Source organism: Robertmurraya mangrovi (assembly GCF_034427655.1).
GTDB lineage: Bacteria > Bacillota > Bacilli > Bacillales > Cytobacillaceae > Robertmurraya_A > Robertmurraya_A mangrovi.
Window position 1 is genome coordinate 1 of record NZ_JAXOFX010000008.1, and the last position, 115,343, is coordinate 115,343.

115 protein-coding genes, 1 other RNA gene and 4 pseudogenes (1 of these 120 running past the window's edge) are annotated in these 115,343 nt (G+C 36.4%); 63 read left to right on the plus strand and 57 right to left on the minus strand.

Features of this window, described 5'->3' with window-relative positions; translation table 11 throughout:
* The first annotated feature begins 245 nt into the window (after nucleotides 1-245).
* From SM124_RS12915 to SM124_RS13105, 39 genes are all read left to right on the plus strand, one after another.
* Nucleotides 246-1,262, plus strand: a complete 1,017-nt coding sequence (locus SM124_RS12915; protein ID WP_322446939.1) for a DUF1646 family protein — start codon at nucleotides 246-248, stop codon at nucleotides 1,260-1,262.
* Between the two features lie 94 nt (nucleotides 1,263-1,356).
* A complete protein-coding gene (locus SM124_RS12920) occupies nucleotides 1,357-1,587 on the plus strand; it encodes a hypothetical protein (RefSeq protein WP_322446940.1) in 231 nt (76 codons plus the stop codon).
* A 163-nt stretch (nucleotides 1,588-1,750) separates the two neighbouring features.
* Nucleotides 1,751-2,959: an acyl-CoA dehydrogenase gene (locus SM124_RS12925; protein ID WP_322446941.1), complete on the plus strand. Its 1,209-nt coding sequence runs from the start codon at nucleotides 1,751-1,753 to the stop codon at nucleotides 2,957-2,959.
* A gap of 167 nt (nucleotides 2,960-3,126) precedes the next feature.
* Nucleotides 3,127-3,900, plus strand: coding sequence for an SDR family oxidoreductase (locus tag SM124_RS12930; protein ID WP_322446942.1), 774 nt, complete (start codon nucleotides 3,127-3,129; stop codon nucleotides 3,898-3,900).
* Nucleotides 3,901-3,945: 45 nt separating this feature from the next.
* On the plus strand, nucleotides 3,946-4,698 hold the full coding sequence (locus SM124_RS12935) for an SDR family NAD(P)-dependent oxidoreductase (protein ID WP_322446943.1): 753 nt from the start codon (nucleotides 3,946-3,948) through the stop codon (nucleotides 4,696-4,698).
* A 60-nt stretch (nucleotides 4,699-4,758) separates the two neighbouring features.
* Nucleotides 4,759-6,384, plus strand: coding sequence for a long-chain-fatty-acid--CoA ligase (locus tag SM124_RS12940; RefSeq protein ID WP_322446944.1), 1,626 nt, complete (start codon nucleotides 4,759-4,761; stop codon nucleotides 6,382-6,384).
* Nucleotides 6,385-6,465: 81 nt separating this feature from the next.
* Nucleotides 6,466-7,032 carry a TetR/AcrR family transcriptional regulator gene (locus SM124_RS12945; protein WP_322446945.1) on the plus strand — a complete coding sequence of 189 codons (567 nt, stop codon included), beginning with the start codon at nucleotides 6,466-6,468 and terminating at the stop codon, nucleotides 7,030-7,032.
* 121 nt (nucleotides 7,033-7,153) lie between these two features.
* On the plus strand, nucleotides 7,154-7,555 hold the full coding sequence (locus SM124_RS12950) for an acyl-CoA thioesterase (protein ID WP_322446946.1): 402 nt from the start codon (nucleotides 7,154-7,156) through the stop codon (nucleotides 7,553-7,555).
* Between the two features lie 35 nt (nucleotides 7,556-7,590).
* Nucleotides 7,591-8,649: a phosphotransferase family protein gene (locus SM124_RS12955; protein ID WP_322446947.1), complete on the plus strand. Its 1,059-nt coding sequence runs from the start codon at nucleotides 7,591-7,593 to the stop codon at nucleotides 8,647-8,649.
* Between the two features lie 80 nt (nucleotides 8,650-8,729).
* Nucleotides 8,730-9,476 carry a 2-phosphosulfolactate phosphatase gene (locus SM124_RS12960; RefSeq protein WP_322446948.1) on the plus strand — a complete coding sequence of 249 codons (747 nt, stop codon included), beginning with the start codon at nucleotides 8,730-8,732 and terminating at the stop codon, nucleotides 9,474-9,476.
* 21 nt (nucleotides 9,477-9,497) lie between these two features.
* Nucleotides 9,498-11,270 carry an acyl-CoA dehydrogenase FadE gene (locus SM124_RS12965; protein ID WP_322446949.1) on the plus strand — a complete coding sequence of 591 codons (1,773 nt, stop codon included), beginning with the start codon at nucleotides 9,498-9,500 and terminating at the stop codon, nucleotides 11,268-11,270.
* A 282-nt stretch (nucleotides 11,271-11,552) separates the two neighbouring features.
* A complete protein-coding gene (locus SM124_RS12970) occupies nucleotides 11,553-12,329 on the plus strand; it encodes an SDR family NAD(P)-dependent oxidoreductase (RefSeq protein ID WP_322446950.1) in 777 nt (258 codons plus the stop codon).
* A gap of 34 nt (nucleotides 12,330-12,363) precedes the next feature.
* The gene (locus SM124_RS12975; protein WP_322446951.1) at nucleotides 12,364-13,143 is read left to right on the plus strand and encodes an enoyl-CoA hydratase/isomerase family protein; all 780 of its coding nucleotides are present in this window, start codon (nucleotides 12,364-12,366) and stop codon (nucleotides 13,141-13,143) included.
* A 15-nt stretch (nucleotides 13,144-13,158) separates the two neighbouring features.
* Nucleotides 13,159-14,133, plus strand: coding sequence for a quinone oxidoreductase family protein (locus SM124_RS12980; RefSeq protein ID WP_322446952.1), 975 nt, complete (start codon nucleotides 13,159-13,161; stop codon nucleotides 14,131-14,133).
* A gap of 64 nt (nucleotides 14,134-14,197) precedes the next feature.
* On the plus strand, nucleotides 14,198-15,193 hold the full coding sequence (locus SM124_RS12985) for a phosphotriesterase family protein (protein WP_322446953.1): 996 nt from the start codon (nucleotides 14,198-14,200) through the stop codon (nucleotides 15,191-15,193).
* Between the two features lie 94 nt (nucleotides 15,194-15,287).
* Nucleotides 15,288-16,289 (plus strand): MBL fold metallo-hydrolase, encoded by a 1,002-nt coding sequence (locus SM124_RS12990; protein ID WP_322446954.1) that lies wholly within the window; start codon nucleotides 15,288-15,290, stop codon nucleotides 16,287-16,289.
* Nucleotides 16,290-16,302: 13 nt separating this feature from the next.
* Nucleotides 16,303-17,094 (plus strand): AMP-binding protein, encoded by a 792-nt coding sequence (locus SM124_RS12995; protein ID WP_322446955.1) that lies wholly within the window; start codon nucleotides 16,303-16,305, stop codon nucleotides 17,092-17,094.
* Nucleotides 17,076-17,825 carry a class I adenylate-forming enzyme family protein gene (locus tag SM124_RS13000; protein WP_322446956.1) on the plus strand — a complete coding sequence of 250 codons (750 nt, stop codon included), beginning with the start codon at nucleotides 17,076-17,078 and terminating at the stop codon, nucleotides 17,823-17,825. The genes SM124_RS12995 and SM124_RS13000 overlap by 19 nt, the downstream gene beginning before the upstream one ends.
* Nucleotides 17,826-17,909: 84 nt before the next feature.
* Nucleotides 17,910-18,788 (plus strand): R2-like ligand-binding oxidase, encoded by an 879-nt coding sequence (locus SM124_RS13005; protein WP_322447105.1) that lies wholly within the window; start codon nucleotides 17,910-17,912, stop codon nucleotides 18,786-18,788.
* Between the two features lie 36 nt (nucleotides 18,789-18,824).
* Entirely contained in the window at nucleotides 18,825-20,354 is a 1,530-nt protein-coding gene (locus SM124_RS13010) for an aldehyde dehydrogenase family protein (RefSeq protein ID WP_322446957.1), read from the plus strand.
* 41 nt (nucleotides 20,355-20,395) lie between these two features.
* Entirely contained in the window at nucleotides 20,396-21,610 is a 1,215-nt protein-coding gene (locus SM124_RS13015; RefSeq protein WP_322446958.1) for an iron-containing alcohol dehydrogenase, read from the plus strand.
* Between the two features lie 52 nt (nucleotides 21,611-21,662).
* The gene (locus tag SM124_RS13020) at nucleotides 21,663-22,877 is read left to right on the plus strand and encodes an acyl-CoA dehydrogenase family protein (protein WP_322446959.1); all 1,215 of its coding nucleotides are present in this window, start codon (nucleotides 21,663-21,665) and stop codon (nucleotides 22,875-22,877) included.
* A gap of 236 nt (nucleotides 22,878-23,113) precedes the next feature.
* Complete coding sequence (locus SM124_RS13025; RefSeq protein ID WP_322446960.1) at nucleotides 23,114-24,289, plus strand: acyl-CoA dehydrogenase family protein; 1,176 nt, start codon at nucleotides 23,114-23,116, stop codon at nucleotides 24,287-24,289.
* Between the two features lie 89 nt (nucleotides 24,290-24,378).
* Entirely contained in the window at nucleotides 24,379-25,143 is a 765-nt protein-coding gene (gene fabG, locus SM124_RS13030; RefSeq protein ID WP_322446961.1) for a 3-oxoacyl-ACP reductase FabG, read from the plus strand.
* Nucleotides 25,144-25,163: 20 nt separating this feature from the next.
* Nucleotides 25,164-25,616 (plus strand): MaoC family dehydratase N-terminal domain-containing protein, encoded by a 453-nt coding sequence (locus SM124_RS13035; RefSeq protein WP_322446962.1) that lies wholly within the window; start codon nucleotides 25,164-25,166, stop codon nucleotides 25,614-25,616.
* Nucleotides 25,613-26,014 carry a MaoC/PaaZ C-terminal domain-containing protein gene (locus SM124_RS13040; protein ID WP_322446963.1) on the plus strand — a complete coding sequence of 134 codons (402 nt, stop codon included), beginning with the start codon at nucleotides 25,613-25,615 and terminating at the stop codon, nucleotides 26,012-26,014. The genes SM124_RS13035 and SM124_RS13040 overlap by 4 nt, the downstream gene beginning before the upstream one ends.
* A 121-nt stretch (nucleotides 26,015-26,135) precedes the next feature.
* Nucleotides 26,136-27,308 carry a thiolase family protein gene (locus tag SM124_RS13045; protein WP_322446964.1) on the plus strand — a complete coding sequence of 391 codons (1,173 nt, stop codon included), beginning with the start codon at nucleotides 26,136-26,138 and terminating at the stop codon, nucleotides 27,306-27,308.
* Nucleotides 27,309-27,362: 54 nt separating this feature from the next.
* Entirely contained in the window at nucleotides 27,363-28,322 is a 960-nt protein-coding gene (lipP1, locus tag SM124_RS13050) for a LipP1 family hormone-sensitive lipase (protein ID WP_322446965.1), read from the plus strand.
* 51 nt (nucleotides 28,323-28,373) lie between these two features.
* Nucleotides 28,374-30,050 carry a long-chain fatty acid--CoA ligase gene (locus SM124_RS13055; RefSeq protein WP_322446966.1) on the plus strand — a complete coding sequence of 559 codons (1,677 nt, stop codon included), beginning with the start codon at nucleotides 28,374-28,376 and terminating at the stop codon, nucleotides 30,048-30,050.
* Between the two features lie 49 nt (nucleotides 30,051-30,099).
* Nucleotides 30,100-30,963, plus strand: coding sequence for a branched-chain amino acid ABC transporter permease (locus tag SM124_RS13060; protein ID WP_322446967.1), 864 nt, complete (start codon nucleotides 30,100-30,102; stop codon nucleotides 30,961-30,963).
* Entirely contained in the window at nucleotides 30,963-31,976 is a 1,014-nt protein-coding gene (locus SM124_RS13065; RefSeq protein ID WP_322446968.1) for a branched-chain amino acid ABC transporter permease, read from the plus strand. The genes SM124_RS13060 and SM124_RS13065 overlap by 1 nt, the downstream gene beginning before the upstream one ends.
* A 2-nt stretch (nucleotides 31,977-31,978) precedes the next feature.
* Nucleotides 31,979-32,743, plus strand: a complete 765-nt coding sequence (locus tag SM124_RS13070) for an ABC transporter ATP-binding protein (protein ID WP_322446969.1) — start codon at nucleotides 31,979-31,981, stop codon at nucleotides 32,741-32,743.
* Nucleotides 32,736-33,443, plus strand: a complete 708-nt coding sequence (locus SM124_RS13075; RefSeq protein WP_322446970.1) for an ABC transporter ATP-binding protein — start codon at nucleotides 32,736-32,738, stop codon at nucleotides 33,441-33,443. Before SM124_RS13070 ends, SM124_RS13075 begins: the two co-directional genes overlap by 8 nt.
* A 94-nt stretch (nucleotides 33,444-33,537) precedes the next feature.
* Nucleotides 33,538-34,749 (plus strand): ABC transporter substrate-binding protein, encoded by a 1,212-nt coding sequence (locus tag SM124_RS13080; RefSeq protein WP_322446971.1) that lies wholly within the window; start codon nucleotides 33,538-33,540, stop codon nucleotides 34,747-34,749.
* A gap of 188 nt (nucleotides 34,750-34,937) precedes the next feature.
* Complete coding sequence (gene mprF / locus SM124_RS13085; protein WP_322446972.1) at nucleotides 34,938-37,487, plus strand: bifunctional lysylphosphatidylglycerol flippase/synthetase MprF; 2,550 nt, start codon at nucleotides 34,938-34,940, stop codon at nucleotides 37,485-37,487.
* A gap of 13 nt (nucleotides 37,488-37,500) precedes the next feature.
* Nucleotides 37,501-37,800 (plus strand): 4a-hydroxytetrahydrobiopterin dehydratase, encoded by a 300-nt coding sequence (locus SM124_RS13090; protein WP_322446973.1) that lies wholly within the window; start codon nucleotides 37,501-37,503, stop codon nucleotides 37,798-37,800.
* Between the two features lie 185 nt (nucleotides 37,801-37,985).
* Nucleotides 37,986-38,699 (plus strand): hypothetical protein, encoded by a 714-nt coding sequence (locus tag SM124_RS13095; protein WP_322446974.1) that lies wholly within the window; start codon nucleotides 37,986-37,988, stop codon nucleotides 38,697-38,699.
* Between the two features lie 101 nt (nucleotides 38,700-38,800).
* On the plus strand, nucleotides 38,801-39,172 hold the full coding sequence (locus SM124_RS13100) for an rRNA methyltransferase (protein ID WP_322446975.1): 372 nt from the start codon (nucleotides 38,801-38,803) through the stop codon (nucleotides 39,170-39,172).
* Nucleotides 39,173-39,485: 313 nt separating this feature from the next.
* Nucleotides 39,486-40,448, plus strand: a complete 963-nt coding sequence (locus SM124_RS13105) for a tyrosine-type recombinase/integrase (RefSeq protein ID WP_322446976.1) — start codon at nucleotides 39,486-39,488, stop codon at nucleotides 40,446-40,448.
* 57 nt (nucleotides 40,449-40,505) lie between these two features.
* On the opposite strand, the gene SM124_RS13110 is transcribed toward SM124_RS13105, so the two are convergent.
* From SM124_RS13110 to SM124_RS13135, 6 genes are all read right to left on the minus strand, one after another.
* Nucleotides 40,506-41,699 (minus strand): tyrosine-type recombinase/integrase, encoded by a 1,194-nt coding sequence (locus tag SM124_RS13110; protein WP_322446977.1) that lies wholly within the window; start codon nucleotides 41,697-41,699, stop codon nucleotides 40,506-40,508.
* Between the two features lie 1,270 nt (nucleotides 41,700-42,969).
* The gene (locus SM124_RS13115) at nucleotides 42,970-44,511 is read right to left on the minus strand and encodes a hypothetical protein (protein ID WP_322446978.1); all 1,542 of its coding nucleotides are present in this window, start codon (nucleotides 44,509-44,511) and stop codon (nucleotides 42,970-42,972) included.
* A 331-nt stretch (nucleotides 44,512-44,842) separates the two neighbouring features.
* Complete coding sequence (locus SM124_RS13120; RefSeq protein ID WP_322446979.1) at nucleotides 44,843-45,757, minus strand: tyrosine-type recombinase/integrase; 915 nt, start codon at nucleotides 45,755-45,757, stop codon at nucleotides 44,843-44,845.
* Nucleotides 45,738-46,886 (minus strand): tyrosine-type recombinase/integrase, encoded by a 1,149-nt coding sequence (locus SM124_RS13125; protein WP_322446980.1) that lies wholly within the window; start codon nucleotides 46,884-46,886, stop codon nucleotides 45,738-45,740. Before SM124_RS13125 ends, SM124_RS13120 begins: the two co-directional genes overlap by 20 nt.
* Nucleotides 46,879-48,525: a tyrosine-type recombinase/integrase gene (locus tag SM124_RS13130; protein ID WP_322446981.1), complete on the minus strand. Its 1,647-nt coding sequence runs from the start codon at nucleotides 48,523-48,525 to the stop codon at nucleotides 46,879-46,881. The genes SM124_RS13125 and SM124_RS13130 overlap by 8 nt, the downstream gene beginning before the upstream one ends.
* 318 nt (nucleotides 48,526-48,843) lie before the next feature.
* Nucleotides 48,844-49,275: a helix-turn-helix domain-containing protein gene (locus SM124_RS13135; protein ID WP_322446982.1), complete on the minus strand. Its 432-nt coding sequence runs from the start codon at nucleotides 49,273-49,275 to the stop codon at nucleotides 48,844-48,846.
* Between the two features lie 947 nt (nucleotides 49,276-50,222).
* Here SM124_RS13135 and SM124_RS13140 point away from each other — a divergent pair.
* From SM124_RS13140 to SM124_RS13165, 6 genes are all read left to right on the plus strand, one after another.
* Nucleotides 50,223-50,399, plus strand: a complete 177-nt coding sequence (locus SM124_RS13140) for a Spo0E family sporulation regulatory protein-aspartic acid phosphatase (protein WP_322446983.1) — start codon at nucleotides 50,223-50,225, stop codon at nucleotides 50,397-50,399.
* 100 nt (nucleotides 50,400-50,499) lie between these two features.
* Entirely contained in the window at nucleotides 50,500-50,907 is a 408-nt protein-coding gene (locus SM124_RS13145) for a hypothetical protein (protein ID WP_322446984.1), read from the plus strand.
* Nucleotides 50,908-51,525, plus strand: coding sequence for a hypothetical protein (locus SM124_RS13150; RefSeq protein WP_322446985.1), 618 nt, complete (start codon nucleotides 50,908-50,910; stop codon nucleotides 51,523-51,525). It begins immediately after the preceding gene.
* A 16-nt stretch (nucleotides 51,526-51,541) separates the two neighbouring features.
* Entirely contained in the window at nucleotides 51,542-52,147 is a 606-nt protein-coding gene (locus SM124_RS13155; protein ID WP_322446986.1) for a hypothetical protein, read from the plus strand.
* A gap of 17 nt (nucleotides 52,148-52,164) precedes the next feature.
* On the plus strand, nucleotides 52,165-52,296 hold the full coding sequence (locus tag SM124_RS13160) for a hypothetical protein (protein ID WP_322446987.1): 132 nt from the start codon (nucleotides 52,165-52,167) through the stop codon (nucleotides 52,294-52,296).
* A 17-nt stretch (nucleotides 52,297-52,313) separates the two neighbouring features.
* The gene (locus SM124_RS13165; protein ID WP_322446988.1) at nucleotides 52,314-53,351 is read left to right on the plus strand and encodes a DUF7662 domain-containing protein; all 1,038 of its coding nucleotides are present in this window, start codon (nucleotides 52,314-52,316) and stop codon (nucleotides 53,349-53,351) included.
* A 281-nt stretch (nucleotides 53,352-53,632) separates the two neighbouring features.
* Here SM124_RS13165 and SM124_RS13170 read toward each other — a convergent pair whose 3' ends face one another.
* The 6 genes from SM124_RS13170 to SM124_RS13195 all read right to left on the minus strand — a co-directional run bounded on the left by SM124_RS13170 (nucleotide 53,633) and on the right by SM124_RS13195 (nucleotide 58,860).
* Nucleotides 53,633-54,955 carry a stalk domain-containing protein gene (locus tag SM124_RS13170; RefSeq protein ID WP_322446989.1) on the minus strand — a complete coding sequence of 441 codons (1,323 nt, stop codon included), beginning with the start codon at nucleotides 54,953-54,955 and terminating at the stop codon, nucleotides 53,633-53,635.
* A gap of 38 nt (nucleotides 54,956-54,993) precedes the next feature.
* Nucleotides 54,994-55,983, minus strand: coding sequence for a hypothetical protein (locus SM124_RS13175; protein WP_322446990.1), 990 nt, complete (start codon nucleotides 55,981-55,983; stop codon nucleotides 54,994-54,996).
* A gap of 88 nt (nucleotides 55,984-56,071) precedes the next feature.
* Nucleotides 56,072-57,043, minus strand: coding sequence for a YHYH domain-containing protein (locus tag SM124_RS13180; RefSeq protein ID WP_322446991.1), 972 nt, complete (start codon nucleotides 57,041-57,043; stop codon nucleotides 56,072-56,074).
* Nucleotides 57,044-57,170: 127 nt separating this feature from the next.
* Nucleotides 57,171-57,764: a hypothetical protein gene (locus SM124_RS13185; RefSeq protein ID WP_322446992.1), complete on the minus strand. Its 594-nt coding sequence runs from the start codon at nucleotides 57,762-57,764 to the stop codon at nucleotides 57,171-57,173.
* 209 nt (nucleotides 57,765-57,973) lie between these two features.
* On the minus strand, nucleotides 57,974-58,252 hold the full coding sequence (locus tag SM124_RS13190) for a hypothetical protein (RefSeq protein ID WP_322446993.1): 279 nt from the start codon (nucleotides 58,250-58,252) through the stop codon (nucleotides 57,974-57,976).
* A gap of 65 nt (nucleotides 58,253-58,317) precedes the next feature.
* Nucleotides 58,318-58,860 (minus strand): hypothetical protein, encoded by a 543-nt coding sequence (locus SM124_RS13195; protein WP_322446994.1) that lies wholly within the window; start codon nucleotides 58,858-58,860, stop codon nucleotides 58,318-58,320.
* Between the two features lie 186 nt (nucleotides 58,861-59,046).
* Here SM124_RS13195 and SM124_RS13200 point away from each other — a divergent pair, with 186 nt between their 5' ends.
* The 4 genes from SM124_RS13200 to SM124_RS13215 all read left to right on the plus strand — a co-directional run bounded on the left by SM124_RS13200 (nucleotide 59,047) and on the right by SM124_RS13215 (nucleotide 61,328).
* Nucleotides 59,047-59,682 (plus strand): hypothetical protein, encoded by a 636-nt coding sequence (locus SM124_RS13200; protein WP_322446995.1) that lies wholly within the window; start codon nucleotides 59,047-59,049, stop codon nucleotides 59,680-59,682.
* A 293-nt stretch (nucleotides 59,683-59,975) separates the two neighbouring features.
* Nucleotides 59,976-60,362, plus strand: coding sequence for a hypothetical protein (locus tag SM124_RS13205; protein WP_322446996.1), 387 nt, complete (start codon nucleotides 59,976-59,978; stop codon nucleotides 60,360-60,362).
* Entirely contained in the window at nucleotides 60,334-60,705 is a 372-nt protein-coding gene (locus tag SM124_RS13210; RefSeq protein WP_322446997.1) for a hypothetical protein, read from the plus strand. Before SM124_RS13205 ends, SM124_RS13210 begins: the two co-directional genes overlap by 29 nt.
* Before the next feature lie 200 nt (nucleotides 60,706-60,905).
* On the plus strand, nucleotides 60,906-61,328 hold the full coding sequence (locus tag SM124_RS13215; protein WP_322446998.1) for a hypothetical protein: 423 nt from the start codon (nucleotides 60,906-60,908) through the stop codon (nucleotides 61,326-61,328).
* Between the two features lie 84 nt (nucleotides 61,329-61,412).
* Here SM124_RS13215 and SM124_RS13220 read toward each other — a convergent pair whose 3' ends face one another.
* The 5 genes from SM124_RS13220 to SM124_RS13240 all read right to left on the minus strand — a co-directional run bounded on the left by SM124_RS13220 (nucleotide 61,413) and on the right by SM124_RS13240 (nucleotide 64,121).
* Nucleotides 61,413-61,586 carry an excalibur calcium-binding domain-containing protein gene (locus SM124_RS13220; protein WP_322446999.1) on the minus strand — a complete coding sequence of 58 codons (174 nt, stop codon included), beginning with the start codon at nucleotides 61,584-61,586 and terminating at the stop codon, nucleotides 61,413-61,415.
* Between the two features lie 102 nt (nucleotides 61,587-61,688).
* A complete protein-coding gene (locus SM124_RS13225; protein WP_322447000.1) occupies nucleotides 61,689-62,369 on the minus strand; it encodes a hypothetical protein in 681 nt (226 codons plus the stop codon).
* 33 nt (nucleotides 62,370-62,402) lie between these two features.
* Nucleotides 62,403-63,182, minus strand: a complete 780-nt coding sequence (locus SM124_RS13230; RefSeq protein ID WP_322447001.1) for a hypothetical protein — start codon at nucleotides 63,180-63,182, stop codon at nucleotides 62,403-62,405.
* 61 nt (nucleotides 63,183-63,243) lie between these two features.
* Nucleotides 63,244-63,609 (minus strand): hypothetical protein, encoded by a 366-nt coding sequence (locus SM124_RS13235; protein ID WP_322447002.1) that lies wholly within the window; start codon nucleotides 63,607-63,609, stop codon nucleotides 63,244-63,246.
* Nucleotides 63,606-64,121 carry a YHYH domain-containing protein gene (locus SM124_RS13240; RefSeq protein WP_322447003.1) on the minus strand — a complete coding sequence of 172 codons (516 nt, stop codon included), beginning with the start codon at nucleotides 64,119-64,121 and terminating at the stop codon, nucleotides 63,606-63,608. The genes SM124_RS13235 and SM124_RS13240 overlap by 4 nt, the downstream gene beginning before the upstream one ends.
* A gap of 125 nt (nucleotides 64,122-64,246) precedes the next feature.
* On the opposite strand from SM124_RS13240, the gene SM124_RS13245 reads away from it, so the two are divergent.
* Complete coding sequence (locus SM124_RS13245) at nucleotides 64,247-64,789, plus strand: DUF3841 domain-containing protein (protein WP_322447004.1); 543 nt, start codon at nucleotides 64,247-64,249, stop codon at nucleotides 64,787-64,789.
* Nucleotides 64,790-64,978: 189 nt separating this feature from the next.
* Here the strand turns inward: SM124_RS13245 and ltrA are convergent.
* The 4 genes and pseudogenes from ltrA to SM124_RS13265 all read right to left on the minus strand — a co-directional run bounded on the left by ltrA (nucleotide 64,979) and on the right by SM124_RS13265 (nucleotide 70,209).
* A pseudogene (gene ltrA, locus SM124_RS13250) lies at nucleotides 64,979-66,795 on the minus strand (group II intron reverse transcriptase/maturase).
* 739 nt (nucleotides 66,796-67,534) lie between these two features.
* On the minus strand, nucleotides 67,535-67,990 hold the full coding sequence (locus SM124_RS13255; protein ID WP_322447005.1) for a hypothetical protein: 456 nt from the start codon (nucleotides 67,988-67,990) through the stop codon (nucleotides 67,535-67,537).
* Nucleotides 67,991-68,934: 944 nt separating this feature from the next.
* Entirely contained in the window at nucleotides 68,935-69,363 is a 429-nt protein-coding gene (locus SM124_RS13260) for a hypothetical protein (RefSeq protein WP_322447006.1), read from the minus strand.
* 624 nt (nucleotides 69,364-69,987) lie between these two features.
* A complete protein-coding gene (locus tag SM124_RS13265) occupies nucleotides 69,988-70,209 on the minus strand; it encodes a restriction endonuclease subunit S domain-containing protein (protein ID WP_322447007.1) in 222 nt (73 codons plus the stop codon).
* Nucleotides 70,210-70,411: 202 nt separating this feature from the next.
* On the opposite strand from SM124_RS13265, the gene SM124_RS13270 reads away from it, so the two are divergent.
* Entirely contained in the window at nucleotides 70,412-70,789 is a 378-nt protein-coding gene (locus tag SM124_RS13270; protein WP_322447008.1) for a hypothetical protein, read from the plus strand.
* Between the two features lie 260 nt (nucleotides 70,790-71,049).
* Here SM124_RS13270 and SM124_RS13275 read toward each other — a convergent pair whose 3' ends face one another.
* On the minus strand, nucleotides 71,050-71,742 hold the full coding sequence (locus tag SM124_RS13275) for a hypothetical protein (protein WP_322447009.1): 693 nt from the start codon (nucleotides 71,740-71,742) through the stop codon (nucleotides 71,050-71,052).
* A gap of 244 nt (nucleotides 71,743-71,986) precedes the next feature.
* Between SM124_RS13275 and SM124_RS13280 the strand changes: the two are divergent.
* Nucleotides 71,987-72,554: pseudogene (locus SM124_RS13280) on the plus strand (recombinase family protein).
* A 147-nt stretch (nucleotides 72,555-72,701) separates the two neighbouring features.
* Here the strand turns inward: SM124_RS13280 and SM124_RS13285 are convergent.
* The 6 genes and pseudogenes from SM124_RS13285 to SM124_RS13310 form a co-directional block, all read right to left on the minus strand.
* Complete coding sequence (locus SM124_RS13285) at nucleotides 72,702-72,875, minus strand: hypothetical protein (RefSeq protein WP_322447010.1); 174 nt, start codon at nucleotides 72,873-72,875, stop codon at nucleotides 72,702-72,704.
* 187 nt (nucleotides 72,876-73,062) lie between these two features.
* The gene (locus tag SM124_RS13290; protein WP_322447011.1) at nucleotides 73,063-73,635 is read right to left on the minus strand and encodes a hypothetical protein; all 573 of its coding nucleotides are present in this window, start codon (nucleotides 73,633-73,635) and stop codon (nucleotides 73,063-73,065) included.
* Between the two features lie 65 nt (nucleotides 73,636-73,700).
* Entirely contained in the window at nucleotides 73,701-74,096 is a 396-nt protein-coding gene (locus SM124_RS13295; protein ID WP_322447012.1) for a tyrosine-type recombinase/integrase, read from the minus strand.
* Nucleotides 74,093-74,320: pseudogene (locus tag SM124_RS13300) on the minus strand (tyrosine-type recombinase/integrase); the annotation flags it as partial. The gene SM124_RS13295 and the pseudogene SM124_RS13300, both read right to left, overlap by 4 nt.
* A 113-nt stretch (nucleotides 74,321-74,433) precedes the next feature.
* Nucleotides 74,434-74,982, minus strand: coding sequence for a hypothetical protein (locus tag SM124_RS13305; protein ID WP_322447013.1), 549 nt, complete (start codon nucleotides 74,980-74,982; stop codon nucleotides 74,434-74,436).
* A gap of 872 nt (nucleotides 74,983-75,854) precedes the next feature.
* Nucleotides 75,855-76,223, minus strand: coding sequence for a hypothetical protein (locus SM124_RS13310; protein WP_322447014.1), 369 nt, complete (start codon nucleotides 76,221-76,223; stop codon nucleotides 75,855-75,857).
* 483 nt (nucleotides 76,224-76,706) lie between these two features.
* On the opposite strand from SM124_RS13310, the gene SM124_RS24095 reads away from it, so the two are divergent.
* Nucleotides 76,707-76,880, plus strand: a complete 174-nt coding sequence (locus SM124_RS24095) for a thermonuclease family protein (protein WP_407691407.1) — start codon at nucleotides 76,707-76,709, stop codon at nucleotides 76,878-76,880.
* 137 nt (nucleotides 76,881-77,017) lie between these two features.
* Here the strand turns inward: SM124_RS24095 and SM124_RS13320 are convergent.
* The 10 genes and pseudogenes from SM124_RS13320 to SM124_RS13365 all read right to left on the minus strand — a co-directional run bounded on the left by SM124_RS13320 (nucleotide 77,018) and on the right by SM124_RS13365 (nucleotide 87,823).
* Nucleotides 77,018-77,358: pseudogene (locus SM124_RS13320) on the minus strand (hypothetical protein).
* Between the two features lie 41 nt (nucleotides 77,359-77,399).
* Nucleotides 77,400-77,849, minus strand: coding sequence for a hypothetical protein (locus SM124_RS13325; RefSeq protein ID WP_322447015.1), 450 nt, complete (start codon nucleotides 77,847-77,849; stop codon nucleotides 77,400-77,402).
* A gap of 166 nt (nucleotides 77,850-78,015) precedes the next feature.
* Nucleotides 78,016-78,495 (minus strand): M23 family metallopeptidase, encoded by a 480-nt coding sequence (locus SM124_RS13330; RefSeq protein WP_322447106.1) that lies wholly within the window; start codon nucleotides 78,493-78,495, stop codon nucleotides 78,016-78,018.
* Nucleotides 78,496-78,847: 352 nt separating this feature from the next.
* Nucleotides 78,848-78,976, minus strand: a complete 129-nt coding sequence (locus tag SM124_RS13335) for a hypothetical protein (protein WP_322447016.1) — start codon at nucleotides 78,974-78,976, stop codon at nucleotides 78,848-78,850.
* A gap of 1,000 nt (nucleotides 78,977-79,976) precedes the next feature.
* Nucleotides 79,977-80,756: a hypothetical protein gene (locus tag SM124_RS13340; RefSeq protein ID WP_322447017.1), complete on the minus strand. Its 780-nt coding sequence runs from the start codon at nucleotides 80,754-80,756 to the stop codon at nucleotides 79,977-79,979.
* A 217-nt stretch (nucleotides 80,757-80,973) separates the two neighbouring features.
* Nucleotides 80,974-81,663 carry a hypothetical protein gene (locus tag SM124_RS13345; RefSeq protein WP_322447018.1) on the minus strand — a complete coding sequence of 230 codons (690 nt, stop codon included), beginning with the start codon at nucleotides 81,661-81,663 and terminating at the stop codon, nucleotides 80,974-80,976.
* Between the two features lie 2,398 nt (nucleotides 81,664-84,061).
* An RNA gene (ffs, locus tag SM124_RS13350) (signal recognition particle sRNA small type) lies at nucleotides 84,062-84,155 on the minus strand.
* 108 nt (nucleotides 84,156-84,263) lie between these two features.
* Entirely contained in the window at nucleotides 84,264-84,953 is a 690-nt protein-coding gene (locus tag SM124_RS13355; protein ID WP_322447019.1) for an ABC transporter ATP-binding protein, read from the minus strand.
* Complete coding sequence (locus SM124_RS13360; RefSeq protein WP_322447020.1) at nucleotides 84,954-86,597, minus strand: ABC transporter permease; 1,644 nt, start codon at nucleotides 86,595-86,597, stop codon at nucleotides 84,954-84,956.
* 155 nt (nucleotides 86,598-86,752) lie between these two features.
* Nucleotides 86,753-87,823, minus strand: a complete 1,071-nt coding sequence (locus SM124_RS13365) for a Fe(3+) ABC transporter substrate-binding protein (protein ID WP_322447021.1) — start codon at nucleotides 87,821-87,823, stop codon at nucleotides 86,753-86,755.
* A 212-nt stretch (nucleotides 87,824-88,035) separates the two neighbouring features.
* On the opposite strand from SM124_RS13365, the gene SM124_RS13370 reads away from it, so the two are divergent.
* Nucleotides 88,036-88,455 (plus strand): MarR family winged helix-turn-helix transcriptional regulator, encoded by a 420-nt coding sequence (locus tag SM124_RS13370; RefSeq protein WP_322447022.1) that lies wholly within the window; start codon nucleotides 88,036-88,038, stop codon nucleotides 88,453-88,455.
* 77 nt (nucleotides 88,456-88,532) lie between these two features.
* Nucleotides 88,533-89,660: an MFS transporter gene (locus SM124_RS13375; RefSeq protein WP_322447107.1), complete on the plus strand. Its 1,128-nt coding sequence runs from the start codon at nucleotides 88,533-88,535 to the stop codon at nucleotides 89,658-89,660.
* A gap of 96 nt (nucleotides 89,661-89,756) precedes the next feature.
* On the opposite strand, the gene SM124_RS13380 is transcribed toward SM124_RS13375, so the two are convergent.
* The 3 genes from SM124_RS13380 to SM124_RS13390 form a co-directional block, all read right to left on the minus strand.
* Nucleotides 89,757-90,236, minus strand: coding sequence for a staygreen family protein (locus SM124_RS13380; protein WP_322447023.1), 480 nt, complete (start codon nucleotides 90,234-90,236; stop codon nucleotides 89,757-89,759).
* A gap of 276 nt (nucleotides 90,237-90,512) precedes the next feature.
* Nucleotides 90,513-91,274, minus strand: coding sequence for a YybI family spore inner coat protein (locus SM124_RS13385; RefSeq protein ID WP_322447024.1), 762 nt, complete (start codon nucleotides 91,272-91,274; stop codon nucleotides 90,513-90,515).
* 109 nt (nucleotides 91,275-91,383) lie between these two features.
* A complete protein-coding gene (locus SM124_RS13390; protein WP_322447025.1) occupies nucleotides 91,384-91,899 on the minus strand; it encodes a TetR/AcrR family transcriptional regulator in 516 nt (171 codons plus the stop codon).
* 110 nt (nucleotides 91,900-92,009) lie between these two features.
* On the opposite strand from SM124_RS13390, the gene SM124_RS13395 reads away from it, so the two are divergent.
* Nucleotides 92,010-92,357 (plus strand): VOC family protein, encoded by a 348-nt coding sequence (locus SM124_RS13395; protein WP_322447026.1) that lies wholly within the window; start codon nucleotides 92,010-92,012, stop codon nucleotides 92,355-92,357.
* Between the two features lie 54 nt (nucleotides 92,358-92,411).
* Here the strand turns inward: SM124_RS13395 and SM124_RS24100 are convergent, their stop codons facing one another.
* The 7 genes from SM124_RS24100 to SM124_RS13430 all read right to left on the minus strand — a co-directional run bounded on the left by SM124_RS24100 (nucleotide 92,412) and on the right by SM124_RS13430 (nucleotide 102,134).
* Nucleotides 92,412-92,489, minus strand: coding sequence for a hypothetical protein (locus SM124_RS24100; protein ID WP_407691408.1), 78 nt, complete (start codon nucleotides 92,487-92,489; stop codon nucleotides 92,412-92,414).
* A gap of 91 nt (nucleotides 92,490-92,580) precedes the next feature.
* Entirely contained in the window at nucleotides 92,581-95,022 is a 2,442-nt protein-coding gene (parC, locus tag SM124_RS13405) for a DNA topoisomerase IV subunit A (protein ID WP_322447028.1), read from the minus strand.
* Nucleotides 95,019-96,998: a DNA topoisomerase IV subunit B gene (gene parE, locus SM124_RS13410; RefSeq protein ID WP_322447029.1), complete on the minus strand. Its 1,980-nt coding sequence runs from the start codon at nucleotides 96,996-96,998 to the stop codon at nucleotides 95,019-95,021. The genes parC and parE overlap by 4 nt, the downstream gene beginning before the upstream one ends.
* 474 nt (nucleotides 96,999-97,472) lie before the next feature.
* A complete protein-coding gene (locus SM124_RS13415) occupies nucleotides 97,473-97,886 on the minus strand; it encodes a CoA-binding protein (RefSeq protein ID WP_322447030.1) in 414 nt (137 codons plus the stop codon).
* A gap of 30 nt (nucleotides 97,887-97,916) precedes the next feature.
* Nucleotides 97,917-98,771, minus strand: coding sequence for a GNAT family N-acetyltransferase (locus tag SM124_RS13420; protein WP_322447031.1), 855 nt, complete (start codon nucleotides 98,769-98,771; stop codon nucleotides 97,917-97,919).
* A 13-nt stretch (nucleotides 98,772-98,784) separates the two neighbouring features.
* Entirely contained in the window at nucleotides 98,785-100,065 is a 1,281-nt protein-coding gene (locus SM124_RS13425) for a purine/pyrimidine permease (RefSeq protein WP_322447032.1), read from the minus strand.
* Between the two features lie 344 nt (nucleotides 100,066-100,409).
* A complete protein-coding gene (locus SM124_RS13430) occupies nucleotides 100,410-102,134 on the minus strand; it encodes a glycosyl hydrolase family 18 protein (protein WP_322447033.1) in 1,725 nt (574 codons plus the stop codon).
* 349 nt (nucleotides 102,135-102,483) lie between these two features.
* On the opposite strand from SM124_RS13430, the gene plsY reads away from it, so the two are divergent.
* The 6 genes from plsY (at nucleotide 102,484) to SM124_RS13460 (ending at nucleotide 109,200) form a co-directional block, all read left to right on the plus strand.
* Nucleotides 102,484-103,092 carry a glycerol-3-phosphate 1-O-acyltransferase PlsY gene (plsY, locus tag SM124_RS13435; RefSeq protein WP_322447034.1) on the plus strand — a complete coding sequence of 203 codons (609 nt, stop codon included), beginning with the start codon at nucleotides 102,484-102,486 and terminating at the stop codon, nucleotides 103,090-103,092.
* A gap of 227 nt (nucleotides 103,093-103,319) precedes the next feature.
* On the plus strand, nucleotides 103,320-104,051 hold the full coding sequence (locus tag SM124_RS13440; RefSeq protein ID WP_322447035.1) for a two-component system sensor histidine kinase NtrB: 732 nt from the start codon (nucleotides 103,320-103,322) through the stop codon (nucleotides 104,049-104,051).
* 133 nt (nucleotides 104,052-104,184) lie between these two features.
* A complete protein-coding gene (locus tag SM124_RS13445) occupies nucleotides 104,185-104,385 on the plus strand; it encodes a hypothetical protein (RefSeq protein WP_322447036.1) in 201 nt (66 codons plus the stop codon).
* 550 nt (nucleotides 104,386-104,935) lie between these two features.
* Nucleotides 104,936-106,087, plus strand: a complete 1,152-nt coding sequence (locus SM124_RS13450; RefSeq protein WP_322447037.1) for a CapA family protein — start codon at nucleotides 104,936-104,938, stop codon at nucleotides 106,085-106,087.
* Between the two features lie 198 nt (nucleotides 106,088-106,285).
* A complete protein-coding gene (locus SM124_RS13455) occupies nucleotides 106,286-108,373 on the plus strand; it encodes a methyl-accepting chemotaxis protein (protein WP_322447038.1) in 2,088 nt (695 codons plus the stop codon).
* A 74-nt stretch (nucleotides 108,374-108,447) separates the two neighbouring features.
* Entirely contained in the window at nucleotides 108,448-109,200 is a 753-nt protein-coding gene (locus SM124_RS13460; RefSeq protein WP_322447039.1) for a CPBP family intramembrane glutamic endopeptidase, read from the plus strand.
* 32 nt (nucleotides 109,201-109,232) lie between these two features.
* Here SM124_RS13460 and SM124_RS13465 read toward each other — a convergent pair whose 3' ends face one another.
* Both SM124_RS13465 and SM124_RS13470 read right to left on the minus strand, forming a co-directional pair.
* Nucleotides 109,233-109,493, minus strand: a complete 261-nt coding sequence (locus tag SM124_RS13465; RefSeq protein ID WP_322447040.1) for a hypothetical protein — start codon at nucleotides 109,491-109,493, stop codon at nucleotides 109,233-109,235.
* Nucleotides 109,481-109,972, minus strand: a complete 492-nt coding sequence (locus tag SM124_RS13470; RefSeq protein ID WP_322447041.1) for an NUDIX hydrolase — start codon at nucleotides 109,970-109,972, stop codon at nucleotides 109,481-109,483. The genes SM124_RS13465 and SM124_RS13470 overlap by 13 nt, the downstream gene beginning before the upstream one ends.
* 100 nt (nucleotides 109,973-110,072) lie before the next feature.
* Here SM124_RS13470 and SM124_RS13475 point away from each other — a divergent pair, with 100 nt between their 5' ends.
* Nucleotides 110,073-110,360 (plus strand): HesB/YadR/YfhF family protein, encoded by a 288-nt coding sequence (locus SM124_RS13475; protein WP_322447042.1) that lies wholly within the window; start codon nucleotides 110,073-110,075, stop codon nucleotides 110,358-110,360.
* A 40-nt stretch (nucleotides 110,361-110,400) separates the two neighbouring features.
* Here the strand turns inward: SM124_RS13475 and SM124_RS13480 are convergent, their stop codons facing one another.
* The 7 genes from SM124_RS13480 to SM124_RS13510 all read right to left on the minus strand — a co-directional run.
* Nucleotides 110,401-110,691, minus strand: coding sequence for a hypothetical protein (locus SM124_RS13480; RefSeq protein WP_322447043.1), 291 nt, complete (start codon nucleotides 110,689-110,691; stop codon nucleotides 110,401-110,403).
* An 18-nt stretch (nucleotides 110,692-110,709) separates the two neighbouring features.
* A complete protein-coding gene (locus SM124_RS13485; protein WP_322447044.1) occupies nucleotides 110,710-111,144 on the minus strand; it encodes an acyl-CoA thioesterase in 435 nt (144 codons plus the stop codon).
* Complete coding sequence (locus SM124_RS13490) at nucleotides 111,144-113,486, minus strand: AAA family ATPase (protein ID WP_322447108.1); 2,343 nt, start codon at nucleotides 113,484-113,486, stop codon at nucleotides 111,144-111,146. Before SM124_RS13490 ends, SM124_RS13485 begins: the two co-directional genes overlap by 1 nt.
* Before the next feature lie 147 nt (nucleotides 113,487-113,633).
* Entirely contained in the window at nucleotides 113,634-113,870 is a 237-nt protein-coding gene (gene tlp, locus SM124_RS13495; RefSeq protein WP_322447045.1) for a small acid-soluble spore protein Tlp, read from the minus strand.
* Nucleotides 113,871-114,014: 144 nt separating this feature from the next.
* The gene (locus SM124_RS13500) at nucleotides 114,015-114,158 is read right to left on the minus strand and encodes an acid-soluble spore protein N (protein ID WP_322447046.1); all 144 of its coding nucleotides are present in this window, start codon (nucleotides 114,156-114,158) and stop codon (nucleotides 114,015-114,017) included.
* 67 nt (nucleotides 114,159-114,225) lie between these two features.
* Nucleotides 114,226-114,354: an FbpB family small basic protein gene (locus tag SM124_RS13505; RefSeq protein WP_322447047.1), complete on the minus strand. Its 129-nt coding sequence runs from the start codon at nucleotides 114,352-114,354 to the stop codon at nucleotides 114,226-114,228.
* 496 nt (nucleotides 114,355-114,850) lie between these two features.
* Nucleotides 114,851-115,343 carry the 3' portion of a peroxiredoxin family protein gene (locus tag SM124_RS13510; protein ID WP_322447048.1) on the minus strand. It continues 17 nt past the right edge of the window, so 493 of the gene's 510 nt are visible here — the last part of the coding sequence; the start codon falls outside the window, past its right edge — the gene reads right to left on this strand; its stop codon occupies nucleotides 114,851-114,853.

Consider the following 115,343-nt stretch of genomic DNA (forward strand, 5'->3'; position numbering starts at 1 on the left):
CCTCTGCTTTAGAGCATTATCTAAAAGCACACACTGTAATATAAATTGAACCGCCGTATACGGAACCGTACGTACGGTGGTGTGAGAGGGGCGAAAATAATCAACTTATTTTCCCTCTACTCGATTTGATAATAGAACCCTTGACCTATAAGTGAATAACTAGGAAAGATTGTCCAACATCAGGCATATAATCTTTAGACGCGTAAAGAAACTAAAAGATTATATTATATTGGAGACGGTCAATTATGGTTATTGGATTAATTATTGTGTTTTTACTAGTATTACTGTTGCCACTCATTCTAAAAAATGTTGAGCATAATCTAGAGCAGTTCTTATTCGCTATGGGCTTAGTAGCTGCACTGATTAGCGGTGTGCTGGACCAAGCATTATTTTTAGAGGCAGCGACTTCTCCTATTAATATTACAATTGCTGTTTTCATCGCTGGACTATTTTTCAAATGGTTCTATCATCCACTTGAGAAAGCAATCATTCGCATCAGTAAGTTCATGCCATACAGAATTTTTATAGGATTAACGGTTATTTTATTAGGCTTAATTTCTAGCATGATAACAGCCATTATTGCTGCACTTGTGTTGGTACTCATTGTAACGGTGTTAAAATTAGAACGTAGAACAGAAATTCGCTTTGTCGTGTTAGCTTGTTTTTCAATTGGACTTGGGGCAGCTTTAACTCCTTTAGGTGAACCACTCTCAACCATAGCAATCAGTAAGCTGAATGGTGATTTCTTCTTACTATTAAGATTAATTGGACCTCAAGTATTGATAGCTCTAACCATGTTTGGAATACTTGCGACACTACTCGTACATCCTCCAAAAAGGATTTATGGTGAAAAAAACAAGACGACCACCGAGGGGTATGAAGAAATTTTTGCTCGTGCCTTAAAAATTTATTTCTTTGTCATGGGACTAACCTTTTTAGGAGCGGGTTTCGAACCTTTAATTCAACAATACTTTTTAGGAATGAATCCCCAGATTCTTTACTGGATTAATATGATTTCGGCTGTATTAGATAATGCGACTCTTACAGCGACAGAAGTTAGCCCAACCATGAGTGAGATGACAATTAAAGCGATACTGTTAGGATTATTAATAAGTGGTGGGATGTTAATTCCAGGAAATATACCCAATATCATTGCAGCAGGTAAATTGAAAATTTCAAGTAAGGAATGGGCTAGTTTTGGTGTTCCAGTTGGGTTATTAACGATGCTGATCTACTATATAGCTATTTTCTTTATTCTGTAAAAAACATGTATAAGCCTTAGACTGGACAATAGCCCATACACAACTTCCCCATTTGAATAGTCTATAAAGATAAGATGGGGAAAGGAGAAGGGAAATGTCCAATAAAAAGAAAGTATTAAATGTCGATACTTTAATTATTAATGCTAAAACGGTGAAAATTTTAGGAGAGCAAGATCATGACCACGGTCACGATCATGGACACGATCACGGGAACGATCATAAAGATTACGATGGAGGCCAAAGTGCTCCTAGAAGAGATCCATGGGGATTTTTCTGGGGGAGACCGAGACCGATAGCAGATGACTATTCAGATAAAAATGATTAAAGCTTTATTAAAGAAGTGTTGATTGTAAAAAACACTTCTTTTTAATTGTATTGTTTAATTTTTAGAATTTTTTGAATAATAGTTGAATAATTTACTAGAAGGAGTATACTTATAGTTAATCAACATACCAACCGGTTAGTTAGTAGAAAGGAGATGATTTTACATGAACTTTACTTATTCACTTAAAGTGAAAGAATTAGAACAGAAACTTAACTCTTTTATGGAGGAGTACATTTATCCAAATGAAAAGCTGTATGAGCAGCAGTTGAATGAGCAATCAGATCGCTGGAGCAGCGTACCACCGATTATGGAGGAATTAAAGCAAAAGGCTAAAGAACAAGGCTTATGGAACTTATTTTTACCTGAGAGTGACTATGGTGCAGGGTTGACTAATACGGAATACGCACCGCTCTGTGAGATTATGGGTAGATCCTTAATTGCACCAGAAGTGTTTAACTGTAACGCTCCTGATACAGGTAATATGGAAGTGCTCGTACGCTATGGTACAGATCAGCAGAAGGAACAGTGGTTAAAGCCATTACTAGATGGGGAAATTCGGTCATGCTTTTCAATGACTGAACCTGATGTTGCTTCTGCCGATGCTACTAATATTGAAGCTGATATTCGCAGAGATGGTGATGAGTATGTGATTAACGGTAGGAAATGGTGGTCTTCAGGTGCCGGAGATCCTCGTTGTAAAATTGCTATTTTAATGGGTAAAACGAATCGAGAAGCCAATCGCCATGAACAGCAGTCGATGATTCTAGTTCCATTAGATTCTCCAGGTGTAAAAATTGAACGAATGCTCCCAGTGTTTGGTTATGATCACGCCCCACATGGTCATGGAGAAATTACATATGAGAATGTTCGTGTACCAGCTGAGAATATTTTATGGGGTGAAGGAAAAGGTTTTGCCATTGCCCAAGGCCGATTGGGACCTGGTAGAATTCATCATTGTATGAGATTGATTGGTGCAGCTGAAAGAGCTCTTGAAGAATTATGTAAGCGTGTACAAAATCGAGTAGCATTCGGAAAACCACTTTCTAGTCAGGGTGTAATTAAAGAGTGGATTGCTGATTCTAGAATTGAAATTGAGCAAGCTAGGTTACTAACGTTAAAAGCTGCTTATATGATGGATACAGTGGGGAATAAAGAGGCAAAATCAGAGATTGCTATGATTAAAGTAGTTGCGCCATCTATGGCTTTACGTGTCCTAGACCGAGCAATCCAAGCATTCGGTGGAGCTGGGGTTTCAAATGATTTCCCACTTGCGGCTCAATGGGCAAATGCAAGAACTTTACGGATTGCTGATGGCCCAGATGAGGTACACCGTGCACAAGTGGCGAAGTTGGAACTGAAGAAGTACCAGTAATCAGGTGCGTTCGCAAGAAAATGTAATTTTTCGCAAAAAAGTGATGCGTTTTCGCAAGAATATTTGGATTTTCGCAAAATTATCGTGAGTATCGCAAAATTAATGAATTTTTCGCAAAAAAGTACTCGCTTGCACTATATTTTCAGGTAGAAAGCAGGGATAAATAGATGAATGTACTCGAATTATTTTCATTAACAGGCAAAACAGCCATCGTCACGGGTGGAGGTCGCGGATTAGGTGAGCAAATCGCGGAAGGTTTCGCTGAGGCGGGAGCTAATGTCGTCCTCTGTTCGCGAAAAGTAGAGGCATGTCAGGAAGTAGCGGAACGTCTAGAGAAGTTAGGTGTGAAAACACTTGCTTTAAAATGTGATATTGCCAATCCGGAAGATGTACAAAACGTAGTTGCTGAGACGATGAAGCATTTCGGAAGGATTGACATTCTTGTTAACAATAGTGGAGCGACATGGGGAGCACCTGTAGCTGACATGCCATTAGATGCATGGCAAAAGGTAATTAACGTGAACGTTACCGGTACTTTTCTCATGAGCCAGGCAGTAGGAAAAGTAATGATTGAACAAAAATCAGGAAAAATCATAAATATAGCTTCTGTCGCTGGACTTGGTGGAACGGATCCTACATTTATGGACACAATTGGTTATAACACTAGTAAGGGAGCTGTTATTACCTTTACAAAAGATTTAGCGGCCAAATGGGGGCAACACAATATTAATGTAAATGCCATTGCGCCTGGTTTCTTCCCTACAAAAATGTCAAAAGTGATTATGGAGCATGGAAAAGATCATATTTTAGGTGGAACACCACTGCGTCGATTTGGTAGTGATGATGATCTAAAAGGAGTAGCTCTCTTCTTGGCTTCGAACGCATCTAACTACGTAACAGGTGATGTCGTCGTGGTTGATGGCGGTACGCATGTTTTATAAGACAAGTTTTACATTAATAAAACAATTAAACTCTGGAGGTTTTCTGTGAGATTAAAAGATAAGGTTGCCATTGTAACGGGTGGTAGTAACGGTATCGGCCGAGAATCTGCTTTACTTTTTGCTAGAGAAGGAGCAAAAGTAGCTGTTGCTGATATTGATGCCATTGGTGGAGAAGAGACCGTTCGCTTAATTAAGGAGGAGGGTGGCGAGGCATTTTTTACACGTACGGACGTTTCGAGTTCTGAGGATGTAAAAAACCTAGTAGCCGATACCGTCGACCGATTCGGTCATATCCATGTGCTGTTTAATAACGCTGGAATAGGCAATTCTCCTCTTACAAGTGTTGATATGAGTGAGGAAGAATGGGACCGAGTAATAGATATCAACTTGAAAAGTGTATTTCTTGGAATGAAATATGCAGTTCCTGAAATGAAAAAGTCAGGTGGAGGTTCTATTATTAATACTTCTAGTTTGCTAGGGTTAAAAGGTCAAAAGTATTTATCTCCATACAATGCTTCAAAAGGCGGAGTCATTATTTTAACCCAGAACGCAGCACTAGAATACGGGAAATATGGCATTCGTGTCAACGCGATCGCCCCTGGGGTTATTGATACAAAAATTATTGATGGATGGAAAGCAGACGAGCGAAAATGGCCGATTATATCAAGAGCCAATGCGCTCGGAAGAATAGGTCAACCGCAAGAAGTGGCAAATGCTGTGTTGTTTTTAGCCTCTGATGAAGCCTCTTTTATTACAGGTTCGACTTTATCCGTTGATGGTGGCGGACTTACTTTTTAAAAAAATCAAGAAATGACAGCGGTTACATTTTTTAAAAAAAATATTTGGAGGGATTTAAATATGAGTACAAATAAACCGTGGTTAGCCCATTATCCTGAAACAATCGCAAAGGAAGTTGAAATACCGAACAAAACATTACCGCAATTCCTACTAGACACCACTACAAAATATCCTCAACAAACAGCACTGTCCTTTTATGGGAAAAAGATTTCTTATCAAGAGTTAGCATATACGGTTAATTTATTTGCTTCAGCGTTACAGAAGAAAAATATCCAAAAGGGCGATCGTGTCGCGATTATGCTTCCGAACTGTCCACATTTCGTCATCTCTTACTATGGCGTTTTAACGGCTGGTGGGATTGTTACCCAAGTGAATCCGATGTTAGTAGAAAGAGAAATTGAACATATTTTAAATGACTCTGGTGCAGAAACGATGGTTGTGTTTGATGCACTTTATCCTCGTGTGAAAAGTGTACAACAAAATACCAATCTAAAAAATATAATCGTCGTCAGTTTGCAACCTAGTAATCTATCACTTGCTGATGAAACGTTTGAAGCTTTTCTTTCCCAGGCGGATGGAAAAGTAGAGCCAGTTGAACTGGACGCAGAGCATGATATTGCTGTACTTCAATACACAGGTGGAACGACGGGTCGTTCGAAAGGTGCCATGTTAACTCATCGCAACTTAATTGCCAACGTCATGCAATCCTATGAATTTTTTAAACAAGATTTTACTATTGGTAGTGAAAAATTCTTGACGATTATCCCTCTATTCCACGTGTTTGGAATGAGTGCGTGTATGAACTTAGCAATCTATACGGCTGCTGAATCGATTATGCTTCCTCGTTTTGAATTAGAAGAAGTATTGAACACGATTAAAAATGAACAACCGACGATATTCCCTGGTGTTCCAACGATGTATGTAGCCATCACAAACCATCCAAAGGCGGAGGAGTACGGAATCGATAGCATTCGCACATGTAATAGCGGAAGTGCACCTATGCCAGTAGAACTTTTGAAAGAGTTTGAAAGAAAAACCGGTTCCCTGATTTTAGAGGGCTACGGTTTATCCGAAGCATCACCAACGACTCATTGTAATCCAAACTTTGCTGAAAGAAAACCAGGTAGTGTAGGGATTGGGTTCCCTTCAACGGATTATAAGGTGGTTGATTTAGCAACCGGTACCCAAGAAGTACCTGTCGGGGAGCTAGGAGAAGTAATTATTAAAGGTCCGCAAGTAATGAAAGGGTATTGGAATATGCCTGAAGAAACGGCGAACACGCTTAGAGATGGATGGTTATTTACAGGTGATATTGCAAGAGTAGATGAAGATGGGTACCTCTACATTGTGGATCGCAAGAAAGATATGATTATTGCCAGTGGCTTTAATATTTACCCACGTGACATTGAGGAAGTGATTTATGAGCATCCTAGTGTGCAGGAAGCAGTTGTTATCGGTGTGCCTGATCCATATCGAGGGGAGACTGTGAAAGCGTTCATTGTATTAAAGGCTGGAAAAGATGCCACTGAGGATGAAATAAAGGAGTTTTGTCGTAATCAAATGGCTGCTTATAAAGTACCGACGATTGTTGAGTTTAGAAATGAACTTCCGAAAACAAGTGTTGGGAAGATTTTACGCAGGGCGTTAAGAGATGAAGTTCAAAATACAAACAATGTTTCGAAATAAGCCTTTCATTTTAACGTGAGTAGGGCACCGAATATGGTATAATTTCAACAACATTTACCATACGATTGTGAGGACTTAGAAGTGAAAGAAAAAATAACAGAGCAGAGTATACAACTATTTGAGAAAAAAGGTTTTAGCGAGACATCTATTCAAGATATAGTCGACTCCCTCGGGGTTACTAAAGGGACATTTTATTACTATTTTTCAAGTAAAGAAGAGCTATTGATGGATATCCATCTTAGTTATATTGACGATATGCTTAACTATCAAAAGGAAATATTAGAAGATTCAACAAAAAGCTGTAGAAACAAATTACTAGAGATTGTTCACATGCTTATCAGTAACATTAAAACACGTGGGTCAAGTGCAAAAATTTTCTTTCGTGAGATGAGAAATCTAAATGACGAACGCTTAGCTCAGATCGTCCCAAAGCGAGATTTGTTTCGATTTAATGTAGAAAATCTCATTAAGGAAGGGATTGAAAAAGGAGAATTCCGTTCTAATTTAAATGCGAGCATTGTAACATTCGGGATTCTCGGTATGGCTAACTGGAGTTATCAATGGTTTAATCCGAATAGAAGTGTAACAGACCGTGAAGTAGCTGAAATCTTTGTTGAAATGATTCTAAAAGGAATAGAGAACGAGTAATTTTGGATTATAGGGAAGGTAAAACAGTCAATGTTACCTTCCTTGGTTTTAAATGAGTAATGTTTAAACATTACATACCAACTAGTCAGTATCTTAATTTTTAGAAGGAAGGTTATTTTACATGCACGAAATACAAGTAAATGTTCGGTTTGGTGAAACCGATGCGTTAGGACATATCAACAATACGAGTTATTTTATTTATCTTGAAGAAGCTCGTGTACGCTTTTTTGAAGAATTAGGCTATCGCATGACTATAAACGAATGGAACTTTATCCTAGCCTCAACCAAATGTGATTTTATCAATCAAGGCTACTTTAATCAGTTATTGACGGTTACAACATCTGTCTCAAAAATTGGTACGAAAAGCTTTCATCTAGAACATGAGATTCTGTGCTCGCAAACTAAAGAAATAATTGCAAAGGGTAATGCAATTATTGTCTACTTTGACTTTAACGAACAACAGAGTGCCGTTATCCCTGATTTACTACGAGAAGGTTTAAAGTCATATATCGTGCATTCTTGAAATTCAGAATTTTCGGAAGTTAGGAGGATAAATGTATGCGTATGGATACCATTCCTGTTCGAAAAGGGGAAGAACTTAATATAGAAAAACTAGAATCTTTTTTAAGAGAACACGTCGATTTACCACATGAACCATTAGAAATTTTGCAATTTTCTGCAGGACACTCCAATTTAACCTATCAACTGAAAGCGGGTACTTGGGAAGCCGTGCTAAGAAGACCTCCTCTTGGACCGGTTGCTCCAAAAGCTCATGATATGGAAAGAGAATACAAGATTATTTCGGAAATTCATCCGCTCTTTTCACCTGCACCAAAACCCATTCTATTTTCAAATGATCAATCAGTCGTGGGTGCTCCCTTTTTCTTAATGGAAAGAAAGCATGGAGTGGTTCTTGACACATGTTTCCCCGAAGGAACAGAGGTAACAAGCGAGCTTTGTAGGGATTTATCTGAAACGATGGTCGATCAATTAGTAAAACTTCATTCTATTGACTATAAAGAAACAGGATTAACTGGAATTAGCAAGCCTACAGGATTTATGGAAAGGCAAGTTCACGGTTGGATTAATAGGTATGAACGAGCAAAAACAGATGAATTTAAAGAAGCTGAACATGTAATGAATTGGCTCGCAAGAAATGTACCTACTAATCAAGAGTCAACGGTAATCCATTATGATTTTAAATTTAATAATGCGATGTTTAGTAGAGATTTCACATCAATGGTTGGCCTATTTGACTGGGAGATGACGACGGTAGGTGATCCGTTAGCGGACTTAGGTGTGGCCATGAGCTACTGGACAGAAGCGGATGATCCCTATTTATTAAAGTCAGGTTTAGGTAAAGAGCCGATAACGGTTCAAGAAGGGTTTTTATCCAGAAAAGAGTTCATTGAACTTTACGGGAAGAAAAGTGGAAGAGACGTCTCAAACATGGACTTTTATTTAGCTTTTGCCTATTTCAAGCTTGCTGTTATTTGCCAGCAGATTTATTACCGTTATAAAAAGGGGCAAACAGAAGATAAACGATTCTCAAAGTTTCATTATTTCGTGAATAGTTTATTAGTCCATGGAACGAATGTCATCTCAAAAGAGGCATAGATTGATAGATAGAAATATAAATAGGTTTTTACCCAATTTACTAGAGGGTAGACGATCTATTTTTTAAACGAGGTGAAGAAATGCCGAAGATACATCTTTTGACGAGGAAAGAAGATATCAATGAAGCAAAATTAAGAGAAGGCAATAAAATAGCGGTTGTTTTAGATGTTTTACTCGCAACAACGACGATTACTTCTGCATTAAATGATGGAGCGACAGAAGTCATTCCTGTAATGGATCGCTACGAGGCAGAAGCAATCAGTAAGAACTATCGAAAAGATGAATGTATTGTTGCTGGGGAGGAAAAGGCAAAGCCGATTGATGGTTTTGTGTACCCAAGTCCATTAATTATCAGGCAGAACATCAAGGGAAAAAGGCTCATATTGTCTACAACGAATGGGACCGTTGCGTTGAGGAAATCCTCATCTGCTAAGAAAGTCTACGTTGCTTCCCTGCTGAACAATCAATCAGTAGCCGATCGAGTGAGAGTGGATCAAGAGGTTGATACCATTCTTGTCATTTGTTCAGGTAATTCTGGTGAATTTAGTTTGGAAGATTTTTATGGTGCGGGAAACTTTATTAGCTGCTTAGTTGATGATCATGAATCGGGTTTTGAATTAACCGATGCAGCAAGAGCAGCACTCTATTTTTATATTGGCTGTGCGAAAGCGTATGATGTTTTGCTAGCGTCACACGTCGGTCATTTATTGGAGAAATATCATTCCTTAGATGAGCTTTTATTTGCCTCAAAAATTGGGAGCATCCAGCTAGTTCCTATTTTAGAAGGTCGAAAGGTCGTATTAGAGAATTCAGCTAAGTTATTGTAATAGCCTTACGGGAGGTACGAAATGAAAACAAATGAACGAAATATAGGAGCGGCTTTCCTTTATAAAAAAACTAGTTTAGAAGATGTATTTACACCAGAGGATTTTACAGACGAACATCGAATGATTCGCTCTACTGCTAAGCAGTTTATCGAAAAAGAGATTCAACCTTATAAAGATGAAATTGAAAATCAAGACTTTGAAAAAGTAGTTTCGCTCCTTAGAAAAGCTGGAGATTTGGGATTGCTGGCACATAGTATTCCTGAGAATTATGGTGGGTTAGGTTTAGATAAGGTTAGTAAAGGGATCGTAGGGGAAATGGTTGGCCCGGCCAGTGGCTATAGTGTTGCCCATTCAAATCATACATGTATTGCTACCCTTCCTATTACGTATTTCGGTACACCCGAACAAAAAGCAAAATATTTGCCGAAAATGGCATCGGGTGAGTGGATTGGTGCTTACTGTTTAACCGAACCGAACGCGGGCTCAGATGCCTTAGCTTCCCAAACAACGGCTCGATTAAATGAAGTAGGAACTCACTATTTACTAAACGGATCAAAACTTTATATCACAAATGCGATTTTCTCGCATACGTTTATCGTTTACGCGAAGGTAGATGGACAACATTTTACTGCTTTTATAGTAGAAAAAGGCTTTCCAGGAATTTCTTTTGGACCAGAAGAGGAAAAAATGGGGATCAAAGGATCTTCAACTAGAACGGTCATTTTTGAAGATTGTGAAGTTCCTGTAGAGAATTTACTTGGTGAGATTGGAAAAGGCCATGTGATTGCTTTAAATGTATTAAATTTAGGGCGATTCAATTTAGGGTCTGCTTGTATGGGAGCAGCTAAATTTGGGTTGAGTAAAGCGGTTCAATTTATTCAAGAACGGAAACAGTTTGGGCGTTCCATTGGTGAATTTCCTGCTTCTAAGGAAAAAGTGGGACAGATGGCCGCACAAATTTATGCAGCAGAGTCTGTGCAATATCGAACCGCTCATTTATTAGAAGAATCACTCGGAGATCTATATGAAACGAATGATATAAAATTGGTTGGAAAAAGAATGAGTGAATATGCAACCGAATGTGCCATTTGTAAAGTGTTCGGTTCGGAAACACTAGATTATGTTGCGGATGAAACCCTTCAGCTTCATGGTGGTGCAGGTTTCATTAAAGACTATGGAATTGAACAAATGTACCGTGACTCAAGAATTAATCGGATCTTTGAGGGTACGAATGAAATTAATCGTCTGTTAATCCCAACCCATTTGTTTCGTAAAGTAATGAAGGGCGAGGTTGATTTACATGGAAAGGTTCAGGAAGCACTTCTTGAACTTCAAAAGTCTCCCTCTCCTTATGAAGGGGCTTTGGTGAAAGAACGTGAAGCAATTGATTTGTACCGAAATGTCTTTTTATTATGCGCAGGGTTGGCCTTTGATGCATTTGGTGAAGAGCTTGTACATGAACAAGAAACATTAATGAGATTAGCAGACATAGCTATTGCTCTTTATTCTGCAGAATCTGTTGTATACCGAACCTATAAATCTATTTTACAAAGTGGTGAAGAAGTCAATAACTTGAAGGTTGACTTAACAAGGACATACTTAGAGGCAGCAACTTGGGAGGTAGAACGACTCTCACGTAGTTTAGTTAATCAATTAACAGATGGGGAAAAACAAGTCAATCTTATTAAACTTTTAATGAGAGAATGTAGTCGTTTTACATCATTCGGTAAATCGTTTGAGAGAAATCGGGGTATTGCGGAGAAACAATATGATGCAAACCAGTTTGTTTGTTGAAGGAACGGTTCTGAATGCTAGTCATTTCCACCGTATGAGAGGTTTTCCACGGTAACTTAGAGAAAGTGGAGCTTGCTCTAATAAAAATAACTGCAAAATTCTAAAGATAACAGCGTTTGCTTGAATATATCCGCGAAAAATTAAGGATATCCGCGTTTATCTGATTATATCCGCGGTCAGTCGTAAATATCCGCGAAAAAATGAATATATCCGCGTTTATTTCATTTTATCCGCGAAAGCAGAAATTTGCTTTGTCTGGAAATAGAAGGAGGGAAATGCATAGTGAGATTTTCACAAACCGTGGCATTGATCACTGGAGCTGGAAGCGGAATCGGTAAAGCAGCAGCTATCAGACTAGCAAACGAAGGCGCAAAAGTTCTTTTAGTAGGAAGAACGAAAAGAAAGCTTGAAGATGTCGCATACGAAATTAATGCAACGAAAAAAATCCCCATGGCTGACATTTTCACAGCGGATGTGACAGATGAGGAAGACGTTAAGGAATTAGCTCAATTTGTTGAGGAACAATACGGAGACCTTCATGTGCTTATTAACAATGCTGGAGGCTCTAAGCATGGGAGAATACTAGAAACATCCGAACAAGATTGGGATTACGTACAGAATGTTAATTTAAAAAGTATTTTCTTAGTTTCTAAGTGGTTGGGCAGATTCATGGTCAATCGAGTAAAAGAAGAAGATGCTACATCTTTCCGTTCGATTGTAAATGTGGCGTCATTGTCAGGACATCAGGCCGGAGCGATGATTCCCCACTATAGCGCTGCAAAAGCAGGGGCTATTAATTTAACAAAATCTTTAGCCCTTGAGTTTGCTCCATATGGGATTCATGTAAATTCCATTTCACCAGGCTTTGTCGAAACTCCTTTAACAGAAGGCGGACTTCAAAATGAGCAATTTGTAAAAGCCATTCAGCGAAATACGGCATTAAAAAGAGTAGGTCAGCCTGATGAAATCGCAAATGTCATTGCCTTCTTAGCTTCAAGTGAAGCCTCTTATATGACAGGTACGGATGTATTGGTTGATGGTGGTTGGTTAATTATGTAGCTTTTTATAAAAATACCAAAAGGGGGATTCAAGTATGGCTGAGCAACATTTATTAATCGATATACAAGGTCCGGTAATGACGTTAACATTAAATCGCCCAGAAAGCTTAAATGCATTTAGTCCTGAAATGATTTTAGGATTAACGCAAGCTTTACGAGATGCACAAGAAAACGACGAAATCAGAGCAATTGTTTTAGCGGGAGCGGGTCGTTCCTTTAGTGCAGGTGGAGACGTCAAAACGATGGGGCAAGCGAATGCTTCTCAAGTCTATGAACATATTGGAAAGTTAAATGAGTGTATTTTAGCTTTTAAAGAGACAGAGAAACCAATCATTGCGGTTGTTCATGGCTTTGCGGCCGGAGCAGGCTTTAACCTTGTCCTTGCGTGCGATCTGATTATAGCCGCTAATGACAGTAAATTTGCTTTAAGTTTTTCGCAAGTTGGCTTAATTTCTGACGGTGGAGGCTCCTATTTCCTACCAAAATTAATTGGGCCTCATTTAGCCAAACAGTTTTTCTTTAGTGCAGAACCCATCCCTGCAGAAAGACTATATCAACTGGGCGTTATTAATCAATTGGTGCCCCTTGAAAAACTTCAAGAAGAAACGGTTAATTTGGCTACTAAACTAGCTCATGGCCCTAGTAAGTCTTTTGGTATGCAAAAGAAAATCATTGAACATTCTTTCACTGCCCCATTAGAAGAGATTCTAGAGCAAGAGCGCATTACCCAGACTTTGATGGTTACAACGGAAGATCATCTAGAAGGCATTCAAGCTTTTAAAGAAAAAAGAAGACCTAATTTTCAAGGCAAATAGGGAGGAAAAAATATAATGAGAGCAATTCAACTAACGGAATACGGTGGACCAGAAGTTTTAAAATATATTGAATTAGATAAACCGACTCCAAAAGGATATGAGGTATTGATTGAAGTTCATGCTGTTGGAGTCAATTATGCAGATACGGCACGTAGAGAAGGACAATACGTGGTCAAAACTCCTCTACCTTTTATACCAGGAGCAGAAGTAGCAGGTGTTGTAGTGGAAGTAGGCAATCAAGTGAGCCACATTAAACCAGGAACAAGGGTTGTAAGTTTAATTGAATCTGGTGGTTATGCGGAGTTTGCCATTGCGGATGGCCGAGGGGTCATTCCGCTTCCTGAATCATTAAGCTTTGAGCTAGCAGCTGCTCTCCCCCTTCAAGGACTGAGTGCCTATCATATCTTGAAAACAATGGGTAGATTAGAAGAAGGGGAATCGGTCCTTGTTCATGCAGCAGCAGGTGGAGTTGGAACAATTGCTGTTCAGCTTGCTAAAATTTTCGGTGCTGGCACGGTCATTGCAACCGCTAGTACGGATGAAAAATTAGCTCTTGCTCGTGAGATGGGAGCGGATGTTCTTATTAACTATACGGAAGATGGTTGGGAAGACAAAGTACTAGAAGCAACTGGTGGAAAAGGAGTAAATGTGGCCCTAGAAATGGCTGGTGGAGATATTTTTAATAAAACCCTTAAGTGTCTAGCTACATCGGGTAGATTGGTTATTTATGGTGTTGCTAGTGGAGAGCAAAGTAGATTTTATCCCTCTTCTTTAATGGCTCGTAATCAATCTGTCATTGGCTTTTTCCTACCTCAAATCATGAGAAAGCCTGAACTACTTCAACCGAGTCTTCAAGAATTGTTCACGTATTTAGGGGACGGAAGATTAAAGCTAACGATTGGTGAAGTTTTTCCTCTAGAGGATGCAGCTAGAGTTCACACTTTATTACAGTCCCGCCAAACAAAAGGAAAGTTAATCCTAAAACCTTAACAACCTAAGAAGGCCGCTTCTAACAGCGGCCTTCTATTAAAAAATACTAGGTGGTGCTTAATATATGACAGTCATTAACACAGTAACTGGTCCGATTACGGTTGATCAATTAGGAAAAACATTGATTCATGAGCACTTTATATTTGGCTACCCAGGTTTTCAAGGTGATATTACGTTAGGAGCTTTTAATGAAATAGAGGCCTTAGAAATGGCCGTAAATGTTGCACGGCAAATTCAGAGCTATGGTATTCAGACGGTTGTTGACCCTACGCCAAATGAGTGCGGCAGAAATCCTCAATTTTTACAAAAAGTCTCTGAAGCAACTGGGCTGCAAATCATATGTGCTACTGGTTACTACTATGAAGGAGAAGGAGCTACACCTTACTTTAAGTTCCGTCAGGCATTAGGAACAGCGGAAGAAGAAATCTATGAAATGTTTATAAAAGAAATAACAGAAGGAATCGGTGGTACGGAAATTAAGGCTGGAGTAATTAAACTAGCCTCTAGCAAGGATCAGATCACTGAATATGAGAAGATGTTTTTCCGCGCTGGAGCTCGTGCTCAACAAGAAACAGGGGTCGTCATTCTTACACATACACAAGAAGGAACCATGGGGCCTGAACAAGCAAGAATGTTAATTGAGCTTGGAGCGGACCCAAGCAAAATCATCATCGGCCATATGTGTGGAAACATCAATCTTGATTATCACAAAGAGGTCTTGGACCAAGGAGTTAGAATTGGAATGGACCGATTCGGCATTCAAGGAATGGTCGGGGCCCCTTTTGATCATGAAAGAATTCAAACTCTATTAAGTCTAATTCAAGAAGGCTATGAAGATCAAATCCTACTAGCCCATGATACGGTGAATATTTGGTTAGGCCGTCCACCTGTAATGAATGAGCAAATAACTAAAATTATGGAAAACTGGCATCCAGCTCATTTATTTATGAACGTCCTTCCAAACTTGAGACAAAACGGAGTGACAGAGTTACAAATTGACAAAATGATTGGAGATAATGCAAAAGCACTATTTGCGGGTGCAAAAACAAAGGTTGGATGATTGATTCTCACAAGTAAGGCCTGGAGGGGGAATCTGGGTCTTACTTTGAACTATTTTTTAGAAAAAATAGACTAAATAATAGTTAGACAATCATATGTTAAATTGTATTGGATTAATTTTACAATCCTATAAGGAGTGGGGTCCTATTCAAAAAATTGTACCTATAAAACTAGAAACTCCTTTTTCCGAAGGTTTTGTATATGTATTTGCTGTTTTAGGGGATACGGCCACACTCATAGATACTGGAAATCCTGGAGAAAAGTCGTTTTATGAGTTGAAATCTCAATTAAGACAAAATGGTTTAGAGTTTAAGGATTTTGATCACATTGTTTTAACCCATATGCATACCGATCATTATGGTGGCGTTCGACTCATTCAAGAGGAAGTATTATTACCTGTTTACGTTCATGAGTTAGCCCGTCCTATTATTACTGGTGGTATATATGAGTTTCATAGAATGAACGAATTCTTTAATCAGTTTTTAATACAATGTGGGGCCACTCCTCTCGTACATCAGTATCGACGGAAATATATAGAGGAGAATTGGGAAAATGTCCATTACATAAAGAATGGTGACAGCATTTCTATTGGTGGTTCTCCTTATAAAGTCTATCATGTACCAGGGCATAGCCAAACGGATATTCTCTTGGTGAATCATGAAAATGGGTTCACTTTCGTAGGAGACCATTTAATCGCTGAACTATCTGTAAACGCTTTCATAGAACCTCCAAAACCAGATTCTAATAACAGACCTAAACCGTTACTTCAATACAGGGAATCGCTCAGTCAGGCAAAAAATTTACCTTTAGGAGTCTGTTATTCAAGCCATGGTCAGCCTTTTCAAGAACATGCAAAATTAATTGATCAAAGGCTAATGGAACATGAAAACAGATGTTCGAACATACATAAAATCCTACAATCAGGTCAAAAAAGTATCTTTGAAATTTGTCAGGAGATGTATCCACGATTAAAAGGAACCTCTGTGTTTCTTGGATTATCCCAAATACAAGGGCATCTTGACTTAATGGAAGAAAGAGAGCTTGTTTCTTCAGAAGAAATAAATGAAATCCTGTATTATCGACTAAGGTCTGATTAAGGAGTGGATGAATTTGAAGCTAAAAACATTACTAGATCAAAATGTTAGTGAATTTGGCGAATATCCTTTTTTATTTCATCATGATAAACAATATTCAAACGTCGAGACGAAAGAATATGCAGATCGAATTTCAAATGGTTTACACACCCTTGGCATTAGAAAAGGTGATAGAGTTGTTGTTTGTATGCCTAATTGTCCAGAGGTCATTTTTTCTTATCAAGGCATCACTAGATTAGGTGCCGTCATTGTCCCCATTCTTTTCACCCTACATCCAAAAGAAATACACTATATCTTAAAAAATAGTAATGCGAAAGCAGTTATTGCCTCTTCCTACACAGCAGAAACGATACGGAAAGCCACAGTAGGATTAGAAGATGAACCACTCTTAATTGTTACAGATCTTCCTTCAAAAGATGGAAAAATCAATTTGTATAGCATGATGTCCAAAAAAACCAATCAGTTTGGTGAACCTGATTCGGAGAACGACGATATTGCCGTTATTTTATATACTTCAGGAACAACTGGTCAACCAAAAGGTGTTCTTTTAACCCACAAAAACTTATACTCCAATGCTAAAAACTCCGCTATTCATCACAACACGGACAGAGGAACAACACTAGGAGTTCTACCACTTGCACATGTGTATGGACTTACGATTTCAAATACTTGTTTTATCACAGGCAGTTCCATTGTTATTTTTCCTAGATTTGATCCAAAAGAAATTTTTGAAGCCATTCAAAACTATAAAATTCGTTCGTTTTCAGCTGTACCTGCTATATTCATGCCTTGTACTCTAGTCCATTAGCCGACGACTATGATACTTCCTCACTTGAATGGGTTGGTTCAGGGTCGGCTCCCTTACCTGTTGCCTTACTTCATGGATTTAGGAAAAAGTTTGGTGCAGATATACGAGAAGGCTATGGATTATCTGAAGCAGCACCTGTTGTCACCTCCCATCATAAAGGAATACCAATAAAGCCTGGTTCAGTAGGAGTCCCTATCCCTGGCGTGGAGATTAAGATTGTTAACCATATGGGAGAAGAGGTTCCGCCTGGAGAGGTGGGAGAACTGATAGTACGTGGGGATAATGTAACGCCAGGTTATTATCAAAATGAAGTGGAAACCAATTTAGTACTGAAAGACGGTTGGCTATTTACAGGAGATCTTGCACATGTAGATGAAGAGGGTTACTTATTTATTGTTGACCGGAAAAAAGATCTCATTATTAGAGGTGGTTTCAATATTTATCCCCGTGACATAGAAGAGCTATTAAATAGCCATGAGAAAGTGGCGGAAGTAGCTGTTGTAGGCATTCCTGATGAAAGAATGGGCGAGGAAATGGTTGCTTGCGTGGTAAGAAAACCAGGTACAACGGTCTCTGAAGAAGAGCTCATACAATTTTGCCAAGACCATCTAGCCAAAACAAAAACACCAAGACGTATCTTTTTCCTAGAGGCACTACCACGTAACGGGGTTGGAAAAATCTTAAAAACTCATTTAAGAACAACAGTAAAAGAAGCTATTTTTCCAAAATAAAACTAATTTTTATAGTTTCTATTGAAGCTATTTAAATATTATCTATTTGTTTTTATAGGGGGAGTTTAGGTGGAGAGAAGAACAATGTTAACAACTAGTCAACGAGGGATCTTGGAGGATTCCTTTCCGTTTCGTCTTTATCAAAAGGCAAAACGCTTTGGAGTTTGGAACCCGTCTGACATTGATTTTTCACAAGATAAGAAGGACTGGGCAACACTTACAGAAGCCCAACAAAAGGATATTCTACGTTTAATTTCACAATTTCAAGCAGGTGAGGAAGCCGTTACTCTCGATTTACTTCCACTGATTATGGCCATTGCCAAAGAAGGAAGATTAGAAGAAGAGATGTATTTAACGACCTTCTTATTTGAGGAAGCTAAACACACGGAGTTTTTCCGTCTAGCACTTAATGCAATTGGAGAAAAAGGAGACCTCTCTTGTTACCATTCTGAAACGTATAAGACGATTTTTTATGATATTCTTCCAACCGCGATGGAGCGTTTAGTTACCGACCAATCACCGGAAGCTATTGCAGAAGCGTCAACCGTTTACAACATGTTTGTTGAAGGCGTTTTAGCAGAAACAGGCTATTATTCTTTTTACCAATCACTCGAAGCATCGAATATCATGCCTGGTTTGCTAGAAGGTGTTGGCCATTTAAAGAAGGATGAATCTCGACACATCGGGTATGGAACCTTCCTACTTCAACGTTTAATTTGTGAGCATCCTCATTTGTATGATTATGTAGCAGAAAAAATGCAGGAACTCACTCCATTAGCCATTTGCTTGAACCAAGAAGGATTTGATGGTAGAGATTATAGCGAATTTGGACATTTATTAGAAGATACGATGAATTTTACTCTAAAACAGCTTTCTGTTCGCATGGATATTCTAGCAAGGGCTAGAGGGAAGAAAATTGAAGAGATTTATAAAGTTTCGGAAACGGAACTAGGAGTTTTATAGATTCAGCTATCAACGATAAAAAGGAGGAATTTTTTTATGACCGTAAATGTAGATGTACAAATGTTTCCGCTATTTATTAATGGAAAATGGGAACAGGCTGAAAATCAAGAAACCTTTGATGTGTTTAATCCAGCAACAGGGCAGTTAGTAGCTAGAGTAGCCAAAGGTACCAAAAACGATGTGAACCGAGCCGTAGAAGCAGCAAGAAAGGCTTTCGATGAGACAGACTGGAAGAATATGAAGCCGAAAGAACGTTCTAAAGTGTTGTATGCCATTTCATACAAAATTGTGGCACATGCGGAGGAACTCGCCTATTTAGAGGCCATAAGCTCTGGCGGGACTGTGAGAAGAATTGGAGCAAATGACATTCTCCAAATGGTTGATTTATTCCAAACTTTAGCCAAATTTGTTGAAGAGTATCCTTTTTCACAAACACTTCCTAGCCCGCCGTTTCCTGGACCTGCCCACAACTTTATTTGGAGAGAACCCATTGGAGTGTGTGCAGCCGTTACACCTTGGAATTTACCGATGATGATTGCGACGTGGAAAATTGCTCCTGCATTAGCCATGGGCAATACCATTGTTGTAAAACCAGCGAGCTATACCCCACTATCAACATTAAAACTAGCAGAAATTATCTCCCAGGTGGTTCCACCAGGTGTGATTAATGTTGTGACAGGTTCAGGGGCTGAAGTGGGTGAAGCACTTGTTAGTCATCCAAAGGTGGATAAAGTTGCTTTTACAGGTTCAACAGAGGTAGGTAGAAAAGTCATGCAGCTGGCAGCTGAATCAGTAAAAAATACAACCCTTGAGCTCGGTGGAAAATCACCCAACATTATTTTAGAAGATGCCGACCTTAGCATTGCTCTTCCTGGAAGTTTGTTTGGTGTCTTCCTTCATTCCGGACAGTTATGTGAATCTGGTACGAGACTGTTTGTACCTGAACATTTACATGATGTTGTGGTCGAAGAACTTGTTCAATTAGCAGGAAAAATCAAGTTAGGAAATCCGCTCCATCCTTCAACAGATGTAGGACCAGTGATTTCTAAAAAGCAAAAAGAAACGATTCTCTCTTATATTGAGGCTGGAAAAGCGGAGGGAGCAACTCTTGTATGTGGAGGGAATGAGGTCAAGGTAGAAGGTTGTGAAGAAGGACATTTTGTGGAACCCACTATTTTTACTAACGTGACAAATGATATGAAAATTGCTCGAGAAGAAATCTTCGGCCCTGTGCTTTGTGTTATACGCTACAAAGATTTAGATGAAGCGATTCGTTTGGCCAATGATTCCATTTACGGATTAGCTGCCGGTGTTTGGACACAAGATGTGAACAAAGCGTATGACGTAGCTAGAAAGTTACAAGCGGGAGTGGTTTGGATTAACGATTGGCATATGCTTCGGAATGATGCTCCGTTTGGCGGTTATAAGCAAAGTGGAATCGGACGGGAAATGGGGATGCATTCGCTTGATGCCTATACACAAGTGAAGCATGTTCATACTTCTATGGTTCCTGAAATCCATAAGCGGAGCTGGTATGGTCTCTTGTTTTCAGAAACAAATGAGTAAGAGGAATGATACTAACCAAAAAATAATTTAGAGGTGATAGTATGCAAACGAAAACCTTATCTCAATTTATGCTACGTTCCGCTATCTATAGTGGATGTAATTCTCGTGCTTTAGTACCTGATTTATTTCGTGGATTAGGTGCGAAAAGGGTGGTTCTTTTTAGTGATAGAGGCCTTGAAAAAGCAGGAGTAGTTGAAAAAGTGGCTCAAATCTTTGAACTGACCACTCATGGTACTGGTCCCGAATTAGTAGGAACTTACTTAGATATCGCTCAAGATGCAGAAAGTCGTTCCGTCAATGAAGCGGTTCGTTATGCTAAAGAAGTAGGAGCAGATGCCTTGCTAGCAGTTGGAGGAGGAAGTGTATTAGATACGGTAAAAGGAGTGAAATACGCTCTTCATAAAGGGTTAACCGATATTAAGGAAGCGATTCCTGGAGGCTTTTTATATGAGCAGTTCCCTAAAGCCAACCATATCCCTATTCCGCATATTGCCATTCCTACAACAGCAGGTACGGGTTCGGAGGTTTCTCCCATTGCGGTTATCTTTAATGAAGATATACAAATGAAAGGAAATATTATCAATCCGTTTATTAGTGCGGACATTGCCGTTCTAGATCCAGATTTAACGGTTGGACTTCCACCAGCAATCACAGCCTTTACTGGTTTCGATGCCTTAACACATGCAATCGAGGCTTTTGCTTCACCTAACGCAACTGCTTTAACGGATGCATACGCTCTTCATGCTATTAGATTAATAGAAAAGAATCTTCCTTTAGTTGTAGCAGATGGTTCCAATGTAAATGCAAGAATGGAGATGCTTCAAGCGAGTTTAATGGGAATAACAGCTTTTAGCTTTGCATTAAATGCGATTCCTGTTCATAATTTTGCACACGCTTATGGAGCCTTATTTAGAATCCCTCATGGTCTGGCAAACGCTGTCTTCTTGCCTGTTGTCATGGAATATGTTCCAAGTTTGTATTTGCCAAAAATTAAAGAACTTGCAGACGCTTTAAGGGTTGAGAATGATTCAACGGATGACAGCTCCACTATTTTAGCTAGAGTGGTAGAGAAACTACGGTTACTACAACATAAAACGGGTCTACCATCCGACTTTACAGAGTACAACTTATCAGAAGAGGACTTGCAAAAAGTATCTCTTGCAGTTGCAAAGGATCCTGCAGCTGTTTCATTCCCAATGCCACAAGAATTAATTCGTGCGGTAGGGGAAAGAGTGGTTCCTATTAGCGTAAAATGATTTTCTCATGGCTTCTCTATTAACCATAACCTTAAGTAAGGGAGTATGTTTGATGAATTTTGCTTTCACCGAAGAACAGGAATTACTTAGAAAAACGGTAAGAAGTTTTGTTGATAAAGAGATTATGCCTTTCATCAAAGAATGGGATGAAAATCATTATTTTGAGCCGAACATTTTAAAACGACTAGCTGAGTTAGGATTAATGGGTGTATGCATTCCGGAATCATACGGCGGGATCGGCATGGATTATAATTCCCTCGCCATTGTGTGTGAGGAATTGGAACGGGGAGATACAGCCTTTAGAACCGCCGTGTCGGTTCACACAGGGTTGAACAGTATGACTCTTCTTCAATGGGCTAACGAGGAACAAAAACAGAAGTACTTAATCCCTCAATCTAAAGGGGAAAAAGTAGCCGCTTTTGGGTTAACTGAACCGAATGCTGGCTCCGATGTTGCTGCTATGCAAACGACAGCTGTAAATCGTGGAGATTACTACCTTTTAAATGGGTCAAAAACATGGATTTCCCTATGTGATGTCGCCGATCATTTCCTAGTATTTGCCTATACAGATAAAGACAAAAAACATCATGGGATTTCTGCTTTCATTATTGAGCGAGAGTGGGGAGGATTTTCGTCTAAAGCAATTAAAGGAAAACTAGGAATTCGTGCGGGTAATACAGGCGAACTCTTTTTCGACAATGTGAAAGTACCTAAAGAAAATCTGGTTGGAAAAGAAGGAGAAGGCTTTAAAATCGCCATGTCTGCTCTTGATAATGGTCGTTTTACCGTTGCTGCTGGTGCGTGTGGAACGATTATGGCCTGTTTAGAGGCGAGCTTGAAATATTGTCACGAAAGAAGTACCTTTGGGAAAGAAATTGGACGTCATCAACTCGTTCAGCAAATGATTGCGAAAATGGAAGCAGGTTTGCAGCAGTCTAGATTACTTGTTTACCGTTCCGGCTGGCTTAAAAATGAAGGAAAAAGAAATACAAGAGAAACATCACTAGCTAAATGGTGTGCTTGTGATTATGCTTACGAGGCAGCTAATGATGCTGTACAAATTCATGGTGCATATGGTTTTTCAAATGAATATCCAGTAGAAAGATACTTAAGAAATGCCAAAGCCCCTGTTATATACGAAGGGACAAGAGAAATTCATACCGTCATGCAAGCGGAGTATGTTCTAGGATATCGAGAAGATAAACCATTATCAAGAAAACTTCCAGCCTGGCCGTTTGAAAGCGCTGCTAGTAATATATTAAATTAGAAAAATGCCCTCTCTAGGTACATTTAGAGAGGGTCAGATTGAAAATCTTTCTTTTAGTAGAAATATAAGTAATGAACTAGTGAATATTTGTATTACCCTCACAAATTTTTCTTGTATTTTCAGAAATTTCTAAATAAAATGTAAATAACATACCAACCGGTAGGTATGTTTTCGTTTTGACACACATATAATTTTGGTAGCAAAAATATAAAGATTACTAGATTGGAGTGAATAGAATGCATTTACGCTTAACGGATGAGCAAAAGATGGTACAAAAAACGATACGTCGATTTGTTGAAAAAGAACTCATTCCTCTCGAAAATGATGTTCTAAGAAACGAAAGAGAAGGAAGACCGAGCCTACCTTCAGGAAAACTAAAAGAACTCCAATTAAAAGCAAAGGAAGCAGGCTTCTGGGGAATTAATACACCGGAAAAGTACGGTGGAGCAGATCTTGGCCAAATGATGATGGCAATTGTTCTAATGGAAGTGTCTAAAACATTTGTTCCTTTCCAGTTCGGTGGATCTGCTGATAATATTTTATACTATGCAAATGAAGAGCAAAAACAAAAATATTTAATTCCTACTATCAATGGTGATAAGAAATCTTGTTTTGCCATGACGGAACCAGGTGCTGGCTCTGATACAAGAAATATAAAAATGACTGCTGTAAAAGATGGGAATGAATGGGTTCTTAATGGAGAAAAAACCTTCATTACGGGCGGAAACGAAGCTGATTTTGTTATGGTTATTGCCATTACAGATAAAGAAAAACATCAGGCTACCGGCCGAGATGGAGTGACATGTTTTATCGTAGACAGAGAGATGGGCTGGAAATCCGAGTATATACATACGATGGGTGAATGGGGTCCGGCAGGCTTAGTTTTTGAAAATGTTAGAGTCCCAGAGGAAAATATTTTAGGAGAAGTAGACGGCGGATATAAACTCGGTCTAGAGTGGATTGGATTTGCCCGTTGGATTGTTGGAGCAAGAGCCGTTGGATCGGCAGAAAGATTACTTCAAATGGCGATTGATTACTCTAAAGAACGTGTGACATTTGGAAAGCCGATTGCGGAACGACAAGCGATTCAGTGGCAAATTGCAGACTCTGCTGTAGAACTAGAAGCTGCAAGATGGCTTGTCCTGAATGCTGCCTACACTCTTGATATCGGTGAAGATAATCGCCATTTAGCTTCTATGGCAAAATTATATGGATCGAATATGGGTAATCGGGTCGTTGATCGTGTTCTACAAATTCATGGGGGAATGGGTTACACAAGAGAATTACCGATTGAGAGATGGTACCGTGAAGCAAGGCTTTGGAGAATTTATGATGGAACCGATGAAATCCAACGTATGATTTTAGCAAGGGATTTATTAAAAGGACATGTAAAGATTGGTCAATTTCTGTAAGCGTTACCATTTGGGATACTGACCATTAAAGTGTCTTAGTGGTAACAAAAATTTCTTTTAACATAAAATTGTACAGGAGGTTTAAATAGATGGCTGGAAGATTTGACGGGAGAGTTGCGTTTGTCACAGGTGGAAGCCGTGGTATTGGAAAAGGAATTGTTGAGCATTTTGCAGCAGAAGGAGCAAAAGTTGCTTTTATTGATTTAAATGAAGAAGCTCTAGTAGAAACAACGAGTGAACTTCGCGAAAAAGGATATGATGTTTTTTCAAAGGTTGCGAATGTAACAGACGCTGAGCAAGTAGAACAAACAGTGAAAGAAGTCTATGATACGTTTGGTTCTGTAGACATTCTCGTTAATAATGCAGGCGTCATCCGTGACAATTTGCTATTTAAAATGACCGAAAATGATTGGCAAACGGTGATGGATGTTCATTTGAAGGGATCCTTTAATGCTGCCCGTGCTGTCCAAAGGTATATGGTAGAAAACAAATATGGACGCATCATTAACATTTCATCTACATCTGCTTTAGGAAACCGTGGTCAAGCCAATTATGCGGCTGCAAAAGCAGGATTACAAGGATTTACAAAAACACTAGCAATTGAACTAGGAAGATACGGAATTACGTCTAACTCTGTTGCTCCAGGATTTATTGAAACAGAAATGACTAGAGAAACAGCTAGTAGAATTGGCATTTCCTTTGATGATTTAATCAAACATAGTGTTGCCAATATCCCAGTTGGAAGAAGCGGAAAACCAGCTGACATTGCTAATGCTGTTGCCTTCTTTGCTGATGAGAAGTCTTCCTTCGTTAACGGCCAAGTCATCTATGTAGCAGGCGGCCCTAAAAACTAGTCAGGAAAGGAGGAAGTAATATGTTCAAACCATATATTGGTAAGCAATCAAACAGAGTAAAAAATATCGTTGAAAGAGGCGCTGTAAAGAAGTTTGCCGAATCGATTGGGGATCTCCATCCTATTTATTTGGACGAAGAAACGGGCCTTCAATCTAGGTATAAGGGTAATATTGCCCCACCAACTTTTCCTAGAGTATTTGATTATGGGGAAATAGAAGGACTCTTTCTACCAAATAAGGGGTTAATTCATGGAGAGCAGACATATCATTACGAAAGACCTCTCTTAATTGGTGAAGAGATTGTTTGTTATTCGGAAGTAAAAGATTATTACGACAAAACTAGTTCCATGGGGGAGCTTGGATTTTTAGTCATTGAGAGCTATGGAGAGGATAAGGATGGAAAGGTAGTGTTTTCTTCCACACAGACTGTCATTATCTCTGAAGCTGTAAGAAAGGCGTTGATTGGAAAATGACAACACTTTATGAGTTACAAGTGGGGGATTCATTAGAAGAAATTCGACTTGCTCCTGTAAGCAGACTAGATTTAATTAAATATGCAGGTGCTTCAGGGGATTTTAATCCGATTCATACGATTGATGAAGAAGCAACAAAAGCAGGATTACCAGGAATCATTGCACATGGTATGTGGACAATGGGGAACTTAGCAAAGCTTTTTACTAGTTTCTATGAAGAAGGGTTTATCCAAGATTATACCATTCGTTTCAAAGGAATGGTTTTCCTTCATGATGTCGTTACTTTAAAAGCAACGCTAAATGAAAAACAAGAAAATGTATTACGTTTTAACGTTGCAGCCGTTAACGAACAAGGTCGTGACGTTCTATCAGGAGAGGTTTTGTACAGAAGATACTAAACAAATGAAGCATAGTCATAATAGGATTCTATCTTGGTAATATAACGAGTTGGATAGAATCCTATTTTTAAGTTAAATAAACTGAATATTTTGTGTTCTTTACGAAAAAGAGGTGATATGAATGAACCGTGATGCTGTTATCGTATCAGCTGTAAGAACGGCGATTGGAAAACAGGGCGGAGCATTAGCGACGGTACCGGCCCATGTATTTGGGGCAGAAGTCATTAAGGAAGCCATTAAACGTGCAAACATTCAACCTGAAATGATAGATGACGTTATTATGGGAAATGTGATAAGTGGTGGCGGAAATATTGCTAGATTAACAGCTTTACAGACGGGTCTTTCACTCGAAATCCCTGGTTTAACGGTGGACCGTCAATGTGGATCAGGGATTAACGCTATGAATTTAGCGGCTCAAGCCATTCAAGCTGGTGTGGGAGACGTGTATGTAGCGGGTGGTGTTGAAAGTATGAGTCGTGCACCTTACTTAATGGATCGCCCGGAAAAACCATATAGTCCGATTCCTCCAAGTTTTAGAAAGTCACAGCTATCTCCTAAAGAAGTGGGAGACCCGCCGATGGGGATTACAGCTGAGAATTTAGTTGAACAATACAAGATTTCTAGAGAAGAACAAGATGAGTTTTCCTATAACAGTCAACAAAAAATGGCTAGAGCAATGGAAGAAGGTCGATTTAATGAACAAATTTTACCGATCACGATTCCTGTGAAAAAAGGAGAACCTTTTGTATTTAGTCAAGACGAACATCCGCGTCCACAGACTACACTAGAAGCGCTATCCAAACTACAGCCAGCTTTCTTAAAAGGTGGTAGCGTAACAGCAGGAAGCAGCTCAGGATTGAATGATGGAGCAGCAGCCCTTGTTCTAATGTCTCGAGCAAAGGCTGAAGAATTAAATCTTCAACCAATGGCCGTGATTAGAGCACAGGCAGTAGCAGGTGTTGACCCTAATGTAATGGGAATCGGACCTGTCCCTGCAGTTAGAAAAGTGTTAAAAAAATCGGGTCTTACTTTGAATGACATGGATTTAATAGAAATTAACGAAGCCTTTGCTGCACAAGTCATCGCTTGTAATCGGGAGCTTCAAATGAATCTAGATAAAGTAAATGTAAACGGTGGTGCCATTGCTCATGGCCATCCATTAGGAGCAACAGGAGCAATTTTAGTAACAAAAGCCGTTTATGAATTAAAAAGAATCAATGGTAGATATGCTTTAATTACCGCTTGTATCGGTGGAGGGCAAGGCATTGCCACTATTATCGAGAGAGAGTCTTAGAGAAAACGAGATACTATTTTTACAAAATGATAACGCTTACATAAAGGAGATGGAATGATGAGTTTACACCCTGAAGTTAAAGCACTACTTGATTTGTTTGCTTCAAGAGGGGTTCCTCCGCTTGAGGAACAATCGCTTGAAGAAGGCAGAAGAAGCTTTGAACTGTCAGCGAATCTATTGAGTAAGGCTGAAAAGCTAGCTAAGACAGAGGATTTGATGATCAAAGGGTTTCAAAATGAGATACGTGTTAGAGTGTATACACCTGAAGGGACTAGTGAAGAAAAAGCTGCTCTTGTCTATTTCCATGGTGGAGGTTGGGTGATTGGCAATATCGAGACACATGATGCTTTGTGCCATACTCTTTCAAATGAAGGAGATTGTATCGTCGTTTCTGTCGATTATAGCCTTGCCCCTGAAAGTAAATTCCCGGTTGCCGTGGAAGACGCCTATTTAGCAACAAAATGGGTGTTTGACCATGCTGCAGAATTATCGATTGATTCAAATTTTATTGCCGTTGGGGGAGACAGTGCGGGAGGGAATCTAGCTGCAGTTGTTGGTTATTTAGCGGTACTTAGAAAAGGTCCTTCCATTGCTTATCAAATGTTGTTTTATCCATCAACTGGATATGAGCTTACCCCTTCCTATGAGAAATACGGAGAAGGTTATTACCTAACCAAATCAACGATGAATTGGTTCCGCGAGCAATATTTAAACAGTCCTGCTGATACACAAAATCCATTAGCCGCTCCTATGTTAATTCCAGACGATATCACACCACTTTTGCCACCTGCCTATATTATGACTGCCGAGTACGACCCGTTATGTGACGGAGGAGAGAATTTTGCAAAGAAACTTCAAGCTGCGGGTGTAGAAGCGAAATATGTTTGCGTTCCAGGATTAATTCATGGATTCCTAGGAATGACGGAGTTCCTTAAAGATGGTAAAAACGCCATGTTAGAGGCTGCTCGTGAATTAAAAGCAAGAAGTAGAAACAAGGCTACTGAGAACATTTAAAGTCTCAGATTTTCTATTCTAGGTTAGAACAAGAGTAAAGGAGAGTTGCTCATGCAAACATTGCATTTTAACCACTGGCCTAAAATATCTAAATCGTTAACCGTGCCAGCTACGTCTCTATATGAAAATTTATATGTGAGTGCAAGACGCTATCCTGAGCACGATGCGATATATTTTTATGGTAACACCCTCTCATACAAAAAGCTGGAAGAAGAGGTTAACCAATTAGCAGGATTTCTTCAGCAAAAATTAGGTGTTGAGACTGGAGATCGGGTATTACTTTTTATGCAAAATTCACCACAGTTTGTGATTGGTTTTTACGCATTAGTAAGAGCGAATGCCGTCGTCGTTCCTATTAATCCGATGTTAACTGCAGACGAATTGAGTTTTTATATAAAAGATTGTGGAATCACAACCGTAATAGTTGGTCAGGAACTTTATAGTAAAGTTCAGCCATTGTTAAATTCGACTTCCCTTGAACATGTCGTGGTTGCTGCCTATTCCGATTACAAAGGAGAAGAGTTCAAAGGGACATTACCTCCTGAGGTGGAAGCGCCTCGAGCCGTTTTTAACGTATCAAATCACTATCTTTGGAATGAAGCCATTGAAGCGAACTTCCAACCTACTGAACACACGATGAAGGCAGATGACCTAGTTGTCCTTCCGTATACGTCAGGAACTACCGGACTACCGAAAGGATGTATACACACTAATCGAACCGTTCAAGCCAATACGGTAGGAGCTTATCATTGGTCAGGAGTTACAACGAATGCGGTTCATTTAATGACTTTACCACTCTTTCATGTAACCGGAATGGTTCATAGTATGCACATGCCAATCTTTAGTGGAAGTACGATGGCTATTTTAACAAGATGGAACCGTGAAAATGCCGTTGAACTTATAAAAGAGAAAGGATGCACTCACTGGGTAGCGATTGCAACCATGATTGTTGATTTCCTAGCCAATCCAAATTTGAAACCGGAAGACATCTCTTCGTTAGTATCCATTTCAGGTGGGGGAGCAGCTCTACCGGAAGCGGTTGGTGAAAAGCTATTCAACCTAACTGGATTAAAATTTGTTGAAGGTTACGGACTATCTGAAACGATCGCCCAAACTCATTTTAATCCACCGGATCGACCAAAGATGCAATGCTTAGGTGTTCCGTCCTTCGATGTTGATGCCCGTATTATAGAACCGACTACCAACAAGGAACTAGGTATTGGAGAAATTGGCGAAATTGTGGTGAATGGTCCGCAAGTAATGGTGGGTTATTATAACCGAGACGATGAAAATAGAAGTTCTTTCATCGAATTGGATGGGAAACGGTTCTTTAGAACAGGAGATATTGGTCGTTATGATGAGGAAGGGTACTTCTTTATGGTTGATCGTGTAAAAAGAATGATCAATGCGTCCGGCTATAAAGTGTGGCCAACAGAGATTGAGTCCTACCTGTATAAACATCCAGCCATACAGCAAGCTGTTGTAGTTGGTGTTCCTGATTCTAAAAGAGGAGAATCGGTGAAAGCATTTGTCATCTTAAATGACGGATATGAAAACCAAATCACGGAAGAAGAGATTATTGAGTGGTCCAAACAGCATATGGCTGCTTATAAATATCCGAGACAAGTGGAGTTTCGAAAACAGTTCCCAATGACGAGTAGCGGGAAAATTTTATGGCGAAAGCTTCAGGAAGAGGAATGGGAAAAAGCGGAACAACAATCTAGATAGAAGCCTCCTGAACGTGTAAACAATGACCCTTTAAATAAGGAGGAGAAACATGGAGATTTTCATTCAACAGTTGTTTAACGGATTAACCATTGGTAGTGTCTATGCCCTTGTTGCTCTTGGATTAACGCTTGTATATGGAATATTGCACATCCCAAATTTTGCCCACGGTGCCCTCTATATGATGGGTGGATACGTTACGTTAACGATGATGACCAAGTTTGGTTTCCATTATTGGATTGCTATCTTTGTTTCGATCATTGTGGTTGGTTTCTTAGGTGTTTTGATGGAAAGGTTTGTGTTTTACCCGCTCCGGGAAGCACCACCAATCCATGATAAGATTGCCGCAATTGGAATTTTGTTATTCTTAGAAGCATTTGCTCATTTCGTGTGGGGGGCCGATTACCAAATGATGCCTTCCCCATATGGGCAAGTGGTCCAATTTTTTGGGTTAACTTTTACGATGCAAAGATTGCTAATCATTTTCTTTGCAATTATCGTCATGGTCCTCCTTTATGTATTCTTGAAAAAAACATATACAGGGTCTACCATCATCGCTATGTCCCAGGATCGGGATGGAGCAAGTTTAGTTGGAATTAATACAAACAAAGTGGCGATGTTAACCTTCTTTATCTCAGGGGGATTAGCAGCCATTGCCTGTTCGCTAACGGCGCCTATTAATCTCGTTTTTCCTGGTATGGGTCAACTCGTTATCCTAAAAGCCTTTGTTATTATCATTCTTGGTGGAATGGGCAGCATACCAGGGGCCATCATTGGTGGGTATATATTAGGACTTAGTGAAAGCCTAGGGGCTACCTATCTATCTAATGATTATAAAGATATCATTGCTTTTGTTCTCCTGGTCGTAATCCTATCCGTTAAACCAACTGGGCTCTTTGCAAAGGGGGGACATTAATGGCTAAGATACTAAATCAGAGGAACATCATTATTGCCTTCATTTTATTTGCCATAGTCTTTCCTTTCATCACACAAAATGGATACTTTATTCACGTAATGACTCTTTCGTTCATCTGGATGATTGGCGTATACGGCTTAAATTTATTAGCAGGGTACACGGGCTACCTTTCCTTAGCACACGCCGGCTTTTTTGCTATAGGAGCCTACTCATTAGGCATATTAACGGTAAAAGCACAGATGAACTTCTGGTTGGCATTTGTATTAGCTTTATTGATTACTAGTGTTTTAGGATTCCTCATCGGTTTAGTCGCTTTAAGAACGAAAGAGCACTTTTTTGCCATCTATACCTTATGTGTTGGATATATCATCTATCTCGTTATTGATAAGTGGGATAGTCTAACGGAAGGTGTGCGTGGTCTGATTGGGATCCCTGCTCCAGGAAACATTGGTCCCCTGAGCTTTGAGACCCCTTTATCTCAGTATTATTTAGTATTGTTCATTCTATTATTAGTCGTGCTTGTGATGTATAGAATCGTACATTCGTTAACAGGAAGAACGTATATCGCAATTCGAAATAGCGAAGATTTAGCCCAAACGATTGGTATTTCTACAACGAAAAATAAACTGACCGTCTTTGTTCTATCTACATTTTTTGCCGGCTTAGCAGGTGCTCTTTATGCCTCATTTGTCCGCTTTATTGGACCGGACATTGGAAATATTGTCATTACCTTTGATTTATTAACATATCTGCTTATTGGTGGGATTGGCACCTTGTCTGGTCCTATCGTTGGGACGATTTTAATTGTTTGGATTTCACAACAACTTCAATTTTTACAGGATTATCGTATGTTGATATTCGGTCCTGTTTTAACATTACTCATTATTTTTTATCCAAGAGGAATTGTAGGAGCCTTTTACACATGGAAAGCAAAGAGAGAAATGAAAAAGCAACTACAATCTAGTAAAACCGAAGCGGTAGTCATTTCAAATGAACAAGTAAAGGAGGGGTAACCATGTTTTTAGTGACACAACAATTGACAAAAAAATTTGGAGGGTTAGTTGCAGTCAATGAAGTTGATTTTTCCATCGAAAAAGGGAAAATCAATGCTATCATTGGACCAAATGGTGCTGGGAAGTCTACTTTTTTCAATTTAATTAGTGGTTTTCACCCTCCTAGTGCTGGAAAAGTGATCTTCAAAGGAATTGATATTACGAACATGCCGTCCAATAAAATAGCAGAACTCGGAATCGCACGCACCTTTCAAACAACGAATCTCTTTGAGCAAGCAACTGTTTTGGATAATGTAATTGTAGGACATCGATTGCGTACAAAATCAAACTTACTTGATGCAATTTTTCGAACGAAGAGATTAAAGCTAGAAGAAGAACAATGCCGTGAAAAAGCAATGGAAGTCATTGAATTTACCGGATTAAAAAAAGTGACGGGGAAGCTTGTTGGTAGTTTAACACAGGAAGAAAAGAAACGTACCGCTTTTGCATTGGCACTTGCTACGGATCCTGAAATCTTATTTCTTGATGAACCAGCAGCAGGGGTGAATCCAGATGAAACAGAAGGTTTAGCAGAATTGATGAAAAAAATGGTTCAAAAAGGCATTACGGTCTGCTTAATTGAACACAAAATGCAGATGATTATGAAGCTTGCAGATAAAATCATGGTTTTAAATTATGGTGAAAAAATAGCAGAGGGAACTCCAGAAGAGATTAGAAATAATCCAACCGTTATTAAAGCTTATCTAGGAGGGAGTGCCATTGCTTAAATTAAGTAACGTTGACGTTAAATATGGCAGTTTTACCGCTATTCAAAATATTAATCTTGAGGTGGAAGAAGGGCAAGTGGTTGTATTACTAGGAGCCAATGGGGCTGGTAAAAGTACTACTTTCAAGACGATTAGTGGGTTAAATAAACCCTCTCGGGGAGAAATTCTTTTTGAAGGAATGTCCACTGGGAAATGGGCTCCAGAAAAGAAGGTGCAATTAGGGATTGTCCAATGTGCAGAAGGAAGAAAGCTTTTTCCGGCTATGACAGTCTATGAAAATTTGAAAATGGGAGCTTACGTTCATAGAAGAAATAAAAAGCTGATTAAAGAAACACTTGAGCATGTGTATGAATTATTTCCTATCCTAGAGGAAAAACAACACGATGCATCAGGTTCTTTAAGCGGTGGACAGCAACAAATGCTAGCGATTGGCAGAGCACTCATGGCAAAACCAAAACTCCTGCTATTAGATGAACCATCTATTGGGCTAGCTCCGCTAATTGTCGAACAGATGTTTGAAGTCATACAGAAGATTAATAGAGAAGGGACAACGATTCTGTTAGCGGAACAAAATGCCCATGCGGCGTTAAAAATTGCTCATAAAGGTTATGTGTTTGAAAATGGTTCCGTTGTTCTTCAAGGAACGTCAGAAGAGTTATTTTCTAACGATGAAATTAGGAAAGCTTATATAGGTGCATAGTTGCCTTCCTTACTTTTAGAGGAGGTGGTCGGCAGGAGGTATCACTTTCGAATTCAGAATTTTTAGAAATAAATTTATAAGGGGGAAAAATCGGATGAAAAAAACAAAAATGCTATCCTTTTTGAGTTTAATTTTTGTTCTCATGTTTAGTTTGGTTGCCTGCAACACGAATGAGCCTACTAAAACAACGGAAGATCCGAATAAAACAGATGATAAAGGCAGTGCAGAAGTGGGTATGGTCAACATCGGTTATACTGGACCTCTAAGTGGACCTGCTGCACTTTATGGTGAGCGTACATTAAACGGAGTTAAAATGGCAGCAGAAGAGATTAATAATGCTGGCGGTTTTGAAGTCAACGGTAAGAAATATAAGCTTAATGTCGTATCACTAGATGATAAGTACCTACCGAATGAAGCGGGAGCCAATGCAAAGAGACTGATGCAAGAAAATAAAACCCCTATTATTTTCACTCCTCATAGTGGTGGAGTAGCTGCCTTACAAGTATTTAACCAACAGGATAAATTCATTATTGGAGCATACACAAGTGAACCTAAGATTACTGAAACAGGAAATAAATTAACCGTACGAATTCCTCCAAGATATGACGGCTATATTGAACCGTTTACTAAATATACAATGGATAATTTCGGAAAGAAAATAGCGTTTTTACCTACTGCTTCACAATACGGAAAAGACTGGGCTGAAAAATTACAGCCTCATTGGGAAGCACAAGGCGGGGAAGTAGTTTTCAACTCTTCGATTGATTTCACGAAGGAAACGGACTTCTTTACTTTAATCACCAATGCTTTAAAAGAAAAGCCGGATGTCTTGTTTATCGGTGGGGCATCTGAACCAACAGCGAAAGTGGCCAAACAAGCGAGAGAATTAGGGTTCAAAGGTGGATTCATCGTCATGGATCAGGCCAAATTTGATGAAATGAAACGAGTGACTGGTTCTTACGAATTGTTAAATGGATCGATTGGGGTCATGCCTTTAGTTAACTCCGACAGTCCAGCGATTCCAGATTTCGTCAAGAACTATAACGCCAAATACAAGGAAGATCCAGGTTCTGAAGCGGGATTAAACTATATTGCGATGCATATTTTTGTAGAGGCAATGAAAGCGGCTGGATCGGTAGATGATCCGGAAAAAATTAGAGCTCATATGCAAGATGGGTTAGACAATTTACCAGAGGATAAAAAGGTTTATGTGATTCCTACTATTGATGCAAATGGTGGTTTTGAAGCAGAGTTAATTGTTGCAGCTGTTGAAAACGGTGAGATTGTGCCGATTAAAGTGGATTAATAAGAGAGAGCTAGCAGTTTTTATGACTGCTGGCTTTTATTTTGTTGAATATTCCTAGTACTTTTTTCATAAGTTACTCACAAAAATGTATAGACAGAAGTTCTATTTATTAATAAAATCTTCAAGTGACTACTAAGTATGTGTGAGTTAGAATGATAGTTAGATATTTAAGTATGAGGAGCCGTTACATGCTAAGAAACAAGAGCTTGATAAGGATTATAAAGCTTATTATTCCTATTCTACTACTGACCATTATTTATGTAGAGGGTCGGAAGGAGTTAAAGGAATTAGATGCTTCTAATCTGTTCCTTCAAATAAAATCTCTCACCCCCAATCAACTTATTTTCATGTTCTTGTCGGGGATGATAGCTGTATCCGCGATGATTTTTTATGATGTTATTTTAGTAAAAAAGTTAAATATTACGATTAAATGGACAGCCCTCGTTAAAATATCATGGATTTCTAACACATTCAATAATGTATTAGGCTTTGGCGGATTTGCTGGTGCCAGTATAAGAGGCCTTTTGTTAAAGAAATATACAGGTGATTCTAAGGAGCTTTGGACATCCATTCTTTGGATCACACCCTTTATTTTAACAGGTTTGTCGGTATTAGCTTGGTTTCCGCTCTTTTCATTTGTAGATATTCAACCCGTACTTGATAATCATCAATGGCTTATATTAGCTTTATGGGGAATGGCAGGCTTTTTACCTGTTTACTCGTTATTTTTAATTTATACGAGAAGAAAAAAGGGAGAGCCCTTATGGAATCATTGGACGACTTGGGCTATTGTTGTCTCTATCATTGAATGGTTCATTGCAGCAGTGTTTATGTGGGGAATTACTGTTGTTTTAGGAAATGATCTTCCATTTCACTTCATTCTTTCCACTTTTATTGCAGCAGCAATAGCAGGTGTAATTAGTTTAGTTCCAGGAGGACTCGGTTCCTTTGATTTAATGATATTGATTGGATTAAAGTATTACGGAGTTGAAGATGGACAAGTTCTAATCATTCTACTATTCTATCGACTGTTTTACTTTTTCATTCCCTTTATTATCGGTCTTATTTTTGCTTCAACTGAAGTGATTGTCCAGACGAAAAATGCAGTCGTGCAAACCAAACTCGGTAAATGGTTAAAAAAATATGCACTTATTCCTGACTATTTAGTTCCAAATATCAGTCATTGGGCGATGGCAGCACTCGTTTTTGTTAGTGGAATACTGCTTTTGTTGTCAGCCGCTACACCTGCTATTTTAGACCGAGTCACTTTTGCAGAAAAACTTTTTTCAGCACCTATTTTAAATATGTCTTTCCAATTATCAGTAACAGCCGGTATTTCCCTCTTATTATTATCTAGAAGCATTCAGCTAAAAGTAAAAAGTGCTTATACCCTTTCATATATTGTATTAATAGCTGGGGCAGTTTTTACTTTTTCAAAAGGATTTGATTTTGAAGAGGCACTATTCTTATTTGGGATTGCAGCCTTATTACGTATATCGAAAAAACAGTTTTATAGAGAAAGTTTATCTCTATCCTGTGGCGCCTTTATGACAATGGCTGCCTTAACCATAGGGTCACTCGTTACTTATGTATTCATTGGATACCTTGATCATCCATATGAAAAGCTTAAACTTCCAGAAGACTTTGAGAGATTACTTGTAAAAGAGCCTTATGAGTTATTGATTTCCGCTATTATTGGATTGATTTTGGCTATTATTTTTAACTTTGTTGGATTTAAATTATTAGCTACCAATACCTCTCCACCGGTTAGAAATATAGATATAATCGATTTTCTAGTTGAACACAAAGGAAATGTATTAACTCACTTATCTTTCTTAAATGATAAAGAATTTTTCTGGACAAAGGATGAAGATGTGCTTTTCATGTATTCTACAATGGCTGATAAATTAGTGGTACTCGGAGACCCAATTGGTGATTCACATTCTTTTTCGCGTGCAATAGACGAACTACATCAATTTGCGGACGTAAAAGGGCTAAAATGTGTTTTCTATCAAATTCAAAAGAACCTCTTACCTTTGTATCATGAAAATGGTTATCATTTTTTTAAACTAGGAGAAGAAGCATACGTAGATTTAGAGGAGTTCACTTTAGTTGGTAAAAAGAAAACAAGTTTAAGAACGGTAAAGAATAAATTTGAAAGGGAAGGGTATAAGTTTGCTATTCATTCCCCTCCATATAACGATAAGTTTATAGCTGAATTAAAAGATGTTTCTGATGAGTGGTTAGGAAAGAGAAAAGAAAAAGGGTTTTCGCTTGGTTTTTTTGACAAGCATTATTTACAACAAGGTCCTATTGCTACTTTAACCAATACAGAAGGTCAAGTAATAGCGTTTGCTAACTTGATGCCAGTATATGATAACAACGAAGTTTTATCTGTCGATTTAATGAGACATTTAAGGAACGTGCCAAATGGGACGATGGATATGCTGTTTATCTCGATATTAGAGTATGCAAAAGAGAGCGGATACAAATCGTTTAATTTAGGAATGGCTCCTCTGTCTAATGTCGGTATGAACAAATACTCTTTTTTAGATGAAAAAGTAGCAGCAAAAATTTATCGTCATGGACATTATTTGTATCAATTTGATGGGATTCGTAAGTATAAAGAGAAATTTGCTACACGCTGGGAACCGAAATACCTTGCCTTTAGAGGTAGACAATCTTTACCGGTAACTATTTTTCAATTGTCATTGTTGATTGGGAAGAAGAGAAAATAGGGAGGATGAAGGCATGGAGAAATTAACCGACGACCAAATTGCTAGCCATTTAAAGAATATAGTTGGATGGAAAATTTCGAATGAAAAGTGGTTAGAGAAAAAATACCGCTTTGGGGAGTATTTAAAAGGGGTTGAATTTGTTCAAGCAATCGCGACACTTTCCGAGGAAGTTAATCATCACCCGTTTATTGCTATTGATTATAAACTAGTTACGCTGAAACTCACTTCTTGGCGTGCGAACGGGTTGACTGAGTTGGATTTTGAGTTAGTTAAGAGGTATGATGAGATTTTTGATCAGTTAAAAAGAATATAAAAATGAAAAATATATTATTGTCGAGCTAATTTTTGACTAGTAAAACCACTTCAAGAATTAATTGAGGTGGTTTTTTGGTTAAAAAACCTTAATTATTGAAAGTATAGAACATTTGTTCTATACTATGTATATAGTCATCTTTGTGATCACTCAGCTGTTTGTAAATTAATCAAAGGATGATAAATATGCCAAGGAAATTAGGTATAACTGATGAAGATATGATCAAAATGTACAAAAGCAATATGTCCAAAAGCAATATGTCCTTTAAGGAAATGACCACAATTACTGGACTCTCAGACCGTGCAATACGAAATGTTATGTATAAGCATGGGGTGAAGATGAATCGTGAACCATCCTCAGGTCAGCCTCGTAAACATAAAGTAAATGAAAATTTTTTTAAAACTTGGTCACATGAGATGACATGGGTTTTAGGGATATTTGTGACTGATGGACATATTAGTCAACACACTCACACAATCTACTTTAGTCAAAAAGATGAAAGAATTCTCCGTTTAATAGCAAAGTATATGGAAGCAGACTATGTACTAGCACCCACTGGACCAACAAAGAAAACCCCAACTTTAATTATTAATTCAAAGGAAATTAAAAATGACCTAGCAAAACTAGGCATCCACACTAAAAAGTCATTAAATGTTCCATTCCCAGAAGTCCCAGATGAGTATTTACCTTCATTTATTAGAGGTGTTATAGATGGAGATGGATGGGTTCAGCCGAAAGGTTATGTAATGAATATTACAACCGGTAGCTTACTATTTGCTGAAGGGTTATTTAAGGTATTTAAGAAATGGAAATTACGTACTGAAATAACTACTGAGATTAGTCAAGCTGGTAACACGATATATCGTACATGGGTAAAAGGAAAAATACGAATTACCTAAACTAGCAAAGATTATATATAATAATACTACTAACAACTTTGTCTCTAAAAAGAAACTTTACATGATACAACGATGTGAATAGAGAATTAAGGAGAAATGATATGTGGAAAGTAATAAACGGTAGACTTGTTCAACAAGCTGATCAATCAAGAGTAAAGTTTAGAACAAATATAAGCAAGGCTATTATTAATGAATTAACTAGACTCGCGATAGAAAATGATACTCACATTAATTACTTAATTGAAACTGGATTACAGCAAGTATTAAATCAAGGTGTTATTACTTATAATAAAGATCTAAGGCCTAAAGATCGAGTTCAATATAAAACTACATACGACAAGGAATTATTAGAAAATGTTAAAGAGTTTGCAAAGAAACATAATTTATATATAAATGATGTGATTGAATATAGTGTTGGATATATGAATATTAGAGATATTAAAGATCGAAGTTATAAACATCGAATAGAGTAGGGATGCACTTTATTTATAGAGTGTATCTTTCATAATTTCTATTAACGCCCCCACCATAATATATATTATAGGAAGTTGAATTAGATTGACCGAAAATGTCTCAAAAGCCTAGTATACTCAATGTTTTGAGACCGAATAAAAATTTCACCAATTGAGATACTTCCTATAATAAATTTTATTGAGAAGTTTTAATGAGCTACTTCCCGATAATGTTTCGGATAACCTTCATGAACTTCCTGATAACAATCTGGCATAGACCGATAATTTCTTGGTACGGATTATAAGGTTTTGGTACGTCCATATAACTAACTATTTGGAGGCGTTTCAAATCGAAATTCAACAAGCTTTAGATGATTTTTTACTGTACCTTGAAGTGGAACAAAATTATTCCCAAAATACCCTTGACAGCTACGAAAGCGATTTATCTATTTTTTTGGCATTTTTACAACATCATAAGCGATCTACCGATCTTGATGATTTAAATCCTTCCATCGTTCGTCGCTTCATTCAGCACCAGACCGTTCACGGATCGATCAGTCCAAGAAGCATGCAACGACGGATTTCCAGTTTAAAGTCGTTTTGTCAGTTTTGTTTAAAGGAAAAAATGGCTCAATCGGACTTTACAGCAGGGATCATCGCTCCAAAAGCGGACAAAAAATTACCAAAATATCTAAATTTACAGGAGCTCAAGCAATTGTTTGTATCATTAGAACAAGCAGAAGGCCCTCTCTCCCTTCGAAACGAAACGATGTTTAAACTGTTAGGGACCACTGGAATGAGAAAGCAAGAGTTAGTGAGCTTAACATGGGAGCAAATTGACTTATACAATGAAACGATCAAAATATTGGGAAAGGGAAAAAAAGAACGTCTTCTTCCCCTTCACTCTTCTGTTGTTCCATTATTAAAGGCTCTTAAACAATCGTTACAAGAACATCAGACTCATCCACTAGAACCCGTTTTTCGCAACGGGCATGGAAGAGCTTTTGACCCTCGAGGTGTCAATTTTATTTTTAAAGGGGTGTTACAAAAAGCAGGTCTCCCTCCCCACCGTTTTACGTTACATCACCTAAGGCATACGTTTGCGACGTTATTATTGCAGCAAGGTCATACGGAAAAAGTGGATGAACACGGAAACATTATATCCATTACACAAGAAAAGGTGGACTTGCGAACCCTCCAAGAACTATTAGGGCATGAATCACTTGCAACAACTCAAATGTATACACATATAGATTATGAGGCAAAAAAGAAAGCCATTGATTCGTTTCACATTTAATTTAGTATGAATAGTCGAAAGCTACCATATAAGTAGGTAGCTTTCCTAATAAAAAAATTACATTTTAACCAGATTCATTTCCGCTAGTTTCTGTGCTAACTGAGGGTTGGTCTTCGTTAATTGAATAAAGTATTCAATAGAAACTTTTTCACTAGCAGTGTTATTTGGTGAGAAATTAGATTCCGTGTCTGCTTTTAAGGTTATTGAATCTTCTAATGCCTCTCCTGTTCCTTTCGCTTTACCATTCTTTCTTTTTTCTAGGTTTTCATAAATTTCATTCTCAATGTTTGTTAATTCTCTCCGTAAGGCACGAATCTTTCTCTGATCTCGTCTCAGATAGTATTGAATATTGTCCTTCGTGATGGTATGTCCGAGAAGGTATTTGATGTTATCTAACTCCATCTCTCTCTCATCTAGAATAGTAGCAATTGAGCTTCTATAACCATGTGGAGTTACATGTTTTTCACCTTCCCAACCAAGGATCTTATTAATTTTATTAGTAATAAAGTTGATCTGCTTATTTTGCAATGGTTTCCCGGATAAGCCATTAAGTAACTGGTCTTCTGGTTGAAGATCATAATACTTAATATGATGTTTAATATCTTCTAATAGACGTGGAGGAATAGGGAAGTATTGAATCTTATGTTTGTTATTCACTATTCCTGCATAGTAATAAATTAGTTCTTTATCTAGCAAAACATCTTGTACTTTAATGTGAGACAAAGCATGTCCTCTTAAGCCTGTGTTAAACAATACCCCTATAGTCACGAACACATCCTGTCCCTCTTCATTTTTTAGGTATTGGGCTGTTTCATAGACATCAACGATTTCATCTAGTTCTAGTGCTCTTGAATGAGCACCTATTGCACCAAGTGGAATATTAGCAATCAGAAATGGGTTACTTGTAATGATACCTAATCCTTTATAAAAACCAAACAAACCAGTTAAAGATGCCACTCTCCTTTTTATTGTAGAATATGCCACTCCTTCATTGGTTGAATTTTTAATCCATTTGTCTACATGATGAAGGGAAATATTTTTGAGTAAAGGCTCAAAACCCTCTTCAAAACAAAAATCTTCAAAGTTGTCTATATCCCTTACATAGGCGCTGTATGTGTTATCCTCCCAAGAACGATATTCTCTCATTTCCTCTAAAGCAATTCTGATTGTCCATGTTGGCAATGCTCTTTTTTCTATGGGTTGTTTTCCTTCTCTTTCTTCTTGTTGGTTTGCTGTTTCATTTTTCTCCATTTATTTCTCCTCCTGGAATAGAAACAAAAGAAGCACTCGATTAAATAGAAGTTAATTCTAGATAGAGTTTTACTATCCAAAATTACTCCTATAAAACCGAGTGCTCCTCGCGTTTGCATTTTATGTATTTTCTATCCTTAATATAACATAGTTCTAAGCTCTCCCACAAGAATGAGTTCAATATTTATAATAAAAGTCTACAGCATATAATGTCGTCTACTAAAATAAATTAATGGATTTAGCTTTCCGAATTCTCTCTTCATCGTTAAAACATATAATATGTGGGTGGATAAATTTAAACAGAAGGTCGATAAAGACCTTCTTGCAGACCCCTTTTATTCTTTATAAAGGAACTTAGCTAGTTATACCTTGTTGGTTGTAGTCTATAACTTGCTTTTTACCGTTTGCATGATTATTGAGTAATACCGAAAAGTTTGTTATTTCGTTCGTTCTCATTGATGTACTGTGATAAAGTTTCAAACTTTTTTAGGTGGTCGTTGGCTAATGTAAATAAGATACCGTACCATTGGAAGTTATTATCTACATGGAGAGGACACCCTTCTTCTCCTTTATTTTTCCGTCATTTAAATAACGGTGAGAATAATTAAAAGAATACTCTTTGTCATTGAAAGGCTCTAACCTCTTCTTATGCTGAGACACAAAGTTATCCTTTAAATACTCCTTAGATTATAACCTAATCAATGTTATTTAGACCTTCGATTTCAATTTCTTCTCTAACAACAACAATGATGTCAGGGCGTAAAAATAGTACAAAAATAATTAAAAAATAAATTTTTATAGTTTGTTTTCCAAATAAAAATTACATTCTAAATTCCATTTAAAAAGTCAAAAACTATAACAAATCCTATAACAAATATAATTGTGAATATCCCAAATAATATATATTAAAATTAGTACCTGTTCTCCCACAAGGGATTAGGTTTTTTTTATAATTTTCAAAAAAAAAAAAAATGTAAAGTTCGTTGTCAAAATAGAGGCATAGCTCTCCTTATGTTTTTTTGTTGTTTTATTAGACAAGCTAACCCTATTTTGTACAGCTAAAATTAATTAATGGCTATTATAATTGTTTTGATATTCAAAAAAATGGAAGTGCATTGGTATAAAAATAGCCTAATGGGAACATTTGGTTAGTTCTCGTTAGGCTTGTTGAACTAATTTACTTTTTAAGGAATTCGGTGCAAAGTCTAAACAAAGATGTCCAACACAAATAAGCCGTTAACCTTACTTTTTTTATAAAAAGTGGTACAGCTTAATAATCAAGCCAACTGTTGTCGTCGTAGATCCCCATGGGTTTCGCACCTGCTGTGGCTGGCATTGTTATCGTATTTGTATGCGGAGACATAATAAAAGGCATTTGTTTTTTCCTAAAGAAACGAACAATTCGCTTTAACTTATTAGACTCTATATCTAATTGTGTCTGTTTCGTTAAAACTGCTTCCTTCGCTAGGATACCGATTACCTCTCTAGGTTTTAACTGGGCAAACAGTTCGTCAGAATAATTTAGACCCAATTTCATACATTCAATATTAAATGAAGATTTCAATGCTTGGGTGTGTTTTGAATAAACTACATCTATTGAAGTTTGTAAACTTGTCCAAGGTTCTTTTGAAGAAACGTCTGACATTATTACGTCAACATGCTTAATTTTTTGTATGTCTTGGTCAATCAACACTTTGTGTTCTTCGCTTGAGTTAGTGATGAAATATTCTACTAGTGATGGGATGTGTACTTTTGTAAAAGAATAACCAGTCGTAGATATAGCTTTAGTATTTCCTAGTTCAGTTTCAATTGCAGCTAGGATCACCTTCTTCATTTCCTCTAATAGATAGAAATCAGTAAAGTGGTTCTCTGCTTTACCAAGTAGGTCATAATATAGGATGTTTTCGTTTTTCTCTTTAAAATACTTCTTTAATGAAGAACGATAGATTTCTAGACCAGTTAGACCAAAGAGCTCCATTAATTTCTTCTTTTTACCCGTAAAATAATTGAACGTCTCTGGCTTCATATCTTCGTGGTACATATGGTAACGGTCTGCTAATAAACGGATTTCTGTTTCACTTGCAATATTTTTAACAGTATCTTTCTCGAATAAACTTGGATTGACCTTCAAGCCAATTACATGTTTGTTTTTAAGATATTTGCTAGTACGGTTCTTTTTATTATTCACATAACCACATACAGCATGGAATTCTTTTTTGTAGCTAGGGTTATTTTTATCGATAGGTTCAAATTTATCAGGAAGACGAACTAGGATCATCTCTTTATCAATTAGGTGGAAAAGATCTTCTGTCATAGATTTATAGTCATCATAAACATGCATGCCTAATTTTTCGTCGTGCAAATGGTTCTTATATAGGTTTTCGACAGCAACTTTAGTGTATTGGTTTCTAATATTTAAAGTTGCGATATTTAGAAATAGTCGAACTTGGTTTTTCGTAAGATTTAAAAAGTCAAGGGAATTAAAACATTGTAAATGTTTAAGGTAAGTCTCTTCCCCTTTTGTAAACAGGTGAAAACTAGACACATAATAACCGTTTTCAAACGATAGTAGTGCCTTGTTGTTGTATGTAGTTTGGCATAATTCTACCAGGGCGGATTCAAGAGAGCGGCGGTCACAAAACATTTGTTGTCTTACGTACTCCTTATCAAGGTGAATACGTCCATCCCGATCAATGAAAGAAGCTAATTGGAAAAGTAATGAAATTGCGGTTTTCGACAGTTTTAATTTGTTTCTTGAAAAATCCTTTATGATTGTTCTGTTTAACTTCGGGTTGTGTATGCTATGATTCATTTTTTTCTCCTCTTTCACAACTAAATCGACAGTTTAAATTTTTTCAATAAAAAAGCACCACAAAAACTCTTGATTAAGGTAAAGATTACCTATCAAGTAAATTTTTGTGGTGCTTCCACTAATCGTTATGATGTTATGTTCTTTGCAACTAAAATAATATTTTAGTATATACTTATTAAATCATAATAAAGTTTTTTTTTCAATGAATTTCTCTTATAGAAAAAGTAACTTCCTACTTTATTCATATCAATTTGATAAGCAAGTGGGAGTGTAAAATGTTCCACTTGCTCTTAATTATCGTTGATTTAATACTTACTTAATATTTAAATATTTATACTTTCAGCCTGTTTTTCATGGGTAAATATATTAAAGTTGTAGATGGCTTTTTATGTCTCATTTGCCTTTGTATCGCTGGTAAAGAGAATCCATTCTGATCCATTAAATAGGCCATTGTTGCCCGTAGGTCATGTGAAGCTACTTTCCTTTTAATTTCTGCTTTAGAAGCTATTTCCCTTATTATCTTATTCAACTTTGCATTGGTAAGAGGCCTCTTCTTTAAAAAGAATAGTTCCTTATCTGTAGAATTTTCTAACCATTCCTTAAAATACGGATGATTAATATAAACTTGTAAGTATTTCTTTAATGCTGGTGTCATTAATACAGAACTAGCAAAAGTTTTCTGCTTCCTATCAATTACAATAACGTTTAGATCGAAATAGATTTGAGAGAGCTTCAAAGAGCATATCTCCCTAGACCTTAATCCACAAGTAAATTGTAATAGTATTAAAACAAAATATTGAAGCAAAAACGGGTCAAGTATTGCAGCAGCCTTAAGCATACTATCACTTTCTTCCTTACTTAATGCTCGGTTTTTTATGGCTCTGTAATGAAAAGAAGAGGGATATCTTGAAAAAGGGTTTTCTTCAATTAATTCCAGGTCCTCAATAAACTGAAAAAAACTTTTTGCACACGAGAAGTGATTCCCCAATGTAACTTTAGTTTTTTTCTCTTTCAAGTACTCAACGTAGTTATCTACAAAGTCAAGATCAATAGGTTCATACTCATCATCATTCTCTGAGTAGTAAAATTTATTGAAATCTAGCTTGTCATTTCTATATCCAAAAACTCTAATGAATTCTCCTAACTCTTTTAAAACACTCCTATAGCGCTCTATAGATTTATCTGAGTAACCAGATAGCTCAACGAATTTTTTATAATAAACAGAATCAATCAGCAAATTTTCCATATAAAGCCTCCTTTTGCTTTAGATATTCTAACTCCACATTTGCATATGGATGCTTTTCTAATTCCTTCTTTACTTGATCAGGTAATAATCTAAGGTAAGTCTGGGTTGTGTTGATATTTTCATGACCAAGCAATTTGCTTATCTTGTAAATCTCCATTCCACTTTCATAAGCATATAAAGAGAAAGTATGTCTTAAAATATGGGGTGATAACGAAGCATCCTCAGAAAACATTTTTTCTTGTATTCCTCGTTTTTTAATATTGTTCATCATTTCCCTTATTGTGCTTGTAGCGAGGGCATTAGTTCCATTAGTTGAAAAAATATAAATCTCGCTATATTTTAATTTTGTATATCGTTCCTTTTTATCTGCGTACATGAACTGGACATACGTACTCATAACATCAAAAGAAACATCCGTCATATAACGTTTCTCATATTCACTTTTTCCTTTAGGCATAATAAGTATAGCTTTATCATTCCAATCGATATCTTTTATCTGAATATTAACTAATTCATTTGCTCTAATTCCTGAACCTAACAATGTCCAAAAAATGGCGTAGTTTCTTAAAGCTGATGTAGTCTCCTTAGCAGCCTCTAAAATAAAATTTATTTGTTCAGAAGTAAGAGCCTTTGGAATGCAATTGGGATTATCTTTAATCTTAAGTGTCTTACCTAATAGGAAGTCCACTTGTTTCTTGTCTAAAATATCTTTAGCAACAGATTTTAGAAATGCTCTTAAAAACGAACTCTTCTTTTTCCTTGTGCCCATATTTTGTTGTTTATTTAAATACTTTAGTATTATTTCTTTATTGAACACTTCAGTAATTAATACTTTTGTTCCTGAAGTCAATTCTTTTTCAATAAACCCCTTAAAAGATCTCATTTCGCTTTTGTAGCCTCTTTGAGTTTCTTCTCTCTTATCTACAAAATATGAAGTTGGAGAGGTAAAAAATAGATTCTCAGCCTCTTCAAAAGTCAGTATTTTTTTTGGTTCTTCTTTTATTACCTTCTTAATAATATTCTTTTTTAATATCTCTTTTTCAAACATAGCTGGCCCAAACTCACCAATTAACTGAGCTAACTTTTCATCAAACAATGCCTTTTTTGATTTCTGTCTAATTTTACTCATAACCTACCTCATAATCTATCTTGTTAATTCCCTCTTTTAATTCAGATGAGTAGTAGTGAATATACTTAGATGTTGTTTTTAAAGAATCGTGTCTTGCCAAAGTTCTAACATCTACTGGTTCAACATTTTGACGTGCTAGACTAGTAATGTACCAATGTCTTAAAAGGTGGGGACCGCCTTCTAAATCCCAGTCTGCCAAAATCTTATAAAGCGAGAAGGCATTTTCTATTCTAAATTTAAAAGTTTTTTCTTTTTCATCATTGCTTTTTCTGAATATGAAACCTATTCTATCTTCAAAAGGAATTTTGTTTATCAATTTATAAATGACATCTGAAATAGGTAGTGTGTGACTTTTATTACCCTTTGATTGTACTGCAATGGTTTTTGTACCTAAGTTAATATCTTCCCACCGTAAACGATAAAGTTCGATGATTCTAAAACCTAAAAAGGAAATTAATGCAAATGCCAAAGTATCTTTATTAGCTTCTTCTGCATATATTTTTATTGACTTAAACAATCCGTGCATGTCAGAATCATCTGGCAATTTTCTATAAAAGTAATCACTAGCTTCAATGTTACTAACAGTTAATGCTATGTTTTCTCCGATTAAATTAAGTTCATATATGCGTTTAAAAAAAGTCTTTGTGTCTTTAAGTCGTTGTTTGCAATTATATTTTGTAAAAATCCCTAATTTACTTTGCCTAATTAAATACGCTTTATATTCAAGAAGGTGCTCCCTTGTGATTTCCCAAACAGATATATCATCGATAAGGATACCTTGGAACTCACGTAGAGTTGGTAACCATTTAAAGAAGCTTTTTATTTGCCGTTCCATCTTTTCAATTCTTGCAGCTGACCGATTTCTTCTATGAAGATCTTTTGCATACAAATTGAATATTGGATGGTTTAGCTTTTGTACTACCTTAGATTTGTGAATAAATACCACCGGATTGCATTCATCAAGGTAATAGTGAAGTTCGCTAAAGAGCGATGCAAAAAAAGTACTAGTGATCAAGCCCTCCATAATTCCTCTATCCGCTAATTCAAATTTTGTAAGTTTACTTGGTTCTTTATTTAGTTTTCTTGAAACCAAATTCTCGAGGTCAGCAACTCTGTTTATCAATTTTATAAGTCTTCCAGGTGCAAATTGCCTCTTCTGTTTTATAAAATCTCTCAATGTTTTGGACTGAATAATTGACAAATACTTTGTCAGTATAAATTCTTTTTGACCTTTTGCACCTAAATTTATAAGAAGTTTATGACCTTCTTCTAAAAAAACTCCAGTTGATTGATTAAATGCGTTGTTAAGAATAGTAATCAGCTCCTCGACTACTTTTAAGTTATTACTATTCTTATTCTTAACAACATTTACCAATTTTATACAATCAATTGACAAAAGTTCTTTTACTCTGTCAATTGATTGACGAGTTCTTCCGAACTCGTAGGGTTTAAGGGTTTTTTTTCCAAATGGCAAATCATGAAAAATTAATGACGTGTTTGCTGTAAGAGCTTCATCATATAGTTCATTTTCTTCCTTTTTGAATTGTGCTTGATCACACTCTTTTGAATCTTTATCAGAAAAATTTTTCGTAACTTTCTTATAATCATAATTAAACGAAAACTGTAAGTGTGTTTCCATTTCTACATTTACCCCTTTTTTATCACAAAAAAAGCACCACTAATAATGCGATGCAGGTAAATATTTTACCCATCGCTTACTAGTGGTGCTCCCACATATTGTGAATTATATAATTTAACTTTCATGTGTATTCATATTATCTATATTTCTATTAAATCAGATACCGTATGAACCTGTCAATAACGACTAACTCTATCTCTTTAGAATCTAAATCAAAATGGAAGTATAATGGCCAAATGTCAGTGCTATTAAAAAGTTTTACAAGATAAATTTATATATAGCCATTGAGTGGAGTAAATAATGTATTTAATTGCCTATTTATTCTTCGTCAAAATATAAAACTTTTTCTAAAGGAGGGCAATCCAAAGTTTTCCAAATTAATAAAAAATGCCTCAAAGAGACTTCATGATTATTACTTAAAATTTGTGAAACAGTACTCCGTGGCAAACCTGTCTTTTCGCTCAACCATACCTGACTTTTATCTTTCTTTTTAAGAACTTTTTTTAGCCTATTTTTCAATGTGTATTTTTTATCATTAGCTTTTCCAATCAACCAATCAGCAATCTGGGGACCGGATCTTAAAATGTTATCTATATATGATTCTAGGGCAGACTTAATTAAATCTTCTACTTCAAATTTTTGTTCTTTTTTATCATCCCAATAAAAGAGATAGTCACCTAATTTTTGAAATTCATCATATAGTTCTTTTTCTATACTAAACTCTAATTCTACAACATTATTATTGTCCATTCGCCCACTTCCCCACTAATATTACTACCATATATTAAGCTAATTGCTTTTTCTTAAGACTAATTTTATTTTAAAAATTTTTTCACCTCTTGATAATACATTTTTCTGTAAATCTTCTTAATCCTTGTATTCATTATCTCCCTCAATTATATTGCCTTATTCTTTTTTTAATCACAATATGTCCATTTCTTTAATTCACCTTCTTCACCGCTACCTCAGCAAGAGTCGGTCATTTCTTCTTTTAATTCTAATGCATTAGTATTTAGCTCCATGTCCCTCATTTTAGTCGTACAAAACCACCCTTTAAGTTATATTTTATTTCTTCAAATATTCAAGCAACTGATTTCATATGAGAATAATTATCAATATTTTCACTCTCACTACCTTTTGATTCCCCACCTTTGGCTTCAATGATCCACATATGTTTTTGTGTACTTTTGTATTTTAGAGTTTATGTTATCGAAAGATTGAATAAAATATCCCTGTGATCTCTTTGTTTACAAAGAAAATATGATTTTTTACATCTATGCCTACTGCATAGTCTAGATTACCGATCAGATAGTATTCCAAAAGTTTTTCACATTCCTTAAACCTATCATCCTTACTTGTTTTTCCTTCATTTGAATAAAATATATTTTTACACGTAGACGTGGGAAGATATTAAAGTCGATTGGGGGTACTTTATCGTTGAATAAGTGCAAAAAAACGTGATTACGGACGAAATTCAGTTCCCTCCTCCATATTTCTCTAAGAAGGTACGTTTTTCTCATGTTTAGTTTAACTACAAACAAAAGAACTCACATTTCCGGAAAAGTCAATTGACCTTTTATAAACTACGTAAGGTCGCCACGAATTCAAAGAATTGTCACAAGCGAACAAGAAAGACACACCCTTTTCCCTTTTGTTCCTATTATAATAGGATAAAAGACACAGGAAGGTGACTCGGAATGGATATGGATGCAGATTGTACGTTAAAACAATTACAACAACATATTCACCGAGAACGAAAAGGTCTCATCCAAATCGGTCTTCGGTATGGCCTACAACACCCTTTTACCCTTCAAAAGAGCCAAGAACTCGATGCGTTGATTATCCTGTATCAAAAGAAAGTCCTTTCTCCTTAAACACCGCCCCTCCTCTCGAGTCCCAAAACACCAAGGATATGAAACACACTCTTATTCCGGCTTTCCTTGTGGTAGAATAAGGAAAAAGGACTGGAGTGTGATGATTTTGTACAAAAATGGACTGGATTTTCCGTACGAAGGCTTTATTCAGCATGCCATAGAAGCCCATTTTGATATGGGTGGGTTTATCATGGAACACCTCCCACATACCGATTATGCAGGAGTGCATACCGAAACAGGCGAACGTTGGAGAATTGAAGCCAAGGGATTAACCTCTGCGGTAGGACTGGATTTCCGAACCGGTCTTGGGCAACTTATTCAACGAATGGATGAGCCAGAAGCCCGTTATGGAATAGCGATACCGAATATCCCCGCCTATCTCAAACAAGTGAATCAAATTAAACCTTGGGTGAGAGAGAAGTTTGGTTTGTTTATCCTTATCGTTTCAGAAGATGGGGAGGTTCAGTACGTATACCCGAACCAACCCATATATATGGAGGAATGTTAAGTGTTTCGTAGAGTGATAGATGAACTCAATCAATCCATGAAAGAACAAGTATATACTCTGACTGGTCAAGATCTTTATGACCTTAAGAAAGGATTTTATGAAAAAAGCGTAGAGTTTATGGGGCACAGTAAGAATCTTACCGGAATCACTGAACTCATCCTCAATCTTTATTTCAACCATTTTCTTGGAGCACTTCATTCCCCTTACGACATTCAACGTAATTATAAGTTGGTAGGACAAAATGGGCGGGAAAACGAGTTAGATCTGGCGTTTCTTCGTCCAGATGGAGGGATTCAAGCGGGCATCTCGGTTAAACGTCAAATCGGTAATGCTGGATGGGAAAAGCATGAAAAACCTAGCCCCCTCTACGATGAACTAACTTCGATGTATCAATCCAAGAACAGCCTCATCCAAGATTTATGGAGACTAGAGAATATGAAACTTGGACCTATCGGTGCGTTTCCAACCGTCACTATTGTATTTGAAGACGTTACGAGTGTAGACCGTGGCATCATGAAAGACATTACAAAAAATCTTCCTTCCTATGACTATCTCGTCTTGCAAACGCACCATAAACCGCTATTTTCCGAACTAAAGAAGAAACTCCAGATGTATTAGAAAAGAGGAGAGCCCTATGAATATACGAATCTCTCTAGTCATTTCCATCCTGTTTGTTCTATTGGTTGCCTATCTCACTCATTTAGAAGAGCCGGAGAAAGAACTCATCATTTCGGAAGCGAAACTTGTTATCCCGTTTGATACGCTTGAAGAAATGCACAGTATGTCTCCTCTCATTGTGGTAGCGAAAAAGACTAGTTTCAAGCCGGTCATTCAACTGGATGGATTAGGTCATCCCATTTTTGACTATACCGTTTCCACCTTAAAGATCATCACCGTCATCAAAGACGAAACGGGAAAACACCTTTCTCCTGAAACAGACATACGAATCCTAGAAACGGTTGCCTCAACGAGAACCAAAACTTATAGTACGGCTGGCTATATGCCAATGAAAGTTGACCATCCCTATCTTCTTTTCTTAGATTACAATCTTTCGGAAGAGGGTCCACTAGTGGGAGCGTACAACATCCAAGGAATTAGTGTTGGAAAATTCCCAATTGAACCGGATACAGGGGCCATCACACAACTGACTCCTAGAGAAAGCAAACATCTTACTCCCTATATCCTCCACCTTCATCAGGACTTTGCTAAAAGCATCACCAAGTACGACAACCTTAAGTAAAGATAGGAGGAATGAAAATGGAATACATCGTCGTTCTGGGTATTGTTGCGATTGCCTTCTCATGCTATTCCATAGAAAGTAGTCTTCGTACAACGAAAAAACAAAACCAAGAAATCATTGATTTATTAAGAGAAATCAAGAATAAGTGAACCATAGGAGTAACCGTATGACCAAATATGAACCCTTGTCTCATTATCTGAAACAAGTAAAACCAGATCGTATTACGTTGTCTTATTCAGAAATAGAAAGCATCCTCTCTGACACTCTTCCCTCTTCAGCGTTGAAATACAAGGCTTGGTGGTCCAATGAAAAGACGAATGGGCATGTCCAATCTAAAGCCTGGATGGAAGCCGGTTGGATGGTCACATATATCCGGTTAGGCGAATCTATTGACTTTCAACGGGACACGGTTCCTCATCAGAAAAATATAAGAGACCAGACGGGTGACAAGAATCATATGTTTAGCCATGGAGAAGGCTCCACTAAAAAACGTACCCGTTTGTATGTCATCTGGATGGGAATGAGGCAGCGATGTTTCAACGTAAATGCTAAAGATTACAAAAATTATGGAGCTCGAGGAATCACCGTCTGTCCAGAATGGAGTCAATATACGGTATTTAAGGAATGGGCTCTTGCAAACGGATACGAAGAACACCTCACATTAGACCGAGAAGATGTGAACGGAAGTTACTGTCCAGAAAATTGCCGCTGGACAACCGTTAAGAACCAAGGCAATAACACTCGAGTCAATCACAAGGTCACCATTCAAGGTGAAACGAAAACCATTTCCGAATGGGCCGCATTAACGGGGATTGGTCCTAAAACATTGCGTCACCGCATTGTATCGGGTTGGAAAGAAGAAGATTTGCTGCTTCCTACGGGGGTCCAAAAGGTGTACATCACGATTGATGGTGTCACCCAAACCATTACGGAGTGGGCAAAAGAAAGTAGACTCTCTGCAAGTGTTATTAGCAAACGCTATAAAGAAGGAGGTAGAGGAAAAGACCTTTTTGGGGTACGCCAAAAGAGATTGGTTGCCACCATCAATGGGGAGACGAAGACTCTTAAAGATTGGGCGAAGGAGACCGGATTGAACTATCGTGTCATTCATGCACGTTTTCAAAAAGGAATACGAGGTGAACTGTTGATTTCCCCTTCCCGTACAAGAACTCAAATTAGTCGTAGGACTGAGAAAAAGACTTGAAATAATAATTAATAAGGAGAAGCCATTCACTCGTTATTCTCTTACCTTTTAGGCTTCTCCCGTAATGCTTAACTCTCGAAATTTAGAATTATCAAGGGATCAGATGTCAGGCTAAAGGCAAGATCACTCCCTCAAAGGTTCTTCCCTTATCCCAAATGATATCCTCTGATACTTCCACTCCCGTTAATTGGCTACTTTCCATTGATCGCCACACTCAAAAGTCTTCATCTGTCAAAAAAACATATCTTAGAGAAAAAGGCAAGGATTGCCCTGCCTTCACTCTAAAACTTAAATTCTGTCTTTAACCCCACAGGGTCATCAATTTTTAAATCGATATTTACGACTTTCCCTTTTTTGTCATAAGATACTTTTGCCCCTAGTGTTTCTTTTAAGAAAGAGATAGGCACATGTACTTTCTTATCAATGGTTGTCGGTGATTGACTTAGTTTGACCGTTTTGCCATTAACTTTTGCTGTTTTTTGACCTACTTTGAATTTAACTTCTTTGTTCTTTGATTTCCATGTGATTTCTTTTGAACCGCTTGTTTTCGTTGTCATGTTCAAACGTTCTGAAATCATCTTTGCATCTACGTGTGCTACGTTCTTTATGATACGTACGGGGTGACTATACTCTACACCAGTATTGAATTCGTTAACAAATTCGGAAAAAACAGAAATGTATTTACCGTTTATTTTTATGTTTGCTTCTCCTGATGAAAAACTATATTTTGGTTTGTCTTTTGTTGTGAAAGACCATGTTTTGGTTATTTTAATTGGTTTCCAGTCGTCGTCTTCAGCCATATACTCCACTGTAACGGTGTAAGTTTCACCAAACGCTAACTCATATTTAGGAAAGATAAACCAAGTTAGGCTGTCCTCCCCACCCTCTAAGTGGAAGGGGATATTAGTACCTATACTGTCTCTTATCTTAATTTTAGCACCAGTGACACCAGGGTCTCCTGGATTGTAAGAGATGATGTACCCTGACTTTTTCACTTTGAATTGGTCTAACGGGTTAGGAATTTCATTCCCATAAAACCCTACCCCAACATTAGTCTGTTTATCATACGGATAAAAAACAGGCTCATAAAGAGATTCATTTAAATCGGTAATTAGTATAGTAACATAATTTTTATCTATTCCGAAACCAATCAGTTTATCATCAGGATTGATAAGAGACTCTCTGTGGTAAGAAGTATCCAAAAACCCATCTATTATAGATTTAGTTTTGTCTGTATCAGAGGACAAAATTTCTGAAAGTGAACCCTTTAATAAGTTTCTATCAGCTCCTACAGCCTTTAACCTTGCTGATGCATCTACACCAGTGAATCCTTTTCTACCTTTACTCTCCTTATGGTCATAATGATTATTATTAAGCATATATTTAGAATGGTTCTGTGCTGCTTTGTTTAAGTAAGGGTTTAACTCCAGTGTGTTTAACCCCATCTTCTTTCTGATACTATTTACATAATCTCGTACTTCCTCTTGTTGCTTCGTATACGCCTTCGTTGCCTTTGCTTCTACTTGTTGAGGTTGAATCGATAACCCAATACCCCCTAAGAGTAACGAACACGTCAATCCTATTGATACTAATTTCTTCATCATCTGCCCCCACTTATCCTTAAATTCTATGAATCTTCAACCTACTCATTGTAAGAAAGCCAAATTTGATCATACTCAGGCATATCTAAATATTGAGCCAAACGCTGGTTGGCATTTGAAATCCACACGGGTCCAGACCCACTATCCATAGAAGGTCCTAACACATCATAAATCCCGTCAAACGTTCCGGGGGTCGATTGGACTCCGATAGAGTGTATGTATCCTGTATTCCCCATTTCCACGACCAAGTAATGATCAGGGTTTCCTTCTTCATACCAATACGACTCGTTTCCTTCTTCTAAGTCTGGTTCACCTAAGATGGTTTCCACCTCGGATATATCCATTCCTAACGTGATTCCACTAACAAAATACTCACCGTTTTTCTCGTATACCTCGTAGCCATTAGTCTCTGACCTATTGTGACTCTTTTCTTCTTCCTCTACATCTTCCTCCTCTTCACTTTGTTCCTTATCCCCATTTGACTTAAAGACCATTTGAGATTCGGCTCGCTTTCGAAGTTCTTTGGCTATTTTGTCTTTGTCCGCATCTTTGTTGAAAAACATATCCGAAAGGAGTTCAAGATCCGATTCGACATACTCTGCCTCTGGTAAGGTCAATGCCAAGGACAAATCATTCGAATCAATTTCCAAGTCCACAAAGTCCTCAATCCGATTGTCCTCATCCACGAACACGACATTGATTACGCGGTATTTTCCTCGTCCAAGTTCTATAATGCTAGGTTCTGTCCTACCGTCTGCCTCCAGCATTCGACCATCTTCATCGATAATGCTGAAATCATTACTGTAAATCTTTACTTTACTTCCCATAGCCGTGTAATCCTTCCAAACCTGGGACTCATTCTTAATCTTTAACTCTACCACTTTCGCATTCTGGTGAGTGTTGATATGAGATAACACTTCTACGCTAACCTCACTACCAAAAGGGATGACTCCTCCACCAAAATAAAAGGCGAATCCCCCAAAAAATAGGACTTGAGCCAAGGCCCAAGCCATTCCAAAAACGTCTCTCATTTTTGACCTTCCTCTTTATAAAATATCATTAGTACAATAGGACTATTATAATCCAAAGTTTGCCAGAAGGTAAACAAAAAAAAGAACTCTAAACCGAGTCCTTCTCTACTGATTTTTTGCTATTCCTTTGTACGATCCAAGTAAGTATCGCCATCACTAGCATAATACCGGCAATCAACGTCATGTCTAAGTGTTTATCAAATATCCAATACCGGAAATATTCAAGATGAGATACTCCCCCACCTTCATACCAGCCAGCCTTGTATCCTAATTGGTAAATCCGCAAAGGTTCTCCATCCAAGGATTCTACCTGGTTATTAAAAGGGGTTGTATCCTTCACTGCCTTCATCCCAGCATGATATCCACGATCATAAAGGGCTTGTCCCTCATTTGAGTTCATCTTCTGTTTCTCAATACTTTCTTTTTCTTTCTGTTTCTCTTTTTCGGCGAGGTATTCTTTTCCTTCTTCCCATCCTCTGTCATATCCATTAATGTAATGGGTCTTGTTATATTCACCGACTTCAGGAGCATAGCCCTTACTATTGTTGGAATGAAAGAAACCAAGAATATAACCCTCATTGTCACTGTCGATCCGACAGACTAATAATCCAGCCTCATGACCTTCTTTTATCCCTCTATCGTATTCTTTCTGATAATCTGAGATACTAGAACTTTCCTTCTCGTAGTCTTTTACACACTTAGAAGTGTTTAAATAGGCGTGGTCATACCCAGTCATATAGCCTAACTCGGGGTCCGGTTCAAGATAAGATTCATAGTCATAGTCATAGTCATAGTTCTCAGTATCATAATCTGAATCATAATCGTAGTCATATTCTGAATCGTAATAATAATCATTATCATAGTCGTACTCTTCATCCTCGTACCAGTCCCCACTATCATAGCCACCGTGATAATGGTATTCCCCGTATTCAAGCCCCCAATCTCCACAGTTGGTACGACAAGTGTGGCCCCCACTTGAGTCGGTATTTCCTGGGTGTCCCCAAACAGTCATTGGAACTAGGAGTAAGAGTACTCCTAAACTTATGAAAAATCGTATCATTTTGTTGCCTTCTTCCTCATGTTGTCTCCTTCATTTTACCTATCTGAGAAAAGAGGAACAATGGAGGATAATGGCAAGAAAAAATGATCCTTTCAGGCCCTTTTTTGGAGTATGAAACGGACTCTTATTAACGTTTCTTGAACCACCGTTTCTTAGGTTCGACTACTAATTCTGCCATAATGATTTTTCCAGTTACGATGAAGGCATCATTGAAAATCCCCATTAATCTTTGGGAATCTCTTAGGAACGCATCTTTCTCATGCTCCTTTAGGCCATTTGAATACTTAATTTTGTACTTTCTAAATTCATACCAAGCCCGGCTAATCTTCCCAATCTCTTCATCTGAAAAAAATTCAGTAAGGTCTTCAACTCCACAATTTTCAGGGATCAAATCAATATAGGTAAAATCATAACCCTCATACTGTTCTCTAATAAACTGTTGAATATTGAGGACATTCGTTCTGATTACTCCCTTTCTTGCTTCTTTTCTTTCGTGCAGGTTATCCTGATTGATAGTGAAAATTCGCTCGTTCAAAGCATGTGTTTCATTTGCTAACTTAGCTAATCTTTGACTAAAATAAAATGTAATACCAATCCCTATTAGAACGATTATTGCATTAATGGTATCTTTCATGACCCAACCAGCAAACTCTTGGGACAATTGTGATATCTCTAATGAAATTCCATCTAAACTTTCCAAAACGGTCTTCTTTTTTTCCAAGCAAATACTCCTCCTACAAATCACCCACTCTTGCCAATCCACCATTTCCCGTGAGTTACTTACGGTATTCTTCCATTATTTCATCACATCTTATTTGTTCGTTCAATGATTTTAGGCACAGACACTCTCAATCTTGGATTACTCAAGGAATTAGGGGGAAGTAACTGTAGCGTGGTAATCTATTTAGGCCCATTTTTGTGTATGTATGATTACAGTTGTTCCTTTAACTTAGCCCGAAACTCACTCGAAAACACGCCCTCTTTTAACCCATCCTTGAATAGGAGAAGCAGTTCCTCTTCCGTTAAATCCAGTGGTCGTAACTGAAACTGAGGTTTCCCGTCTTTCAGTTTGTACCAAGCGAACCGGATTTCTTCTCTCTTTTGGTCTTTTACATAAATCCGTTCAACGGCTGATACATCCTCGCCCTCTTGTGTTGTCCCTTGCGCCAGCAAATCACAGTACGGTGTGCTTTTTAATATGGTGTTCATCTCTTAGTCCCCTCTCTGATTCTATGATTAAATGAAACTCTCTTGGTCAGCCAACACACTATTGTTTATGACAAAGGCAAGAGTTCCCGCCCTAAAAGGTTTATTAGAGTTTCCGTATTCACTTCGGGTATCTGAATTTCTCTCTTATTAATCATACTTTTAACTTTATAGGAATCGATCTTCTTTATTATCTTGAATTTCCAGTGAATTCCACTGTTTGTGGTCTGAGCAAATTTATCTTCTTCAACCATTTGATTTAGAAATTCCTGTAGGTCCATTAATAAGAACTGATTAAAGAATCGAATCAACAAGTAACCCTTTTCACGATTTCCGTCAAACTTGTCCACATTGACTTTTCTTAAATCAAACCAAAAAGCGTCATTTTGAACAGATGGAGACAGAACGAAAACGTCTCTTTTTTTAAAGATGGTTGTGTTAGATACTTGCTTAAGCCCAAGTCCATTAATCAAAAAATCTTTATGGACATTGGATGAACTTGCACGGTTATTGCTCATGGTCATTCCTCCCATTGCTTCATTGTGTCTATTATACCCTAAATTATGGTGTATTTGTTCTTTTGTGGTTGCCCTAATGTCATGAATCGGCAAGTTGTTCCCCTCTTAACAATTCCATTCAAAAGCAAGCGTACTAGCAAAAAATGTTGGAAAATTGATTTCTTTAGACAGGTGTACAAGCACACACCTCCTATATTCATAGAATGTAACGATAAACAGTTTCTTAATAAGTTACTGCAAAAGGTAAGCAAAACAAAGCATGAAAGGAGTAAAAATCAAATGGGGTTACAGAGAGCAAATTGTAAACCAGTGTTATTCGGTGAAAACGTATTTCCTAATGGACTTTCTCAGAGTTTCGACCTTGCCTGTGGTGAGGAAAGAGTTTTTTATGAAGCCATTTCTTCCTCCCTCCCTACCCTCTCTATCAACGTTGGACAACAAATTTCACAAGGAACCGTTGCGTGCCAAGCCGTGTTAGTGGCAGAGCAAGGAGATGGAACCATGATTGAAATCAATTTACCTAATGTTGAAAGGGATGGTGCTGGTCAAATTTCATTAACCATCCCGGATGTTCGCAGAATTATCATCCGCTGCGAAGAAGTGGAAGGCGGTACAGGTTGTCGTGGTGGTATGACTTACGCGTTATCTTATTGTGAATGTGCAGATGGCTGTTGTTCTTGCCGTTTAGGAAAACCGGTTGTAATAGGCCAAGAGTTTTCACCAGTTTCCTTCTATAGAATCTCTTGTGGGGAAGAAACGGGCCCTCTCTATCGTTCATTCTTAGAGTATCCACCTACCGTGACTGTGCTCACCGGAGTTAACAGAAGTATATGTGATCACATTCTCATCGTGGAACAAGTAGATGGCACCATTATTGAACGAAACGTTTCTTGGAAGGTGGGAATAGCAGTCTAGTCGTGACCGTTGATCAAGTACGTGAAATCCGTTATCGTTGTGAAGGCGAAGGCGGCGAGGATTGCCAAGGAAATCCTATTTTTATCACTAGTTACTGTTAAGAACAGGAAAAGCCCTTTCCACGGAAGAAAGGGTTTTTTCAATGTATTCCTTTCACACCTCATGATGTATCAGATGTCAATGCCCGTAACAGCATGTTTTCAGAATAGGCACCCTTTTCAGACAGGCGTACAAGCACATTCATCCTGTATTCATAGAATGTAACAATATGTTAGAAAGGAAGGTTAATAGAAATGGGATTTAACAATCAAAAGTGTAAGCCTGTAACGATAGGGTTTGATACTACTCCAGCTATTCCTAGAAATTTTAACTTGGGCTGTGGGGAAGAGCAAATCTATTACGAAGCCGTCTTAACTCCACTCCCTACCCTCACTATTTCGGCTATCGCATTCCCGTTCCAAGAAGAAGTTAATTGTCAGACTGTACTAGTAATCGAACAAGGAGACGGCTCAATTATCGAACGGCCTCTACCGGACAACCATCAAACATTGAGTCTCTCTGTACCCAATGTTCGAAGGGTCTCCTTAAGATGCGAGACATCAGAAGGAAGAGCTGGGTGTACGGGTTTCTTGGCATTCTTAATCTCTTATTGTGCATGTACGGGGTTGCTGCTCATGTGACCGGGGAACCCCTGTACAAATCGGAAATAACTTAGTCAGTACAGAGTTTAATGTTCCGTGCGGAACAGAATCGCAACCCTTATTTGAGTCATTCCTAGAATGTCCACCAACGGTAACAGTGGCAACATTTACTTCAACTGCTGAGGAACAATGTGATGCTACCCTTGTAATAGAGCAGACAGACGGAACCATACTTGAATTCGAGATTATCTGGTCCGATTACAGAAGTGATACTTCTATTATTGTAACTGTAGAGGATGTGGCCAACATCCGTGTTCGTTGTGAAGGAGATGGACTGGCTAATTGCCAAGGCGCTCTAAATTTCTTTATCAGTTACTGCTAAGGTAGGCAAAAGAAGAGCTCTTTCCATGAAAGAAAGGGTTTTTCTTACGGATTCCCAGTCACACCTCCTAATATATCCGAAGTAAAACCTTGTAACAGCACGTTTTTTTGGCAAAATAGAAACTCCACTCGGACAAGCGAACAGACGTGAATCGTTTCATTGTCATAATATATCCCATCTAAAAAAAGGAGGTGAAAAGTATGGGTGTAATCTGTTCTTGTGGAGCCATTCTGAATACAACGTTATTTAATATAGCATTTCAATTACCAGAAGGGGTCGCCAGCGGTACCATCACTTACAATGTCAATGTATGCCAAGAACGAGTGGAGTCATCCAACGTCACGGTCAATTTTGGAGACGGAGATCCCAGTTTCACACTACAATCCACCAATTTAGTGGCGGTACAATGTAGCACACAAGGAGATGTCTGCACGATCACCATTACAGGACAAGGCATACTTGAATTTGAAGGCAATCAGCAGGATGTAACCTTTCAATTGGAATTTAGGGTAGATGAAACAAGTGAGCAAGTATCATCCTTTACCATAGAAGGTTTTGGTTTCCAGGCGGAAATCGCTGTACTTCCACCGGGTACGCTCACATCTTTTGGGTGTGAGGACTAATAGACCATCTGATAGATGATAGAACTTTGTTGCTGTTACGAACAAAAAACCCTTTCCGCGAAAGAAAGGGTTTTTCTATGGATTCTAGTCACACGACATCCCGTCACCATCTCGGTCTAAATCGTGGGGATCGTCATCGGGACCGCCTTCGTCTTCAAAAAAGGCTTGTGCTTCTTCTTGTGTATCGAAATCCGAACAGTCATAATCCACACTCGTATAGGAATAAGGATTTTTGTCTTCTTCGATCTTGATAGACAAAGCGAACGGAATCTTGCTTATGTATTATTTTTTTACTTCTTTCCATTTGGTAAGCTGAATTTCTTTTACAAACGTATACATAGCAGTATCCCAAGTGATGACTTATAAATCCCAAGAGGTATTTTCTAATTGTACTTCTACATCCCGTTTATACCACTTGTTTAATTTGACTCCTTTGGGCAATTTACTGCCAGAAGTGTAACGAATATATTGTGTTCCTCTTATTCTTTCACCGTTATCAACCAGTAAGTCTGCATTTGGATCATGTTTATAATACATAGAAACATCTGTTATAAATATACTTTCTGAAATTCTCTTTTCCTTTTTAGTTTCATCTACCAACTTTTTGAAATACTTCCCTAAGTTCTTATCAGAATAGTACGTTCCATTATATTTGTAACCAATCTTGAAGTAATAACGCAATTTGTTTATGAATGATTTTCCAATTGTCTTGTAATTACGATTATAATAGGTGTCCATGAAGCCAATGGAACTGTTAATATAATGTTTTTGAATCTGAGATGTTTTATCCTGATACTTCCTTGGATAGCGTTCGTCATAGTTGGCTTCAGCTAACGTCTCAAACCACACATTTACAATCTTATACTTACCTAATCTTTTTAAATCTGCTTCTTTATCAACCCATTGTTCTAGTTCAGCCTTTGAGTATTGGTGAATACTTTTTTCTTCTGTGGCTGCTTCTGTAACGAACATAAGACCTGCTTTGTCTGTGGTTGAAACTCCTAGTAATAATGTTAAAATGAATATAATCTTCTTTTTCAAGGCGATGTCCTCTTCCTTTGACTGAGTGAAATGTTATTTTTTAACTTCTATCCATTTGGTAAGCGGAACTTCTTTTACAAACGTATATGTGGAAGTATCCCAAGTGATGACTTTCATATCCCAAGAGGTGTTCTCTACTTCTACTTCTACGTCTCGTTTGTACCACTTGTTTAATTTGACTCCTTTGGGTAATTTACTACCGGAAGTGTAACGGATATATTGTGTTCCTCTTATTCTTTCACCGTTATCAACCAGTAAGGCTGCATTTGAATCATGTTCATAATACATTGAAACATCTGTTACAAATATACTTTCTGAAATTCTCTTTTCTTTTTTGGTTTCATCTACCAACTTTTTGAAATACTTCCCTAAGTTCTTATCAGAATAGTACGTTCCATTATACTTGTAACCAATTTTGTGGTAATATCGCAATTCGTTGATGAATTTTTTACCAATGGTCTTATAATTCCGGTTATAGTATGTGTCCATGAAGCCAACGGAACTGCCAATATAGTGTTTTTGAATCTTAGATGTTTCATCCCAATACTTGAATGGATAACGTAAGTCATGGTTACTTTCGGCTAATGTCTTAAAATCTACATTTACAATCTTATACTTACCTAACCTTTGTAAATCTCCTTTTTTACTATTTTCATTTATCCATTTGGTCATTTCAGACTTTGAATATTGATGAATACTCTTCTCTGCTTCTGCTTTCTTAACCGTAGTGGCTTCTACAGTCGATAACGTTACTGGCTGTATTAAAGCACTTGCCCCCATCATTATTGCTAAAAACATTACAATCTTTTTCATTTTGTTTTCCCTCTCTAGTAAACTCTTGATATACAAATTTTCTCACAAAATCTATTATTTATCAAAAAGTGAAGACACGCTTTTCCGTCTCCGAAACCGAATTAGGATCCAGAGTCCACCAACCACCAACCACCAATAAGGCCATTGCTCCCAGTGACCACCATAGATACTTGTAAAACAAGTAGTACCCAATGGTTTCAAGAATGGATTCACCGCCGTTTTCCATCCAACCTTGATAATAGCCCTCACGGTACGTTTCCCATTCTTGCCCTTTTAGTTGTTGGTTGTGGTCATCAAACAGATAACCTTCTGTTGCGGCTTCTGCTCCGTCTTCATAGGCTTCTTCAAAAATGAACTGATATTGGTCGTAAGGCAGCCATTCTTCGTCGTCATCTTGACTAGAAGAGGAGGAAGCACTAGCCGTCACAGCGTGATTATCATCGGATCGTCTTGTTCCGCTGCTTCCCAACCTTTTACATAGGCTTGTTTGTACACTTCCTCGAGATAGTCTCCATATGGAGGTTCAGAGTCGTATTCCTCATCGTATTGGTAATCGTCATAGCCTTCCTGATAGCCCGCATCTTCGCTGTCTTCAATACAGACTTCCAGCCCTTCTTCGTGACCATCCGCTATGCCTTCTTCGTACCCGTTGCCAAACTCTTGTGAGCCTTCCCACCACCACTCGTAGTCCTTTTCACAAGTCGAGGTATAGGAATAGGCATAATCAAATCCCGTTGCATACCCTTCGTCATACGTTCCGCCCGAATCATAGTCACTATATCCATCGTGGTAATGATATTCCCCGTCATTCAAGCCCCACTCTTCGCAATTGGTTCGACACGTATGGCCGCCAGAGGCATCGGTGTTACCTGGATGTGCCTCCACTCCTCCCACCCATCCGCACCAAAGCAAGAAGAAAAGTCCCACTAATCGTTTCATTTCGCCTTCATCCTATCTCTCTATCTTTCTACCTAAATTTTACAGTTAAAACTCTAGTAAAACAATGCCTAACTTCTCGGATAGTATGCTAGGATATAATCAGCATTCATCAAAGGAGTCATTACATGATTGTTTATACCGTTAAACCAGAGAAGATGTATCACCTTATGAGAAAACAGGGCTATTATGAAGGCAGTGAAAAGCATATCTTCTGGCCCGAGCAACTAACCAAGCCTTACCAATGGATGATGAAGCAATTGGCAAAAACCATCCCCGACTATGATGGAACCACCTATCCCGTTTGGGTCTGGAAACGACGACCGAACCGAAACGAAAAACCAAGTTTCAGAAAAGGAAACCGTGGGGTCATTTTGACGCTCGACATTCCCGATGACCAGATATTATGGTCTTGTTTCCATAAGTGGGATTTTGTCATGACCGAGCATCCTGTCACGATTACTGAAGATGAGTGGAATCGCTTTGACCAAGGTCAGATGAGCCGGGAAGAAATCGAACAAACGTGGGAGCGAATCTTTGACTTTGATTTATTAAGGAATATAGACCCCGAGTGGAACGGAGTATTTGATCCTAATTGGATTCAAGGCGTCACTCCCCGAATCACAATGGACCAAGTGAAACGAGTGGAGCGTTTTATGGGCAAGGAATAATGATTAGGTAGGGTTTTTATAAAAAAAGGCCATCATACGATGGTCTATCTTCATACAGATAGGTAAAGGTTTGAAGTTATCGCCCCCTTTTCCCCCTGTTCACACCGTACGTGCGACTTTCACCGCATACGGCGTTCCAACTAATCCAATTCATTCAATTTTATTTATTATGAAAGGAAGCTGTTTAATCTAATTAATGATTAAGTCGTTTCTGCATAGTTTTCGTAGTTCATTTACCTTTTGGATTTGCTTGTTATTTAGCTTCAAGACCTTGATTTGATTTTTGATTTTCTCATGGTCTTTTAAGTGTATCAACCGATGAACGTATTCATATAACACTATCAAATTAGAGTACGTGTCATCTCTTGAGAGATGATACGGATTTTTATGATGACAGTGCCAGTCATGTTTTCCAAGCTCAATACCTGTTATGGCACATTTTCCATATTGGGCAATAAATTTACTAATGCGATTATCATTATACTCAATCGTTCGATTAGGAATAAAATTTTTCATGACATGAGCTAAAGTCTTTTTATTTATCACTTTGAGATTATGGTGTATTTTGTCTCTTCCTTTTACCGTATAATTACAAATATCTTGCGAGAAACATAGATTTGTTTTGTGCTTTTGGGCATGAATTGGGACAAATACCATATTCTTTATTTTATAAAGTCTTGATTTACAACCTTTATAGCGTTTTTGTATTGTAATAGTCATATCTGAAAATGTTGCTTCTTTTCTAAAGTGCTTTAATCGATTATATAACGTCTTGTTTAGATGAGTAGTCAACTCACTTAAATTTTTCATGATTTCAGTCGCTGCTGCGTAATAGTTCTGAATCCCATTACGACAGTATTATAGTGCCAGACTGTTTCAATACATGGTTTCTTCTGAATTGCTTTTATAGAATCCTTAATTTTTATGAGTGCATTGGACTTTGCTTTCTTCGTCATGTTGGATTTGGCTACGTAACCAAATCTAGTTTTTCCTTTCCTAATTACTCGGAAAGAGAATCCTAGAAATTCTGACGAATTTCGTTTTAAGTTAATAACTTTTGATTTTTCATCACTTGTTTCAAGATGTAACCTAGCCTTCAGAAAATCTTTAATGGCATAGTTCATTCTTATCGCTTGTGAACGTGTACGGCATAAAACCTTAAAATCATCAGCGTATCTAACGATGTAACATTCTTTTAATTTCGATTTCTTGAGTGCATTTACTTTGCTTCCATTATGTTTATAGTTATGGACGCTTTCAAAAGTTTCCCATTGATTACTTACCCACCAATCCAGTTCGTTTAGGACAATGTTTGATAAAAGTGGTGAAAGAATACCGCCTTGCGGTGTTCCTTTATTGGGAATGTCTTCTCCAACAATTTCTGCTTTTAGTAGCTTCGAAATAATCGAGAGTAAAGCTTTATCTTTTATTCCTAATGACCAGATTTATTTAAGTAATTTACTATGATGAACATTATCAAAGAAACCTTTTATATCTACATCTATACAATGATAAAGACCCACCATATTGATAAGCGATTCTAGTCTCGCTTTCGCATGATGAGTGTTTCTGTTTGGTCTAAAGCCATAACTGTGTTTATGAAATTTCGCCTCGCAAATGGGTTCTAATACTTGTAAGATACATTGTTGGAAGATTCTATCCCATATCGTCGGAATTCCTAGTGGTCTTACTTTGCCATTTGCTTTTGGAATAAAGACTCGCCGAACACTTTCGGGTTTATATTCTTTGAACATAGTTTGAACGTGTTCAATTACATCCTCTACTGATAAATTCTTAATATCATCAATTGTTAACTTGTTTGTCCCTGCTGTTTTACTCCCTGTGTTTCGTTTTATATTTCGATAAGCAAGACGTATATTTTCAATCGAACTGATCAGTTCCATTAAATCATAGAAATTTTGACCATTGACACTTTGAGCATACAGATTATCAAAACATTGTTGCATATCATAATACTCGCTGTGTCTCAGTTTCTTCCGTTTCAATAAGTCGGTGACTCCCTTGGGAGTTGAACCTCTATTAGTCTCACAAGAACCTTATTAACCGAAAAAGAAATGCCTTACATGGTTGAATGATTCTTCATTAGTCTAGTGGCTATCCCTTCGGGTTGATTAGACCTTTCATCGGTACTGTGCCACCACTTTCACTGATAATAATGGATGGGGCGGAGATTCAATGATTTTGATGTTCACTATATTTTGTCCTGATCAACTGTTTGTTGCTACTTTTAAGGGGGGGGTTCTTTTTTTCTCCTTTGGGTTCTTTTCTTAGTTTTAGTCATCTAGTACTATTTTACTTTTTTATATTCCGATGAGCGGGGTGTGTAGATATGCCGTCAATTTCAGCGACAAATGAGGCATTCATTCTTACTTGAACAGCACCCTTGTACTGTGCAACAATTGGCACTGCTGGTTTTTCTTCTTTATAATATTAACAAGCCTCTTTAATTGAATAACATAAAATAATTAATCTATTTTAATACCATAGTTAACTATATTGTTTGGCTCATTATCATTGTCTACATGTTAGTTTGAGTAATTTTACTCTTTATTGTTCCTACTCGACGTCGTTAACATGTTTTGAGAATTCCAAAAAAGTCATAAGAGATAATTTCCAAATAGTTAAACTCCCTCTATGTTTTTAACTAGAGATGGTTCAAAATCCTTTTTAAATCCTTTTTAAACAAAGTATTTAGCTGAATCTTCAGGTTCCAACTCTCTTATTTCATAAACCCTGGAAAAACCCGTTCTCTATTGCAGCAGAGAACAGGTTTTTTATAGTAAAATTTGATAATTCAGTTTTCTTAATCATCACAACTACATTTATAGTTGCCACAATATGAACAACATCTACAATATCTTCCGGGTTCACCACAATCTGAGCAACATTCACAAGGGTAAGCATCGCAACTACTACAACACAAGCAAGATGATGATCCGCATGTTCTGCAACAAGTGCAACTATAATTTCCACAATCCCTGCAGCACTTACAATATCTTTCTGGCTGACCACATTCTGAACAACATTCACAAGGGTAAGAGTCACAACTAGTGCAACATCTACAAGATGCTTCGCCACACGTTCTACAACACTCACAAGGATAAGTATTGCAATAATTACAGCACTTACAGTAACTTTCAGCATATCCACAACCTGAACATGATTCTTCGTGCCGTGCATAAGCAGGCTTTCCGTAATTTTCTTCATCTAATTCTTTCTCTTTATACCATTCTGGTTGTCCGTAAAATCTTTCTTCGATCTCCTTATCTGTCTGACTTTGAGAATAACCATAATAATTAGGTCGTTCTTCCTGTTCGTCATTCGCTTTGTTGTTCCTAGTAGTATATTGGAATTTATTCACTTGTTCTTCGTAGTCATCATTGTAGTGAGTTGTATGGTTTCTCTCGATATTGTTCCATAGTGTTTTGAATTTAGAATTATCACTATTTCCATTAGAACCAAATAATCCATTAATAAAATTTAAGATTCTCTTCTGCTTTTTCTTAAGTGATTCTTTTTTGTCAGAGGTATTCACCTTTACTGTGCTACTTTTTCCGGTTGTATTGCTTCCTGCGTTCCCCTTCTTGTTCTTATTTTTTTTAGCTCCATTCATGACATGTAATTCTGAAAGGACTAATTGGCAACTTTTGCATTTAATCAAGGAGACTGTTGAGATGCTCTCAACTTTAACCAAGTTTAATTTATTACATTTTGGACATGTTATTCCTCTATGTTGCATGTTATGCCCCTTTCAATTTTGACTTCACAAAAAATATATTCACTTGCATCGAACAAAAGTCCTATGATTATTGATAAACATTTTTAAATCCCCCAAAAAAAACCCGCTTCTCTCTCTGACAGAAAGAAACGGATTTATATGATTGTAAACTTTGTGTTACACAGTAAGAGTCAAATAGATAGCAATTTATTGTATGAAATATTTTCTATGCTGCTCTCGCTTTTGCTTATAGTAATATTTGCATACCTAAGTGTAGTATCTGGAGAACTGTGACCTAACAACTCTTGAATTGCTACGAGTTCAGCTACATTATTTAATGTTATTGTTTCTCTCCAGTTATTAACAAGTATCTTAGTAAAGAGTTTTAAGCTATTAATAAAACACTTTAAGCTTTTTCCATCTGATTGAATAAATGACTTATCTGCACTGCACCAGCTTCTATTAATTGCCTAGTTAAGATGACATTTTGACTATAAACTGTATGGGAAAGTAGCGAGTAACCCTGTTCATCTATATAGTTTGGATTTGCACCCTTATCAATTAACATTTTTCCTATTTCATTGTATAGGTATCCGTTTCGATTAGTGCTTAAATAAGTGACATCTCTTAGTAGTTTTGATAGCTTTTCAATATCATTATATGTTTTCAAGTACCCATGAACTTTGTTTACATCCACATCGTATAGAACCGCTTGTTCTAAATCTTCAAAAGTCAATTTTATATTGCTACTATTATTTGTCGTTTCTTTACTATTTGTTGTAATTCCTACTGAATTCTCTGTTTTAATTTTTATATCTTTCTTCTGAGATTCCACTAAGTCTTTTAGATAATTAAATTCAAGTTATAACATTCATACAGAAAGGCTACAAGCATCAACTATATTTATTTATGCTCAGAATGTTTTATCAAAAGAGTTAAATAAACAAAAAGCCCCTCAATCAAATCAGTTGGGAGCCTTGAAGAATAGATATATCATACACCGAATACATTTAAGACAGTATTTTTTACGTTCTTTCACTTATATATTAAATATGTAAAAACCAGGAATAAATCACTTTATTATGTAAGGCTTTATTGCTATTTGTAAAAAATAGAAAGTACATGCTAACATATGTTTTGTGGTCAGTTTGTTGTTCACAGTATGCTAATTACTATGTTTGTTTCTGTATTAAATTTTTTAGTAATTCGATTTCACCTTCTTCTGTTGAACCATTTGTTCCAAGTTCACCACGAGCAGCTTTAGAAAGAATTGTTTCTTTTAAGTGGTTTAATTTATTCTCTAATTGTAATAAATTATATGTGTTTTCTTCAATAGAAAAGATTTTTCTCACAATATTTATTAGTTGTTCTTGCTCCTCTATTGGTGCTAATGGTATTTTAGCATTTTTAATGTCCTCTAAATTTAATACGAGTCTTCCTATTCCATAAGCACGTTTTTTTAACTCACCTCACCACCACTTGGGGATTGTAAACACAAGTGAATATACCGAGCTATTTCTTTATCTTTTAGTTTGGTCAATGCAACCGATTGGCTTACATATGCTTCGGGAATATCGTAATCGACTAAGGCTGTTTTTCCTACATATAACGTAATTGAGGTTAATAAATCATATTTCTCTACCCTACTTCTCATACCCTCAACGTTTTTAGGTAAGTCCATAAAGAGGAGCAACCTATGAATTGCCGGAGAATTGACATTATAACAACAATTTTTCTAATAAAGTAATATTTTCCAATTTACTTAAACAAAACCCTATCGCAGGGCTTGTTTAAAAGTCGTAATAATATTAGTTATACCCTTATATATATAATAAATAGGTACCTAGGGAACAGGCGTTTATTTTAGGAGAGGAGATATTAATATGAATATAATTAAAGATTCCTTTATTGATCCATATACTGCCCTTGATGGAAAAGTTTTTGTTGATGCTAATCCTCAAGTAGCAGTTCATACTAAAGTAAGAATCTTGGAAACATATAGTGTAGCTAATCTTGATGATAATGGTGGTTCTGTTGTCTATCTTGTATCCTATCAATTTTTAAGTCCACATCATTTATTGGGAGCAAAAGCTGATACGGAATATTATAGTTTCCATAGAACTTATAGACTATCCCATAGACAACCCCATTGCTATAGATGCAAAAGGGATTTAAATGAAGCCTCTATGGAAATATGTAATAAATGTGGTTGGATAAAATGTCCTGACGATAATGCATGTGGTTGTTATAAAAAATTGTAATTAGGAATTTTGTTGTTAATAGTATCGGTTCACAAAATTTAACACTAAAATTATTGTTTATGAATCACTACATTCCCTACACTTTCTATAAGAGTGCTATTGATAAATATAAGCACCCTAATAGGTGCTTATTATTATTTTTATAATGACCTCTGCTAAATCCATCAACTGTTGGGTAAAGCCCTCAATCTTCTCTCCTTGAAATTTTCATTATCAAACCTAGTATTTCTTCTAGCTCGAATCTGAGTAGGATAAGTCAATTATAAGATATCATCAATTGGCTTGTTGCCTAAAACATGGTCTAAGGCTGCTACTTGGAATCTATATCTTCCAAGATGATTTGAACCATCGAATCTCATATCCTCTGATACCAAAATGTTTTTTATTAGGCAAAAAAGAGCAGCTACAGGGACTTTTCTGTCATTAAAACTCCCCCTTATAAAAGGTGACCAGGAAGCAGGAAAATGGAAAGCCTCTTTAACAAAAGAATCTACCAACTGTTGTACACTAAAGTCCTCTCTTGTCCCTAAAATGTTATTTATTTCTTTGAAAATAGCCATATATTGTTTTCCAGCGTGTTCACATAAAAATTTTAAGTCTTTTATGATTTCTTTATTAGTAGGTGTCCAAACTCTAATATCATTGTTTTCAACATAAATTAATGAAACTCTTGTTTGTGGCTTATCTTTAGGTATACCTGAATTCGGATTGTCAGTTCCAATCTGCCTTGTTACTAAAAAGCTAGGAAATACACTATTTTCATTTGTAGATACAATAACTTCCTCAATTATTTCTTTCAATCCAGTTTTTGTTGTTTGTATTTTATCATTTACTTCTTTTATGTAATGACCTTGGTAAATTAAACAAGGCACTACCTTACCATTGTAAAAACTGGTTTGAATATTACTGGTAATCTTCTGATCTAAATTTATTGATTCCCCGATTAGTAACATGTTTTTATCCCCCGTTCATTTCATTCCCAACCATTATATACAAATATACTAGACAAATAAATTAGTTCCTTCTTTGCTTGAATTTAAAGTTTTAATTCTATCTAAAAGTTATAAGTTTTTAGACAAACAATCAATTAACCTAATATTGCTCACAAAAATATATTTACATAGTCTAAAAGTTAGTCAAGAAATAAAAGCACAGAAGTTATGTATCTTTTAGACAACAAATCAAGGAAAAAACATCATGGCTGTTATTGGATATGCTAGCGTTTCAACTAAAGACCAGGAATTAGAATTGCAACTAAAAAAGTTAAAAGCATATGGCCGCGATAAAATCTTCATGGAAAAGCAAAGTGGAGCTAAAAGTGACCGGGAGGAACTAGCTAGAGATTATTTAAGAGAAGGTGACAAGCTAGTTGTTTATAAACTGGATCGATTAGCTAGAAGTACATTCGATTTACATAAGATAGCGAAAGAGCTAAGTGAACGTGGTATAGGTTTAGTCTTTATAAAAGAGCAGATTGACTTCACAACACCAGCTGGTAAACTCATGTTCACTATGCTAGGTGCTATTGCTGAATTTGAACGTGATTTAATAGCAGAAAGAACAGCTGAAGGACGTGAAAGAGCAAAAGCACAAGGAAAGCATATGGGCCGTGTCGGTCGGCAAGGCAGAGAAAGACGTTAAGAAGACTTTAAGGTTGTATGCTGATAGAGAATCAAATGGATTGAGTGTAAACGATATTGTTAAAATGACCGGAGTTCCTCGGTCTACTATATACGCAAAAGCGAAAAAGCAAGGGTTAAGTTAAAGTTAATATAAAAGAAATGGAGCTTGGTTTGATTGCCAAGCTCTTTTGTTTAGTTACCGTTTTTATGCTCCCTATAATTTAAGTACATATTCACCTTAAATACTCATTAAACAATATTAAAACTATCACTTTCTCTAAATACAATTTTTATATGGCTTCAAACTCCCCAATTATCTTAAAGTAAGTCTTCTCATATGATTTGAACTCACCTTTTAATTTGATTCCTATCGCTTTTTCAAGTTTAGCAAAGAGATTTACTGTAATTCCAAAATCTGAAGTAATTTTAACCACTAACTCAAAGCTCTCCAATCCTCTATACAACCTTCCTTCAACGATATTTTTTAAAGCGAACATATAAACCTAAAGATAAACCATTTTACCAGATAAGTTATATTGGTATGAAAATGATGGATCTTTGCGGGTAACACCGTAAATAAACACTAAATCTAGCACCTTTCTATACTAAAGAATGCATTCTTTCCACACATTTGAACAGACCGAATGATATTTAATTATGTAATATGTAAACTACATTGCTGTATGTTCGCGCAGTTCCATTAACTTTAATGTAGATTAGAACCGAGTCTTTACCTTCGATAACATGTTGAATGTTGCTACTTTGGTTAATATAAATAATACTTTCTTTTTCGTTTCGATTATGAAGAGTAGGCTTATTAATATAACCTTCCGTTGCAAATTCACCTATAATAAGACCATCAAGAAAAATATTTTCTTTAATATGAATTTTATTATCCTCAAAAAAATCTTTATAAGTGGATACATACCTAAAGGTACCATTACCACCAAACTTACGTATAAAGTCATGATAACTTATTTGTTTGCCGTTAAAGTTTTTAATTTTTGAATAAACCATATCTTTTGCTCTGTCGGCATTTTTTTTATCATCTTGCTTTTTTTTCATGGTTTTTAAGAAATCTCTTTCATAATAAGAACCCCGATTAGCTAGTTTTCTATATTCTTTGTATTCTTCCCTCGTCAATTCCACTCCTTCCACTGTGTACTTTTTTATCGTTTGTTCCTTGTCTTCGTTTCTCATGAGTTTTTTTATAATCCCTAACAAAACAAAAATCCCCATTAACTATTTTATATATTTTATTTCAGCAATTGATACTCCTGTAAATATATCTAATCAGACTTGTTAGTAACACTTACAGGTTCAACATTTGTTTTGTTTAAATCAATTTTCAATTCATCCAATACTTTCTGTTTAGCGACATCCGTAACATGAGTATATCTTTGAGGGGTATTGAGATTGGAGTGCCCTAACAGCTCCTGAACATTACGAATATCAATACCTTGTTGGATTAACATTGTAGCAAAAGAGTGTCGCAACTTATGGCTAGAAATTTTCCTTTCTTTCCAGTCCTCATAACCACCCTGTTTAGAAAGACCGTTAATAATACTATCCGTTATTGATTGTATCCTTCTAACGGATAGTCTCTTGCCGAACCTACTTAAAAATAGAGCATCTTCATGGCCTTTTAATCCATATCCCCTATGATTTTCTATGTACTCAATCAAGGGTGATATAAATCCTTTTGAAGTGGAATATACCTGGTTTTATTCCCTTTTCCTCTAACCGTTATCCCTTTTTGTGCATGATTGATACTCGATTTATTAAGTAAGTGAACCTCATCTACTCGGTGACCTGCATACGCCATTATACCCAAGATTACTTTATTTCTTCTACGATACATCTTTTTACTAACTTTATCAATCTGCTCAAACAAGACTTTTAATTCATCCTTTTCTAAGTAGGTAGGTAATGTATTTTTCTGTTCCTTCGCTCTTCTATTCCATCTGTAGGAATATTACTTAATACCTCATATGAACTACACATTGCAAGCCGAATTGTTTATTATACTTTGTCTTCACTTTGATTACTCAAGATGGTTAAGTATATATACCCTGCTCTTTCTTGGAGTACCCATGCCTTTTCTGCTCCTGGAACTGTGTAAAATAATTTTATTCTTTTCACTCTTTTATAATCTGTATTGTAGTGAATTGTATTTGAAATAAAATCAATTCTACTCACCGCTTCAGTCGAGTCATTTAGATTATGGATGTTTTGCTCGCGTTGAACTCGTTCGAAAAATGAAATTTCATTGGATTTACCTTCATCAATTTGTGCAAAAGTAGTTTTTTCAATTTTACTTCTTTTTGCATTTCTTTCTCCGTGTCCATAACCATTTCCACTAGCTACCGTATATTGATAGACCTTAATGTATTTAAAATTTAAATTACCATACTTCATTTTACTGTAAAGAGTCGTGAAACTAATTTCTGGAGCATTTACTTTTTCAAACATCTCAAATATGTAATTTTCTGAATTGGTGGAAGCCTTCTGGGAAGAATCTTTATCAGTTATGTTTGTTCTCCCTAAAAGTTTTTTTATTGTTGATATCATATTATCAGGACTCCTTAAATTTATTCTTATACACTATATTTTTTTAGCTTGCGCTTCAGTTAGCATCAGTTCTGTACACAACTTTTTAAACCCATTATACATATCCTGACTTCCCCATAGCTAAAGCAAAAGGATACCATAGAGACATCTATGATAGATGATTGTATCGCTCCCTCCTATTCACATTACAACCCTCTCAGAGAAACATTATACCTTCTGATTATCAGCAAGAACAAATCCAAATAACCGCTTTTTATCTCGTTATATTCATACTATCATTTGATGAGGAAAAACCTCTTACTACATGAACTACACATTGCAAGTAAAAAATCTATCCTATGAAAACCTCCAAAGGAACTATAATGAGAATTCTAATCTAATAGGTTTCAGTTTGTATCATGGCAGCAATTGCTATATATCGCGCAAAAATAAAAACCCACTCTCCGCTTACGAGAGTGGGTATTCTAGCACTTTTAATACACTAGTATTAATTCAAGAATTCATATATAAATCATTCCAATCTATGTACAAAACATCCTCAAGGTAACTTCTCTTTTCTTGACGTTCCCTAATAGAAATTCTCCAATCGTGGTCAATAATATCTTTAATTATACTCAAGATTTCTTCATTATCTCTGATAAACTTTCTACTATGTTCATACCACCACTTATTATAATGGTGAGCATGATATATAACTATATTATCTTCACCACCAAGAATATAATATGGGATATAGTGTATGATCGAATTGGCTACTGGTGTAATTACGTATAAGTCTTTCTTTCTCAATGTCGCTAATACACTTTTATTGTGAACAAAATCTCTTCTCAAAAGAGGAGAAGATGTCTTAATTATAACCTTTCCAACCAAATCTATTTGGAATAATGCTTATTTTTAGGATGCGAGTTATGTATAGGTTTAAAAGAACATAATTTAAATAACGTATCAGTACTATCTTTAAATTTAACTACGCTGGACCTATTATTGGGTTTATTAATAAATAATGTAGGAAGTTCGTCCGGTTGTAATTCACTACCAAACTCTTTGTAATCTTTAAAATCAAAATATAAATCAATATTATTGGTTCCTACAAAACCACCGCTAAGTTCAATACTTCCATCTAATTCTATTACTCTAAAATTTATAAAGCTTCTATGTTTCCTTGGACTGAATTGTTCATCTGATGCTTGTTCGGGTAATAATAATAAAACCATTAGACCCCAAATAATGATAAGTGCCATATCCATTCTTTTTTTCAGAAATATAATATTTGTTATCTTCTCTATTAAACACTTGTTTATAAGTTACCCCACACCTAAATCCTCTTCTCTTCTAAACCTACGCCCTTACAAAATGAACACTCAATTATTGAGTTCTCTGATATTTTCATATACCCCTACTCCTTTTATTCTGCTTATTCCATTTTATAACAAATAATAGAATCATGCCTTAATACGAAATATGTTATTTATATTATCAATTATAAAAGACACTACTCCACAATTCAGTAGCTTATTTGGTATAGTGCACCCAGAAAAACCCCTTACTGATATAAGTTAGGTAGTGGATATGGTACAGTCACTGCTCCTAAAGGGAAGATTACCTTAAATAAAAAGTACACAGTAAAATTCAATCAGTGTACAGATGGTGATACTGCTAATTTCACACTGGATGGTAAGGTCTATAAGGTTCGCTTCTTATTCATAGATACACCTGAAAGCACTATTCAGAAAGAGAAATTTGGAAAAGAAGCAGCTAACTATACTTGTTCAAAGTTAAAGCAAGCAAAGAAAATCTTACTCGAAACCGATGGTAAAGATGTTTATGATAAATACGATCGTTTACTAGCTTGGGTATTGTTAGATGGTAAATTACATCAAGTACAAAAGCTGGATTAGTAGAAGGATTTTATGATTATGGTACATACGATTATGAAAAAAGAGTTAGAGATGCAATGAAGTATGCTAAAAATAATAAAGTAGAAATGTACAAATAAAATTAAGCCCTTCTCTTTAATCAGAGAGGGGCATACTCGTTATTCAAAAACAGTATGTTGTGTCTTTAACTTTTCCATTGCAATATACAACCAGAAAATATACATACCTAGAGTTATAATGCAGAAAAATCACCACTTAATCCAATTTCCAAATAAACCAATTGCTGACCCAGTAAACTTAAGTCTACGACCATTGATTACAGTGTGTTTAACTTTCCAAGATAAAATCAATGTAATAGACACCAAGGATAGCAAATACCAAAAGTGAAAACAATTACTATGAAGCCTATTATTAACCAACCTATGTACCCAAGCGAACTACCATCAAAATAGGATCGGTTATAAGCCTCTTGATAATATTTTTCCACTTCTGTACTCATAATATCGCGCTCCTATTATCAAGGTTATAGATTCATAAACTTTAATAGTCTTTATTGTACTTTTGGTTTTTAGGAATTGGCTTATGGTAAATCTCTTCTGTATTGTCTAATTCTAATATTGAAGTTAAAAGTGCAGAAAAACCAGCTAATAAAGATAAGTATACACCCATTTTAATATATTCTGATCCACCTAGTATCAGCAATAGCATCATATAAGCAATAGGCATTATACCGGTTAATATACCAATAGGTTTTATTGGATTTTTACCAAAAGAAGTGGCTATTGTGAGTATTGCCCAAGAAGGACAAAAATAAGCACCGAATAAAATAATAAGCCCATAGTCCTTTAAAAAATCGGGTTGTATAAATAGTGAGAGATTATTACTTCCTAACAGTCCATAACCACTAACAGTAGAATCATCAGTACCAATCCATGGTAAAAAAGATGCAAAAACTATGAGTGTACAAGAAAATATTTTAGCTATTCGCAAGAATTTCACCTCCTAATTTACTTTATGTACACAGATATTTTTTATGTATTTTTTACCATTTTATAACACTGTTTTATGGTACCAATTTTTAAGGCGATGCATATTAGTAAATTAAAAGGAGTTAACAATTGCCACTGTAGATTTGCAGCGTAAATATTAACCTTACCTAAATGGTTTTTTGATTGGTATATACATCCTTCATTGGACTATCTAGTATTTTATACTTTAATCCACCAAATTTACTTGGTTTTAATGTACCAACTATATTTGCTGGATTTGCTTTTATAGGTAGCTTGTCTAATTTATAAACAGTCCATGTATTAGCACTAGAAGGAAGATGGAGAGTTATCTTTTCATCAGATTTAATACTGATGTATTTAGTAAAATATTCAATAGTTTCAAAGTAATTTTTAATATGATCAACAATCCATCCATAGGAAAGTGAACATGTTTTTCTGATCTCATAATGTAAATGGGAACCAGTTGAACATCCCGTACTACCTTGTTTACCTACTACTTGTCCTTTCTTAACATGAGCACCTACTTTTACAGTTACACTATCCAAGTAAGCATAGGCATGAGCATAATTATTTTTATCTTTAATAACAACTACAATCGCATAACCACCTAGACCAGTTCCCGACAGCTAAATTAGTGATAATCAGTTTAGCACCTCCCTTAAAAAATTAAAAAGAGAGCCGGAAATCGACTCTCACCTGTAAATATTTGAAGTTTCTTTGGTTATAAAGTACTTCCTTTAGTTATGCTTTATTTGTTATTTCTAGATTCATAGTCATTCACATAAGTTGGTAATCCACCCGTAGTCTCTTTATCTTTAACATATAGTAACATTTCTACAGGTATTACTATTCCAAACCCCAAATCTTTATCATATGTTTATTCTGAGTTAATTTCTAAAGCCTTATTAATTATTAATGATATTTTAGAATAACCCTTCATTTTCATTTGTTTCTGGGGATATTTAGACAAAGGATTACTTAATACGCATTTTTCTGTCCAGAAGCGAATTTTTGTGTATTTTCATGATTTAAGTAAATCTTAACGGTTCTATATTTAATTCCACCTTCTTCTATATCATCTGTACTTAATTCTTCAACAATATACACTCCCAGTCCCGTTTCAAATCCGATCCATCTATAACCAATGCCAGTTTTTATTTGATTCCATTGATAAGAGATCAGTACATCTGACTGTGGAGCAAACCCTGCTGCTTTCTTATCTTTCGGAGAATTAAAATATGGTTTTTTTAATGAAAGGGTTAAAATTCCATCTTTACCTTTAAAGGCAATTCACTTGTACTAAATTTAACCCATTTTTCAGAGTTAATACTCTCTTTTATCTTTCATGTATAATTTGTACATTTGTTGTGTTACTTGAACTTTTTGAGCACGTATCGTCATTTCTAGTTTTGTACCCAAGGATACTTATACATAGGTGTAGGACTCTTTAAATCTAACTTTGGTAGATTATCCATTGTTGCTGCTTTTTCATTACTGCCAACTGAACTTAATGTAATCAATGTAAGACTTTAATCCTCTCATGTAGTTCCCCCCTTTAAAATGAACTGATTTTTGTCGTAAGGCAGCCATTCTTAGTCGTCATCCCGACTAGTAGAGGAGGAAGCACTAGTTGTCACAACGTTAGCATCATCGGGTTCGTCTTGTTTTTTACATAGGCTTGTTGGTACACTTCCTCGAGATAGTCCCCATATGGAGGTTCAGAATCGTATTCTTCATGTATTGGTAATCGTCATAGCCTTCCTGATAGCCCGCTTCTTCGTTGTCCTCGATACAGACTTCGAGCCCTTCTTTGTGACCATCCGCTATGCCATTACGACACCTAACGCATAAGAGGACATTACCAAGAATGTTCCGAACTTAAGCAACTCTTTGTTCCTCTCTAGGAAGCCCTACTTTTAAAAAAACTCCTTTTATTTACTACCTAATATAGGTTACCTTGAATTTTAAATTGGTTATTTGTATAGATTGGTAAAAAATATCCTTTTTCATTGAATTATCCAGTTTCATCTACTTTTAACAGACAAAATAAAAGGTTGTCGAACGATTCTCGACAGCCAGAGTGGCTCTAAAGAGACACTCTCTCCTGTTATCTTGATTCGTATTGGTGAACAAATACCGGAGCTTTTCCAAATAGGTGTACGGGAATAACTACACCTCTACCTAAGTCCTTCTCTTTTGTATACTCAGAATTTACCTCTAAGGAGTATTCGATAATATCCAGTGCTAATCGAGTTGGTTTATTAACCTTGAACTTCTTTTTTAGATATTTTGCTAATGGGTCTTTCAGTAATTCGGATGCTGTTTTTTGTCCATTTGCAAACTCCTGTGTAGCCTCGTGATTCAAATAAATTTTGATTTTCTTAACCCCTGGTGCATCAACAGTAGGTTCTACATCAACAATATGAATTTTAGGTCCTGTTACAAACCCAATCCATCTCAAACCTTTATCCGTAATAATTTGATTCCACTGATAAGAGATAACTACATTTCCCTTAGCTGCAAACCCTGCTGCTTTCTTATCTTCTGGAGAATCAAAGAATGGCTTATTTGATGGAAGTTCTAATACTCCATCTTTGACTTTAAGAGGTAGTTCACTGGTTGCAAACTTTAACCATTCTTCATATACATCATCACCAATTTTCATGTAGTATTTGTACATTTGTTGAGTGACTTTTACTGTCTGGTCCGCACGAAGTGTTCCGTCTGGCTTGGTACTCCAAGGATACTTATACATCGGCATTGCAGATTTTATTTCTAGTGTCGGTAGATCCTTTGTTGATGCTTCACTTGAACTACTACTGAATCCTCCGAAGAACAATATCAAAGATGTAAGTGCCGTCATGAAATACTTCTTAAAACCCTTCATCTAATCCCCTCCAATCAATTGTTAGGCATTAAAACCTATACAATTATATTTGAGGGTTTGGAATTTAATGACATCTGTAATGAGTACTTCTTTTTAATACCCCTTAATAGTAGCAGCAAATATTTGATCCGGATAAAATATAGTGAACAACAAAATCATTAGGGTAAAAGTTTCACATACCTTTTTGTCTCATTATTTCACTCCAAACAGGTCATTTTTAATTCTTTTTCCACTCAATAGTTAAATAACCATAGTCAGTATAAAATTGATAGGTCCCTTCACTTGATTTGTACTTCTTGTTAAACACATATCTTTCTTTTTTATTAATGACTTTTTCAGTGTAGAATTTTATTTCTTTTTCTGATAAGTTCAGGAATAAGAGTTTTATAAGATTGCGAGTTCTTTGTATTTCACTTTTATTGTAAGCTCCCATATAGCTTATTCTCTCTTTATCTCCACCAAACATATGAAGCATTTTATCACCTTTGTTTACAATGAGAGTTTCTCCAGATGCATCAGTCTTGTTTATGTAGAGGATTACTTGATAATCCTTCGAAAATTTTTTAGCGATTTTGAATGGAGGGGTTGAAGCAGCATTCTTGTGATAAATATAAACATACTTACCCCTGCACTTAATTTTAAACCAGTTTTTAGATGCACCATAGACAGGTATAAATAAAGCTCTAGCATCGTATACAATCTTACTTTTAGAACTTGGTTTTTCTCTCAGAGGAAAATCGTACGAATCATCTAGCCCAAGCCAAAATAACTCTTTCCCCCGTTTATCGGACATGTTTTCATACCTAAATTCAGGCGGGAATGAATCATCTTGTGCTGTTGTGATTGATGGCAATACGACACTAACTAAGAGCATTAATCCTAAAGCCCATGTAATTACCTTATACATTTACTTCACCCCTTATATAATTCAATGATTTTTATCCTAGGTATAATTATATGTTTGTTATTTCCTTCCATGTTGAAATGACAAATTCTATATAGATTTAACGTATCAATGGAATTAATTATTGCAGATATAGGATTCAGATGGATAGGATTTAAAATATAATAATATAGCACTCTCTTTAAAACCGCTTCAACAACTATGATAATTAAAAGTAAATAAGGTCTAGATGAAAGGTTCTATCTAAAATTTTTTTTTGCAGGTGTTTTACTATAGAAAGAGCAAACAAAAGAATATTAGAAATTTGGATGGGAGCATTAGAGACTATAAAAAGGATTTAATGAATCAGACTTATATGCTAAAAAGCTATATCATCAAACTATTGTGCTATTACTTGAAAAAGGACTATTCCAAAAAGACCCTCTAAATTATTCCTAAAATCATCCTCAATTTATACCAAACCAAGATTTTAAAGACGAATATTTTTGAAAAAAAGAATACTTTTCAGCGACAGAAATATTAGTGTTTCTTTTAACCTCAAAAAAATTATTTAGCAAAAGCCTTTCCGTAGGATTCGTACAGATAGTAGAATCCAAAGAAGTAAGAAAACTTTTAACAGATTCTGAGAAAACTGCTGATGGACAAATACTGCTTTAACCAAGAACTTGCAAGCGGATCACTTACAAGTTCCTAAATCCCTTAGAAACAGAGATCTCAACATCAACTGACTCTCCGTTTTCCTATAAGTTTGGCATCAGTCATGAGAGCAGACCTTGTGACACTTATGCGTCAATTATTTTACAAAATCTCTACTGGTTTTATATTATGGGGACACTTTTTCTTTTATAAAACTTAATAGACCTATTTGTCCTATCTCACTTGATAGTATAATCTTCTAGGGAAGTAAAAAAAGATAAGGTGATTACCCATCTCTTTATTAAAAAATTGAATTAAGTTTTCTTGCTTTGCACTAAAGAATTATACCCTTTTGATTAAATAAAACTTCCTCTGGCCTCTATTTGATACTTGAGACATTGGTGGGAATTTTTCAAATCATTTCCCCCTAGAACTAAAAAGTGCACATCCCGTAAAAGATACAACCTTGCAGTATATTAACATTGTAATAGACACTCTAATAGAGTGCCTTCTCATAAATTAATGAATTTAGGAACTGTCACCTACATATTAGCAGCCTGCAATTTAGCTTGCTCTAATACATCTTCTACAATTTATCTATTATTCTAATGCCGCATCTGTTGTTTATCTAGAGAAATCTAATATGGCAAAAACAAGGGGAATTCATTGTGGGTTATCATAGTTCTAATCTAGCACACAAGAAGGTGGTTAGTATTTTATTTAAGAATAATAAAAATGTGATTAAGTATGGATGATTAAAGGAAGCGATTGCCTTATCCAAAAAGAATAAAGGTCAAACTACAATAGTCTCTTTCATCGTAGACCTCTCCTTTTGAATAGAAACGGAAGTAAGCGTGCCAAGTACCACCTGTTTGGCTTGGGTCATTACGAAATCCAGATTCTTGTGAAAAAGATTATAAACGTATTTAAAAGGTCTAATTGGACTATCAAATTTTATATAGGTAATTATATGCAATATTGTTATGGAAGTCGGTTTAAGAAGTACCTTGTGAGGGTTGTTTTATATGGATAATTTATAACTTTAATCCAAATTATTGGGTTTTCCTTAAAAAATATAACTCTGGGAATAATTAGGGAATATAACTTTGAACGGTTGAGGTAGACAAATTAAAAAGAAAGGCGGTTGCTTTCTCAAATTCCAACGTGATATTAAAATCAATACAAGTCTTAACTTATGCTTTAAAGTTATTGTTTGGGTCACCAACAGGGTTAGTGCTCAGATATCCTCCACCCTGTTCTTCCGATAAATTAACAGATGTGTCGCCGTCACCATCTCTCTGTTAACTATAAATTACCAGTAAATTTTATGTCCCTTTTATGGTATTTTTAGTTCTAACCATAACTGGTTAAACTAAGTAAGGTTATGTTGCTTACTATTGAACATAACTTCATAGGACGCACGCCAATAACTCTCTATCCCATCCCTATAATTATCGGAACTTAACAATAAGTCGATTTAGTACACCTTCTAATATATATTATAGGAAGTAAAGTTACATTTGTTGAAATTGTCTCAAATACCAAGTATTCTCAATATTTTGAGACAAAGTAAAAATTTTCAACAAATGAACGCTTCCTAAATTATTTAATAAGTTGCTTCCCAATAGCTTTTATGTATATTCTTCTGGAACTTTCTAATAACAATTTGGCTTAGTGTAATCATTTTTTGGTATTTGGTTTTAAATATACTTTTTGCTGAGCAAACAGAAAATCCCACAAAGAATAAAATCTTTGTGGGATTTATTTTAAAAAATATGTATGGCCACAAACAAGAATCTGCTTAGTGCTGCTATCTTCCGATCCTGACACATTTCGCAGCTCTGTCTTGGCTATTTATATAGTAACAAGTTTCACAGCGAAAATAAACAACTAAATATTGTAAGTAACCTTCATTATACTAAAGAGAACTGTTAAAATATAGCAGCCACCTCACTAACTCTAAGTAACTAAATAAGGGAATGAGCTTTAAGAGATTTAACCTTTAAATTCTTTACTGCACCCTTCTCTAAGAAAATGGTACGATCTGCTAGTGCGGCTGCATCTTCTTGGTCGTGAGTAACAAAAATAGACGTACTATTTGTTTGTTTTAGGATTTCTTTTAGTTCATCCCTAATCCTCATTTGAAGATTTGCATCAAGATTACTGAAAGGTTCATCAAAAAGTAATAGTGAAGGTGCTGGAGCTAAAGCTCGCGCAAGTGCAACTCGTTGCTGTTGACCCCCACTTAGTTCATATGGATAACGTTTCTTATAATCTGAAAGGTTTACTAGCTCTAACACTTCGTTCAATCGTTCCTGCTTTTGTTTCACCTTCATATGGCGAAGGCCGAATTTAATGTTTTGCTCGACAGTCATATGTGGAAAGAGAGCATAGTCTTGAAAAACCATCCCTATCCCTCTTTTTTCTGGTGGAAGGAATGTTCGATCATCAACCATTCTTTTACCATTGATTACAATCATACCGGACTTGGGAATTTCTAAGCCTGCAATCAATCTTAATACCGTACTCTTCCCACTCCCACTTTCGCCTAGAATTGCTATTATTTCACCTTGATCTAACTGAAGGGAAAAATTCTTAATTGTAGGCTGACTTGCATTTTTATATTGATAGACGAGATTCTCTATTTGTACAAACATTTAATTTTGCTCCCCTCGATCAAGTACTTTATGAAAAATAAAGATACATATTCCGCTTATTAAAATGATTAACAATGATGCTGATGCAGCCTCACTTATCATCTCATCATTCGCATAACGGAAAGCTCTTGTAGCTAACGTCTGGAAATTGAATGGCTGAAGTAACATTGTTAATGGTAATTCTTTTAAAATATCAACAAATACTAATATAAATCCGCCAATAATAGCCCCTTTTACCATAGGAATGTCTACTCTTAAAAAAGTCTGAAATGTAGATAAACCAAGAGTTCTTGATGCTTCTGTAAAAGAAGTGCCGACTTTTTCAAAACCGGCTTCAATTGAATTATACCCGACTGCTAAGAAACGTATTACATAAGCGGAAATGAGCATCGTAATACTGGTTCGTAACACAAAGGTTGAATCGAAGTTAAGCAATTTTAGTAGAGATCCTAGCTGACGGTCTATCATTAGAAAGATAGTAATTACACCAATCGCTATAACTGCTCCCGGGACTGAATAGCCTAGAACGGTAACCTTTGAAAGAAATTTAGGTAACATACCCCGATGAATACGTGAGTAATTAGCTATGATCAACCCTACAATCACAATGATTAGTGCGGCTATTGCAGCCGATAAAAAGGAGTTTTTAATCAATATATAAAACTCTTCATTTACAATTTTTTCATATGTTTTTAACATCCAGAAGACTAATTGTACAAACGGGATGAGAAATGCAAGACTAAAGATTGAAAAACAATAACCAAAAGCAAACCATGCCTTCATCCCTTTTAATTGCATTGGCTGAATAGGTCTAACCTTTGTAGTTGAATAACTATATTGTTTTCGTCCGCGTAGTATCTTTTCAAACATTAATATGAAAATAACAACGACCATCAATGTGCCGGCTAATTTAAATGCTGATTCTTTATCCCCCATAGCAAACCAAGTTTGAAAAATGGAGGTAATAAAGGTTTGGATGCCATAATATTTTACAACACCATAATCATTTATTACTTCTAACATCACGATGGTAGCGCTACCAACGAGGGCTGTTTTGGAAATGGGCAACACTACTCTTACAAAAGTTTCAAAAGAATTTGCACCAAGCAATCTTGCATTTTCAATTAAAGATGAAGATTGATTTTCGATAAACCCTTTCGTAATGACAAAAACATAAGGAAAGAGAAACATCGTGAAAATAAAAATGGCTCCTTCCATTGACATCATACTAAAATACTTCTGATTTACTTGATAATCAAACGTATTACGAAGAGTGGATTGAATGAAGCCAGTATAATTGACCATCCCTTGATAAGTGTACGCACCGATAAAAGGTGGTATTGCTAATGGTAAGATTAAACCCCACTTAAAAAAATTTCGAAGTGGAAACTTATAAACCGTAATGATCCATGCTAAACTTGTGCCAATCATGATCGTTGTAAAACCAGTAACAACAGCTAAAATGGTAGTATTATAAAAAATATCAAGTAATATATACTCTTTTATATGATACCAATTCTCATTTGGCTTCGCGAAAAAATGAATAGCAATGAGGATATTAGGTAGAAGAATTATAAAAATAAAAACAAAACTTAAAATGGACCACATATTAATATTTGTTTTTATTTTTTGAAAAAATCTCATAACTACTACACATCCCTACATTAATACAAAAACCAATTCTTGAATTCTTGCTCCAAGATAAGTATACATAAAATAATATTGCAAGTGAATATCATTCTCAAAAAAAGCTGTACCATATCAGCTTTAATATGGTACAGCTCTCTTCTAGAATATTATTATTTCCATCCTACTTCATTAAAAATTTGAATGGCACGACTATTGTTATCTCCAAGAATAGTTAAATTGATATCTTGTTCCTTAAAATCTCCCCAAGAACTTAAAGTTTCAGAAATGCCTGCTTTTGGATTTACTGGATATTCATTGTTTCCTTCAGCAAATAGCTCTTGTGCCTCTACATTTGTTAGGAATTCAATAAACTTAACCGCATTGTCTACATTCTTAGCGTGTTTAACTACGGTTGCACCACTAATGTTAATGTGTGTTCCATTTGTATCCTGATTTGGGAAGAATACCCCTACTTGTTCTCCAACTTTCACTTCTTCAGGATCTGCAGAGTTTAATAGTCTGCCAACATAGTAAGTATTTGAAATGGCAACATCACCTTCACCTGCAACAATTGCTTTAATTTGATCGGTATCTCCACCCTCTGGTGTTCTTGCCATGTTAGATACTATTCCTTTTGCCCAATTTTTCGCCGCTTCTTCCCCATTTAGTTCCATAAAAGAAGCTATTAGAGATTGGTTATAGATGTTTTCAGATGAACGGATTAGTACACGACCTTTCCAAGTATCTTCAGTTAGTGCTTCATATGTAGATAGTTCAGAAGGATCCACACGGTCTTTTGAGTAGACAATGACACGCGCTCTTTGAGTTAAACCAAACCAATGATTTTCTTTATCACGAAGTTTTTCAGGAATATTTGTTGTTAATACATCACTTTTAATTGCTTGTGTTAACCCATCAGCCTTTAAACGAGCTAAATTACCAGCATCTGCAGTAATAAATACATCTGCTTCTGTCGCTTCACCTTCATCTTTTAGGCGCTGCATTAACTCATCTTTCCCTGAAATTACGTTAACTTTAATTCCCGTTTGTTCAGTAAACTTTTTGTAAAGCTCTTCATCTGTATCATAGTGCCTTGTCGTATATAAATTTACAACACCCGCTTTATCCTCTTCTTTTCCTGTTGTTTCTTTCTTCTCATCTGTTCCTTGGTTACATCCCACTAGACCTACAACAAGAACAGATAAAAGTAATGACATAAATACTAACTTTATGTACTTCATGTTTGTTTCCCCCTATGATTATATTTAATTGTTGAATATAATGATATTCATTATCAATTAGGTGTGTTGTTATTATATTAAGAATGAGAATCATTGTCAATACTATCAGCTACTCTTTTCATTCATTTGTACAATTTACTAATCCCTTGACGCTCCCTTAAAACTCTTATATAGTTACCTAGGTAATTAATTTATAAATGAAGGAGTTTTTCATGAACAGTCACGATTTATTTCACTCCATTCATCAGCTTACAAGGCAATTAACAAAGAAACTTAATGAAGCTTTAGAGCCATACGGCTTATATAGTGCACAGTGGTCTGTTTTATATACATTAAAAACAAAGGGTACCTTAACGCAAAGACAACTTTGTGACTATTTAGCCGTTGAAGCCCCTCCAATGACCCGTACCATTCAACGTCTAATAAAACAAGATTATGTTACACAAGTACAGGGTGATGATAGAAGAACGAAATACATTAAATTAACAAAAAAAGCATTGCAGGTATATCCCGAGTGGGAAAATGCCGTTATAAAAATGAATGAACAAGTGATTAATCACTTCCCTCTTTCCTCACAGGAACAATATTGCAAGTTAACATTAGACTGGCTTCACAGCTTAGAGAAGATTTAAAAGAGGAGTTTTATTATGGAAAAACCAAAGTTATGGACTAAAAATTTTATCCTTATTTCAGCAAGTAATTTCTTCGTATTTTAAGCTTCTATTATCTACTAGTCACTTTACCTTTATTTGCTCTACAAGAATTACAAGCTAAAGCTTCTGAAGCTGGTTTGTTAGTTACTATTTTTTTAATTGCTGCGATTCTCATTCGACCATTTGCTAGCCAAGGGATGCGCATCTTAGGAAAAAGAATGATTCTTCTTATATCAGTGATTATTTTCTTCCTCTCTTCAGCACTCTACTTTCTACCTGAATCAATCTTCACTTTACTGATTCTTAGATTTGTTCATGGAATAGGGTTTGGGATGGCCACGACTGTGTGTGGTACGATTGTTGCGGATTTGGTTCCAGATTCTCGTAGAGGAGAAGGTATGGGCTACTTTATCATGTCTTCAAACTTAGCCATGGTAATCGGACCTTTCTTAGGTTTAACAATTATGAATCAATCTGGGGAAACACTTATGTTTACTTTCAGTGCTGTTTTCTCGCTTTGCTCACTAGTCATTTCTCTATTGATTAAATTGCCTAAGGCTACTGATAAAATTAAAGCACCAAAGGAACAAGCTATATTTAGACTATCAGACATTTTTGAAAAGTCGGCTATTAAAATATCTGTTATTGCTGCTTTATTTGCTATCGTCTACTCTTCTATTCTTTCATTCGTTTCCGTATACGCTATAGATCTTGGTTTAATGGCCGTATCTAATTTCTTTTTTGTTGTTTATGCATTTGTTCTGTTACTAACAAGACCTTTTACTGGAAGATGGTACGACCGCTTCGGCCCAAATGTCATTATCTATCCTTGTATCATCCTTTTTGCAGTAGGAATGTTCTTGTTAAGTCAAACCACAACGGCCACTATCTTTTTAATATCTGCAGCTATTATAGGGATTGGATGGGGAACGTTATTTCCTAGCTTTCAAACAATCGCTATTCAGGAAACCTCTCCTGAGCGCAGAGGGTTAGCGACAGCAACATTTTTATCCATATTTGACTTAGGAATTGGGATTGGGTCATTTGTCATTGGTCTTGCTGCAGCGAAAGTGGATTTCCATTCACTATACCTATATGGTTCGTTATATATTTTACTAGGACTTGTTGCTTATTATCTTTTACATGCTAGAACAAAGAAGACGCTATCCTATCAAAATACTTAAATGACTAACAAAAAAAGCGTTTGATAACCAAGCGCTTTTTTGTTTTTTATGTAGAGCTTTCAAGGACATAAAAAACACAGGTTCATCAACCTGTGCTTAACTAACGGATTGCTGTATAGCTGCTGTTAAATATTGTCGCGGTGTTCCAAAATAAACTAACTGATGGTATTGAGGGAATATCGATTCAAATTGAATATAAATGGGCGAATCGAGCAGCCATGGATAATTAGAGTAAAATAATTTATCTCCATACACAATGGCTGTTAAAGCTAAGTTTAGTTCCTTTTTAAATATCATATAACGAATTTTAGAAAACTGTTCGTCAAATTCTCCCCCACTTATATAGACCTTCCCTTTTAAAACGTATTGGCCCATTTGGGGAACCCATTCGGCAAGTACTTCATCCCGAATCTTAGGGTTTATGGCGCCTGTATCATAGCAGTAACCTATCGTTAAAAATAAATCTCCTGTTTCGTCTGAGTGAGTTAACGTATATTTACGCTCATCAACAGGTTTAAATTGTGTGGCAGGCGGTAAATAGGTCGCACTTAGTTTTGATGGATTGAACTTACTCATCGTAAGCATCTCCCCCCAAAAGATATTTTTATCTGTTTAGAAACAGTATATGAAAGTGCTAAACAAACGTGACATAGGCCTAGTTATTCTTCATTTATAAGAAAGTATAGCTCTTTGAAGTTAGACAACTGTCTAGCTCCAGCGCCCAGCGACTAGTGTACTTCGCGCCTCTCCCTACGATAAGTCAACATCGAATCGCTATCGCTCTTCGTGTTTCCTTTATCTCAGTCGAGGCGCTCCAGTCCATACGTCGCTAAACGGGGCACTTCCGCTTTTCTATTTATCTTTTGTTTTTTTTTCCATAACATTTACGTCTCTCACTACCCATTTTCCGTTTTCAAGCAGCCAGGTAGATTCCACAAATGCAATAAAATCAGCGTTGTAAGCGCCACTAATTCTTTGAACCCCTTTTAGGCCCATCTGATTTTCAAGGGGGATTGGTTTTAAGGTGCCAAAAGGTAATACCATAAGCTCGGTCGGCTCATTTAGCTTACCATTGTGGTATAATCCAATCCGCTCATAATCTTCCGCGCGAGATTTAAGATTAAAATGATAGGTTTTATTATTATTTTGAATATTGATTGTAGCCTTATAATGATCTAAGAACTCACTTTGAATAATTAGCGGCTCTGGGACGGTTAGATCCGTTACTTTGAAATCCTTTAACGTATACAAATAATGGTTCGATAATCCACCGCTTCCTCCCGTTTCTACCGTGACAATTAAATCTTTAATGTTATCTTGGTTTAAGTCTTGAAATTGAATCGTTGGTTCATATCCTCCTTCTAGGGGGATTTTATATTTTTTTCCGTCCGATGCTACGATCTCTAGGAAGATATCTTTTAAAAATAAGACTCCTTGCTCAAAGGGTACTCCTTTCATAAATACCGTATCTTTTTTCCCATCCCCCGTAACATCCAAGCGGTCTTTACTAATAATTTGAACTTTATTAGCTTCCTCCACAGCATATACACCTGTTATAGCGGTTAATGACATGAAAAAGAAGGCTGAAAAGGCAAATAATAAATCTCTTTTCATTGAACATTCCTCCCAGACAAATATACAGTTCTATTTTGTCCATTAATGGAAAAATGATGTAAAGAAAAGATTCATAACGACCTTTCCAAGTAAAAAAGGAACTCTCTGACTAGAATTCCTTTTTGAAAATCCATCTAATTAAATTCTTTCCTTGATCAATAGTAAGCTGATTTTCAGAAAGCCCTTTTAGTATATAACGCCAAGATGAGGATAAAACCAGTTGAATAGGTAAGTCTGGATAGGAATTCAAGTTGGATAGAAATTCCTCAATTTTGTCTTCTTTTATAGAAGAGTTTTCCTCACTAAGTAATTTGCAAATATTCGCTTTCACAGCAAAATTTAACCCTGTAATTAGTGCAGCCTCCAATGCCTCTGTTGGCTCATCAAATAAAGCTGCTGCTCCCTCCATTCTATCTAGCATTCGTTGTTCCATTTCGTTTCTGATCACTTCGTAAAGCTTTAATTTTGAACCAAAATGGTGATACACGGCACCTGTAGTCATATTTGCTTTAGCCGCTAACTCCGTAATGTTCACTCCTTTATAACCTTTTAAACTAAACTCTTCTAAAGCTACTTTAATTAATGTTTCTTTATTTGATCCTGGTATTGGTATCCACTCTTTCATAAATTTATCATATCATATTGACACTCTAGACGTAAATGAATTATGCTAAACATATTCAGATTACGTCATACATAAATAAGTTATATCATTTTTATAAGGAGGCTTAACAAATGAAATTGATCTTTTTATTTTATCCAGTAAAAAATCTTAAAGAATCATTAGCCTTTTACAGAGAAAAAATGGGGTTTGAAGAAGCTTGGCGTGAAGGCGAGCATACCGCTGCCTTATATTTACCTGGTACTGATGTACGATTAATGCTAGAAGATGAGGTAGAAAATGAAGGTTTACCTGCTGGTGGTGTGTTTCTTGTAGATAGTGTAAATCGATACTACGAAGAAAATCAAAACGAATTAAATTTTATTAAGCAGCCTGTTGACATTCCTCCTGGACGTTTTGCTATATTCAAAGATAATTCGGGTAATGTGATTCGAATTCTTGATTTTTCTAATGAAAATTAAAGATTAATAGAAAAAAACTCGTCGAAATGGACGAGTTTTTTAAATGCTATTTTTCTACTGCGAAACATATGCTACACGCTTTACCGCACCGAATATGACCATAGCGGTTAAAACAGCAATCACAACACCCACACCAAAGCGACTGAAACCAAATGCCTCACTAACGGCTAATAAAAAATAACAAACCTTCTGTCTAGAGTGACAGAAGGTTTACTAATTATTTCTATTCTTGATTAGTTGATTCTACTTTAGCTTCAACTTTCCATATCGTTTCTGCTTTCCCTACTTCGGTCTCATCCATAATGAACGATCCGTTAGAATAGCGGTCATTATTTCTAAGATCAGAGGATTGAACACTTTCAATTTTTCCTTTGGCAGCTTCTACGAAAATCATGTCTGAATCCTTCGTTAATAGAGCACCAATCACTCGATGAGGATTCGATTTTAACTCTCGTAACATGACGACACCACGTTTGGCACGAGATGTTATCTCAAATTCATCTAACTTCATTCTCTTAATAGCCCCACGTTGAGTTACAATAACTACACTTTGAATACGTGGGTCATCAACGATTTGTCCACCAGTAACGAAATCGTCTTCTTTTAAATTTATCCCTTTTACTCCTGCTGCACGTGCACCCACAATGTTTACTTCATCTTCAGGGAATCTGAGACCGTAGCCTAAGTGGGTAGCCAAGAACAATTCTTTTGTGCCATCTGTAATGTGTACATCTACCACTTCATCATTCTCTTTAAGATTAATTGCAACGAGCGGCTTAGAGTACCTTGACGCTTTATAATGCTGCAACTCAGTCTTCTTAACCATTCCATTTTTCGTAATAAATAGGAGGAATGCTTCTCTTGCAAAATCATTGATAGGAAGTACTCGGATAATGGACTCATCACGATCAATTGGAATGATATTTGCAATGTGCTGACCAAGATCCTTCCAACGAATGTCTGGAAGCTCATGAACAGGGACATATAAGTAATTCCCTTTATTCGTAAACAAGAGAACCACATCTGTTGTATTGACATCTAATTGAGCGATTAGACGGTCCGAATCTTTCATACCGAAATCTTGACCGTTGGATGCTGCATAAGAACGAGGACTCGTTCTCTTCACATATCCTTCTTTCGTAACCGTTACAATGACATCTTCACTAGCTACTAAAACTTCTAGGTTAATTTTAATTTCTTCTATTTCTGCTTCAACAATTGTACGTCGGTCGTCTACAAATCGCTTTTTCACATCTTTTAATTCTTTTTGTATAACAGAAAATAGTTTTTTATCACTCTCTAAGATTGCAGTTAGTTCAGCAATTCTTTTTGCAAGCTCTTCTGCTTCTGCTTGTAATGCTGTAATGTCTGTATTCGTTAAGCGGTAAAGCTGTAAAGAAACAATCGCTTCGGCCTGTGCCTCACTGAAAGCAAACTGTGAAATTAAGTTATCTTTAGCATCTCTTTTATCTTTTGAAGCACGGATGGTCGCAATGACTTCATCTAAAATCGACAAAGCTTTCATTAACCCTTCAACAATATGTTGACGATCTTTAGCCTTTTGAAGGTCAAATTGCGTTCTTCTCGTTACCACTTCTTTTTGGTGATTAATGTACGCATCTAAAAGTTCTCTTAAACCCATTAACGTAGGTCTGCGGTTATGGATAGCAACCATATTAAAGTTATAGGTAATTTGAAGGTCACTATTTTTATATAAATAGTGTAGGACACCTTCAGCATCGGCTTCTTTTTTCAGTTCGATGACGACTCTTAATCCGGTACGGTCTGTTTCGTCACGAACTTCCGCTATACCTTCTACTTTACGGTCTAATCGGAATTCATCCATTTTCTTAACAAGATTGGCTTTATTCACTTCAAACGGGATTTCAGTTATGACGATTTGTTGCTTTCCACCACGAACCGTTTCAATCTCCGCTTTCCCGCGAATAATAAACTTTCCTTTACCTGTTTCATATGCCTTCTTGATTCCTTCGACCCCTTGAATAATACCACCAGTAGGGAAGTCAGGGCCTTTAATAATGGTCATTAAATCATCCACGGTACAATCAGGCTGATTCATACGCATGATAACCCCGTCAATAATCTCACCTAAATGATGTGGGGGAATCTCTGTTGCATAACCAGCTGAAATACCCGTTGAACCATTCACTAAGAGGTTAGGGAACATGGCTGGTAAAACGGTTGGCTCATTTGAAGTATCATCAAAGTTCGGGACAAAATCTACTGTTCTTTTTTCAATATCACGTAATAACTCGGTTGAGATAGCAGAAAGCCTTGCTTCCGTATAACGCATCGCAGCAGGAGGATCTCCATCAATACTTCCGTTATTTCCATGCATTTCAACTAACAAGTTTCTAAGCTTCCAGTCCTGACTCATACGAACCATAGCATCATACACGGAAGTATCTCCGTGCGGATGGTAGTTACCAATTACGTTACCAACTGTTTTGGCACTTTTTCTAAACCCTTTTTCATGGGTATTTCCTTCTACATGCATCGCGTATAAAATACGTCTTTGTACCGGTTTTAATCCATCACGTGCATCTGGAAGAGCTCGATCCTGGATAATGTATTTACTATATCGACCAAAGCGATCCCCTAGAACATCTTCTAACGGGAGATCTCGAAATTTTTCTACACTCACTGATCAGCTACCTCCTCCATAACAGAAATATTTTCATTTTCTAAAATACTTCCGTCTTCTTCTAAACCGAAGGCAACATTGGATTCAATCCATTTACGACGAGGTTCAACTTTATCTCCCATTAACGTTGTCACACGTCGTTCCGCTCTAGCGGCATCATCAATTTTTACTCGAATTAAGGTTCTAGTCTCAGGATTCATGGTTGTGTCCCATAATTGGTCCGCATTCATCTCACCTAGACCTTTGTAACGTTGAATCATGTATCCTTTGCCTATCTTTTTAATGGCATCTTGAAGATCGTCGTCACTCCAAGCATACTCAATCACTTCTTTTTTTCCTGTGCCTTTACTTACTTTGTAAAGAGGAGGAAGAGCGATATACACTTTTCCAGCTTCGATCAAAGGCTTCATGTAGCGGTAGAAGAACGTTAACAATAACACTTGAATATGTGCACCATCCGTATCGGCATCGGTCATAATGACTACTTTGTCATAGTTAACTTCTTCAACATTGAAATCAGCTCCGATTCCTGCACCAATAGCATGGATAATCGTGTTGATTTCTTCATTTTTGAAGATGTCTTGTAACTTTGCTTTTTCCGTATTGATTACTTTCCCACGAAGAGGCAAGATCGCTTGGAAACGTCGGTCACGCCCTTGTTTCGCTGAACCACCCGCTGAGTCACCCTCTACTAAATAAAGCTCGTTCTTTTGAGGATTACGAGATTGTGCGGGAGTAAGTTTACCTGATAAAACCGCTTCCGAGCGTTTTTTCTTTTTCCCACTGCGAGCATCCTCACGAGCCTTTCTTGCCGCTTCACGTGCTTGAAAAGCTTTAATCGCTTTTTTAATAAGGAGTGTCCCAATATCAGGGTTTTCCTCAAAAAAGTAAGCTAAATGCTCAGATACAATCGAATCAACAGCTGATCGTGCTTCACTTGTCCCTAATTTACCCTTTGTTTGACCTTCAAATTGGAGTAGTTCTTCCGGCACACGAACAGAGATAACCGCTGAAAAACCTTCTCTAATATCTGCTCCATCAAGGTTTTTATCTTTTTCTTTTAGCAATCCAATCTTACGAGCATAGTCATTAAAGCTACGTGTAAGAGCTGTTTTCGCACCAGCTTCGTGTGTACCGCCATCTTTTGTACGGACATTATTTACAAATGAAAGGACATTTTCGGAGTATCCATCATTAAATTGAAAGGCAAAATCGACTTCAATTCCTCCATTTGCTCCTTCAAAACTAATGACAGGATGTAAGACGTCCTTTTCTTCGTTCAAATATTGAACAAACGCTTCGAGTCCATTTTCATAATGAAAGAGCTCTCTTGCGCCATGACGCTCGTCAATAATTTCTATTTTCATCCCTTTTAAAAGGAAAGCAGATTCTCTTAGGCGCTCACATAATGTTTCGTAGTTATAAGTCGTTGTTGAAAAAATGGAACCATCAGGCTTAAAGTGTATCGTCGTTCCCGTTTGATTCGTTTTCCCGACTTTTTCAAGGGTTGTAACAGGCTTACCGCCATCTTCAAAACGTTGCTCATACACAAAGCCATCTCGTTTAATTTTAACAACTAACCACTCAGATAAAGCATTTACAACAGATGCCCCTACACCGTGTAAACCACCACTCGTTTTGTAACCGCCTTGTCCAAACTTCCCACCAGCATGGAGAACAGTTAAGATTACCTCCGGTGTTGGTTTACCCATTTTGTGCATTCCAGTCGGCATTCCGCGACCTTTATCTTCCACACTAATGGAATTGTCTTTATGAATTTTTACAATTATTTGATCTCCATGTCCCGCTAATGCTTCGTCCACGGAGTTATCTACGATTTCATAAACAAGATGATGAAGACCTCTGGAATCCGTACTCCCAATATACATTCCAGGGCGTTTTCGTACGGCCTCTAAGCCTTCTAGTACTTGTATGGCATCATCATTATATTCAAAAGCTTGCTGATTTTTTGCCACGAACATACCCCTTTCAATTGTTGCAAACACGTTTATATCTTTGTATGTAATCGTTCGTATACCCGTATATGTATTCGTCCTTAAAAAGATATTTCCCTTTAATTTTTATACATTTACCAGACGAAAGAACATGTGTTCTGCACTTATTTTAGCATAATCTGAAAAAGCGTCTATGCTATATTGTATATATTTATAGACATTTGGCAAATAGGTTATTTAAAAACTGCAATATTTTGTAAAATATTCACCTATTTTGCTCTCTCCTATTTAAGGATTGCATTAAAATGAAAAACTGTCCATAAAAAAATTCATTTCCATCCTCATTTAAATCGGTTTTTACTTTTAAAAGGTTTGTTTTTTGTAGGTTCAGCGCTTCTGATTTTCATTTACTGTTCACATGAATCCTTATGATTATTGCTAAAAAGAAAAAGATGTGTAAAAAGTCTACACATCAAACAAGGTAAATAGAACTATTTATTTCGTTAAAGCGTGTTCAACCTTTATACAGCGATCCATGATAACCGTATAGCCTTTTTCTTTTAAAAATTCATAAGCTTCCTCATTCATGACACCTAACTGAGCCCAGAATATATCCGCGTCCATTTCATCAAATTGTTTTGCAAGGTCAGGAAGGAACTCGGAACGACGAAATATATTGACAATATCCACATGGCCTTCAATATCTTTTAGGTTAGCGACAGCCTTAACACCTAGAACCTCAGTTATTGCTGGATTCACTGGTATGATTTCATAGCCAGCATCCTGCATAGCCTTTGAAACCATATATGAAGTTCTTTCTGGGTTATCACTTAACCCTACTACAGCGATTCTTTTAGCCTTCTTTAATAATTTTCCTATTTCCTCACGACTTGGATTTTCAATTGGCACTTTTCATCATCCTTTCAAATATTTAATATTTTATATCTTGGCCTTTTGATAAAAATTAAGTCTTTCTTTTACGGAAAATCCGCACTTATGGTAAAGAGAAAGAGCTTTTTCATTCGTTGTGTTTACACATAATTGAATGAGGTCAATATTCTTTCTAAAAAGGTCACTTAATGTCATTTTTAACAGTTTTGTACCAATCCCTTGTTTTCTAACCCTGTTGTTTACCCCTAAAAATTCAATGCTTCCCTTTCGAAGGGTGTAATCAAGTTCCACATATACGTATCCTAAAAGATGATGATGTTCCACTATAATATAAATATCACCATCCGCATTCATGTTATCTATTAACTCAGAACCGCTATAATAAGTCTGAGGAAATATTTGATCATGGAGGATAATGAGCTGCTCCGCATACTCTTCCGTAAACTTTTGTACCGGTTCGTTAGATGAAATCGCTTCCTTTTCTATTTCTAATATATTCTCTCTTGATTGGAAAGTATAATGATGTTGCTCAGCGAGATGTAAAAGTAATTGATTTTCTTGATTGAAGAATAAATTCAGCTTGTTAAAATAAACATTTGATTGAACATATAAGAGAAGTTGCTCTCCAAGTTGAAAGTTATTGGCCTCCACAAATGGACCCCAAATTTCACCCACACTGCGTTCTTGATCACCATCCACACCAATGAACCCAAATATTTGTCCTCGCTCTTTTACTATAAAAGCAGAAGATTCATCGTCTTGAAGAAGGATTTGTAAATCTTCCTGTATTTCTAATGAATTCTTTGAAACATAGCCAATGTGATAAGTTGGATTGGAATTTAGTCTTGTTAAAAACTTTGCTGTTTCCTCCAACTCCCTATTTTCGAGTAATTGAATTTCCAAATTGATTTCCCCTTTATCTTTTCATTCTCTTTGTCAATTGATCTGTTAAAATAGCTACAACCGAACCTAGAATAAGCCCATTATTTAGAATGGATGTGACAATAGGAGGCGCTTCTTGAAAAGCACTTCCTGGAACAAACATAGCCCCGACCCCTGCTAATAATGATATACCAATGACTAAACGAACACGTTCTACCTCTTTTTCTCTGTCTATTTGTGCAAATGAAACACTAATCATGTTTGCAAATACAACGAACATGACGGAGTAGCCAATGGGTGTTGGAAGATGAGCGAAAAAGGACATTAACGGTGGGAACAAACTAGAGAGTGTGACAAAACTAGCACCCATTAAGAAGGGGATTATTTTAGATATATTTGTTGTCGCGATAAATCCTGCTGCACCGGAAATAGGAACTGACCCAACGGCTGAAAAGATTCCACCTAATATTTGATTGACTCCTCCTATAAAACCAGCTTGCTTAAATCGATTCTTGCCAGCTGCTGGATCTTTACTCTCTAACACACCATTTACGACACGAATACTTGCAATCATATTGGTTAATAAAAGTAATGTGACGAAAAAAGCTGTAAAGATCATACCCGAATCAAAGGTTGGCCCACCAAAAGCAAAAAACTTTGGCATATCAACCACTCGACTTGTTTCTATTGATATCGTTTTACCTAATTTCAAGAGAGTAAACACGGCCCATCCAATCGAGAGACTAATAAGGATGGAGTATTGGCTAATCACTTTTATCCGATGTTTAGATAAATAATAAGTAAAGATAATCAGTAGAAGACAAAAGAACGCAATAGGAAGATCAACAGTTCCTTTTCGATATCCTACACCTAAAATGCCATTAATGAACGACCCACTCAGCTGGAGGACAAGTAAGATAAGGTAAACTCCAGATACGACAGGTGTAAAGAGATTAACTAGTTTATTAACTAATCTAAATACACTTAATAAAATGAACACAATGCCACTGACCATCATGGCTCCCTGAAGTGCTTGTAACGTCTCTAAATTTGAAGAAAATAGAGTAGCACTTAATCCTGCATAGATGGCAAAAACACCCCACCATAAACCGGCTGGACCTTCGTTAATAGGAAGTCGATGTCCAAATAACCCTTGTAAAAGACTAGAAACGCCTAGAACAAACATGGTTCTTTGGATAAACTCGGATGTCTCTAATGTAGAAAGCCCAAATAAATCAGCAATTGCAATTGGAGCGACAATCGTACCTGCAATCATAAAAGCCATCCATTGTAATCCACTTAAACTAGCTTTCATACCATCCCCCATTGTTTGTTTGATAAGTTGATGCTAAACCGGAAGAAAAATCCATTATAAATATCATGATAACAAACTGACAAAAAATCACAATCATTAGTCATAGAACAAAAGCGCAAGCGCCCCGTTTAGCGACGTATGGACTGGAGCGCCTCGACTGAGATAAAGGAAACACGAAGAGCGTGAGCGATTCGATGTTGACTTATCGTAGGGAGAGGAGCGAAGTACACTAGTCGCTGGGCGCTGGAGCTAGACGTGGACAAAAAATCTGTAGAAGTTATCCAAATTGCGAAAATTTTATATTTTCCTAAAGCAAAAAAAGCCGGGAATATCCCGACTTATCGTTAATCTTTTTTAGTTAGTTGTTTTTTACCTAAATCTAGTGCAACCCAAGCGGTATGATCAGCAAAAAATCTAGACCAGCTTGCTACTCCTGCAAGTTCGTACTCTTTTGCTAAATCTGCTCTCTTTTTAAGTGAAAGTTCATCTTCAAGCCATACCTTATAAGTTGTTTTCTCTTTCTTCACATAATGTTCGCCGTAATTTTGACCACTCGTTTCATCATAAACAACATCCACTTTATTCTCCGTGATCCATTGCTTAATAAAGTTCATCGAAACAGCTTTTGAAGAAATTTCACCTGAATCTTTTACTTCCCAAAGTCTCGTATAAAGCGGTACACCTAAAATCAGCTTTTCGTTTGGTACCACTTCTAGCATTCTCTTTAAGTTATTTTCAACCCATGGTAGACTTGCTACACTTCCAGCAACTGGTGAGGAACCCCAGTGCTCATCGTACGCCATGACCGCCATGTAATCAACAACCTTAGCTAACTTTTCTCTTTCATAAAAGGCAGACCAGTTCCCGCTATCAGAGATAAACGTGACATCCATGGAAACAATAAGCCCAGCTTCATGAAAATAAGGTGTTGCTTCTCTTACGAATTGAGTAATCAACGACCCATCTTCTACATTTACATTTTCAATATCTATATTAATGCCGTCTAGCTTATACATTTGACTGTAGTGTAACAACTGACGAATCATTTTTTGTCTTGTTTTAAAATCCTTAAACGCATGGTGGGTTAATTCCGGATCAAAGGCATTTGAAAATAGCGCCCATACCTGGTACCCCTGTTTATGGGCCCAATTCACATAATCTAAAGAACCTAAATTTTTAATGCCACCCTTTTTATCACTTAATTCAAACCAAGTTGGAGAAACAACATTGACCCCATCCATTTTTGGAATACTGGATGTGTCTGGATTCTTTGTATAAACAGCCTCCCATGTTAATTGAATCGGTCCGTCTAATTTAGGAAGGGCAACTTCTTTTTGTTCATGTTCGACTACAATTTCTTCTACTTCCCCTTTTGTAACAAATTCCTTATTCACATAACCTGCTGTTCCGTCCTCTTTACGAACAAAATAATAGTCTTCTTTCTCATTTTCAATAAAGACTTTCTCCTTGTTTTGAAGCTGAGCGGTATATGAAGCTTTCAGGTTAGAGTCTGTTCTCAGACGTAGTTTTTCTTCATGAACTTTCTCTTCTGTAACCGTCCCATGCTGTAGCTCTTGCCCATTTGTTTTAATCCAAACGGCATTTGAATCCTTTAATATTGTATATTCAATAGGGTAGTATGAAAGAATAGGATCGATTGCAACAAATAACTCCCCATTTTCATTTTGTATCGGAGAGAGGTTAAGCTGGACCGATTTTTCATTCACGTAAAAAGTTAAGGAATCAGAAGGCATTTGAACGACTTTATCTTTTGTTGTGATAATAACTGAATTTGATTTTTCATCAAACGCAAGACTATCATCAATAAAGGTTTTCATAAAAGTAAACGGGACATATACACTATCCTCTTTTATCATCGCATTCCCCTGTTGTTCACCATTTAAGAGAATGGGATTTTCACCTTCAAAATACACGTGCTTTTCTTTTGAAGCAAAAGGATATAATAATAGTATGACACTAGATGAAATTAATAAGAATGAAAACAAAAGTCCACCGATGATCCAGTACTTTGATAGTGAACTTCGTTTGTGATATTCAACACGAGCCATAAAAAACCTCCCAATAAAAATCCACACATTTTACAATCATAATAAACTCCTAATATATTATTCTCCTATAAATGACGTAATCTGTCGAGAAAAGGTTACATTTCTAGTTTAAATTCCGTCATAACTCGTACAACAAAAAACATATAATATTGGTTAAAATATAGCTTTTTACAACTACTCAGGAAAGTTTATTTTTAACTAAACAAATTAAGTCTATATTTTAACCCTCTTAGTAGAACGATAAAAAGGATAACCCAATACTTAAACTAGTGCTTTATTTCAACATGGAGTTTTTTAAAATACGTGATACAATAATAAATGCTAAGCAATGTGTGAAGGAGTTTTTTGTGTGGTTGAAATTGGAATTATTGTTTTATTAGCTTATTTGCTCGGGTCCATCCCTTCAGGCTTAATTATTGGGAAATTATTTTACGGGAAAGACATTCGAGAACACGGAAGTGGAAACTTAGGTGGGACAAACACCTTTCGAACGTTAGGAAAGCGGGCAGGAATAGTCGTAACGTTAGCAGATATTTTGAAAGGGACGCTGGCAACAGCCTTACCATTTTTCTTTGGTACCGAGATGCAATTGCACGAATTAATTCCTGGTGTATTCGCTGTTATCGGTCATATGTACCCAATATTCGCTAACTTTAGAGGTGGAAAAGCGGTAGCAACATCTGGTGGTGTATTATTATTTTATGCTCCTCTTATGTTTGTGATTATGCTTGCAATCTTTATTATCTGTTTATACATAACGAAGTACGTATCGCTTTCTTCCATCTTAGGTGCTTTAGCCGCTCTCGTTTATTCCATTATTATTTGGGATCCACCACTAGTTATTGTAGTAGCAATCTTAGCTATCTTTGTCATCTACAGACATCGGGCAAATATCAAAAGAATTAAGAATAAAACGGAGCCGAAAATAAAATGGCTTGGCGGCTCGGCTAAACCCTAACTTTCTTTAGGGTCCTTCACTTTAGTTTATACTTTTACTTCTAGAAAGAGTTCAACCTTGTATGAAAAGGTTGGACTCTTTTCATATATATAGAAAAAATTTTAACAAAATCAGTCATAATTAGATTTTTTTCGCCATAGAATGAACCAAATGAACAGTTTCTGTGATTTTTTATGAAACTTTCTTGAAGCGGCTTTTCTTAAGTCTAGAAAATAAGGATGGTTCTAATGATGGATAAAAAAATTAAAACAGCTATAGGTGATGAATATACGATAGATTTTAGTAAGCAAGCAGCAGGAATCGTACACGAAATCCGAAATCCACTTACGGCAGTAAAGGGCTTCCTTCAATTATTAATTCCTGATTTAACGGATATAAATAAAAAACAATACGCTACCATTGCTCTTGAAGAATTAGATCGAGCAAATGATTTGATTCAACAATTTTTACTTGAGTCACGGCCATCAACTTGTATGAAAAAATCAGTCTCTGTAAACCAACTTGTAAAACAAATGGAACTCATGTATACAAGTGAAGCTATACTTCAAAACATCTCATTAGAAGTAGCTTTGTCCACTGAAGAACCTCTTGTTTATGTCGATGAAAATCAGTTAAAACAAGTTATAACCAACTTATTAAAAAATGCATTTGAAGCTGTTGGTAGTAAAGGAATGGTATGTATATCTACAAACGTAGTAGGAAATGTTGCTTTCATAAGTATTAGTGATAATGGTTCAGGAATAGACAATCCTACACTAGAAAGTCTATTTACTCCGTTCTATACAACCAAACCTTCTGGAACAGGATTAGGACTTTCCATAAGCAAAAAAATAATTGAAGACCACAACGGAAAAATGACGGTTTGTAGTACACTCGGGAAAGAAACAACCTTTCAACTAGAATTGCCTCTATACGAAGAAAACAACACCCAAACCGTTAAATATAATGCACCGTTATAGATGATCAAAAAATGTTCAAAAATTGTCAAAATATATTGATAATTAAATTAGACAAAATAAGGTAAAATAGGTTTAATAATAATTTCGTTGAATGCGTTAGAAAAATTATTAATGTAACCTTAAGGATGGTGGTATGATGAAAAAAGTAACAAAATCAAATAAGCAATACATTTTCTCTTCTAGCGTTAGTGAAACAAACAAAGAAAATGAGTTTACTGTTGAATTTTTTCAATGCACACCTGAGATGAATCAAGAAGATAATCCTTATAAGGTCACAAATAATTTTGATGAATTATTAAATTTTCTCGAAGAACTAGAAGAAACCTCGATTTAAAGTGCACACAAAAACGGAAACCACTTATTAAATGGTTTCCGTTTTGTATCTAAGCTGTTTTTCGAGACGATTGTTAGAGAGTCCTTATCTAAACCTTAATAACCTGAAACCGCCCTCTTCCCAGAACGTCCGTTACATAATCTAGCTTTGTATGGTCAAAGTAGACTTGATCTCTTTTATGTATCAATATTTTTAATTCTTCTATCGGGTACATCTCATCATCGGATAGTGGCCGCTCCTCCAGAGACAGCTTAAGTTGTGGGCCCCCTCAACCAATTCCCATCGTTAATCTTAAGAATAATTGCTCATCAGGTGATTTTTTCTCCTCTTCCACCATCGGCAAAAGTTTATCATAAGCACTTTTTGTAATTGTAAACACACAAATCCCTCCTTTTGATTAAATTGTTACAAAAACGGATAAAACATGACATTTTTTTCAAAAAATAGTATGAACTAATCCTATAGATATATTATAGTAAGCTTAATATATAAAAAAATAATCTGCCTAGTATGATTTAAGAGAAATATCTATCACATTAAGGAGAATACCATGAAACAAAAGAAGATTCTTATGTTTGGAATGGCGTTTACAGTTACCCTAATGGTGATTTCCACATTACTTATACTGTCTATGTATCAAGAAGCTTCGGGGAAATCAGAAGTCATGAATCAAAATCCTCATGAAACTAGACTCTATTCGGTTAGTGGAAAATCTCTTGAAATGAATATTACATTAGGAGCGATTGGAGATATTTTAATCCATGACCGTGTATACATGGATGCCAAGAAACAAAAAGGTTATGACTTCAACCCGATGTTTCAACACGTGCATTCTATTTTAGGACAACCTGACCTTCTACTAGCCAATCAAGAAACGGTATTAGGTGGTACCCAACTTGGTTTATCAGGCTACCCTATGTTTAATAGCCCACAACAAGTGGGAGACGCATTAGTTCATGCTGGTGTTGATATTGTTTCAACAGCTAATAATCATTCCCTTGATAAAGGGGAAAAAGGATTAGTCACCTCTTTAAATTATTTAGATAAAATTGGTCTCTATCATGTTGGGACGTTTAGGAATCCAAAAGAACAAGAAACTTTAACTGTTCTTCATAAAAATGGTTTTAAAGTTGCCTATTTATCTTATACATACGGAACAAATGGGATCCCAGTTCCTAAAGGCAAAGATTATCTAGTAAACTTAATTGACAAGAAGAAAATGAAAAAAGAAATTAAGCGTGCAAAAGATGAAGCTGATGTAGTGGTGATGAGCCTTCATTGGGGTAATGAATATCAGCGATTTCCAACAGATGAACAGAAAGAATTGGGCCATTTCTTAATTAACGAAGGGGTCGATGTATTATTTGGTCATCATCCCCATGTACTCCAGCCAATGGAATGGGTTAAGGCTGATGATGGAAGAACCGGATTTATTGTTTATTCTTTGGGTAATTTTTTATCGGGGCAAATGTGGGATTATAAAGATATTGGCGGGATGGCAACCATTCAGATAAAAAAAGTAGTTAACGAAACTGGCAGCTATATCGAATTACTACAACCTGAATTCTACCCTACCTTTGTATCTAACGTTCATCAAAGGAAATATCAAGTACTCCCATTACAAGACGCTGAGCCATATGGATTAAAGAATGCTCGTACGAAATATAAAGAAATAATGGAACACATGACAAAAGAACTCTAATTAGGGTTCTTTTTTGCATTCTATTTAAGCTTTTGTTCGTAAAATCGTAATCTTATTGATATAGGTAAATTGTAATAGAATTTTCGAATTTTCACAAAATACCTCCCTTTCCTTTCCTTTATAATATTTAATAAGCTTTTAAATATGGGGAAAATGAAATCTTCAGTGTCATAAACGTTTTCTAAGGGGGAGAGTCATTTGTCATTAAAAACGAAACTGATTGCCGGTGTCTTATCTACGATGATTTTAATACTAGTGGTCAGCTCTGTATTTACTTATGTTTCTGTTACATTATTTTCAAATAACGCAAATGAGTTAACAAAAGGGCTTTCTGAGGATGTTAATAGAGATGTAAGTGGTTTCTCCGAACATTATGCTGGTACATTAACTTTTCATGAGTCTGAAAATGTCAAAAACTCAATTACGACTATCATTAATCGGGCAAAAAGCGATTTAACCACACTCTCTACTTTTAACGAAATTAGCTCGGGAGATGATTTGGAATTAAACTCTCTATTTAAAAAGTTCACGGATCAAAATGAATTATTGCAATATATATATTTAGGTACAGAGAAAAAGGATTTTACCATTTATCCTAAAGTTCAAGGACTTCCCTCAAACTATGACCCTACGTCACGCCCTTGGTACGCTCCTGCTAAAAAACTAGGTAAAGGAGAGTTCCACGTCACAGATGCATACTTAGACGGTACCGGTAAGGAATACATGGTTACAATCAGTACACCTCTATATGAAGGGAAAAAGCTTATAGGTGTCCTAGGAGTGGATTTATCACTAGAAAAAATTACTTCTCAGATTGCGGATACGAAGGTTGGAGCTAGCGGATATGTCATTTTAACAGATAAAGAAGGAGCTCTTCTTGCATATAAAGATAAGAATCTAGTGTTAGATAACAAAAATATTTCTGACCTACCTATTTTTAAAGAGAAAAAAGGAAATGATATATACCTAGATATTGATCAAGTGACCTATGTGACTACGAAAGAAGATTCAACAGGGTGGCAAATTTATTCTGTTATTACACAGGAAGAAGTAAAATCATTTTCAAAAACGATTTCTCAAAATATGAGCAATAGAATTTCTACCGCTGAAACAAACTTGTCAGCTCTTTTTTCGAAATTGTTTACCATTCAAGTAGTCATCGTGATTGTGTTATTAATCGTTTCTGTATTAATCAGCTTCTTCTTTGCTAAATACTTTATCAGTCCGATTAACAAACTATCTATCTTCTTAAAAGAAGTGGCTAGTGGAGATTTATCCAAAAAAATGTCGACTAAATCTAAGGACGAAATTGCAGCCCTATTTACTTCTGTAAACCACATGGTTGATAGCTTGCGCGAAATGGCTAATAAAATGACAAGTTTAATTCATGAGGTAGAAAAGGACTCGAACATTTTAAACGAGCAAGTAAGGGTTTCTTCTCACGTTACAGAAACCATCGCCTCTGCTATGATGGAAGTTTCTAAAGGATCAGAACAGTTAGCAGCTGATATGGTCAATATCTCTTCAAATGTAGAAACGAATACAAAAGCGGTTGAAGTGATGACTGAAAATATTGATAAAATTGTGGAACACGCTAAACACACCAAATCCGTTACGTCTAAAGGACAAGTAGATATGGAAAATATGAATAACAAAATATCCATGATTGTAAACCAATCCGTTGAATCTACGTCCATTATGAAGGAACTTGATCAGAAATTAAGAGCGATTACAGAAATTACTACGTTAATTCATGATATTTCTGAACAAACGAATCTCCTATCTCTAAATGCGTCAATTGAAGCTGCCCGTGCTGGAGAGCAAGGAAAAGGCTTTGCGGTTGTTGCGCTTGAAGTGAAAAAACTGGCAGAGCAAAGTAGTCTTTCAGTTGGTAAAATAGCAAACCTAATCTCTGAAATTCAACATGATTCACATAAAGCTCTTTTAAATATCGATCAAGGTCGACAATCAGCGATAGAAGGCGCTCATATGACAAAAGAAACGGAAAAGAGCTTTTTAAATATCATCCACTTTATCGATTATTTATCGAAGGATATAGACCAAATTGCCATAGCAAGTGAGAAATTATCAGAAAGCAGCCAATCCATCTCTTCTTTTGTTGATCGAGTAGTAGCCATCTCTGAAGAAACATCTGCCGGTGTCGAAGAAGTGACAAGTACGACTGAGGAACAGCGACAAGCTGTCGATGAAGTTCACCACATATCAGATAATTTGCGTAATCTAACAACTGAACTAAGAAAGTCAATTGAACATTTTAAAATCTAAGGTGACTATCTCCCTAGATGCAATAAAGAAGTGATAAAACAAGTTGAGTATTGATTTCAGAAGGGAGCTAAAAAATGAAAAATCCGATGATTGGTCTCTTTTTAGCTTTCTTATTTACATTTCTACAAGCCTTTTTTCAACTTAAATTTTATTCTGTTGTGTTTGTGTCCTTATTGATTTTAATGATTGGTAATGTCTTTCTTGCGGAAAAGTTCCGGCTTTTCATATGGGTATTGGGAGCCTTTTTTCTTGGGGAAATGATTTATATGTACACGGATCGATTTCTGTTAGCACTACCCTTTTCTGAAAAAATAAATTTGGTAATGGCGAGGTTTTTCCTACTCATTCCTATTGGGCTTGTTACATATGTCATATATAAATTCAAAAAAACAATCATACCCTTTAAGGACCGAACGAAATGGGGTAATATTCAAAAAAGATTTATTTTCGGACTTTTGATAATATTGTCTGTTTTCCTTCCGTCATTGGCAATTAGAGATATTTCAATTACTGCCTGGCTAATCATCCTTTTATACAGCCTAATCAATGGAACTCTCCTAGAATTACTATGGAGAGGTATCCTGCTTAATCAACTTAGAAATTTAGTTAGCGAAAAAATGGCTATTCTATTCGTTTCAATCGCCTATGGGCTATCGTATTTATCATTTGGCTATTCAACATTAGTTATTATCAACTACAGTATTTTAGGCGTTTTTCTAGGTGTGTTGACGATTCAATCTAAGAGTTTAGTACCGGCCATAATTTTACAAATTGTCATCACTTTATGCTCAATTATAACGGGTCAAATTCCAGTTTTAATTGTTTAGGCAAAAAAACCTCCTGCGACAGGAGGTTTTTTTTAGTGATGAGTACCAAATATAAACCCTTGAAGAAAAATCATGCCAATTGCGATAAAGGCAAGGACTGCAATAAATGGGATAAGAATACTTTTGTTTTTGTGATAGATGAGAACAGATATAAAATATATAATGGCACTGACTCCAACAAAAATAGAAGCTTCCACTATTTTGTACATTTGATCTAGTTGAATCAATATCTGTAGAGCCATGCCACTAAATAAGAATAGACCTATGATAGTAAATAGCTTCAAATTAGACATTTTTCCACCCCCAGTTGATGATTGATACTTTTTCGATGATAGGAAGTGATTTCTCCTTTATCATCATACTGAAACGAATGCTCCATAGGATTGAGTTCGCTAAATATCTCGTCAAGAAAATAAGGAATGTTTGAAACGACATCATTTGACTGTTTGACCCATTGATATTCTTTCCAATCTAGCTCACCTTCATCACAGTTGATGAAAAGACCCTCGTCATATTCAGCTGTAAAAACATAAAGCCCCCCCTCATTGTTCCAAGTTACCACTTCACGTTCTTTTAAATTCCTAATGATTAGTCCTGTTTCTTCTCCAATCTCTCTTAAACAAGATTCATAAGGTGATTCTCCCTTTTCAATTTTTCCACCTACCCCATTCCATTTATCTTTATTAGGGTTTTTATTGCGATATAACATTAAAATTTGATCACTTTGTAGAGTTTTTTTTCTAATAAAGCATAAAGTATAACTAATATTCATTTTTTCGCCACCTTATATCAATTCAAATGTTCGCTACTATTAAGTAATTCTTATATAATATTAGTAGAACTAGGTATGCTTTCTGGAAGGAGTTAATAACATGAATATACATATAAACGACAAGGCTCATGCATGGTATAAGGAAGAATTAGACCTAAAATCAGGTGACTACCTTCGCTTCTTTGCACGCTACGGAGGTAGTAGCACGGTTCAAAAAGGGTTTTCTTTAGGAATTTCAAATGAGGAGCCACATGACCTAGGAGTAGAAACAACGAAAGATGGAATCCACTATTATATAGAGAAAAAGGATTTATGGTACTTTGACGATAAAGACCTTTTTGTTGAATTTAACGAAAAAGCAGAAGAACCTGTTTTTAAACATGAATAAACATAAGCAGACGCTTAAAACGTCTGCTTTTTCTAATGTACTACCAAATATGATGATTCAAGCCTTCTTGGGCCAATATTTCTTTTTGTCTAGGACCGATTAAATCATAGTGGGAATACCCATCTTTTCTTATATGAATCCATTCTTTCTTAAGTCCATATTGACCTCCCCACTTCTCAAGCTCATGTAAATCATGGCAGCCAACCTTCGTCACTGTATTACTCCCCGGAAACCGGTCGTCTAACCAATAATGAGTTAAGAACGCGATTTCCCCTTCATCAATTTTCCGCTTCCATTCTCTTAACTCTTCCTTACTAATTCCGAATGCCATCTCGCTTCACCCCGGGCTTCATGATGCCTCTACTGATTGTTTTTTTGCCTTTTCGTATGCTTCATGCCAGTCAGGATACTTCTTTCGAATAGAAATCGGACGGAAGGAATCTTTTTTAACACAAACATGCTTTGATTCCCCTACAACGGCAAGGTCCCCCGAATCATTAAAAATCTCATATTTGTATGTAACTCTAAAGCCGTCATACTCTTCAATCCATGTTTTGACAATTGCTTTTTCACCGTATCTTAATGGTTTTTTATAAGAAGCCTGTATGTCTAGTACGGGAGAAATAATCCCATCCCTTTCCATTTCTGCGTAACTAAAGCCTAACTCTTGAATAATGCTCGTCCGTCCTAGCTCCATCCAAACAAAGTAATTAGCATGATAAACCACGCCCATTTGGTCTGTTTCCGCGTATCGTACTTCGATTTCTTTTGTCGCAATTAACATTATTGTTCCCCTCTTCCTTTATTCATCAATGCTCTTTCTATATCCTGTTCATATATTTGAGAAGATGTGATTTCTAAGATGCTCGTATCTTTTATGCTCATGAGTCTTAAAGATTGTGCTTGAATGCTATCATCCATCACGTTTGTTGCAAAACGGCCATTCCCACTCGTATTTGTTTGCGGTAGGGTTAAGGCTAAGTAATCCTTCGCCGACTCGGTTAACTCGTACTTATAGCTATTTGCATACAACTCCATGATTTGGATTAATTCATCGATCGTGTAATCCTGAAAATGAAAGAATTTTTTAAATCTGGATCTTAAGCCTGGATTACTTTCTAAAAGCTTCTCCATTTCATTCGGGTAACCGGCTAGTACAACCACAAGATTCTCGTTATGTTTAGTCATTTCATCAACTAACGTATCAATCACTTCTTTTGCGAAGTCTCCTGAAGATTGACTTAGAAGAGAATAAGCTTCATCAATAAAAAGTACTCCACCTAAAGCTTCCCGGATTTTTTTCTTCGTTTTGATGGCTGTTTGTCCAACATATCCCGCTACAAAGTCTGCTCGACTTGTTACAATGAGATGCCCCCTTTTTAACAGACCGCACTCCTTTAGTAACTCCGCATAAATTTTTGCCACGGTTGTTTTACCGGTTCCAGGATTACCTGTGAAAACAGAGTGAATCTGTATAGGTAAAACAGGGAGACCCTTTTCTCTCCTATATTGTTGCATTTTCACGAAAGAGATAAGAGTATTTACTTCTTCTTTGACAGTTTCTAGACCAACTAGTTGTTGAAGTCTTTCATGGGGATTCAGTTCTTCCTTTGTCTCTAGTTGAAAAAAATCCTCTCCGTCTAAAATGGAATAATCGAGAATGTTTAACTGTTGTTCGGAGTGGGCTCCCTTTTTAAAAATAGCATCTAAGACGATATTTTTAACGGTTCTGGCATTTCCGAAAGTATCGTCTACTCTTTCTCGCTCAATTCTTCTTTCAAGCTCAATTTTAGCACTTTCAGTTAGAATATAATCATTATCCTTGGAAAACTCTTCTCCAATAGCAACCAATTCATCGGTTGTGTAATTTTCTAAATGAATCAAGTTAGATTGTGGAAAGCGGCTTCTCAAACCAGGGTTCGCATCTAGAAACTGTCTCATTTCTTCAGGATAACCCGCTAAAATAACAGCAAACTTCCCTCCAAACTCTGTGCCTGTCATCAGGGATACCAGCGTATCAATCGCTGTTTGTCCGTAATCATTCCCTGTTTGACCTTCTCTTTTAAGACTATACGCTTCGTCAATAAACAGAACTCCACCCAACGCTTTTTCCACGTATGAACGAACATTTTCTTCTGTTTGTCCTACAAAAGCACCTACAAGTTGTGAACGATCTGCTTCAATCACTTCTTCTCGTGGTAAAACTCCTAATTCATGATAAATTTTTGCAAACAGTCTTGCTAATGTGGTTTTCCCTGTCCCTGGATTTCCGGTCAAAACCATATTCAAACTTAAACCATCTTTTGTCTGAAAACCAAGAGATTTTCGTTCTTTTTGATATTTCAAGAAGTGATAAAAGTCGTTTACTCTTTTCTTTACTTCCCGTAATCCGATCATCCTGTCTAGTTCACTTAGAGGGCTTTCTACTACCTTTGTTTCTTCTTCTTCCCGAAACTCATTTGCCCAAGATTTTTTTAAGTCTTCCAAAGCATCCAAATGAGTTTTCATCTCTTGGAAATGAGTAGATGTGTAAAACACACCAGAAATAGACTGCTCATACTCTTCTGCAGATTTTAAAAGAGCCCCTGTCTCCTCCATGGCAGACTCAAGTAGCTCAATTAAACTTTCATAAGTTCTTTCTAGTTCTAGATTGTACAGTTTTTTTACTGTTCGGTGCCCATGTTCAAGTTCATCAAGGTGAGCTTCACTCTCAATAAGAAATTGTTTGCATATTTGAATCATCGTTTCTGCTGTTTTCTTTTTGGCAGGTCGATTGTCTGTTTCACGGATGGTTGGAAAAGTTAGAGCTGATAACAAATCTTTTTTCTTTTTCCAGTTAAATTGAGCTAAAAATTCTGCTGCTCTCACGTAGTTAGGATCTAATCGAATCGCTTTTTCAATCCAAGCTATCACTAAAGAGTCTTTCTTTTCATTTTTCGTCATTCTAGAAAGTGCTGCGATGGTTAAGAGCTTCGAATAAGCATTTCTATTCGAGTTTTCATCGAGCTTTTTCATTTGCTCAAATAGCTCCCCATCGTTTTGAATAAATCCTTTAATATCTAGTTCTTTTTCCCACGCTTGTAATTTCTGTCCGAGACTGCTGTTATGTATTCCCTGTTGATTCATCAATCATCACTTCTTTTATGTATTTTCCTCTTACATCTTAACACATTTTCATTTTGCCTATAAAATGGGAACGCTTATTCATCATTTAAACAACCATTCAAAAATTAGAAAACTGACCAGTTTGTTACTGGTCAGCTGGTAGAGTTTTTATTCGTTGTAACCGTTTTGTTGTGCGCGGTACTCATCTTTTACTTCAGAACGCATTGCATCAATGCTTTCGCGACGTCTGTCATTTTTAGCTTCGATGTTAGCTCGGTCTTTTTCATTTGCAAATTCCATAGTTGCTTCTGCTTCTTCCATGTTTTCGATTGTATTCATGATCATCGTTTGAAGCTTTTCGACGTTATCGCTACGATTATCTGGTTTTGGTTTATTATGTGCCATAGCCAATCACTCCTTTTTCAATCTTGATGTGATACAAGGTTAGTTTGCGAAAATCGATTGAAATTATAAAGGAAACGTTTGGATAACTTTACTTCAATAAACCTACAAAAAGACCCGTCTTGAGTAGACGAGCCCTATAAAAGATTATTCACCTTTAGTTTGAATGACTTGTGGATGCTGACCTGATGTATCTTGCATTTTCTTACCTTTGTTACCGCCGAAAGAACGTGATTTCGTTCCAATGTGGTCAGGTACAAAGTGTTTGCTGTCTTTTTTCGGATTGCCCATGGATATCCCTCCTCTTTAAAAGTATCACCTTTTAAAAAGGAATCATGAATGGCAAAGTTTGTTTGCTTTACTCCGCTTTACCAAGACGTTTTTCTAGACGCTCTTCAATTTTATCTAGAGCTGCTTGATCCTTTAATAATTGTAATTTATTTTCTTGGACTAATTCTTCAAAGGTACGTTTTCTAGGTTTTCTCATGTAGTTCACCTTCCTTATCTACTATTGTAACAGTAATTATGTCCTATTACTGTTATAATTATTACAACTTTTTGAAAATTTTAATCATTCGAACCGATATATATTAAAATGTACGTTTCTGCGAAGATTTAATTTTTGGCAGACTCTATATATTGAATGTTCTGAAAATATTTTGGTGTAAGTCCTTTACCCAATTTTTTTGAAATTAAACATATGAAAAAGGCCCAATAAGTTTTTGACGACAGCCCTCGTTTTTGAATTGTTCTAGTAATTTCGTCCGTTGATTTCCGGTCCAGGCACTTGCTTTCCACGGGGAGGAAGTCGAGCCTCCTCGCCGTTCCGTCTGTGGGGTCTCGACCTTTCCTCTGCATCCCGTAGGAGTCAAGTGCCTTCCCCTCCAATCAACTCAGTGCTTTGTACTAATTAGAAAAAGGAAGTGGAGAAAAAATTCATTTTTCTCCACTTCCTCTATTTTAGTTACTTAATAGACAGGCCATTACATGTCTTCTGTATATTCTCTCATCTTTTCAATTGGAAGAGCACTTAAATATTTATGTCTAATAATTCCTTTTTCATCGATAAAATAAGTGGTTGGAATGGTTAGTATTTTATAAACCGTGCTAACTTTGTCTTTTTCATCTAAAAGGATTGGGAAGGATATATTCATTTCTTTTGCAAAGCCAGCTACATCATATTGAGGATCGATATTAACGGCTAGAATCACAATATCGTCTCCTGCCTCTTTGTAAAATTTTTGCATATCTGGCATTTCCGCTTTACACGGTGGACACCAAGTAGCCCAGAAGTTCAACATGACCTTTTTGCCTGCATAATCCGATAGTTTAACGGTTTTACCTTCAAGGTTCTTTAACTCAAAATCAGGTGCTTTTAGTCCAACACCTAGTCCGGGAAGATTATCTGGTTGCTCCTCTTTTTCCATAGCTTGTACAACCGCCACGGTCATTAAGGCAATTAATGTCACTGCTGCA

What these genes read in the sequence shown, in the direction of transcription:
- SM124_RS12915 (WP_322446939.1), top strand. Translation starts at nt 246, where the DNA reads ATGGTTATTGGATTAATTATTGTGTTTTTACTAGTATTACTGTTGCCA.
- SM124_RS12920 (WP_322446940.1), top strand. Translation starts at nt 1,357, where the DNA reads ATGTCCAATAAAAAGAAAGTATTAAATGTCGATACTTTAATTATTAAT.
- SM124_RS12925 (WP_322446941.1), top strand. Translation starts at nt 1,751, where the DNA reads ATGAACTTTACTTATTCACTTAAAGTGAAAGAATTAGAACAGAAACTT.
- SM124_RS12930 (WP_322446942.1), top strand. Translation starts at nt 3,127, where the DNA reads ATGAATGTACTCGAATTATTTTCATTAACAGGCAAAACAGCCATCGTC.
- SM124_RS12940 (WP_322446944.1), top strand. Translation starts at nt 4,759, where the DNA reads ATGAGTACAAATAAACCGTGGTTAGCCCATTATCCTGAAACAATCGCA.
- SM124_RS12950 (WP_322446946.1), top strand. Translation starts at nt 7,154, where the DNA reads ATGCACGAAATACAAGTAAATGTTCGGTTTGGTGAAACCGATGCGTTA.
- SM124_RS12955 (WP_322446947.1), top strand. Translation starts at nt 7,591, where the DNA reads ATGCGTATGGATACCATTCCTGTTCGAAAAGGGGAAGAACTTAATATA.
- SM124_RS12960 (WP_322446948.1), top strand. Translation starts at nt 8,730, where the DNA reads ATGCCGAAGATACATCTTTTGACGAGGAAAGAAGATATCAATGAAGCA.
- SM124_RS12965 (WP_322446949.1), top strand. Translation starts at nt 9,498, where the DNA reads ATGAAAACAAATGAACGAAATATAGGAGCGGCTTTCCTTTATAAAAAA.
- SM124_RS12975 (WP_322446951.1), top strand. Translation starts at nt 12,364, where the DNA reads ATGGCTGAGCAACATTTATTAATCGATATACAAGGTCCGGTAATGACG.
- SM124_RS12980 (WP_322446952.1), top strand. Translation starts at nt 13,159, where the DNA reads ATGAGAGCAATTCAACTAACGGAATACGGTGGACCAGAAGTTTTAAAA.
- SM124_RS12985 (WP_322446953.1), top strand. Translation starts at nt 14,198, where the DNA reads ATGACAGTCATTAACACAGTAACTGGTCCGATTACGGTTGATCAATTA.
- SM124_RS12990 (WP_322446954.1), top strand. Translation starts at nt 15,288, where the DNA reads ATGTTAAATTGTATTGGATTAATTTTACAATCCTATAAGGAGTGGGGT.
- SM124_RS13005 (WP_322447105.1), top strand. Translation starts at nt 17,910, where the DNA reads ATGTTAACAACTAGTCAACGAGGGATCTTGGAGGATTCCTTTCCGTTT.
- SM124_RS13010 (WP_322446957.1), top strand. Translation starts at nt 18,825, where the DNA reads ATGACCGTAAATGTAGATGTACAAATGTTTCCGCTATTTATTAATGGA.
- SM124_RS13015 (WP_322446958.1), top strand. Translation starts at nt 20,396, where the DNA reads ATGCAAACGAAAACCTTATCTCAATTTATGCTACGTTCCGCTATCTAT.
- SM124_RS13020 (WP_322446959.1), top strand. Translation starts at nt 21,663, where the DNA reads ATGAATTTTGCTTTCACCGAAGAACAGGAATTACTTAGAAAAACGGTA.
- SM124_RS13025 (WP_322446960.1), top strand. Translation starts at nt 23,114, where the DNA reads ATGCATTTACGCTTAACGGATGAGCAAAAGATGGTACAAAAAACGATA.
- fabG (WP_322446961.1), top strand. Translation starts at nt 24,379, where the DNA reads ATGGCTGGAAGATTTGACGGGAGAGTTGCGTTTGTCACAGGTGGAAGC.
- SM124_RS13035 (WP_322446962.1), top strand. Translation starts at nt 25,164, where the DNA reads ATGTTCAAACCATATATTGGTAAGCAATCAAACAGAGTAAAAAATATC.
- SM124_RS13040 (WP_322446963.1), top strand. Translation starts at nt 25,613, where the DNA reads ATGACAACACTTTATGAGTTACAAGTGGGGGATTCATTAGAAGAAATT.
- SM124_RS13045 (WP_322446964.1), top strand. Translation starts at nt 26,136, where the DNA reads ATGAACCGTGATGCTGTTATCGTATCAGCTGTAAGAACGGCGATTGGA.
- lipP1 (WP_322446965.1), top strand. Translation starts at nt 27,363, where the DNA reads ATGATGAGTTTACACCCTGAAGTTAAAGCACTACTTGATTTGTTTGCT.
- SM124_RS13055 (WP_322446966.1), top strand. Translation starts at nt 28,374, where the DNA reads ATGCAAACATTGCATTTTAACCACTGGCCTAAAATATCTAAATCGTTA.
- SM124_RS13060 (WP_322446967.1), top strand. Translation starts at nt 30,100, where the DNA reads ATGGAGATTTTCATTCAACAGTTGTTTAACGGATTAACCATTGGTAGT.
- SM124_RS13065 (WP_322446968.1), top strand. Translation starts at nt 30,963, where the DNA reads ATGGCTAAGATACTAAATCAGAGGAACATCATTATTGCCTTCATTTTA.
- SM124_RS13070 (WP_322446969.1), top strand. Translation starts at nt 31,979, where the DNA reads ATGTTTTTAGTGACACAACAATTGACAAAAAAATTTGGAGGGTTAGTT.
- SM124_RS13080 (WP_322446971.1), top strand. Translation starts at nt 33,538, where the DNA reads ATGAAAAAAACAAAAATGCTATCCTTTTTGAGTTTAATTTTTGTTCTC.
- mprF (WP_322446972.1), top strand. Translation starts at nt 34,938, where the DNA reads ATGCTAAGAAACAAGAGCTTGATAAGGATTATAAAGCTTATTATTCCT.
- SM124_RS13090 (WP_322446973.1), top strand. Translation starts at nt 37,501, where the DNA reads ATGGAGAAATTAACCGACGACCAAATTGCTAGCCATTTAAAGAATATA.
- SM124_RS13095 (WP_322446974.1), top strand. Translation starts at nt 37,986, where the DNA reads ATGCCAAGGAAATTAGGTATAACTGATGAAGATATGATCAAAATGTAC.
- SM124_RS13100 (WP_322446975.1), top strand. Translation starts at nt 38,801, where the DNA reads ATGTGGAAAGTAATAAACGGTAGACTTGTTCAACAAGCTGATCAATCA.
- SM124_RS13110 (WP_322446977.1), bottom strand. Translation starts at nt 41,699, where the DNA reads ATGGAGAAAAATGAAACAGCAAACCAACAAGAAGAAAGAGAAGGAAAA.
- SM124_RS13115 (WP_322446978.1), bottom strand. Translation starts at nt 44,511, where the DNA reads ATGAATCATAGCATACACAACCCGAAGTTAAACAGAACAATCATAAAG.
- SM124_RS13120 (WP_322446979.1), bottom strand. Translation starts at nt 45,757, where the DNA reads ATGGAAAATTTGCTGATTGATTCTGTTTATTATAAAAAATTCGTTGAG.
- SM124_RS13125 (WP_322446980.1), bottom strand. Translation starts at nt 46,886, where the DNA reads ATGAGTAAAATTAGACAGAAATCAAAAAAGGCATTGTTTGATGAAAAG.
- SM124_RS13130 (WP_322446981.1), bottom strand. Translation starts at nt 48,525, where the DNA reads ATGGAAACACACTTACAGTTTTCGTTTAATTATGATTATAAGAAAGTT.
- SM124_RS13135 (WP_322446982.1), bottom strand. Translation starts at nt 49,275, where the DNA reads ATGGACAATAATAATGTTGTAGAATTAGAGTTTAGTATAGAAAAAGAA.
- SM124_RS13140 (WP_322446983.1), top strand. Translation starts at nt 50,223, where the DNA reads ATGGATATGGATGCAGATTGTACGTTAAAACAATTACAACAACATATT.
- SM124_RS13145 (WP_322446984.1), top strand. Translation starts at nt 50,500, where the DNA reads ATGATTTTGTACAAAAATGGACTGGATTTTCCGTACGAAGGCTTTATT.
- SM124_RS13155 (WP_322446986.1), top strand. Translation starts at nt 51,542, where the DNA reads ATGAATATACGAATCTCTCTAGTCATTTCCATCCTGTTTGTTCTATTG.
- SM124_RS13160 (WP_322446987.1), top strand. Translation starts at nt 52,165, where the DNA reads ATGGAATACATCGTCGTTCTGGGTATTGTTGCGATTGCCTTCTCATGC.
- SM124_RS13165 (WP_322446988.1), top strand. Translation starts at nt 52,314, where the DNA reads ATGACCAAATATGAACCCTTGTCTCATTATCTGAAACAAGTAAAACCA.
- SM124_RS13170 (WP_322446989.1), bottom strand. Translation starts at nt 54,955, where the DNA reads ATGATGAAGAAATTAGTATCAATAGGATTGACGTGTTCGTTACTCTTA.
- SM124_RS13175 (WP_322446990.1), bottom strand. Translation starts at nt 55,983, where the DNA reads ATGAGAGACGTTTTTGGAATGGCTTGGGCCTTGGCTCAAGTCCTATTT.
- SM124_RS13180 (WP_322446991.1), bottom strand. Translation starts at nt 57,043, where the DNA reads ATGATACGATTTTTCATAAGTTTAGGAGTACTCTTACTCCTAGTTCCA.
- SM124_RS13190 (WP_322446993.1), bottom strand. Translation starts at nt 58,252, where the DNA reads ATGAACACCATATTAAAAAGCACACCGTACTGTGATTTGCTGGCGCAA.
- SM124_RS13200 (WP_322446995.1), top strand. Translation starts at nt 59,047, where the DNA reads ATGGGGTTACAGAGAGCAAATTGTAAACCAGTGTTATTCGGTGAAAAC.
- SM124_RS13205 (WP_322446996.1), top strand. Translation starts at nt 59,976, where the DNA reads ATGGGATTTAACAATCAAAAGTGTAAGCCTGTAACGATAGGGTTTGAT.
- SM124_RS13215 (WP_322446998.1), top strand. Translation starts at nt 60,906, where the DNA reads ATGGGTGTAATCTGTTCTTGTGGAGCCATTCTGAATACAACGTTATTT.
- SM124_RS13230 (WP_322447001.1), bottom strand. Translation starts at nt 63,182, where the DNA reads ATGAAAAAGATTGTAATGTTTTTAGCAATAATGATGGGGGCAAGTGCT.
- SM124_RS13240 (WP_322447003.1), bottom strand. Translation starts at nt 64,121, where the DNA reads ATGAAACGATTAGTGGGACTTTTCTTCTTGCTTTGGTGCGGATGGGTG.
- SM124_RS13245 (WP_322447004.1), top strand. Translation starts at nt 64,247, where the DNA reads ATGATTGTTTATACCGTTAAACCAGAGAAGATGTATCACCTTATGAGA.
- SM124_RS13255 (WP_322447005.1), bottom strand. Translation starts at nt 67,990, where the DNA reads ATGCACGGCACGAAGAATCATGTTCAGGTTGTGGATATGCTGAAAGTT.
- SM124_RS13265 (WP_322447007.1), bottom strand. Translation starts at nt 70,209, where the DNA reads ATGGACTTACCTAAAAACGTTGAGGGTATGAGAAGTAGGGTAGAGAAA.
- SM124_RS13270 (WP_322447008.1), top strand. Translation starts at nt 70,412, where the DNA reads ATGAATATAATTAAAGATTCCTTTATTGATCCATATACTGCCCTTGAT.
- SM124_RS13275 (WP_322447009.1), bottom strand. Translation starts at nt 71,742, where the DNA reads ATGTTACTAATCGGGGAATCAATAAATTTAGATCAGAAGATTACCAGT.
- SM124_RS13305 (WP_322447013.1), bottom strand. Translation starts at nt 74,982, where the DNA reads ATGATATCAACAATAAAAAAACTTTTAGGGAGAACAAACATAACTGAT.
- SM124_RS13310 (WP_322447014.1), bottom strand. Translation starts at nt 76,223, where the DNA reads ATGGCACTTATCATTATTTGGGGTCTAATGGTTTTATTATTATTACCC.
- SM124_RS13340 (WP_322447017.1), bottom strand. Translation starts at nt 80,756, where the DNA reads ATGAAGGGTTTTAAGAAGTATTTCATGACGGCACTTACATCTTTGATA.
- SM124_RS13345 (WP_322447018.1), bottom strand. Translation starts at nt 81,663, where the DNA reads ATGTATAAGGTAATTACATGGGCTTTAGGATTAATGCTCTTAGTTAGT.
- SM124_RS13355 (WP_322447019.1), bottom strand. Translation starts at nt 84,953, where the DNA reads ATGTTTGTACAAATAGAGAATCTCGTCTATCAATATAAAAATGCAAGT.
- SM124_RS13360 (WP_322447020.1), bottom strand. Translation starts at nt 86,597, where the DNA reads ATGAGATTTTTTCAAAAAATAAAAACAAATATTAATATGTGGTCCATT.
- SM124_RS13365 (WP_322447021.1), bottom strand. Translation starts at nt 87,823, where the DNA reads ATGAAGTACATAAAGTTAGTATTTATGTCATTACTTTTATCTGTTCTT.
- SM124_RS13370 (WP_322447022.1), top strand. Translation starts at nt 88,036, where the DNA reads ATGAACAGTCACGATTTATTTCACTCCATTCATCAGCTTACAAGGCAA.
- SM124_RS13380 (WP_322447023.1), bottom strand. Translation starts at nt 90,236, where the DNA reads ATGAGTAAGTTCAATCCATCAAAACTAAGTGCGACCTATTTACCGCCT.
- SM124_RS13385 (WP_322447024.1), bottom strand. Translation starts at nt 91,274, where the DNA reads ATGAAAAGAGATTTATTATTTGCCTTTTCAGCCTTCTTTTTCATGTCA.
- SM124_RS13390 (WP_322447025.1), bottom strand. Translation starts at nt 91,899, where the DNA reads ATGAAAGAGTGGATACCAATACCAGGATCAAATAAAGAAACATTAATT.
- SM124_RS13395 (WP_322447026.1), top strand. Translation starts at nt 92,010, where the DNA reads ATGAAATTGATCTTTTTATTTTATCCAGTAAAAAATCTTAAAGAATCA.
- SM124_RS13425 (WP_322447032.1), bottom strand. Translation starts at nt 100,065, where the DNA reads ATGAAAGCTAGTTTAAGTGGATTACAATGGATGGCTTTTATGATTGCA.
- SM124_RS13430 (WP_322447033.1), bottom strand. Translation starts at nt 102,134, where the DNA reads ATGGCTCGTGTTGAATATCACAAACGAAGTTCACTATCAAAGTACTGG.
- SM124_RS13440 (WP_322447035.1), top strand. Translation starts at nt 103,320, where the DNA reads ATGATGGATAAAAAAATTAAAACAGCTATAGGTGATGAATATACGATA.
- SM124_RS13445 (WP_322447036.1), top strand. Translation starts at nt 104,185, where the DNA reads ATGATGAAAAAAGTAACAAAATCAAATAAGCAATACATTTTCTCTTCT.
- SM124_RS13450 (WP_322447037.1), top strand. Translation starts at nt 104,936, where the DNA reads ATGAAACAAAAGAAGATTCTTATGTTTGGAATGGCGTTTACAGTTACC.
- SM124_RS13460 (WP_322447039.1), top strand. Translation starts at nt 108,448, where the DNA reads ATGAAAAATCCGATGATTGGTCTCTTTTTAGCTTTCTTATTTACATTT.
- SM124_RS13465 (WP_322447040.1), bottom strand. Translation starts at nt 109,493, where the DNA reads ATGTCTAATTTGAAGCTATTTACTATCATAGGTCTATTCTTATTTAGT.
- SM124_RS13470 (WP_322447041.1), bottom strand. Translation starts at nt 109,972, where the DNA reads ATGAATATTAGTTATACTTTATGCTTTATTAGAAAAAAAACTCTACAA.
- SM124_RS13475 (WP_322447042.1), top strand. Translation starts at nt 110,073, where the DNA reads ATGAATATACATATAAACGACAAGGCTCATGCATGGTATAAGGAAGAA.
- SM124_RS13480 (WP_322447043.1), bottom strand. Translation starts at nt 110,691, where the DNA reads ATGGCATTCGGAATTAGTAAGGAAGAGTTAAGAGAATGGAAGCGGAAA.
- SM124_RS13485 (WP_322447044.1), bottom strand. Translation starts at nt 111,144, where the DNA reads ATGTTAATTGCGACAAAAGAAATCGAAGTACGATACGCGGAAACAGAC.
- SM124_RS13490 (WP_322447108.1), bottom strand. Translation starts at nt 113,486, where the DNA reads ATGAATCAACAGGGAATACATAACAGCAGTCTCGGACAGAAATTACAA.
- tlp (WP_322447045.1), bottom strand. Translation starts at nt 113,870, where the DNA reads ATGGCACATAATAAACCAAAACCAGATAATCGTAGCGATAACGTCGAA.
- SM124_RS13500 (WP_322447046.1), bottom strand. Translation starts at nt 114,158, where the DNA reads ATGGGCAATCCGAAAAAAGACAGCAAACACTTTGTACCTGACCACATT.
- SM124_RS13505 (WP_322447047.1), bottom strand. Translation starts at nt 114,354, where the DNA reads ATGAGAAAACCTAGAAAACGTACCTTTGAAGAATTAGTCCAAGAAAAT.